At 57.8% G+C, this 114105-nt stretch carries 102 protein-coding genes, 1 tRNA gene and 1 riboswitch (2 of these 104 running past the window's edge); of the genes, 61 read left to right on the forward strand and 42 right to left on the reverse strand.

Annotation, left to right across the window (positions count from 1 at the left end; translation table 11 throughout):
- The 3 genes from PEL8287_RS03680 to PEL8287_RS03690 all read left to right on the forward strand — a co-directional run.
- On the forward strand, positions 1–107 hold the final stretch of the coding sequence (locus tag PEL8287_RS03680) for an aspartate aminotransferase family protein (RefSeq protein ID WP_085891031.1). Its footprint begins 1291 nt before the window's first position; only the last 107 of its 1398 coding nucleotides appear in the window; its start codon lies off the left edge, out of view; the stop codon is at positions 105–107.
- Positions 108–123: 16 nt separating this feature from the next.
- Positions 124–663, forward strand: coding sequence for a GNAT family N-acetyltransferase (locus PEL8287_RS03685; RefSeq protein ID WP_217807664.1), 540 nt, complete (start codon positions 124–126; stop codon positions 661–663).
- Positions 664–731: 68 nt separating this feature from the next.
- Positions 732–1145 (forward strand): GFA family protein, encoded by a 414-nt coding sequence (locus PEL8287_RS03690; RefSeq protein ID WP_176228550.1) that lies wholly within the window; start codon positions 732–734, stop codon positions 1143–1145.
- Between the two features lie 28 nt (positions 1146–1173).
- On the opposite strand, the gene PEL8287_RS03695 is transcribed toward PEL8287_RS03690, so the two are convergent.
- Positions 1174–2358, reverse strand: coding sequence for a M24 family metallopeptidase (locus PEL8287_RS03695; RefSeq protein WP_085891454.1), 1185 nt, complete (start codon positions 2356–2358; stop codon positions 1174–1176).
- Between the two features lie 606 nt (positions 2359–2964).
- Here PEL8287_RS03695 and PEL8287_RS03705 point away from each other — a divergent pair.
- The 4 genes from PEL8287_RS03705 to PEL8287_RS03720 all read left to right on the forward strand — a co-directional run bounded on the left by PEL8287_RS03705 (position 2965) and on the right by PEL8287_RS03720 (position 8257).
- Positions 2965–4065: an ABC transporter ATP-binding protein gene (locus PEL8287_RS03705; RefSeq protein ID WP_085891035.1), complete on the forward strand. Its 1101-nt coding sequence runs from the start codon at positions 2965–2967 to the stop codon at positions 4063–4065.
- Positions 4066–4178: 113 nt separating this feature from the next.
- A complete protein-coding gene (locus tag PEL8287_RS03710; protein ID WP_085891036.1) occupies positions 4179–5270 on the forward strand; it encodes an extracellular solute-binding protein in 1092 nt (363 codons plus the stop codon).
- A gap of 93 nt (positions 5271–5363) precedes the next feature.
- Positions 5364–7022 carry an ABC transporter permease gene (locus PEL8287_RS03715; RefSeq protein ID WP_085891455.1) on the forward strand — a complete coding sequence of 553 codons (1659 nt, stop codon included), beginning with the start codon at positions 5364–5366 and terminating at the stop codon, positions 7020–7022.
- A 5-nt stretch (positions 7023–7027) separates the two neighbouring features.
- A complete protein-coding gene (locus tag PEL8287_RS03720; protein ID WP_085891037.1) occupies positions 7028–8257 on the forward strand; it encodes an ABC transporter permease in 1230 nt (409 codons plus the stop codon).
- A 62-nt stretch (positions 8258–8319) separates the two neighbouring features.
- Here the strand turns inward: PEL8287_RS03720 and PEL8287_RS03725 are convergent, their stop codons facing one another.
- On the reverse strand, positions 8320–8937 hold the full coding sequence (locus PEL8287_RS03725) for a TetR/AcrR family transcriptional regulator (protein ID WP_085891038.1): 618 nt from the start codon (positions 8935–8937) through the stop codon (positions 8320–8322).
- Between the two features lie 440 nt (positions 8938–9377).
- Between PEL8287_RS03725 and mbfA the strand changes: the two genes are divergently transcribed.
- The 10 genes from mbfA to PEL8287_RS03775 all read left to right on the forward strand — a co-directional run bounded on the left by mbfA (position 9378) and on the right by PEL8287_RS03775 (position 20003).
- On the forward strand, positions 9378–10355 hold the full coding sequence (gene mbfA, locus PEL8287_RS03730; protein ID WP_085891039.1) for an iron exporter MbfA: 978 nt from the start codon (positions 9378–9380) through the stop codon (positions 10353–10355).
- A 124-nt stretch (positions 10356–10479) separates the two neighbouring features.
- Positions 10480–11412 carry an AEC family transporter gene (locus PEL8287_RS03735; RefSeq protein WP_085891040.1) on the forward strand — a complete coding sequence of 311 codons (933 nt, stop codon included), beginning with the start codon at positions 10480–10482 and terminating at the stop codon, positions 11410–11412.
- Positions 11413–11621: 209 nt separating this feature from the next.
- Positions 11622–12455, forward strand: a complete 834-nt coding sequence (gene fghA, locus PEL8287_RS03740; RefSeq protein ID WP_085891041.1) for an S-formylglutathione hydrolase — start codon at positions 11622–11624, stop codon at positions 12453–12455.
- 3 nt (positions 12456–12458) lie between these two features.
- A complete protein-coding gene (gene sthA, locus PEL8287_RS03745) occupies positions 12459–13889 on the forward strand; it encodes a Si-specific NAD(P)(+) transhydrogenase (RefSeq protein ID WP_085891042.1) in 1431 nt (476 codons plus the stop codon).
- A gap of 52 nt (positions 13890–13941) precedes the next feature.
- Positions 13942–14391, forward strand: a complete 450-nt coding sequence (locus tag PEL8287_RS03750; RefSeq protein ID WP_085891456.1) for a YaiI/YqxD family protein — start codon at positions 13942–13944, stop codon at positions 14389–14391.
- Between the two features lie 138 nt (positions 14392–14529).
- Positions 14530–16443: an acyltransferase family protein gene (locus PEL8287_RS03755; protein WP_085891457.1), complete on the forward strand. Its 1914-nt coding sequence runs from the start codon at positions 14530–14532 to the stop codon at positions 16441–16443.
- Between the two features lie 133 nt (positions 16444–16576).
- Entirely contained in the window at positions 16577–17545 is a 969-nt protein-coding gene (locus tag PEL8287_RS03760) for a DMT family transporter (protein ID WP_085891043.1), read from the forward strand.
- A gap of 9 nt (positions 17546–17554) precedes the next feature.
- Positions 17555–18175 (forward strand): HAD family hydrolase, encoded by a 621-nt coding sequence (locus PEL8287_RS03765; protein ID WP_085891458.1) that lies wholly within the window; start codon positions 17555–17557, stop codon positions 18173–18175.
- Positions 18172–19089: an ornithine cyclodeaminase family protein gene (locus PEL8287_RS03770; protein WP_085891044.1), complete on the forward strand. Its 918-nt coding sequence runs from the start codon at positions 18172–18174 to the stop codon at positions 19087–19089. The genes PEL8287_RS03765 and PEL8287_RS03770 overlap by 4 nt, the downstream gene beginning before the upstream one ends.
- Positions 19086–20003 carry an alpha/beta fold hydrolase gene (locus tag PEL8287_RS03775; RefSeq protein WP_085891045.1) on the forward strand — a complete coding sequence of 306 codons (918 nt, stop codon included), beginning with the start codon at positions 19086–19088 and terminating at the stop codon, positions 20001–20003. Before PEL8287_RS03770 ends, PEL8287_RS03775 begins: the two co-directional genes overlap by 4 nt.
- A gap of 85 nt (positions 20004–20088) precedes the next feature.
- Here the strand turns inward: PEL8287_RS03775 and PEL8287_RS03780 are convergent, their stop codons facing one another.
- Positions 20089–21321 carry an MFS transporter gene (locus PEL8287_RS03780; RefSeq protein ID WP_085891459.1) on the reverse strand — a complete coding sequence of 411 codons (1233 nt, stop codon included), beginning with the start codon at positions 21319–21321 and terminating at the stop codon, positions 20089–20091.
- Positions 21322–21477: 156 nt separating this feature from the next.
- Between PEL8287_RS03780 and zapE the strand changes: the two genes are divergently transcribed.
- Positions 21478–22536, forward strand: coding sequence for a cell division protein ZapE (gene zapE, locus PEL8287_RS03785; protein ID WP_085891046.1), 1059 nt, complete (start codon positions 21478–21480; stop codon positions 22534–22536).
- Positions 22537–22635: 99 nt separating this feature from the next.
- Here the strand turns inward: zapE and PEL8287_RS03790 are convergent, their stop codons facing one another.
- Positions 22636–23355, reverse strand: a complete 720-nt coding sequence (locus PEL8287_RS03790; protein ID WP_085891047.1) for a type 1 glutamine amidotransferase — start codon at positions 23353–23355, stop codon at positions 22636–22638.
- 59 nt (positions 23356–23414) lie between these two features.
- On the reverse strand, positions 23415–24374 hold the full coding sequence (locus PEL8287_RS03795) for a GlxA family transcriptional regulator (RefSeq protein ID WP_235862180.1): 960 nt from the start codon (positions 24372–24374) through the stop codon (positions 23415–23417).
- Between the two features lie 88 nt (positions 24375–24462).
- Here PEL8287_RS03795 and PEL8287_RS03800 point away from each other — a divergent pair, with 88 nt between their 5' ends.
- The 7 genes from PEL8287_RS03800 to cmk all read left to right on the forward strand — a co-directional run bounded on the left by PEL8287_RS03800 (position 24463) and on the right by cmk (position 32153).
- On the forward strand, positions 24463–25713 hold the full coding sequence (locus tag PEL8287_RS03800; protein WP_085891460.1) for a sarcosine oxidase subunit beta family protein: 1251 nt from the start codon (positions 24463–24465) through the stop codon (positions 25711–25713).
- Positions 25714–25726: 13 nt separating this feature from the next.
- Positions 25727–26014 carry a sarcosine oxidase subunit delta gene (locus tag PEL8287_RS03805; RefSeq protein WP_085891049.1) on the forward strand — a complete coding sequence of 96 codons (288 nt, stop codon included), beginning with the start codon at positions 25727–25729 and terminating at the stop codon, positions 26012–26014.
- Positions 26011–28959, forward strand: coding sequence for a sarcosine oxidase subunit alpha family protein (locus PEL8287_RS03810; protein WP_085891050.1), 2949 nt, complete (start codon positions 26011–26013; stop codon positions 28957–28959). The genes PEL8287_RS03805 and PEL8287_RS03810 overlap by 4 nt, the downstream gene beginning before the upstream one ends.
- On the forward strand, positions 28952–29518 hold the full coding sequence (locus PEL8287_RS03815) for a sarcosine oxidase subunit gamma (protein ID WP_085891051.1): 567 nt from the start codon (positions 28952–28954) through the stop codon (positions 29516–29518). Before PEL8287_RS03810 ends, PEL8287_RS03815 begins: the two co-directional genes overlap by 8 nt.
- A 54-nt stretch (positions 29519–29572) precedes the next feature.
- The gene (locus tag PEL8287_RS03820) at positions 29573–30565 is read left to right on the forward strand and encodes a helix-turn-helix domain-containing protein (protein WP_085891052.1); all 993 of its coding nucleotides are present in this window, start codon (positions 29573–29575) and stop codon (positions 30563–30565) included.
- A 117-nt stretch (positions 30566–30682) separates the two neighbouring features.
- Positions 30683–30756, forward strand: a tRNA-Gly gene (locus tag PEL8287_RS03825).
- A gap of 782 nt (positions 30757–31538) precedes the next feature.
- Complete coding sequence (gene cmk, locus PEL8287_RS03840; protein ID WP_085891461.1) at positions 31539–32153, forward strand: (d)CMP kinase; 615 nt, start codon at positions 31539–31541, stop codon at positions 32151–32153.
- 21 nt (positions 32154–32174) lie between these two features.
- Here cmk and PEL8287_RS03845 read toward each other — a convergent pair whose 3' ends face one another.
- Positions 32175–32585: a winged helix-turn-helix transcriptional regulator gene (locus tag PEL8287_RS03845; RefSeq protein ID WP_085891055.1), complete on the reverse strand. Its 411-nt coding sequence runs from the start codon at positions 32583–32585 to the stop codon at positions 32175–32177.
- 187 nt (positions 32586–32772) lie between these two features.
- On the opposite strand from PEL8287_RS03845, the gene PEL8287_RS03850 reads away from it, so the two are divergent.
- On the forward strand, positions 32773–33498 hold the full coding sequence (locus tag PEL8287_RS03850; RefSeq protein WP_176228551.1) for a cupin domain-containing protein: 726 nt from the start codon (positions 32773–32775) through the stop codon (positions 33496–33498).
- A gap of 247 nt (positions 33499–33745) precedes the next feature.
- Positions 33746–35425 (forward strand): 30S ribosomal protein S1, encoded by a 1680-nt coding sequence (rpsA, locus tag PEL8287_RS03855; protein ID WP_176228552.1) that lies wholly within the window; start codon positions 33746–33748, stop codon positions 35423–35425.
- Positions 35426–35776: 351 nt separating this feature from the next.
- Here the strand turns inward: rpsA and PEL8287_RS03860 are convergent, their stop codons facing one another.
- A complete protein-coding gene (locus PEL8287_RS03860; protein WP_235862182.1) occupies positions 35777–37915 on the reverse strand; it encodes a hypothetical protein in 2139 nt (712 codons plus the stop codon).
- 149 nt (positions 37916–38064) lie between these two features.
- On the opposite strand from PEL8287_RS03860, the gene PEL8287_RS03865 reads away from it, so the two are divergent.
- Positions 38065–38739, forward strand: a complete 675-nt coding sequence (locus PEL8287_RS03865; RefSeq protein WP_085891058.1) for a thiamine diphosphokinase — start codon at positions 38065–38067, stop codon at positions 38737–38739.
- Between the two features lie 6 nt (positions 38740–38745).
- On the opposite strand, the gene PEL8287_RS03870 is transcribed toward PEL8287_RS03865, so the two are convergent.
- From PEL8287_RS03870 to PEL8287_RS03885, 4 genes are all read right to left on the reverse strand, one after another.
- The gene (locus PEL8287_RS03870; RefSeq protein ID WP_085891059.1) at positions 38746–39375 is read right to left on the reverse strand and encodes an alpha/beta hydrolase family protein; all 630 of its coding nucleotides are present in this window, start codon (positions 39373–39375) and stop codon (positions 38746–38748) included.
- 78 nt (positions 39376–39453) lie between these two features.
- Positions 39454–40368 carry a DMT family transporter gene (locus tag PEL8287_RS03875; protein ID WP_085891060.1) on the reverse strand — a complete coding sequence of 305 codons (915 nt, stop codon included), beginning with the start codon at positions 40366–40368 and terminating at the stop codon, positions 39454–39456.
- A gap of 110 nt (positions 40369–40478) precedes the next feature.
- The gene (locus tag PEL8287_RS03880) at positions 40479–41852 is read right to left on the reverse strand and encodes an L-serine ammonia-lyase (RefSeq protein ID WP_085891061.1); all 1374 of its coding nucleotides are present in this window, start codon (positions 41850–41852) and stop codon (positions 40479–40481) included.
- Positions 41852–42556, reverse strand: a complete 705-nt coding sequence (locus tag PEL8287_RS03885) for a glutathione S-transferase family protein (protein ID WP_085891062.1) — start codon at positions 42554–42556, stop codon at positions 41852–41854. The genes PEL8287_RS03880 and PEL8287_RS03885 overlap by 1 nt, the downstream gene beginning before the upstream one ends.
- A gap of 158 nt (positions 42557–42714) precedes the next feature.
- On the opposite strand from PEL8287_RS03885, the gene PEL8287_RS20435 reads away from it, so the two are divergent.
- From PEL8287_RS20435 to PEL8287_RS03915, 7 genes are all read left to right on the forward strand, one after another.
- Positions 42715–42846, forward strand: a complete 132-nt coding sequence (locus PEL8287_RS20435) for a hypothetical protein (RefSeq protein WP_268877797.1) — start codon at positions 42715–42717, stop codon at positions 42844–42846.
- 104 nt (positions 42847–42950) lie between these two features.
- The gene (rpiA, locus tag PEL8287_RS03890; RefSeq protein ID WP_085891063.1) at positions 42951–43739 is read left to right on the forward strand and encodes a ribose-5-phosphate isomerase RpiA; all 789 of its coding nucleotides are present in this window, start codon (positions 42951–42953) and stop codon (positions 43737–43739) included.
- Between the two features lie 12 nt (positions 43740–43751).
- On the forward strand, positions 43752–45107 hold the full coding sequence (gor, locus tag PEL8287_RS03895; RefSeq protein ID WP_085891064.1) for a glutathione-disulfide reductase: 1356 nt from the start codon (positions 43752–43754) through the stop codon (positions 45105–45107).
- Between the two features lie 69 nt (positions 45108–45176).
- Positions 45177–46361 (forward strand): FtsH protease activity modulator HflK, encoded by a 1185-nt coding sequence (hflK, locus tag PEL8287_RS03900; protein WP_176228553.1) that lies wholly within the window; start codon positions 45177–45179, stop codon positions 46359–46361.
- The gene (gene hflC, locus PEL8287_RS03905) at positions 46361–47263 is read left to right on the forward strand and encodes a protease modulator HflC (protein ID WP_085891065.1); all 903 of its coding nucleotides are present in this window, start codon (positions 46361–46363) and stop codon (positions 47261–47263) included. Before hflK ends, hflC begins: the two co-directional genes overlap by 1 nt.
- Entirely contained in the window at positions 47260–47457 is a 198-nt protein-coding gene (locus PEL8287_RS03910; RefSeq protein WP_085891066.1) for a DUF2065 domain-containing protein, read from the forward strand. The genes hflC and PEL8287_RS03910 overlap by 4 nt, the downstream gene beginning before the upstream one ends.
- Before the next feature lie 161 nt (positions 47458–47618).
- On the forward strand, positions 47619–49073 hold the full coding sequence (locus tag PEL8287_RS03915; protein WP_235862211.1) for a DegQ family serine endoprotease: 1455 nt from the start codon (positions 47619–47621) through the stop codon (positions 49071–49073).
- A gap of 87 nt (positions 49074–49160) precedes the next feature.
- On the opposite strand, the gene PEL8287_RS03920 is transcribed toward PEL8287_RS03915, so the two are convergent.
- The 5 genes from PEL8287_RS03920 to rbfA all read right to left on the reverse strand — a co-directional run bounded on the left by PEL8287_RS03920 (position 49161) and on the right by rbfA (position 52709).
- Positions 49161–49748, reverse strand: coding sequence for a DUF1643 domain-containing protein (locus PEL8287_RS03920; RefSeq protein WP_139837695.1), 588 nt, complete (start codon positions 49746–49748; stop codon positions 49161–49163).
- A gap of 37 nt (positions 49749–49785) precedes the next feature.
- Positions 49786–50535, reverse strand: coding sequence for a hypothetical protein (locus PEL8287_RS03925; protein ID WP_085891067.1), 750 nt, complete (start codon positions 50533–50535; stop codon positions 49786–49788).
- A gap of 72 nt (positions 50536–50607) precedes the next feature.
- On the reverse strand, positions 50608–51513 hold the full coding sequence (gene truB / locus PEL8287_RS03930; protein WP_085891466.1) for a tRNA pseudouridine(55) synthase TruB: 906 nt from the start codon (positions 51511–51513) through the stop codon (positions 50608–50610).
- A 61-nt stretch (positions 51514–51574) separates the two neighbouring features.
- Complete coding sequence (locus tag PEL8287_RS03935; protein ID WP_085891467.1) at positions 51575–52288, reverse strand: phosphodiester glycosidase family protein; 714 nt, start codon at positions 52286–52288, stop codon at positions 51575–51577.
- 25 nt (positions 52289–52313) lie between these two features.
- Positions 52314–52709, reverse strand: a complete 396-nt coding sequence (gene rbfA, locus PEL8287_RS03940; protein ID WP_085891068.1) for a 30S ribosome-binding factor RbfA — start codon at positions 52707–52709, stop codon at positions 52314–52316.
- 209 nt (positions 52710–52918) lie between these two features.
- On the opposite strand from rbfA, the gene dapB reads away from it, so the two are divergent.
- Both dapB and PEL8287_RS03950 read left to right on the forward strand, forming a co-directional pair.
- Positions 52919–53737: a 4-hydroxy-tetrahydrodipicolinate reductase gene (gene dapB / locus PEL8287_RS03945; protein ID WP_085891069.1), complete on the forward strand. Its 819-nt coding sequence runs from the start codon at positions 52919–52921 to the stop codon at positions 53735–53737.
- 51 nt (positions 53738–53788) lie between these two features.
- Positions 53789–54142 (forward strand): dihydrodipicolinate reductase, encoded by a 354-nt coding sequence (locus PEL8287_RS03950; RefSeq protein ID WP_085891070.1) that lies wholly within the window; start codon positions 53789–53791, stop codon positions 54140–54142.
- 135 nt (positions 54143–54277) lie between these two features.
- Here the strand turns inward: PEL8287_RS03950 and PEL8287_RS03955 are convergent, their stop codons facing one another.
- Positions 54278–54454, reverse strand: a complete 177-nt coding sequence (locus PEL8287_RS03955; protein ID WP_085891071.1) for a DUF1674 domain-containing protein — start codon at positions 54452–54454, stop codon at positions 54278–54280.
- A gap of 69 nt (positions 54455–54523) precedes the next feature.
- Between PEL8287_RS03955 and PEL8287_RS03960 the strand changes: the two genes are divergently transcribed.
- The 7 genes from PEL8287_RS03960 to PEL8287_RS03990 all read left to right on the forward strand — a co-directional run bounded on the left by PEL8287_RS03960 (position 54524) and on the right by PEL8287_RS03990 (position 63055).
- The gene (locus PEL8287_RS03960) at positions 54524–55792 is read left to right on the forward strand and encodes an RsmB/NOP family class I SAM-dependent RNA methyltransferase (RefSeq protein WP_085891072.1); all 1269 of its coding nucleotides are present in this window, start codon (positions 54524–54526) and stop codon (positions 55790–55792) included.
- 104 nt (positions 55793–55896) lie between these two features.
- Positions 55897–57639 carry a heparinase II/III family protein gene (locus PEL8287_RS03965; RefSeq protein WP_085891073.1) on the forward strand — a complete coding sequence of 581 codons (1743 nt, stop codon included), beginning with the start codon at positions 55897–55899 and terminating at the stop codon, positions 57637–57639.
- 32 nt (positions 57640–57671) lie between these two features.
- Entirely contained in the window at positions 57672–59261 is a 1590-nt protein-coding gene (gene purH, locus PEL8287_RS03970; protein WP_085891074.1) for a bifunctional phosphoribosylaminoimidazolecarboxamide formyltransferase/IMP cyclohydrolase, read from the forward strand.
- A 9-nt stretch (positions 59262–59270) separates the two neighbouring features.
- Entirely contained in the window at positions 59271–59741 is a 471-nt protein-coding gene (gene lspA, locus PEL8287_RS03975; RefSeq protein ID WP_085891075.1) for a signal peptidase II, read from the forward strand.
- 52 nt (positions 59742–59793) lie between these two features.
- A complete protein-coding gene (locus PEL8287_RS03980; protein ID WP_085891076.1) occupies positions 59794–60318 on the forward strand; it encodes a DUF3035 domain-containing protein in 525 nt (174 codons plus the stop codon).
- 95 nt (positions 60319–60413) lie between these two features.
- Positions 60414–61745 (forward strand): M16 family metallopeptidase, encoded by a 1332-nt coding sequence (locus PEL8287_RS03985; protein WP_085891077.1) that lies wholly within the window; start codon positions 60414–60416, stop codon positions 61743–61745.
- Entirely contained in the window at positions 61742–63055 is a 1314-nt protein-coding gene (locus PEL8287_RS03990; RefSeq protein ID WP_176228554.1) for a M16 family metallopeptidase, read from the forward strand. Before PEL8287_RS03985 ends, PEL8287_RS03990 begins: the two co-directional genes overlap by 4 nt.
- Before the next feature lie 126 nt (positions 63056–63181).
- On the opposite strand, the gene PEL8287_RS03995 is transcribed toward PEL8287_RS03990, so the two are convergent.
- From PEL8287_RS03995 to PEL8287_RS04005, 3 genes are all read right to left on the reverse strand, one after another.
- Positions 63182–63469: a sll1863 family stress response protein gene (locus PEL8287_RS03995; protein WP_085891469.1), complete on the reverse strand. Its 288-nt coding sequence runs from the start codon at positions 63467–63469 to the stop codon at positions 63182–63184.
- 222 nt (positions 63470–63691) lie between these two features.
- Entirely contained in the window at positions 63692–65236 is a 1545-nt protein-coding gene (locus tag PEL8287_RS04000) for an alanine/glycine:cation symporter family protein (RefSeq protein ID WP_085891078.1), read from the reverse strand.
- 24 nt (positions 65237–65260) lie between these two features.
- Complete coding sequence (locus PEL8287_RS04005) at positions 65261–65695, reverse strand: universal stress protein (RefSeq protein WP_085891079.1); 435 nt, start codon at positions 65693–65695, stop codon at positions 65261–65263.
- Positions 65696–65844: 149 nt separating this feature from the next.
- Between PEL8287_RS04005 and PEL8287_RS04010 the strand changes: the two genes are divergently transcribed.
- Positions 65845–66312: an Lrp/AsnC family transcriptional regulator gene (locus PEL8287_RS04010; RefSeq protein WP_085891080.1), complete on the forward strand. Its 468-nt coding sequence runs from the start codon at positions 65845–65847 to the stop codon at positions 66310–66312.
- Positions 66313–66346: 34 nt separating this feature from the next.
- Here the strand turns inward: PEL8287_RS04010 and PEL8287_RS04015 are convergent, their stop codons facing one another.
- Positions 66347–69916, reverse strand: a complete 3570-nt coding sequence (locus PEL8287_RS04015) for a hydantoinase B/oxoprolinase family protein (RefSeq protein ID WP_085891081.1) — start codon at positions 69914–69916, stop codon at positions 66347–66349.
- 129 nt (positions 69917–70045) lie between these two features.
- Between PEL8287_RS04015 and PEL8287_RS04020 the strand changes: the two genes are divergently transcribed.
- On the forward strand, positions 70046–70465 hold the full coding sequence (locus PEL8287_RS04020; protein WP_085891082.1) for a protein tyrosine phosphatase family protein: 420 nt from the start codon (positions 70046–70048) through the stop codon (positions 70463–70465).
- On the forward strand, positions 70462–71190 hold the full coding sequence (locus PEL8287_RS04025) for a 2-dehydro-3-deoxygalactonokinase (RefSeq protein WP_085891083.1): 729 nt from the start codon (positions 70462–70464) through the stop codon (positions 71188–71190). Before PEL8287_RS04020 ends, PEL8287_RS04025 begins: the two co-directional genes overlap by 4 nt.
- A 52-nt stretch (positions 71191–71242) precedes the next feature.
- On the opposite strand, the gene PEL8287_RS04030 is transcribed toward PEL8287_RS04025, so the two are convergent.
- The 8 genes from PEL8287_RS04030 to PEL8287_RS19945 form a co-directional block, all read right to left on the reverse strand.
- On the reverse strand, positions 71243–72172 hold the full coding sequence (locus PEL8287_RS04030; protein WP_085891084.1) for a metal ABC transporter permease: 930 nt from the start codon (positions 72170–72172) through the stop codon (positions 71243–71245).
- Positions 72169–73368, reverse strand: coding sequence for a metal ABC transporter permease (locus PEL8287_RS04035; RefSeq protein ID WP_085891085.1), 1200 nt, complete (start codon positions 73366–73368; stop codon positions 72169–72171). Before PEL8287_RS04035 ends, PEL8287_RS04030 begins: the two co-directional genes overlap by 4 nt.
- Before the next feature lie 3 nt (positions 73369–73371).
- Entirely contained in the window at positions 73372–74166 is a 795-nt protein-coding gene (locus PEL8287_RS04040; protein WP_085891086.1) for a metal ABC transporter ATP-binding protein, read from the reverse strand.
- Positions 74167–74177: 11 nt separating this feature from the next.
- On the reverse strand, positions 74178–75140 hold the full coding sequence (locus PEL8287_RS04045; RefSeq protein ID WP_085891087.1) for a metal ABC transporter solute-binding protein, Zn/Mn family: 963 nt from the start codon (positions 75138–75140) through the stop codon (positions 74178–74180).
- Positions 75141–75235: 95 nt separating this feature from the next.
- Positions 75236–76180, reverse strand: coding sequence for a HAMP domain-containing sensor histidine kinase (locus tag PEL8287_RS04050; protein WP_085891088.1), 945 nt, complete (start codon positions 76178–76180; stop codon positions 75236–75238).
- A complete protein-coding gene (locus PEL8287_RS04055; protein ID WP_085891089.1) occupies positions 76165–76857 on the reverse strand; it encodes a response regulator transcription factor in 693 nt (230 codons plus the stop codon). Before PEL8287_RS04055 ends, PEL8287_RS04050 begins: the two co-directional genes overlap by 16 nt.
- Position 76858: 1 nt before the next feature.
- Positions 76859–78346 (reverse strand): DUF4153 domain-containing protein, encoded by a 1488-nt coding sequence (locus PEL8287_RS04060; protein WP_085891090.1) that lies wholly within the window; start codon positions 78344–78346, stop codon positions 76859–76861.
- 37 nt (positions 78347–78383) lie between these two features.
- Complete coding sequence (locus tag PEL8287_RS19945; protein ID WP_176228555.1) at positions 78384–78524, reverse strand: hypothetical protein; 141 nt, start codon at positions 78522–78524, stop codon at positions 78384–78386.
- Here PEL8287_RS19945 and deoC point away from each other — a divergent pair.
- The 5 genes from deoC to pncB all read left to right on the forward strand — a co-directional run bounded on the left by deoC (position 78523) and on the right by pncB (position 86010).
- A complete protein-coding gene (deoC, locus tag PEL8287_RS04065; RefSeq protein ID WP_085891091.1) occupies positions 78523–79512 on the forward strand; it encodes a deoxyribose-phosphate aldolase in 990 nt (329 codons plus the stop codon). The two genes, PEL8287_RS19945 and deoC, sit on opposite strands and share 2 nt — an antisense overlap.
- A gap of 96 nt (positions 79513–79608) precedes the next feature.
- Positions 79609–81951, forward strand: a complete 2343-nt coding sequence (locus PEL8287_RS04070; protein WP_085891092.1) for an aldehyde dehydrogenase family protein — start codon at positions 79609–79611, stop codon at positions 81949–81951.
- Between the two features lie 357 nt (positions 81952–82308).
- The gene (locus PEL8287_RS04075) at positions 82309–83343 is read left to right on the forward strand and encodes a fatty acid desaturase (protein ID WP_085891093.1); all 1035 of its coding nucleotides are present in this window, start codon (positions 82309–82311) and stop codon (positions 83341–83343) included.
- A gap of 163 nt (positions 83344–83506) precedes the next feature.
- Complete coding sequence (locus PEL8287_RS04080) at positions 83507–84598, forward strand: patatin-like phospholipase family protein (RefSeq protein ID WP_085891094.1); 1092 nt, start codon at positions 83507–83509, stop codon at positions 84596–84598.
- Positions 84599–84717: 119 nt separating this feature from the next.
- A complete protein-coding gene (gene pncB / locus PEL8287_RS04085; protein ID WP_085891095.1) occupies positions 84718–86010 on the forward strand; it encodes a nicotinate phosphoribosyltransferase in 1293 nt (430 codons plus the stop codon).
- A 69-nt stretch (positions 86011–86079) separates the two neighbouring features.
- Here the strand turns inward: pncB and PEL8287_RS04090 are convergent, their stop codons facing one another.
- From PEL8287_RS04090 to PEL8287_RS04110, 5 genes are all read right to left on the reverse strand, one after another.
- On the reverse strand, positions 86080–87204 hold the full coding sequence (locus PEL8287_RS04090) for a hypothetical protein (protein ID WP_139837696.1): 1125 nt from the start codon (positions 87202–87204) through the stop codon (positions 86080–86082).
- Positions 87205–87396: 192 nt separating this feature from the next.
- Positions 87397–87819 carry an alternative ribosome rescue aminoacyl-tRNA hydrolase ArfB gene (gene arfB, locus PEL8287_RS04095; protein WP_085891097.1) on the reverse strand — a complete coding sequence of 141 codons (423 nt, stop codon included), beginning with the start codon at positions 87817–87819 and terminating at the stop codon, positions 87397–87399.
- Between the two features lie 373 nt (positions 87820–88192).
- The gene (gene mepA / locus PEL8287_RS04100) at positions 88193–89119 is read right to left on the reverse strand and encodes a penicillin-insensitive murein endopeptidase (RefSeq protein WP_085891098.1); all 927 of its coding nucleotides are present in this window, start codon (positions 89117–89119) and stop codon (positions 88193–88195) included.
- Positions 89104–90483, reverse strand: a complete 1380-nt coding sequence (locus PEL8287_RS04105; RefSeq protein WP_085891099.1) for an MFS transporter — start codon at positions 90481–90483, stop codon at positions 89104–89106. The genes mepA and PEL8287_RS04105 overlap by 16 nt, the downstream gene beginning before the upstream one ends.
- A 54-nt stretch (positions 90484–90537) precedes the next feature.
- Complete coding sequence (locus PEL8287_RS04110; protein ID WP_085891100.1) at positions 90538–91074, reverse strand: acyl-CoA thioesterase; 537 nt, start codon at positions 91072–91074, stop codon at positions 90538–90540.
- 129 nt (positions 91075–91203) lie between these two features.
- On the opposite strand from PEL8287_RS04110, the gene PEL8287_RS04115 reads away from it, so the two are divergent.
- The 3 genes from PEL8287_RS04115 to yaaA all read left to right on the forward strand — a co-directional run bounded on the left by PEL8287_RS04115 (position 91204) and on the right by yaaA (position 94405).
- Positions 91204–91491, forward strand: coding sequence for a YggT family protein (locus PEL8287_RS04115; protein ID WP_085891101.1), 288 nt, complete (start codon positions 91204–91206; stop codon positions 91489–91491).
- 77 nt (positions 91492–91568) lie between these two features.
- Entirely contained in the window at positions 91569–93608 is a 2040-nt protein-coding gene (recQ, locus tag PEL8287_RS04120; protein WP_085891102.1) for a DNA helicase RecQ, read from the forward strand.
- Positions 93609–93640: 32 nt separating this feature from the next.
- Positions 93641–94405 (forward strand): peroxide stress protein YaaA, encoded by a 765-nt coding sequence (gene yaaA, locus PEL8287_RS04125; RefSeq protein ID WP_085891103.1) that lies wholly within the window; start codon positions 93641–93643, stop codon positions 94403–94405.
- Here the strand turns inward: yaaA and PEL8287_RS04130 are convergent.
- On the reverse strand, positions 94390–96597 hold the full coding sequence (locus PEL8287_RS04130; RefSeq protein ID WP_085891104.1) for a response regulator: 2208 nt from the start codon (positions 96595–96597) through the stop codon (positions 94390–94392). The two genes, yaaA and PEL8287_RS04130, sit on opposite strands and share 16 nt — an antisense overlap.
- A gap of 141 nt (positions 96598–96738) precedes the next feature.
- Between PEL8287_RS04130 and PEL8287_RS04135 the strand changes: the two genes are divergently transcribed.
- The 3 genes from PEL8287_RS04135 to pbpC are packed head-to-tail and all read left to right on the forward strand — an operon-like array spanning position 96739 to position 104786.
- A complete protein-coding gene (locus tag PEL8287_RS04135) occupies positions 96739–102165 on the forward strand; it encodes an alpha-2-macroglobulin family protein (RefSeq protein WP_085891105.1) in 5427 nt (1808 codons plus the stop codon).
- Between the two features lie 4 nt (positions 102166–102169).
- Positions 102170–102748, forward strand: coding sequence for a putative glycolipid-binding domain-containing protein (locus tag PEL8287_RS04140; RefSeq protein ID WP_085891106.1), 579 nt, complete (start codon positions 102170–102172; stop codon positions 102746–102748).
- Positions 102735–104786 (forward strand): penicillin-binding protein 1C, encoded by a 2052-nt coding sequence (gene pbpC / locus PEL8287_RS04145; protein WP_139837697.1) that lies wholly within the window; start codon positions 102735–102737, stop codon positions 104784–104786. The genes PEL8287_RS04140 and pbpC overlap by 14 nt, the downstream gene beginning before the upstream one ends.
- A gap of 38 nt (positions 104787–104824) precedes the next feature.
- Here the strand turns inward: pbpC and PEL8287_RS04150 are convergent, their stop codons facing one another.
- Positions 104825–106000, reverse strand: coding sequence for an acetyl-CoA C-acyltransferase family protein (locus PEL8287_RS04150; protein ID WP_085891107.1), 1176 nt, complete (start codon positions 105998–106000; stop codon positions 104825–104827).
- Positions 106001–106056: 56 nt separating this feature from the next.
- On the opposite strand from PEL8287_RS04150, the gene PEL8287_RS20440 reads away from it, so the two are divergent.
- On the forward strand, positions 106057–106188 hold the full coding sequence (locus PEL8287_RS20440; protein ID WP_268877798.1) for a hypothetical protein: 132 nt from the start codon (positions 106057–106059) through the stop codon (positions 106186–106188).
- Positions 106189–106498: 310 nt separating this feature from the next.
- Here PEL8287_RS20440 and PEL8287_RS04155 read toward each other — a convergent pair whose 3' ends face one another.
- The 3 genes from PEL8287_RS04155 to PEL8287_RS04165 all read right to left on the reverse strand — a co-directional run bounded on the left by PEL8287_RS04155 (position 106499) and on the right by PEL8287_RS04165 (position 110237).
- Positions 106499–107266 (reverse strand): metallophosphoesterase family protein, encoded by a 768-nt coding sequence (locus tag PEL8287_RS04155; protein ID WP_085891471.1) that lies wholly within the window; start codon positions 107264–107266, stop codon positions 106499–106501.
- Positions 107267–107403: 137 nt separating this feature from the next.
- Complete coding sequence (serA, locus tag PEL8287_RS04160; protein WP_085891108.1) at positions 107404–108999, reverse strand: phosphoglycerate dehydrogenase; 1596 nt, start codon at positions 108997–108999, stop codon at positions 107404–107406.
- Between the two features lie 83 nt (positions 109000–109082).
- Complete coding sequence (locus tag PEL8287_RS04165) at positions 109083–110237, reverse strand: phosphoserine transaminase (protein WP_085891109.1); 1155 nt, start codon at positions 110235–110237, stop codon at positions 109083–109085.
- Between the two features lie 159 nt (positions 110238–110396).
- Between PEL8287_RS04165 and serB the strand changes: the two genes are divergently transcribed.
- Entirely contained in the window at positions 110397–111275 is an 879-nt protein-coding gene (gene serB, locus PEL8287_RS04170) for a phosphoserine phosphatase SerB (RefSeq protein ID WP_085891110.1), read from the forward strand.
- A gap of 164 nt (positions 111276–111439) precedes the next feature.
- On the opposite strand, the gene PEL8287_RS04175 is transcribed toward serB, so the two are convergent.
- From PEL8287_RS04175 to PEL8287_RS04185, 3 genes are all read right to left on the reverse strand, one after another.
- Positions 111440–111874: a 6,7-dimethyl-8-ribityllumazine synthase gene (locus tag PEL8287_RS04175; RefSeq protein ID WP_085891472.1), complete on the reverse strand. Its 435-nt coding sequence runs from the start codon at positions 111872–111874 to the stop codon at positions 111440–111442.
- Positions 111875–111951: 77 nt separating this feature from the next.
- Positions 111952–112109: riboswitch (FMN riboswitch) on the reverse strand.
- Between the two features lie 128 nt (positions 112110–112237).
- The gene (locus PEL8287_RS04180; protein ID WP_085891111.1) at positions 112238–112480 is read right to left on the reverse strand and encodes a calcium-binding protein; all 243 of its coding nucleotides are present in this window, start codon (positions 112478–112480) and stop codon (positions 112238–112240) included.
- 283 nt (positions 112481–112763) lie between these two features.
- The gene (locus tag PEL8287_RS04185) at positions 112764–113759 is read right to left on the reverse strand and encodes an asparaginase (protein WP_085891112.1); all 996 of its coding nucleotides are present in this window, start codon (positions 113757–113759) and stop codon (positions 112764–112766) included.
- A 170-nt stretch (positions 113760–113929) separates the two neighbouring features.
- Here PEL8287_RS04185 and PEL8287_RS04190 point away from each other — a divergent pair, with 170 nt between their 5' ends.
- Positions 113930–114105 carry the 5' end (the start) of an invasion associated locus B family protein gene (locus PEL8287_RS04190; protein ID WP_176228556.1) on the forward strand. 352 nt of this gene lie beyond the right edge of the window, so 176 of the gene's 528 nt are visible here — the first part of the coding sequence; the start codon lies at positions 113930–113932; its stop codon lies beyond the right edge, outside the window.

The raw sequence follows: 114105 nt of genomic DNA on the forward strand, positions 1-114105 counted from the left end.
TGATTACCAAATCCGAGATCGACACGCTGGTGGACCGGGCATGGAAAGCTCTGGATCAGACCCACAAGCGGCTGACCGATGAGGGCTTGATGAAAGCTGCCAGTTAAGCCATTGGCGTTTAACTTGCAGCCGACTTTAGTCAGCGAAACCTTGCTGCTACAGCCCCTCGAAGCGGATGATTTCGAGGGGCTGTATGCCGCGGCCCGTGATCCAGAAACATGGGCCGGTCATCCGGCCAAGAACAGGTTCGAGCGCGACGTGTTTCGCAGCTATTTCGATTTTTTATCAGGGAATGGCGGCACCTTGGTGGCTGTGGATCGCTCCAGCGACCAGATCATCGGTTGTTCGCGCTATTACGCCGCGCCCGACATGCCCGGCAGCATCTCGATCGGCTTTACCTTTCTGAAAAACGCCTATTGGGGTGGTGCGTGGAACTTCGGGATGAAAAAGCTGATGCTTGGCCATGTCTTTGACAGTTTCAACGAGGTCTGGTTTCACATCGACCCAACCAATATCCGCTCGCAAAAAGCGACTGCTAAGTTGGGGGCGGAACATGTCTATGACGCGAATTTGGCGCTGGGCAAAGACCCGGCAGACTGGAAATGCTACCGGCTAACACAGGCGGCGTGGGGGCAGCGTTGCGCTAAAAGTCTGCCATCCTAAAGCTTTTGGTTCACATTTTGGTATAGCCTCAACATATGCTACCCTGCTGCAAAGCGGAGAGACAGATCATGGCGGGTGACAGCAATGCGGGATGCCTGTGTGGGCACATCCGGATGGAAATTTCTGGGGAACCTATAACAGTCCTACAGTGTCATTGCCTGGATTGTCAGAAAAGCGCCGGTGGCGGTGCCGCGCTTATTGTTCTGCTTCCCAGAACTGCAGTTCATCTTGATCAGGGTGAGCCCACGGGCTTTACCGTGACCGGCGACAGTGGAGAAGACGTTACACGCCGGTTTTGTCCCGATTGTGGTGCGCAGCTTTACTCGGAACTTGGCAAATATCCCGATCTGCTGGCGGTCAAGGTCGGTGTTTGGGACACCGACCCCGGTTTCGCTCCGGCAGCTGCTATCTGGACGGAATCAGCGCCGGACTGGCATTTCATTCCTGATGATATTCCCGCCTTTCCCAAGGCGCGCCCCTGAAGGTGGGCGCTCGCCCCGGGAAACTAAATCAATTCTTGACGAACAGCTTACGCGGCATGTCGCACAGCGCCTCGGCCGGGCCGTCGTCACGGATGAGAATCGTCTCGGTGGTCTCAAGCCCCCAGGTATCCATCCACAGGGCGGGCATGAAATGGAAGGTCATGCCGGGTTCCAGAACGGTTTCATCTTCGGTCCGGATTGACGCGGTTCGTTCGCCCCAGTCGGGCGGGTAGCTTAGCCCGATCGGATAGCCCATCCGGCCCTCGCGTTTGATCCCGTATTTCGCCAGCACACCAAGAAAGGCGTTGGCAATATCGCAAGTTCGGTTGCCCGCTTTGGCGGCCGCAAGCCCAGCCTCGATGCCCTCGATCTGGGCCTTTTCAGCCTCCAGCATGTCCTGTGGCGGCTTGCCCAGAAACACCGTACGGCACAGGGGCGCGTGGTAGCGGCGATAGACACCGGACAGTTCAAAAAATGTCGCCTCGCCCTCGCGCATTGGTTGGCCGTTCCATGTCAGGTGGGCGGCAGTGGCATCAAGCCCCGAGGGTGTCAGCGGCACAATCGCCGGATAATCGCCCCAGATGTCATCCACCCCGGTGATCCCAGCATGCATGATATCAGCCACCAGATCGTTCTTACGTACGCCAGGTGCTGCCCGGTCAATCGCCGTCTGAACCACCTTTTCCGAAATCCGCGCCGCGTTACGGATAAACCCGATTTCCTCGTCCGACTTGATCAGACGCTGCCAGTTGACCAGCGCAGTGGCGTCTAAAATCTGTGCCTGTGGCAGTTCCTCGACCAGCACGGCATGGGCCTTGGCTGAGTAGTAGTAGTTTTCCATCTCTACCCCGATGCGAGCCTTATCCAGGCCCAGTTCGCGGATATGCCCGGCCAGATCCTGCATCGGATGGCGCACGGTGGATTGCACATAGTGGTCAGCATAACCCAGAATATTGTCATCCCCCATCCAGCAGGTGCGCCGCCCCCCCAGCATATCCATGTAGCGGCCCCACCAGATCGGGTCACCTTCCATCGACAGCAGCACGCCCTGATGCACATAAAAAGACCAACCATCATACCCGGTCAGCCAGTTCTGGTTCGAGGCGTCGGTGACAAACATCAGGTCGATGCCTGCGGCCTCCATCGCGGCGCGGGTCTTGGCGATGCGGCGGTCGAATTCGCCTTGTGAAAACGGAAGATCTTTTAGGGTCATCATCATACCTGTTGGTTCGGGTGTTTGAATCATTCTGTGTACCTGTCCCGCAACCTGACCCAAGAAATGCGCCACTGCACGTCGTTTTTGGGAATTTTAAGCCGCTGAGGTGGTGAACAGGGCGGGCAAAACCAGAAGCAGCCGCAAGAGGAAAGGAAAACCATTTTGCATAGCCACCCTGATGAAAGGGGGTCGAATTTGCAAACTAAACGCAGATGAAGCCGGTCGCGGCCGAACCTGAGTGCAGCGCGTTTTTTGCCTGCCGGCTGTTTGCTGCAGGCGACGCCGCGCGGTGCCATTCAGGGCTTTGCTTTGTGCTTCACCCTGAACCCGCGCTAATGTCGAAAACCCACCCGCGCGGTAAAAATGCTTCGATAAATCAGGGCCAAGGCCGCCAAGATTCGTGCACCGGCGACGCAAGCCTGCGGCGATAGGGCCCGAAAGGCGGAACAATTGCCTTTAAACGGGTCATTTGTAGTCGATTTGACCTGCAGTGTCGCGAATTTGGGAAAAAGTGCCGGACATTACTTGCATCACAACGGATTTGGCGCTTTAGTTTGCCCCTAACGTGGAAAAACCACGAATAAACAAATCAGGGAGCCTCAATTGGCAGAGTCGAAGAACAACGATGCGTTCGTTGAGTTTGAACGTGTTCAGAAAAGCTATGACGGTGAAACGCTTGTCGTAAAAGATCTAAACCTGACACTGCCCAAGGGCGAATTTCTGACAATGCTGGGGCCATCGGGATCGGGTAAAACTACTTGCCTGATGATGCTGGCCGGGTTTGAGACTGCCACCCACGGCGATATCCGCCTTGATGGTGTGGGCATCAACAACATCCCGCCGCATAAACGCGGCATCGGCATGGTGTTCCAGAACTACGCTCTATTCCCTCATATGACGATCGCCGAGAACCTGAGCTTTCCACTGGAAGTCCGCAAAATCGGCAAGTCCGAGCGTGAAGAGAAAGTGAAGCGCGCGTTGGACATGGTTGAAATGGGCGATTTTGGCGGTCGCCGCCCGGCACAATTGTCAGGTGGTCAGCAACAGCGGGTCGCTCTGTCCCGTGCGCTGGTATTCGAACCCGAGCTGGTTTTGATGGATGAACCGCTTGGTGCGCTGGATAAACAACTGCGTGAAAAGATGCAGTTCGAGATCACCAATCTGGCACATTCACTTGGCATCACCACAGTATATGTGACCCACGACCAAACCGAGGCGTTGACGATGTCCGACCGCGTTGCGGTGTTTGACGATGGCCGCATTCAGCAGTGTGCCCCGCCAGACCAGCTTTATGAAGAGCCTGACAACAGTTTTGTTGCGCAATTCATTGGTGAAAACAACACGTTGCTGGGCACGATCAAAGAGATCAAAGGCGATCAAGCTGTTGTCCAACTTGACGATGGGGAACTGATCGACTGCAAGCCGATCAATGTAAGCAAAGTTGGTGAGCGTACCCGTGTATCAATCCGCCCTGAGCGTGTTGAATTCAACAAGGAGCGCTTGCAACCGGGCGCACATACGCTCAAGGCTGAAGTGCTGGAATTCATCTATATGGGCGACATTTTCCGCACTCGCCTGCGGGTTGCCGGGAATGACGAGTTTATCGTCAAGACCCGGAACGCACCCGATCAGGTGCGGCTGACACCCGGCACCCAAGTCGATATCGGCTGGTTGCCGCGGGATTGCCGGGCGCTGGATGCATAAGTATTGGAATATCGTTTTCGGTACGCCGAAACGATGAACAGCGGGTCCCGTGGTTATGCCCGTCGCGGGGGCCCCGAAAATCTCACAAACGGGTACACTTAGGGAGACTACATATGAAATTCACAAAAACTCTGCTTGCCACGACGGCCCTGACCGTTGCCGCAAGTGCGGTTGTTGCGGAAGAAATGACCATCGTGTCATGGGGCGGCGCATATTCCAAATCGCAAAAGCTTGCGTACCATGACCCCTATTCGGAAAAAACCGGCGTCACCATCATCAATGACGACAGCTCGGCCGAGGCCGTGGCCAAACTGCGTGCCATGAACGAAGCCGGCAACATTACCTGGGATGTGGTTGACGTGGTTGCCGCTGACGCTATGCGCCTGTGCGACGAAGGCCTGGCGATGGAAATCGATCCCGACACCATGCTGGCACCTGCGCCCGATGGCACATCGGCAGCGGATGACTTTGGCGACCTGCTGGTCAGTGACTGCTTCATCCCGCAGATCGTCTATTCGACCACCTTCGGCTATCGCACTGATCTGGTTGGCGACAACCCGCCGGATGATATCTGTGACGTGTTTGATCTGGAAGCCTATCCGGGCAAGCGTAGCCTGGAAAAGCGCCCGATCAACAACATGGAATGGGCCCTGCTGTGTGACGGTGTTGCCAAGGCAGACGTTTACGATGTTCTGGCAACAGCCGAAGGTCAGGATCAGGCGCTGGCGAAACTCGACTCCATCAAAGACAGCGTTGTCTGGTGGAACGCCGGTGCTGACACGCCTCAGCTGCTGGCCGATGGCGAAGTTATCATGGGGTCTACCTATAACGGTCGTCTGTTCAGCGTGATTGAAGAGCAGAAACAGCCCGTCGCCATGCTGTGGGACGCACAGGTGTTTGACCTTGACGGCTGGATCATTCCGGCTGGTCTGAGCGACGAGCGCAAGCAGCGCGCACTGGACTACATCATGTTCGCGACCGACACACAGCGTCTGGCGGATCAGGCCAAGTACATCTCGTACGGCCCGGCACGCGCCTCTTCGGCACCGCTGGTTGGCAAGCACGCCGATCTGGGCATCGACATGGCACCACACATGCCGACCGATCCCAACAACGCCAAGAACACCTTCCTTTATAACTACGAGTTCTGGGCAGACTACCGCGATGATATCGACGCCAAATTCCAGGCGTGGCTGGCACAATAAGCCGGTTCTAAAATCGGAAGGGGCCAAGTTGGCCCCTTCCATGCCAACCGCGAAACGGCGGTGGCCCATAACAAAAAGACTGACGGGGATGACATGAGTGATATCGCAGATACCGGCCCGGTTCTGGCAGCTGACGGCACACCGCTTAAGCGCAGCCTTGCTCGCGCGCTGAGGGTTCAGAAAACCCGGGCGCTCCTGTTGATCGCGCCACTTCTGGCGTTTGTTCTGATCTCATTTATCTGGCCCATTGGGGTCATGCTTTTCCGTTCGGTCGAGAACGAGATCGTCGAAAATACGTTGCCGAACACCGTTAAGGAGCTTGCGACCTGGGATGGTGGCTCACAAGAACTGCCGCCTCAATCTGCGTTCGAGGCCCTGTACTTCGATATGTTCGCCGCGACCGAGCTGAAACGCCACACGCGTCTCGGCACTCGACTTAACTATGAAAAAACCGGTATCTCATCGCTGTTCCGCCAAAGCGGCCGGAAACTGGACGATCCCGGTAAGGATTACCGTAAGGCCTTGGGTGCGGTGACGTCCGACATAACCAAATCTGCAACCTGGCTTGAACTGATCAGCGGGGCATCGGATGCGGCCAGGTCAGCCCCTCTGGTTGCCAGTCAGCGCCAGCGGCTTTCGACACTGGATGACCGGCAAATCAAGGGTGACCTCAGCTTTTCGCCGTCTGCCGATATTGTACAGCTTTTGCCGCGCGCGGCGCGCGAATACACCGCCTTTGCCCTGTATACGGAACTTGTCGATGGCAAGGATGTGGCCAAGACCAAGCCGTGGGAATCTGTTTATGTGGCACTGGCCGCAGATTTGTCAGACGCTGATGTCTCGGGGTATAACGGGCCTCACGCGCAGATGTTGCGCGACCTGGTCGCAGCCGACGTTACGGCACCGGACTTCCGCGCTATTTTCACTGATATCGACAAAGACTGGGGCGCGCTTGAAACCTGGCGCACGATCCAGACCCATTCGAAACCTTACACAAGCGGTTATTTTCTGAATGCGATCGACATGCAGAAAACGCCCGAAGGGGCCATGGCGCAGCCGGAAAACAAGCAGATCCTTGTTAAACTTTTCATTCGCACACTGATCATGTCGCTGATCATCATGGGGTCCTGTGCCCTGCTTGCCTATCCTGTCGCCTGGATTCTGGCCAATCTGCCTGCGCGAAAGGCAAATATCCTGATGATCTTTGTGTTGCTCCCGTTCTGGACGTCACTTCTGGTCAGGACGTCGGCGTGGAAGGTCATGCTGCAGCAACAGGGCGTGATCAACGATGTGCTTGTCTGGCTGGGGCTGGTCGATGATGCGGACCGGCTTATCATGATCAACAACCAGTTTGGCACGATCGTCGCGATGACGCACATCCTGCTACCTTTCATGATCCTGCCGATGTATTCGGTGATGCAGACGATAAACCCCAGCTACCTGCGCGCCGCCAAATCATTGGGCGCAACCAACTGGACAGCCTTCTGGCGGGTGTATTTTCCGCAGACAATACCGGGCATCGGCGCGGGTGCGATTCTGGTGTTCATCCTGTCGATCGGTTACTACATCACGCCCGAGATCGTCGGCGGCACCAAGGGTGTCTTTATCTCGAACCGAATTGCCTATCACATTTCCAGTTCGCTTAACTGGGGCCTTGCGGCCGCGTTGGGGACGATACTGCTGGTGGTGGTGCTGGTTCTCTACTGGGCCTACGACAAGATTGTCGGCATTGACAACGTGAAGCTGGGGTAAGGCAGATGGCAAACACATTGGATAATATCACCGTACCCGTTTCGCTTCCCTTCACCCTGTCACTGGTGGGGCTTCTGGTGGCTGCGATCGCCTTTGTTGCGGGCGTTTCAACCGCCTCTGACTTTTCCGAGTTTCTGCTGACGGTCGGGGCTGGTTCCGGGTTGGCGATTGGTTTTGCCTTTGCGCTGATTTCACTGTTTGATACGGCCCGCCCGGCAATGATCGTAAGTGCCTTGCTTGGTGCCGCGATTGGTCTGTCGCTAGGCAGTTCTGGTGGCGCGCTGTTTGGGATCATTTTTGGTGTCGTCGCAGCGCGGTTGATCTTCTGGGTGCATCTGCGCCAATACCGCAGAGGCCTGCCCACCTATCTGACATCAAATCAGGTGCTCTGGCACTATGGGTTCCGGGCGATCTGTGCCGCGATCTTTATCTTTCTGATTACCCCGATCCTGGTGGTGCTACCACTCAGCTTTAACGCCGAAGATTTCTTTACCTTCACGCCCGAGATGCTGAGCCTGGATCCTGAAGGCTTTTCGCTTAAGCACTACAAGGATTTCTGGAATAGCAACGAATGGCAGAGATCCTTCAAGAACTCGTTGATCATCGCGCCGATTGCGACGATGATTTCGGTGTCTCTGGGTACTTTGGCCGCGATCGGGCTTAGCCAGTCGCATGTACCGTTTCGCCGGGCAATCATGGCTGTTTTGATCTCACCGATGATCGTGCCGCTGATCATCTCGGCCACGGGCATGTTCTTTTTCTACTCAAAAGTCGGCAACTTCATGGAAGGTACGCTTGGGCTGGATAAAAACCTTGTTGGTTACATCAAGGTGGTGCTGGCCCACGCGGTTCTGGGTATCCCGTTTGTGATCATCACGGTGACGGCGACGCTGGTCGGCTTTGATCGCTCGTTGACACGGGCGGCGGCCAATATGGGTGCTGATCCTGTGACAACCTTCTTCAAGATACAGATGCCGCTGATCCTGCCCGGTGTAATTTCAGGGGGCCTGTTCGCTTTCATCACGTCGTTTGACGAGGTTGTGGTGGTTTTGTTTGTCGGTTCAGCCAGCCAGAAAACCCTGCCTTGGCAGATGTTCACGGGTCTGCGCGAACAGATCAGCCCGACGATCCTGGCGGTGGCCACTATCCTTGTGATTATCTCAATCGCGCTGCTGACCACGGTTGAACTGTTACGCAGACGATCCGAGCGGCTGCGCGGCATGAGTCCGACCTGACCAGTTCAGAACCGGATTTTGAAAAGAAAAATAAGGGCGCCCATCTTGGGCGCCTTTTTCTTTCAGGCGCGGTAGCGGGCCAAAAACATTTCGACAGCGCCGTTTACGACGCGTTCAATATCAGTCTCGGACACGTCTTTTGCCACGCCGCAAAGGCTGCGCACGAACAGGTCGCTTTTGCATAGCTCGCCAAACTGGTTGGCGGCCAGATCCACATCGGCGATTTTCAGATCTCCTCGCGCGATGTAAATTTCAAGCAGGGTGCCCAACCGTTTGCGCAACAGCGCAGGGCCGGATTCGTAAAACTTGCAGCCAAGTTCTGGAAAACGATGAGATTCCGAGACGCAAATGCGAAAAACCTGTTGCCCGAAGTCCGACAGGAAAAACCGGACAATTCGGTCAGCCGCTTCGTGCAGCACCTCTTCTATCGGGGCGTCTGCGCCAATCACCGACAACGCCTCTTGTGCTTGACGGTTGCACTCCAGCCGGGCCACCTCCGAAAACAGCAGCCGCTTGTCGGGGAAATAGCTGTAAAGCGTGGCTTTTGATACCTCGGCTGCGCGGGCTATCTCATCGACACTGGCGCCTTCAAAGCCATCCCGCATGAATATCCTGCGCGCACCTTCCACCACCTGATCGAATTTGCGGCCTTTTTTGATTTCTGCGGCAATCGCCGTCATGCGAGTTCTCCCCGTGAGCCTACATAGTCTAGTCGTCTCGGCATGGGTCCCGCAAGCACATCTGCGTGTGATGCAGGCAGGGCGTACCCGCCTGCATCATGACCAAGGGCTATTTGTTTATCCCGTCTGCGTCTTTCGTCGCCGGCTGAGGTTCCGGTTCGGGGAAGGTCAGCACAGGGGTTATGCTGTCAATGTTCATGCTATACGCAGGGGCAACACTTAGCAAAAGAACGAGGGCGGTCAGGATGGGTTTCATATCTGTCTCCAATCTGAACTAATCAGTTCATAATTTGATAAGTAAACTATTCGGTTTAGATTTCAAGATCAAAACTAAACCGAATAGTTTACTTTTTTGAATATCAGATATGCAAATATGAGTGGCCTTGCGCAGTGGGCCCCATCTGCTAATTCAGTACTCTTCTGACAAAGGAGCCGAACTCATGATTCCCGGTGTCACGTCCCGCCGACGGTTCAAAGACCTCAGCGAACAAGAGCTGCTTGGTCTGGCCATTTCCTCGGAAGAAGATGATGCGCGTATCTATCGCAGCTATGCCGAAAGGCTTCGCGCAGATTTTCCGGACACCGCCAGGGTATTCGAAGGCATGGCGGTGGAAGAAGATGACCACCGGCAAAGGCTGATCGACCTGCACGAAGCGCGTTTTGGCAAGGTCATCCCGCTGATCCGCCGCGAGCATGTGGCCGGATTCTATGCCCGTCGCCCCATATGGCTGATAGAAAACCTGGGAATCGAACGTATCCGCGCCGAAGCTGAAGCGATGGAAAGCGATGCAGAAGCTTTCTATCTGAAGGCCGCGCAACGTACGAGCGACTCCGCGACGCGGAAACTTTTGGGCGATTTGGCGGCTGCCGAGGCGGGCCATCAGCACCGCGCCGGAGAGCTTGAGGCAGAACATCTGGATGAGAACGCCAAGGATGCCGAGGCGCGCACCTCTCATCGGCAATTTGTGCTGACATGGGTGCAGCCGGGATTGGCCGGGCTGATGGATGGTTCGGTGTCGACGCTGGCGCCGATTTTTGCGACCGCCTTTGCCACACATGACACCTGGACCACTTTTCTGGTCGGACTGGCCGCCTCGGTTGGTGCCGGGATCTCGATGGGCTTTACCGAAGCTGCCAGTGACGACGGCGAGCTTTCTGGCCGTGGATCACCCGTTAAACGCGGCTTTGCCAGTGGGATCATGACCACAGTAGGGGGCCTGGGCCACGCCCTGCCTTACCTGATCACCGATTTCTGGACCGCGACAGTCATTGCTTTCATCGTGGTGTTTATCGAGCTTTGGGCCATTGCCTGGATACAGAACAAATTCATGGAAACCCCATTCTTTCGCGCGGCCTTTCAGGTGGTTCTGGGCGGGGCGCTGGTTTTCGCGGCCGGGGTGTTTATCGGCAGCGGCTAGGCACCTACGGCGGGGATGTCTGGGGCAAGAAGATACAGGTGTACCGGGCGTTCTTTTCCATTGAATTCTGCAAACAAGGGCGCTTGCCAATTGACGGCGGGGAAGAAGCTGCTACCAAGTTTTGATGCTGGACATATTTCTTCAGACGTTACCGTTTTTTCTGATCATCGGGCTGGGATACGGCGCTGGTAAGACCGGGTTTTTCAACGAAGAGGCCACGGCATGGCTGACCAAATTCGTTTTCTATTTTGCCCTGTCTGCGATGATTTTTCGATTTGCCGCCAACCTTTCGCTGTCCGAGGTATTCGACTGGCGTTTCATCTTTGCTTACCTCTGGGCCACCGGATTTGTCTATGGCATCGCCACCCTTGTGGCCTTTCTTCGTGGCGTCAGCATCGAAGAGGCGGCAATTGAGGCGCAGTGTGCCGTGATCGGGAATGTCGGTTTCCTGGGGCTGCCGATGCTGGCGATGCTGATGGGCGAGGCTGCAATCGGGCCTGTGATGCTGATGCTGTCCGTTGATCTGATAGTTTTCAGCTCTTTGATCGTGGTCCTTGTGACCGGCTCGCGCGATGGCAGGATGAGTTTCGCCATTCTGCGCACCGTGGGGCTTGGCCTGTTGAAAAACCCGATGATTGTCAGCATCGTTCTGGGTCTTGCGTGGTCAGGTCTTAGCCTGCCCATCCCCGCGCCGATGAACGATTTTTTGACGATCCTTGGTGCCGCCGCCACCCCCGGTGCGCTTTTTGCCATCGGTGCATCGCTGGCATCAAAATCGGCCGAGCGACCGTTTGTTGCCGGCTGGCTGTCGTTCTGCAAACTGGTGCTGCATCCGGGTTTTGTCGCGTTGTCCGCCCTTTATATCTTCCCGATAGCGGCCTACCCGGCCGCAGTGATGATCGCGGCTGCCTCACTGCCGGTGGCTGGAAACGTCTATATCCTTGCGCAGCACTACGGCGTCGCGCCGCAACGGGTTTCGGCGTCTATCCTGATCTCGACCGCTATGGCTGTGTTGACCGTATCGCTTGTGATCGGCTGGGTCAGCGCTCTGTACTGAAAAGTCGGCACCCATTTCGCACGAATGTAATCCAGTGACCGCAAATCATGGGTTTTCAACATTTCCAGCATCCAAGCGCCGTTTTCATCTTTAAAATAAAAGTCTCCGATTGCCTTCACTTGGCTCCGGGTGTCGGTTTTGGCGTTTCGCAAACGCCGACAGATTGTTAGACAGTGTGCAGCTAGGCCGAACACCAGAAGGATTTGATCATGGAAACCGTTTCAGAAAACATCTGCTTTGGCGGCGTGCAGGGTGTCTACACTCATAAATCTGACGCCTGCAGTTGTGACATGACCTTTGGTCTGTTCCTGCCGGAAGAAGCCAAGGATGGCCCCGTGCCGGTGCTGTGGTACCTCAGTGGCCTGACCTGCACCCATGAAAACGCTATGACCAAAGCCGGAGCACAGGGCTGGGCAGCCGAACAGGGCATCGCGCTGGTCTTCCCCGACACCTCGCCGCGCGGCGAAGGCGTGGCCGATGACGACGCTTATGATCTGGGCCAGGGCGCCGGATTTTACGTCAATGCCACCCAAGACCCCTGGGCGCCGCATTTCCGCATGTGGGATTATCTGGCGGACGAACTGCCCACCCTGATCACCCGCAACTTTTCGGTTGATGAAGAGCGTCAGGCCATCACCGGCCATTCCATGGGCGGGCACGGCGCGCTGACGCTGGCGATGGGCCTGCCGGGGCGGTTCCGTTCGGTTTCGGCCTTTGCGCCGATCTCGAACCCGACACAGTCGGATTGGGGCCGCAAACAGCTGGGCGCCTATCTGGGCAATGATGAGGCAAAATGGGTCGCCCATGACGCCAGTATGCTGATGCGCGAGGTGGGGTTTGACGGCCCGCTTCTGGTTGATACCGGCACAGCGGATCAGTTCATTGACCTGCTGCGGCCCGAGGCCCTGTCCGAGGCCACAATCGCCCGCCGTCAACAGGCCACTCTGCGGATGCAGCCGGGCTACGACCACAGCTATTTCTTCATCTCGACCTTCATGGAAGATCACGTCACCTTCCACGCTGAAGCGCTCTATTCGGAGTAAACCATGAGTCATTACGATCTGATCATCATCGGCTCGGGCCCCTCGGGCCGGTCCGCCGCCATTCAGGCCGGCAAGTTGAAACGTCGGGTTCTGGTCGTGGATAAAAAGGACCGGCTGGGCGGGGTCTCGGTGCACACCGGTACAATTCCGTCGAAAACCCTGCGCGAAACGGTGCTGAACCTTTCGGGCTGGCGGGAACGCAGCTTTTATGGCCGGTCCTACCGCGTCAAAGAGGATATCGAGGCACAAGACCTCAAGGCGCGACTGCACAAGACGCTGGATTACGAGGTGGACGTGCTTGAGCATCAGTTCAACCGCAACCATGTCGATACCCTTCTGGGTCTGGCCAAGTTCACCGGGCCCAATTCCATTGAAGTGGCCACCGAGGCAGGTGAAACCACCAATCTGACCGCAGATAATTTCCTGATCTCGACCGGCACCAAAACCTATCGGCCCGATTACGTACCATTTAACGGCCGCACCGTCGTCGACAGCGACGAGTTTCTTGAACTGGCCCAGATCCCGCGCAGTCTGGTTGTGGTCGGTGCGGGCGTCATCGGAGTTGAATATGCCACCATGTTCTCGGCTCTGGATGTGCGGGTCACGCTGATCGAGCCGCGCGACAGCTTTCTGGATTTCATCGACCGCACGCTGATTCAGGATTTCACCCATCAGATCCGCGAAAACGGTGTCGATCTGCGTCTCGGGTCACCCATTGAAAAGATCGAGGATGCTGGCGAACATGTCGAGGTGACCATGGGCAATGGCCGCCATGTACGCAGTGAAATGCTGTTGTTCGCAGCCGGGAGGATGGGCGCCACATCCAGCCTGAATTTGCCTGCGATCAGTCTGGAAACCGATCATCGTGGCCGCATTGAAGTGGATCGTAAAACCTATCAGACTTCCGTGCCGCATATCTATGCCGCAGGCGATGTGATCGGCCATCCCAGCCTTGCATCAACCGCGATCCAGCAGGGCCGTGTTGCCGCCTGTCACGCACTTAACGTGCCAACGCTCGAGGAAAGTCCCTGGTATCCCTACGGCATCTATTCGGTGCCCGAAATTTCCACCTGCGGCATGTCCGAAGAAGAGATGCAGGACCGCGGTATACCCTACGAAGTGGGTGTCGCGCGCTTCCGTGAAACTTCGCGAGGCCATATCATGGGGCTGGAACACGGACTTCTGAAGATGCTGTTTTCGCTCAAGACCCGCCGGGTGCTTGGGGTGCAGATCGTGGGCGAAGGTGCAACCGAACTGATCCACATCGCCCAGGCGGTGCTGAATCTGAAAGGCACCGTGGATTATTTCGTGCAGAACACCTTCAACTATCCGACCTTGGCCGAGGCCTATAAAATTGCGGGGCTGGACGCGTTCAACCGCATGCCAATTCCCGAAGAATTCAAAGTGAAGCGCAGCAAAAAAGTGAAAGCCTGACCACGATTTTTCGCAGAAAAATCGCATGCCGCCTGACCCGGAAAGAAACACCATGGCCATTTACGTTGATGCTGATGCCTGCCCGGTCAAATCCGAGGTTGAAAAGGTTGGTACCCGCCATGGCTTGCAGATGTTCATCGTCTCAAACGGGGGCCTGCGTCCTTCGCAAAACCCCCTTGTCGAGACCGTTATTGTGCCCGACGGCCCCGACGTGGCTGACATGTGGATCGCAGAACGTGCCGGGCAGGGTGACGTGGTCATCACCGGGGATATTCCGTTGGCCGCCAGATGTGTCGAGGCGGGCGCGCAGGTGCTGAAACACAACGGCGAGGCGCTGACCGCCGCCAATATCGGCAACGTGCTGGCGACCCGTGATCTGATGACCGACCTGCGCGCCGCCGATCCATTTCGGCAGGGGGGGGGCCGCGGCTTTACCAAGGCCGACCGCTCGCGTTTCCTGGATGCACTTGAAAGGACCATCCGCGCGGCCAAACGGCTCTGACGACTCCCGGACTGCGGGCAATGCAACGGCACGCCACATCGGCCCTGGGCTTTACCGGCCCGGGCTTGAGAAAACACCTTCCAGTTGTTAAAGCAAGATTCAACGATTATGTCCGGTGACCTTCAAGGAAAAGTTGCTTTGAGATATCGTGCTGAAATCGACGGGCTGCGCGCCGTGGCGGTGCTGCCGGTGGTCTTTTTTCATGCGGGTTTCAAACCCTTCGGTGGTGGCTTTGTCGGTGTCGATGTCTTTTTCGTCATCAGTGGCTACCTGATCACCAGCCTCATTCTCGAAGAACTCAGCGCCGACCGGTTCAGCCTGGCCGGGTTCTATGACCGACGCGCCAGACGCATCCTGCCGACGCTGTTCTTCGTACTGGTCTGTTCGATCCCTGTCGCCTGGTTCATACTTCTGCCCCGGGGCCTGTCCGAGTTCCTGCAAAGCGTCATGGCAGTCGGCTTTTTTTCGTCAAACATCCTGTTCTGGCTCCAGAGCGGTTATTTCGACACCATGGCCGAGCTCAAGCCGCTGCTCCACACCTGGAGCCTTGCCGTCGAAGAGCAGTTCTACATCCTCTTCCCGCTGCTGCTGATGGGCCTGTGGCGGTTCGGCACCCGATCGGTGTTGACGGTCCTGGCCACTCTCTTCGTAATCAGCCTCGGCCTCGCCCAATGGGGCGCTTACGTGTATCGACCTGCAACCTACTTTCTGCTGCACACCCGCAGTTGGGAACTTCTGATCGGCAGCTTCGCGGCGTTCCTCCTGCGGGGCGAACAGGTTGCCGCGGGCCGTGAGCGCAGCAACCTGTTTTCGATGCTCGGGTTGCTGGCGATCGCCTTTGCGGTGGTCAGTTTTGATGAGCGTACCCCGTTTCCAAGCCTTTATGCGCTGCTGCCGACAGTGGGGGCCGCCCTGATCATCCTTTTTGCGGTGCCAGGAACCCTTGTGCACCGCGTCCTGAACCTGAAGGTCTGCGTCTGGATCGGGCTGGTTTCCTACAGCATATATCTGTGGCACCAGCCGCTTTTCGTTTTCTCCCGTTATCTCTTTGGCCTGCCTCAGGGCTCCTATCTGTTTCTGGGCCTCACGGGTGTGGCACTCGCTCTCGCTTGGTTCACCTGGCGTTTTATAGAACAGCCGTTCCGCCGAAAAAGGTTCCGTGTCTCATCGGTGCTGATCACCGCCGTCGCCGCCAGCATCGTCGTTATCTCAGTGGGCAACGCCTTGTTGGAACTGCCAAGGCCGACGGTCGATGCGCTTGACCTCAAGACACAATGGCAGGGCTGGACAGACTGTCCCCCCTCGGGCGGATGGGACCATGCCAGTGGCAAATGCGCGATCCTGACCAAGGGAGTGGCGCCCACGATGGCGGTCATCGGTGACAGTCATGCCCAGCATCTGGCATCGGGGATCCGTGACGCGCTAGCCGAGTCCCCGGAAAATCCGATCATCTTTGTCAGCGGGGGGTGTTTCCCGGTGATGACCGGGGGCCGAGAATATGACGGCTTCATGCAGTGCGCTGATGATTTCATCGACAAATCCCTAGCCTACACTTTGGAGAATGACGGGATCGGCAAAGTGGTGCTGAGCGGGTATGGCGTTTGGGAATTGCTGAAGCAAAGGGCGCATGACGACCCGTATCTCAGTCAGCCTGAAATCGACACCCGACAGGCCCTGCTGCTGGAGGGGATGCGCGCAACCGTGGGCAAGCTGCTGGCAGCGGGCAAGAAAGTTCTGCTGATAAGTGACAACCCTGAATTGATGGTAAATCCTGCCCATTGCAGTACGCGGGCCGCAGGCTGGTTCGGCAATTGTCCGCAACGCCTGCCACGCAGCGACGTCGACGACAGCCTCGGGGAAATGGATCAGATCCTCCGGGATCTGCAAACCTTCCATCCCAACCTTGCCGTATTCGACCCGCGTACGGTGTTCTGCGACGCTGCGTTTTGTTATTCAGGCGATCCGCAGGACAGCTGGTACCGGGATCACGACCACTTGACGCCGGCAGGCTCGGTCAGGCTGATGCAACCGGCACTACGCGGTTTCGACTGACACCAGCGCTGCCCCGGTAATCACTGCAACACCCGGTTCAGCGACGTCGGGTACGGATTGTCGGAGCTGCGGGGTTTACAAACGTCGGGGCCTGGCCTTTTGTGGCGTGACCATTTTGGAACAGCGGATTTTCATGACCACAACATCCATACAGCGCTCAAACCTGACTGGTGCCGGTTTTGCGCTTGTGGCGGTCTTGTGCTTTTCGCTGAATGACGTGGGCATAAAATTTCTCAGCAATGACTATGCGCTGCATCAGATCGTGCTGATCCGGGCGTCGGTGGCAATCCTGACGTTCTGCGCCTTGATCATGCCTTTCAGCGGAGGCCTGCGCGTGTTGCGCACCCGCCGCCCCGGTGCACATCTGATTCGGGGTATCTGCGTGGTGCTGGCCAACAGCTTTCTGTTTCTGGGCCTGTCGGCCATGCCCATTGCCGATGCGGTTGCGGTATTTTTCATCTCGCCGCTGGTCATCACTGTCTTCGGCGTGATCTTCCTGCGCGAAGTGGTTGGGCCGGTTCGCTGGACAGCGGTTGCGGTGGGGTTTCTGGGGGTTCTGATCATCATCAAACCGGGCACCTCGGCGTTTCAGATCGCTTCGCTTTTTCCAATGGCGGCGGCTGTGCTTTATGCCGTCATGCACATGATGGCCCGCAAGATCGGTGGCACCGAAAGTGCAGCCACGATGGCGATCTATATCCAGCTGACGTTCCTGCTGGCCAGTTCACTGATCGGGTTGTCAGTGGGCGACGGGCGTTATGCCGGCAGCGAACACCCCGCACTGGCATTCCTCTTTCGGGCCTGGGGCCCGATTGATCCGGGCGACTGGCCGCTTCTGATCATGCTGGGCGTCAGCGGTCTGCTGGGTGGCTTTTTCATCTCTCAGGCGTACCGCCTGTCCGAAGCCGCCTTTGCCGCCCCTTTCGAATATGTCTCGATGCCGCTCGCCATCATGTGGGGTGTGACCGTATTTGGCACCTGGCCCGCACCGACCGCCTGGATCGGAATCGCCCTGATCCTTGGTTCGGGACTTTTTCTTTTGTGGCGCGAGTCGGCCAAGGGCAAACCGGTTGCCGCCTCGGCACCGACGCGCAAGGGATAGGCGATGACAATGAAGGTGCAAGCCGTGATCTGGGATATCGGCAATGTGCTGATCGAATGGCAACCCGAGCGGTATTTCGACCAGCTTATCGGACAGACGCGTCGCGCGCAGCTATTCGCCCAGGTGGATCTTTTTGCAATGATGGACCGGATTGATGCCGGTGCGCCCTTTGCAGAAACTATCGAAGAAACCGCATGCGACCATCCCGACTGGCAGGCTGAAATCCGCCATTTCCGGGATAACTGGACAGCGCTGGCCAGCCCGGCGATTGAGCATTCCGTTCGTTTGTTGCGTGCCTTGAAATCCGCTCAGGTGCCGGTCTTTGCCCTGTCGAATTTTGGCGTCCAGAACTTTCCGTGCAGCCGGGTTCAGTTCCCGTTTCTGGGTGAATTCGACCGGTACTACATTTCCGGCCAGATGGGCCGGATCAAACCTGATCCGGCGATTTATGCCGCAGTCGAGGCCGATTGTGGCATCGCGCCCGAACATCTTTTGTTTACCGACGACCGATCGGACAATATCAACACTGCAATCGCCCGTGGCTGGCAGGTGCATTTGTTTGATGGCGCCAAAGGTTGGGCGCAATGTCTGGTCCGCTCCGGACTGCTGATCAAGGAGAATGCTGTATGAGCATCACCATCATCCCTTTTGAAAAGGGCGAGGCGAATCTGGACTGGACGGCGCTGTGCCAGGCCCTGGCCAATGGGCACGCCCTGCCCAAGGCCGAGATTGGTGATACGTTTCTTTATCGTTCTCCCGATACGCTGCTGTCGCGCTCGGCCTGGATTGACGGGATGGGCATTGCGGTGAAATCCGTCACGGTGTTTCCCGGTAATCCGGCCGCTGACAAACCGCTGATCCACGGTGCTGTTACTTTGTTCTCTGACACCGACGGTACGGTTGATGCAGTGCTGGACGGCCAGCTTGTAACCAAATGGAAAACCGCAGGTGATAGTCTCTACGCTGCCACAAGACTGGCCCGACCGGATAGTGAAAACATCCTGATTGTGGGTGCGGGTACCGTCGGCCACAGCCTGTGGAGCGCCTACCGCACGGCATTCCCCGAGGCCCGCTTTACCCTGTGGAACCGCACCCGTGACAATGCTGAAAAGATGGCGGCGGATTGTCCGGGCATGCAGGTCGCAGACGATCTCGAGACCGCGATCAAATCCGCCGATATCGTCACGTCGGCCACCATGTCGACCGAACCACTTATCAAAGGCGAGTGGTTTCAGCCGGGTCAGCATATCGACCTGATAGGTGCCTACCGCTCTGACATGCGCGAGGCCGACGATACCGCGATGCAGCGCGCGCGGGTTTTTGTCGACAGTTTCGATACCACTGTAGACCACATCGGCGAAATCAAGACCCCGCTTGAAACGGGTGCCATCGCGCGGGCCGATCTGGTAGCAGATTTTTACGAGCCTGAAAAATTCAGGCGCAACAGCGCGGATGAGATCACGCTTTTCAAAAACGGGGGCGGCGCGCATCTGGATCTGATGACCAGCCGCTATATCCTTGATGCTTGGAGGGGGGCAGAATGATCTGGTTTTTGCTGATACTCGCAATTGTCATCGCGGCTCCTTTTGTGCGCGAGGCGATGAAACCGCAAATGGATGACACCCTGCGCCGGTCCGCGCCGGGGGAATTTGAACAGCTTTCGCGCGGTCTGACGCATTACCAATGGTTCGGCGGTACCCGCGGGCCGGTGGCGGTGTGTGTCCACGGCCTGACCACGCCCTCGTTTGTCTGGGGACCAATCGCCGAGGGGCTAGCCGCCATGGGCTTTCGCGTTCTGGTCTATGATCTTTACGGGCGGGGCTATTCGGATCGCCCCAAAGGCCCGCAGGATCCTGCGTTTTTTGTGACCCAGCTGGAAGAGTTAATGGAAAGTCAGGGTATCGAGGATGAAATCACCCTGCTGGGCTATTCCATGGGGGGTGCCATCGTGACGGCCTTTGCGTCTTTGTCCCCGGCGCGCCTGCGTCATCTGGTGCTTCTGGCGCCCGCCGGGCTGGGGCACGATCTGGGCCCGCTGGTCCGGATTGTCACGCAACTGGGCTGGCTGGGCGATTGGCTGATGCTGGCTTTTTACGAACGCTCCTTTCGCAAGGCAACCGAAGCCGAGCGGAAATTGGATAGCCGCATCGAGGACATCGTCGATCTGCAACAGAACGAATTGCGTATCCGAGGATTTGTACCCGCTGTTCTGGCGTCGCTGAAAGGTACGCTTGATCACGACCAGGATGAGGAACATAGGGAAATCAACAAAGAAGAAGTTCCCGTGCTGGCGATCTGGGCCAAGGATGATGACGTGATCCCGATCAGTGGTCTGGGCAAACTGGCGCAATGGAACCGCGCCGCGCGTCAAGAGGTGATTGAAAACGCCGGTCATCAGCTGGCCTATACGCACACCGACGAGGTGCTGCATGCGATGCGCGATCTGATGAAGGACTAGGACCGCAGATTTCCGCACACCTTACAAAATCCGCATACAAACCTTACGGACCTGCAGGCGAGCGTCCTGTTCATGCAGGGTGTCTTTAGGCCGGGCTCATTTTCTGCTCGCGCACTGGCAAATGTACAATCGCGCTGAACGCACCTATTCCCACCCCAATCCACCAGACCAGCGTGTAATCACCATAGACATCATACAGCCGGCCACCCAACCAGACGCCCAGAAAACTGCCTAACTGGTGGGAAAAAAAGACAATTCCATATAGCGTTCCCATATAGCGCAGCCCGTATATATGCGCGATCAGTCCGCTGGTCAGCGGCACCGTTGCCAGCCAAAGTGCACCCATCGACACCGAAAACAAAAGCACCGTCGCAGGCGTGATCGGGTTCATGATAAACGCCGCTGCCACAATCGTCCGGCCCAAGTAAATACCTGCAAGTAAATACTTTTTTGTGTATCTCTTGCCCAGCCAACCCGCTGTCAGCGTGCCCGCAATATTGGCCACCCCAATCAGCGAAATTGCAATGGCCCCCAAGGCCGACGTGCTGGTTACCCCCATTCCATGCAAAAACCCACCCGGCGAAATCGGCCCGCAAAGCTCGGTCACAAAGGCCGGAAGGTGGGCCGTGAGGAAACCCAGCTGATAGCCACAGCTGAAAAAGCCAAGGAAAATCAACGTGTAAGACGGGTCGCGAAAGGCTTTGCCAAGAATCGCGCCCATGCTTTCCTCTAATTCGGCCTTGCTGGCCCGCGCCGGTGCCCGCATCAACGGCAAAAAGGCCAATGTCGCCAATATGGTAGCGGCAAAAACCAGAAACACCATTTGCCAGTTCATCAGCCCCAGAAGATATTCGGCTACCGGCGCCCCAAAGACCTGTCCCGCCGACCCGGATGCCGTGGCAATCGCAAGGCTCATGGACCGGTTCTCGTCCGAGCTTGCCCGTCCGACCACCGCCAGAATAACCCCGAATCCAGTGCCTGCGATCCCAAATCCTACAAGGATTTCATAGAGTTGATGCGCCTCCGGCGTGACTGCAAATGATGACAGAACCAGACCCGCCGCATAGGTCAAAGCGCCGAGGATGATGGCCTTTCGGTCCCCCATTTTTTCGGCGAAAGCGCCAAAGATTGGCTGCCCGATGCCCCAGGCAAGGTTCTGAATTGCGATTGCCAGCGAAAATTCCGACCGCAGCCAGCCGAATTCTTCGGCAATGGGTATCTGAAAGACCCCAAAGGATGCCCTAATAGCAAAGGATATCAGCATGATAGAACAACCTGCGATCAGCACAGGCGTAAAAATGGAAGCAGGCTTTGCCATCATATGACTCCGGTTTGACCGGCGCACTCTATGGGTTTCAACTTCAGGGTCAATTCAGGCTTTGTGATGGGCATGATTACAATCTGATGGGTGCTTATGTTGTCCAACCCTCTGATCTTGCTTTCCTAAACAGCTTCGGCACGGTATTGCGAACCTATGGAAACGCTGCCCAACCGCTACGCCCGGCTTGTCGCCGAAGGTGTGCTGACGCCTGACCCTGCGCAACAGGCTGTCATGCCCGAGTTCGAACGTATCCGCGAAGCGCTGGGCGAGCCTGTAAAAAAAGGTTGGTTCCGCAAGGCACCCGAAGCGCCCAAGGGTCTTTATCTTTGGGGCGGGGTCGGTCGGGGTAAATCGATGTTGATGGACATGTTTACCGACACGATCGACGTGCCCAAACGGCGGGTACATTTCCATGCTTTCATGCAGGAAATTCACGCTGGCATGCACGCCGCGCGGCAACGCGGCGAGCAGGATGCGCTGGCACCTGTGGCGCGTGATGTGGCGAAATCCGTACGCTTACTGGCGTTTGATGAAATGCAGATCAGCGACATCACTGATGCGATGATCGTTGGCCGTCTGTTCGAGGCGCTGTTTCAGGCTGGTGTGGTTGTGGTGACAACCAGCAACCGCATCCCTGACGACCTTTATAAAAACGGTCTGAATCGCCAGTTATTTTTGCCTTTTATCGCACTGCTGAAGGAAAAGATGGCGGTGCATGAAATGGTCAGCCCCACCGATTACCGGCAGGATAAACTGGCGAGCGGCCCCAGCTATTTTACGCCGGTGAACGCAGAAACCCGTGCGCAGGTCGAGTCGGTCTGGCAGGATCTGACCGGCGGGCAAGGCGCGCGTCACGCCCTGATCGTGAACAAACGTGAGCTTGAAATTCCGGCATTTCACAACGGTGTGGCAAGGGCATCGTTTTATGACCTGTGCGGTAAACCATTGGGCCCGGCAGATTTTCTGGCACTGGCCGATGCGGTGCGGGTACTGGTTCTGGAAAACATACCACAACTCGGCCGCTCGAACTTTAACGAAGCCAAACGGTTTGTCACCCTGATCGACGCGTTATACGAAGCCCAAGTGAGGCTGATTTGTTCAGCCGCTGCGGCACCGGAATACCTGTATGTCGAGGGCGAAGGCACGTTTGAATTCGAACGTACTGCCAGCCGATTACGCGAAATGCAGTCCGAAGGCTGGGGGCAGCCCTAGGGCGTTTCTTGTAGGAGCACCCTAGTTTTGCAGGAGCCCAATCCAAAAAACAAAGCGTGCGCGAATGCGCACTCCGTTTTAAAAAACCACCTTTGCGGTTCAGGTTTTCGCGGTGGCCTGCAGCCAGTTGATATAAAGCCGCTCGGCCATGTTGTTGAACGTGTCCATTTGTTCCGCGCAGGCGGCATCGAAGGCCGCAACAGCGCCTTTGCCCATCGCTGTTTCCAACGCACCGGCATATTCAGGAATGTCTGCCCAGTTCTTGACGGTGTCGGATTCAATCTCGATGTGGAATTGCATTGAAAAGGCCCGCGTGCCCCATTTCATTGCCTGCACCGTGCAGGCGGGCGATGTGGCCAATACCTGAGCCCCGGCAGGCAGTTTGGTGATCTCGGCCGAGTGCCACTGCAGCGCATCAAACCGTTCCGGTATGCCGTCGAAAAGCACACCTGTGGCGCCGGTCTCGGTCAGTTGCACTTCCAAAACACCAATCTCGGGCGTCTCAGATTTTCCAACTTCTCCACCCAAGGCCTCGGCCAGCAGCTGATGACCAAGGCACAGCCCCAGGAATGGCAGGCCTTTTTCTTCCACCGCCTCGCGGATCAGGGCCTTTTCGTCTTTCAGCCAGGGGTGTGCATCCTCTTGCCATACATCCATCGGGCCGCCCAGAACCCAAAGCGCGTCATAGCCTTCCAACGGGGGTAACGTCTCACCTTCGTCCAGCTCAATCGCATCCCACGTATGGCCATCTTCGGCCAGAAACTGGCGGAAAATACCTGGATGTTCGACGCGTTCATGTTGCAGGACAAGGATGTGCATGGGGGCCTCCGAAAGTTTGTGCCGACCCTAGGCCGGGTCGCAGGGCCATGGCAAGTACCCTATCGGTAACGCGACGGCGGTTGTCGGAAATGCCCGGAATAGACCCGGCTGAAATGGGAAGAACTGGCAAATCCTGTGGCCAGCGCGATCTCGGTCAGGGACAAAGGTGAGTTCCGTAAAAGGCTTTGTGCCTTGTCCAACCGCAAGTCACGGTAATAGCCCATGGTCGACCGCCCCAGCTTTTCGCGAAAAAGGCGGTTTAGTTGGCGCGCGGACAAGCTGGCAATCTTGGCCAGATCATCCAGAGTCAGTAGTTCGGCAACATGGGTTTCCATCGCTTCAACCGCATCAAGAATGGCGGCGTTGTTTGAGCCAACCCGCTCTACCAACCCTGATCGCTGCGGGTCGCCCGAAGGGCGGATTTCGGTATGCAGATACCAGTCACTGACCAACCGGGCAAAAGGGGCGCCGTGATGGCGGGCAATCAGGGCGTGCATCAGGTCGATGGGGGCGGTGCCACCCGCACAGGTCACGCGGTCCCGGTCGATGACAAAAAGCGACCGTTCGATCAGCAGATGGGGTGAAATTTCGGCCAGGGCCCCAACGTGTTCCCAATGTACGGTCATCCTTCGGCCGTTCATCAGACCGGCACGCGCCAGAATGATCGGCCCGCCCGAGACACCGCCCAACTGAACGCCGGATCGGGCTGTGCGGGCCAGAAAATTAATGACCCCCCGGTTATTATAGAGCGTCGGATCGCCACCGGCGACGACAAACAGGTAGTCAAGTTTGAGTTCATCAGAGATGGTGGCCTGAGGCGTGATTGTAGCAGCACCGGAACTACCAATCGGTGCCATCGAGGTGCTGATATTAATCATCTCATATAGTGGCCGTCGGGCCAGAAGATTTGCGGCGCGCATCGGCTCAACCAATGACGCATAGGACATAAGCGCAAAGCCTTCGATCGGCAGAATGCCGATTCGGCGGGTGACAATAGAGTTTGTACCAATCTTGTCCATTTTGGTAATGTATACGGCTATTTTGTGAAAGTCTATTTCTCCGGAAGAAGCGACAGTTGTGTTTAGCTATTTTCGGGGATGCATGCCAATGCGCTACTCAGCGTTTAAGATTTTCAGTCAGGGCCTTACTGGCAACAAGGGTTGGAAACCGGTTTGGCGCGAACCAGACCCCAAGCCGGAATACGATATCGTGATTGTAGGTGCCGGTGGGCATGGCCTGAGTACGGCGTATTATCTGGCCAAAGAATATGGCATGCGCAATATCGCTGTCGTTGAAAAAGGCTGGCTTGGATCGGGAAATATCGGGCGAAATACCACGATCATCCGCTCAAACTATCTGTTGCCGGGCAACGAGCCGTTTTACGAGATGTCGCTGAAGCTGTGGGAAGGGTTGGAGCAGGACTTCAACTATAACGCCATGGTCAGCCAGCGCTCGATTCTGAACCTTGTGCACTCGGACGCGCAGCGCGATGCGTTCATCCGGCGCGGCAATGCGATGTTTCTGGCAGGCGCTGATGCGGAATATGCCACGGCCGAGCAACTGCGGGCCGAGTTACCTTTCCTGAATTACGACAACGCGCGTTTTCCAATCAAGGGCGGGTTGTTCCAGCGGCGAGGCGGCACCGTGCGCCACGATGCGGTGGCTTGGGGCTATGCGCGCGGTGCGGACGAACGCGGCGTTGATATCATCCAGAATTGCGAAGTCACCGGCTTTGATATCGAGAACGGCAAATGCCGTGGCGTGCAAACCTCGCGCGGGGCGATCCGCGCCAAGAAGGTCGCGGTTTGTGTCGCAGGATCTAGTGGTCGCGTGATGGCCATGGCAGGCATGCGCCTGCCGATCGAAAGCCATGTTTTGCAGGCTTTCGTCACCGAAGGCTTGAAGCCCGTCCTCCCAGGGGTGATCACCTTCGGTGCCGGCCATTTTTACGTTAGCCAATCCGACAAAGGCGGTTTGGTCTTTGGCGGTGATATCGACGGCTATAATACCTACGCCCAACGCGGCAACCTGCCGGTGGTCGAGGATGTGGCCGAGGGCGGCATGGCGATCATGCCGATGATTGGCCGCGCCCGTCTGCTGCGCAGTTGGGGCGGGATCATGGACATGTCGATGGATGGCTCACCCTTTATCGACAAGACCCATATCGAGGGCCTCTTTTTCAACGGTGGCTGGTGCTACGGCGGGTTCAAGGCCACGCCTGCATCCGGTTTCTGTTACGCCCATCTGCTGGCAAAGGGCGAACCGCACCCGGTGGCCACACAAATGCGGCTGGACCGGTTCAAGCGCGGTAATCTGATTGACGAAAAAGGGCAGGGCAACCAGCCCAACCTGCATTGAGGAGGGACAGGACATGATTATCAACCATCCGTTGCTTGGCCCCCGCGATGCGGCTGAGTTTGTTTATCTGGGCGACGCAAGCCTGATCGACCGGCCGGACTGGCAGGCCGAAGACGCGGCGGAGGCGTTCTACGAGTACGGCTATCTGCGTGACAACCCGGCAGGTCAGCATCAGGAGCTTTGGTATCACGAACAGGGCGACCGGTCGTGGCTGGTGGTGACGCGCGATACGCTGACACACGAGATTTCAAAGGTTGAAATGGCCCGCGATGTGGCGCGCAGCAGGGGGCGCAGCAAATGAGCCAGACAAACCGGATCAAAGGCGGGTTGATCGACCGCAATCAGGTGATGAACTTTACCTTCAACGGCAAGGCGATGCAGGGCCATGCGGGTGATACGCTGGCCTCGGCGCTGTTGGCGAATGGTCAGCGCCTGGTGGGACGGTCGTTCAAATATCACCGCCCGCGCGGCATTTTCACCGCCGGATCAGAAGAGCCGAATGCGCTGGTTCAGCTGCGCTCGGGGGCTTATCAAGAGCCCAATACGCGAGCCACGGTGGCCGAACTTTTCGATGGCCTGACCGCAACCAGCCAGAACCATCGCGGATCGCTCGAGTTCGATCTGATGGCGGTGACCGATTTGATGGCACCATTCCTGTCAGCGGGCTTCTACTATAAAACCTTCATGTGGCCGCGGGCATTCTGGGAAAAGCTGTACGAGCCGATGATCCGCAAGTCGGCGGGTCTTGGCAGCCTGTCGATGGAGGAAGACCCCGACAGTTACGACAAGGGCTTTGTGCATTGCGATCTGCTGGTGATTGGCGCAGGGCCGTCGGGCCTGTCTGCGGCGCTGGCCGCAGGGCGCGCCGGGGCAAGGGTTGTTCTGGCGGATGAGGATTTCACCCCCGGCGGGCGGCTCAATGCCGAAACGCTTGAGGTCGATGGCACGGCCGGTGCCGATTGGGCCGCGCAGGCAATAGCCGAGCTGGCGGCGATGGATAACGTGCGGATTATGACCCGCACAACGGTTTACGGTGCCTATGATCACGGGATTTACGGCGCGCTGGAAAGATGCACCGATCATCTGGCCAGCTCAGGTGGCAAGCCGCGGCAAATCCTGTGGCGGATCTATTCCAAACGGGCGGTTCTGGCGGCAGGTTCAACCGAGCGGCCGATTGCCTTTGGCAACAACGACCGCCCTGGTGTGATGCTGGCGGGGGCCGTTCGGACCTATGCCAACCGCTACGGTGTGACACCCGGCCAGCAGGTTGCAGTGTTCACTAACAACGATGACGGTTGGCGCACCGCCGCCGATCTGGCGGCTAATGGGGTTGCGATCAACGCGATCATCGACACCCGTGATGCACCGGCTGTCTGCGACGTGCCCGGCGCGCGTCATATCCGCAATGCGGCGGTGGTCGATACCGTGGGCCGCAAAGGCCTAAAATCCGTCACGCTGACAGACGGGCAGGTCATTCCGGTGGATTGTCTGGCGGTTTCGGGCGGGTGGAGCCCAAATGTGCACCTGACCTGCCACCAACGTGGCCGCCCCACCTGGCGCGAAGATATCTGCGCCTTTGTGCCGGGGGCCGATCTGCCACCGGGCATGGCCGTGGCAGGCGCTGCCAACGGCTCGATGACGCTGGCCGCCGCCCTGACCGAAGGTCGCGCCGTTGCCAATGCGCAGATCAAGGCACTGGGTATGACCCCATCGCGCAAGGCAGCACCCAAGGCCGAGGACGAGCCCCGCGATTGCGCGCCGTTCTGGCATGTCGGCGAAAGCAAAAACCGCGCCTGGCTGGATCTGCAGAACGATGTCACCGTCAAGGACGTGAAACAAAGCTACCGCGAGGGCTTTCGCTCGGTTGAGCATCTCAAACGCTACACCACGCTTGGCATGGCCACCGATCAAGGCAAAACCGCCAATATCCCCGCTTTGGCGATCATGGCGGAATGTACCGGCAAGACGTTGCAGGACACTGGCACCACCATTTTCCGCCCGCCGTATACGCCTGTGCCGCTTGGCGCCCTGGGTGGTCGGTCGCGGGGCAAGGATTTCCGCCCCTACCGCCTGACTCCCAGCCACAAATGGGCCAGTGAAAATGGCGCCACCTTTGTTGAGGTCGGCAACTGGCTGCGCGCGCAGTGGTACGCCCGCCCCGGTGAGCAGGGCTGGCGCGACAGTGTCGACCGCGAGGTTGAAATGACCCGCAATTCGGTGGGCATCTGCGACGTGACAACGCTGGGCAAGATCGACGTGCAGGGCAAGGACGCCGCCGAATTCCTTAACAAGGTCTATGCCAACGGCTTTGCCAAACTGGCTGTGGGCAAGGTGCGCTATGGGCTGATGCTGCGCGAGGATGGTATCTGCTATGACGATGGTACCACCGCGCGGATGGGCGAGAACCACTATGTGATGACCACGACCACTGCCAATGCGGTGCTGGTGTTCCGCCGGATGGAATTTGCCCGTCAGTGCCTGTGGCCAGATCTGGATGTACATCTGATTTCCACCACCGATGGCTGGGCGCAGTTTGCCGTGGCAGGCCCCAATGCGCGCAACCTGCTGCGCAAGGTGATTGACGCAGGTCACGACATCTCGAACGAGGCGTTTCCCTTCATGGGCTGTGGCGAGGTCACGGTTTGTGGCGGCATGCCCGCGCGGCTGTTCCGCATCTCGTTTTCGGGCGAGCTGGCTTATGAAATCGCCGTACCTGCGCGCTATGGCAATTCGATGATGCAGGTCTTGATGGAGGCGGGCAAAGAGTTTGATGCCGTCCCATACGGGACCGAAGCGTTGGGTGTCATGCGGATTGAAAAGGGCCATGCCGCGGGCAATGAGCTGAATGGCCAGACCACGGCGTATAACCTTGGCATGGGCAAGATGGTCAGCCAAACCAAGGAATGCATCGGCAATGTCCTGTCACAGCGGCCCGAGATGCTGCTGGAGGATGCGATCAAGCTGGTGGGTTTCCGCCCGGTGGACCGCAGCCAGAAACTGATTGCCGGGTCGCATTTCATCACCAAGGGCGATGAGGCCACCATGGCCAACGATCAGGGCTGGATGACCTCGGTGGCCTATAGCCCCAGCCTTGGCCATTCCATCGGCCTTGGGTTCATCAAAAGCGGCGATACCCGCAAAGGCGAGGTGGTGCGAGCAGTCAGCCCGATCCACGGAACCGAGATCGAGGTTGAGATTGTCTCGGCCCATTTCATTGATCCGGAAGGGGAACGTTTGCGTGCCTGATTATACCCTCACCTCAGCCCCGCCGCTGGCCGGGACCGATATCACGATTGGCGGGGCGCGTCTGACCGCGCCCGCCGATCTGGCCGTTGTCTCAATTGCGCTGCCCCTGGGCGGCGAAGCGGCGGCACAAAAGGCCATCAAAACCGCCTTTGGCACGGCCCTGCCCGAGGTGGGTAAATCCGCCATCGGCAAGAACGGCGCGCGGCTGGTGCGGCTTGGCCGCGATCAGGCCTTTGTGCTCTTTATCCATGCCACACCCGACGCCGAGGCGGTGGTTGCCGCCCGGCTCAAGGGCAAGGCCTATACCACCGACCAGACGGATGTCTGGTGCGCGCTGGAAATCTCAGGTCCGGACAGTCGTGCCGCCCTGGAACGCATATGTCCGTTGGATCTGCATCCGCAGGCTTTTGCTGTAGATGATGCAGCGCGGACATCAATGGAACACCTGGGCACCTTGACCATTCGCACCGGCGAAAATGCGTATCTGCTGATGTCCGCCAGTTCATCTGCCGGGTCATTCCTGCATGCCGTCGAGACCTCGATCAAAAATATCAACTGAAGGATAACCAGCGGAAACAGGGCTCCGTGAGATAAAGGGATAGGAAGATCAAACATGTTTCTTGAGAACCTGCAAACTGACCGGTCCGCTGCATCCAACGCCCTGCATTGTCGGCGCAGCCTGTCTGGGGATTTTGTATTCCTAAGTCAGAATGACAGTGTGGCTTTCGCTGCAGAGGCCTGTATTGATGTCTTGCGCTCGGCCAATCTGTTGATCGGGCAAACGTCCTATTCCTGGACCCACCTACAGGGTGAGAATTGCCTGGCCGATGGCCCAGTGTGCGGGCCTGACCAGACTCTTGTCTTGATCGGCGGCACCGAAAACCCATGGCGACCTGGCGATGCATATCTGCGCGAGCTTCGGTCATGTATCCGCAATGCCGCGCGGGTTTGCGTCGTTGGTGCGGCCATATTTGTACCGCTTGCTGCTGGCGTGCTGGGGGCCAAACAGATATCGGTGCATCCCAATTTCCGCCCCGGCGTGCGAGAATGCGGCCGGATGCTGGATATCATCGAACGGGCAACCTGCCATCACAAGGCACTGAGCAGTGCCATAAGCCCCACGGCTGCGATCCGGATGATGGTGGAATTGGTCGGTGCTCGAGATGGAGAATTTACGCGCTCGGCCTTGTCAAAGTACCTTGGACTGATCGAACCCGAAGAAGAGGGCGTTGCAGGGGAACACTGGCGTTACATGCGTATGGCGCAGGGTAACATGGTAATAAGTGATGCGCTGCAGATCATGCTGGACCACCTTGAGGATACGCTTTCGGTTGGCCAGATTGCCGATATCCTGGATGTATCGCCCCGCAAGCTTGAGCGCGGTTTTCGCGACCTGTTGAAACAGACACCGCTGAAAGTTTACCGCGACCTGCGGTTGGATAGGGCACGCAGCCTGCTGGCGCAGACAGCATTGCCGATGAATGAGATTTCTGTTGCCTGTGGATTCTCAAACGTGACGCTTATGAAGAAGTGGTTCATCGAAAAATACGGTGAACTGCCCGGACAGGTGCGGCAGCACGCCTTTGGCGGGGCGCAGGCCGCCTGATGTATAGGTCTTTGGGCGGGCGTATCGCGTGCACTTCTTAGCAGCGAAACGCAGCCAGCCACGTGGGGCAACCACTTGACCCTGACGCAACATAAGCCTATCCCCCAATTCCGGAACGCGGGTATGGTGAAAAGGTATCACGAAAGCTTCCCAAGCTTCAGTTACGGGTTCGATTCCCGTTACCCGCTCCAGTGGTTTCATTGCAAAACTGAATTCTGCGCACAGGTGCTGTTAGGCACCCAGTTGCGTTAGCGGTTTTGAATAAGGGGTGGTGATTCAGACGGAGGTAAACGCAAGGGTCACAACCAAGCCTGCGCCAATTGCCAAAAGTTCGATAAAGGGCAACCACGTGAGCTTCTGAAAATTCCTGGGTGCATTGCACCACCGCCGGTCGGAAAAGCCGGCTGGAACCTCCAGGAAACGCCGATTACAGTGGATGTCAGTGTTATCGCAGCCAAATATGCAGCGAATTGTCATATCAATCATCTTGTTGAAAATTACTTTTATAGTGCCCGTTTGGGTCCGGCTACGATCATCGTTATTCATTTTACTAGTTACCTACAGTTTTTCGGCCAACGCCAAAGTATTGGTGTATTTTACGCTACTGAACATTCTTTTCCAGTTACAATTGGGCTTAAGTTTGATCTGTTTTGACACGAATGTGCCTTTAAACCTTTGGATCGATATCGCTGGGTCCCAGGGGCATGCGCTGGATTGTTTTCCCTCCTGCAACAATTTTGCGCCTTCGGGGTTTGGTTGTTACGCTTTCACCCGACACTGGTTGCATATTGTTCTGGAATGGATGTCCTTTCCGGGTATTAAACCCAGCAAAGGAAATGTGTCAAAGCTGCCCAAGTTTGACTATTCAGTTTTTGGAAACACTGAGTTTAGCGTGGAAAATGCGGGTTTTACAGGCTCTTGAGGCTTGATGCGCCTTCCGTTACCCATACGCAGGCATAAGGCAGGTTGGTATATGGCATTCACGATCGCAATTGATGGGCCTGCGGCGGCTGGCAAGGGGACGATCTCGAGGGCTGTTGCTTTGCATTTCGGGTTTGCTCACCTGGATACCGGGTTACTCTATCGTGCGACCGGGCGTCGTACGCTGGATGGGACAGATCCGGTTGAGGCGGCGCTGACCCTCCGGCCAGAAGATTTGGATGCCGAGGATTTGCGCTCGCCGGATGTCGCGCAGGCGGCGAGCCGGGTTGCTGCCATCCCGGAAGTACGACAGGCATTACTAGATTATCAGCGTGCTTTTGCCAGCCGCGCTGGCGGGGCCGTGCTGGATGGGCGTGATATTGGTACCGTCATTTGCCCCGACGCCGACGTAAAACTGTTTGTCACCGCCAGCGATGATGTCCGGGCTCGCCGACGTCATAAGGAACTATGCGAAAAGGGCCACGACGTGAGTTTTCTCGAAGTGTTGGAGGACCTGCGGCAGCGGGATGCGCGTGACAGTGCCCGTGCGGCTGCCCCCTTGAAACCAGCCAGCGATGCAATCACACTGGACACGTCCAGCATGTCGATTGACGAAGCGGTTGATCAGGCAATTGAAAGCATTCAGACCGCGCTGGGCAAAACCTGACTTGGTCAAAGGGATCGCAGTTTAGGGTGCCGTTTCGCGCAACCTGCGTTCAAAATCTTCGGGGTCCTGCGTAATCGCATTTGCCGCGTCCTTCATAGCCTCAGGGCGGGTGTCGTATTTCCCGCTCCAGCGGATCATTTCCATCAGCACCGGCGCCAGATCCCGTCCCTTTGACGTAAGCGTATAGGTATAGCTGCGCCGGTTCTCCGGGTCGCGGGTTTTTTTCACGATGCCATCGGTCTCTAGTTGTTTCAGGCGATTGATCAGAATGTTTGTGGCAATGCTCTCATCTGATTCCAGAAAGGCAGTATAGGTCTTTTTCCCGTGCACCATAATGTCGCGGATAATGATCAGACTCCAGCGGTCACCGAAACTATCAAGGGCAAATGTCACCGGGCAACCAGTGCCGCGCTTTTGAGTGGGTTTGGTCATATTTCACTGCATAAATAAATTACTTGCAAAATGCAAGCAATAAGGTTACCGGTTAATAACTTGCAAAATGCAAGTTATTAATTTCACACTGCCGATACATTCGGCCAATCCCAACGCGCAACCCGTTTTCGCGATCAGTATCTCTTTGCTCTGTGACCGGCGGGTGAGCAACCAAAGGACTAACACCATGAACACTTTGCAAACCCAAAAACTCATCGCTCTGTCATTGGCCCTCGGCGCTGGCCTTCTTGCTTTGGCTACGCCCGTAAAGGCCATACAGGATATAAATCCTGATGTGGTGCAACTCCTTAACGTTCAGTTTGATTCGCGCCCTGTGGCTCAGATTGAGGCCGGGGATTTCCATTTTGCTCCCGGCCAAACAGCCCCGGTTCATACCCATCACGCCCCCGCCATCGGTTATGTGGCGAAGGGCCGGATCATCTATCAGGTTGAGGGCCGCCGCCCTGTAATCCTGAACGAGGGTGATGCCTTTTACGAGCCTGCAGGCCCGCGCATCCTGCGGTTTGACAACGCCTCGGCCACGTCCGAAGCGATATTTATCGACTATAACTTCCAGCAGGCCGGCGAGCCGTTCATTGACTTCGAGGTGCCACCCACCGAAAACATCGACCGCCGCGCCTTTACCACCGTACCTATGGCAGGGCAGGTTATGTCAAACGTGTACGTAAGTGCCGTAAACATCGCAGCTGGTGGCAGTCTGACTCCCGACCGCCAGGGTTTGCTGGTGGCCTATGTCGCAGAAGGCTCGGTCGAATTGCGCCTTGACGGCAGCACACCGCAAACCTTTGATGCAGGCGATAGCATTCCGCTCAGTAAAGCCCCGTCCGAGATTACTTTTGCCAATGCATCCGACAGGCTGCGTGCGAAATTGATCACCTTTACCGGATACTAACCTGCCACGCCGGGTCGGCCGCGCCGGACGATGCGGCCGTCCAAACACGCAGGAATGGCTTGATTGTCGGTTGAGTCGGAGCTATAGACCGCTCGTCGACAAGGCGGAAAACGCCGCATTACATTGAGATGAGCAGGGTCGGGACAACCGGCCCTCTTTGTTTTGCGTTTCGTCTGACCAATGAAACCCCAAGACCGGCGGAGACAACCGCTCGGCCCGAAAACTGATAAAAGGAACCTGAGACCACATGGCTCAAAACACATCGATGGAGGAATTCGAAGCCCTCCTGAACGAAAGCTTCGAAATGGACACACCCGAAGAAGGGACTGTTGTCAAAGGCAAAGTCATCGCAATCGAAGCGGGACAAGCCATCATCGACGTAGGCTACAAGATGGAAGGTCGCGTCGATCTTAAAGAATTCGCAAATCCCGGAGAAGCCCCCGAAATCGCCGTTGGCGACGAGGTTGAGGTCTTTCTGCGCTCGGCCGAGAATTCCCGCGGCGAAGCCGTCGTTTCGCGTGAAATGGCCCGTCGTGAAGAAGCCTGGGATCGTCTTGAAAAAGCCTATGCTGACGAAGAGCGCGTTGAAGGCGCGATCTTTGGCCGCGTCAAGGGTGGCTTCACTGTTGACCTGGGCGGCGCTGTTGCGTTCCTGCCCGGCTCTCAGGTTGATGTGCGCCCCGTGCGCGATGCCGGCCCGCTGATGGGTCTCAAGCAGCCCTTCCAGATTCTGAAAATGGACCGTCGCCGGGGCAACATCGTTGTATCGCGTCGTGCCATTCTGGAAGAAAGCCGTGCCGAACAGCGTGCCGAAGTTATCGGTAACCTGACTGAAGGTCAGAATGTTGAAGGTGTGGTCAAGAATATCACCGAATATGGTGCGTTTGTCGATCTGGGCGGTGTTGACGGCCTGCTGCACGTTACTGACATGGCATGGCGCCGGGTAAATCACCCGTCGGAAATCCTGTCGATCGGTGAAACCGTGAACGTACAGGTCATCAAGATCAACAAAGAGACACATCGTATTTCGCTGGGCATGAAGCAACTGCAGGATGATCCCTGGGATCTGGTTGCCGGCAAGTACCCGCTGGGATCGGTGCACACCGGTCGTGTCACCAATATCACCGATTACGGTGCATTTGTTGAGCTTGAGCCCGGTGTAGAAGGTCTGGTCCACGTCAGCGAAATGTCCTGGACCAAGAAAAACGTCCACCCCGGCAAAATCGTTTCGACCTCTCAGGAAGTCGAAGTCATGGTGCTGGAAATCGACGGTGCAAAACGCCGCGTGTCGCTTGGTCTCAAGCAGACGCAGCGCAATCCTTGGGAAGTGTTTGCTGAAACCCATCCCGAAGGCACCGAAGTTGAAGGTGAAGTCAAGAACATCACCGAATTCGGTCTGTTCATCGGTCTCGAAGGCGAGATTGACGGCATGGTTCACCTCAGCGACATCAGCTGGGACGAACGCGGTGAAGATGTGATCCAGAACTACCGCAAGGGCGACATGGTCAGCGCTGTTGTTTCTGAGGTTGATACCGAGAAAGAACGTATTTCCCTGTCGATCAAAGCCTTGGGTGGTGACAAATTCGCCGAGGCTGTTGGCGGTGTGAAACGTGGCTCGATCATCACTGTTGAAGTGACCGCGATCGAGGACGGCGGAATCGAAGTGGAATATGAAGGCATGAAATCCTTCATTCGCCGCTCGGATCTGTCGCGTGATCGTTCTGAGCAACGCCCTGAGCGTTTCTCGGTCGGCAACAAGGTTGATGTTCGCGTGACCAACGTGGACAGCAAGACCCGCCGTTTGGGTCTGTCGATCAAAGCCCGTGAGATCGCAGAAGAAAAAGAAGCTGTTGAGCAATATGGCAGCTCGGATTCAGGTGCATCACTGGGAGATATCCTAGGTGCTGCGCTGAAGGGCGACGAATAAACCGGTTATCATAACTGGCTGAAATCTGGCCCCACACCCTTATCGGGTGTGGGGCTTTTTTCATGTCTTCCGGTCGGGGCAAAATTTTCCAGTTCGCAATAGAATGACAAAGCCCTGGCTTTCTTTTGGCGGAGCAGTGGATCTTTGGCGCAAACACAGATGGGATTTGCGATGGTCAAACGCTTTAAAGCTGATTTTGTGCCGAACTTTTGCACCCGAGAAAGTTTTAGAAACGGGTTTAAGCAAAAATCACAGAGCCCCGGTTTTGATTTTATTTAAGAGTTTATAAAACGCAAAACCCCCGTCGGGCAGTGCCTGACGGGGGTTTGCTGTTTTCGCTTTTCGGCTGGCTCAGCCTGCGTGACGTTCGTCGTCAGCGCGGTATTCGGTCTCATCGGTTACGGCAAAGCGTCCACCTTTGAGTTTCTGGATTTTGCCAAGCCGCAGCAACTGGCCAAACGAGCGAAGGCCATCCTCGCGAGAGAAGTCATCCTGCGCCACTTCTTTCAGCTTGCTCATCAGCATCGGGCGCGAAAATTGCGGGCGGCCTTCCACGTCAGACATATAGGCCGCTGCCGCCTCCAGCAGCTCGGGAAGGCGCGTAACGCCCAATTCCTCGGCAAATTCACTAAAGCCGCTGCTTGTGGAAATCTCAGTTTCTTCCGGAGTTACTTCAAGAAGTTCGGCAGAAGATACACGGCGCGGGCGAATGGGATCGCGCGGGGCGTCCACCCGTTGCTCGGCGACCAGTTTCAACGGGGCGGGACGGGCCTCTTCTGGTCGCGCCACGCGCACACCTTCCGTGGCACGGGGACGACGCGGGCGCACAGCTTCAGCCAGATCTGTGCGATAAGGGGTATCGTCCACGTCTTTTTTCAGGTCAGCACCGGCGTTTTTTTCGGCGCGGGTGGCCGCAACGGCTGCGCGCAGGTGCTGGATTGCGTTTCTGCGTTTGTGCGATTCCGGTTCTTCCAGATGATGATCGGCTTCGTCAAAAATGCGGGCAAGATCGGATTGGGCTTCTACCTGATCCAGCTTGTTCAACCCACGTGCTGACGGTTCCTCGGCATCTTCGGGTTCGGGTGTTTCCTGAGCGGTTTCCGCTTCTTCTTCAGCAAGGTCATTTTCGGCCACAATATCCAAGTCGTCACTGCTGTCGTCGGAAAGCTCGCCATCCGACATTTCTGCAGTATCTGCTTCGGAAATGTCCCCTTCCGCATCAAGACCTGCTTCGACTTCTGCCAGCTCGCGCTGCAGATCTTCTTCGTCTTCCGGGCTGAGGGTGGATTCAAGAACACCGTCTTCAAACATATTGAGATCGCTGTCATCTTCACCGTCGTCGGCTGACGTGTCTTCTTCGATATAGCCTTGTTCGATCGCTGCATTCAGGTTGCCGCGGTCCATCTTTATGACGCGCGCGCTCAGGGGCTCCTGATCATCAAGATCGCTGTCTTCCTGATAGTCTGACAGGTCGTCGATTTCAGTGGTGTCCGTCGGTATTGAATCTGCCAGAAGCTGGGCAAGGGTGTCTTCGGCCAGTTCAACCTCTTGTTCTGGTGCTTCATCCTCTATCGAAGCAGCTTCGATATCGTCTTCCCACATGTCGATATCGTCATCCGTCTCAACCACCATAAATTCAGTGGTATCAATTGGTGCTTGTTCTGAATATTCCGATTCATCCGACGCAGCCAGAACAGCATCCAGCTCTGTTGTCGTGTCTTTCAGGAAATTCTGGGCGTGTTCATCTTCGCTATAGTTTTCGGATTCATAGCTCTGACCGGGATGTGAGACAACGGAGCGTATCCGGCGCAACTTGGCGGCAATGCTATCAGAGTCCGCCTCTTGCTCAGGCTGCATTTCCGTGGAAATTTCAGCGGGAATCTCAAAATCCGTGTTCTCGGGAACCTCGGCCTGAACAGTATCTTCAGTTTGCTCGGCGGTTTCTTCTGCGGGAAATTCGGCTGCAGGCGCCGCGACTTCGCTGACTTCAGGTTCTGCCGCTTGCTCAGGTTCGGCAAGCGCAGGTGCTTCATCCTGGGCGACTTCCTGCTCTGCCACAGGGGTCTCGTCAACGGGCTCGTCAGTCAAAGTAACGTCTTGCGATTCTTCGGCGACTTCGGGCTCTTGGATAGACTCTTCGGTGGTGGCAGTATCGTCCAGCGTTTCGTCTATACTGTTTTCGGAAGCAACTTCAGGCTCTTCAGCCGGTTGTTCATTTGTGGGCAGGGCGGCAGAGCTTGCGGCACGCAGAACAATTTTTCCCCGGTCTTCATGGGCGTCTACGCGGCGTGAAATTTCACGCTCGGCAATCCGTGCCAACATTTCGGCATCAGGGGTGGGCGGTTCCGCGCCAAAATATCGATCATCCGCAGCCAGATCACGAAAGTACTCCGCAATTGCCTTCATCGTATCGAACGAATCATCGAAACCTTCCAGCGTGCACGAAAAAGTGCCATAGGAGACTGTAAGAATTTTACTTGAACTGACCATGTTAACGCTCGCTTTGCTTTACCTGCAGGACCAAGACTTACCATTCGAGGAAAGTCGAAAGCGGCCCGATTCTTGGAATTTTAGCGTATCATTTTGTGTTTATAATGTGTCTTGCATCAATTATTGATGCTAATCCGGGGAAAATTTTCATGATTGTTCACGAATTGGAACCAATAACGCTCATTGGTGGCGCAGCCGTCAACAAACCAATTCTATTGCGCGCACAATCGCTTGCCCCGCAAGTTGTTGCCGCTGACGGCGGCGCAGACGCTGCTTTGGCCCACGACGTGATGCCACTGGCGGTAATTGGTGATTTCGACAGCCTGAGTGATTCGGCGCGCGCAAAAATTCCTGCTGACAGGCTTCATGAGATCCCCGAGCAGGAAAGTACCGACTTTGACAAGTGTCTGCGCAATATCATGGCGCCTCTGGTCATTGGAGTGGGGTTCTCGGGATCGCGGCTGGACCACCAATTGGCCGCCTACAACACGTTGGTTCGGCATCCGCAGCACCGGTGCATCCTGCTGGGAACTGAAGAACTGGTATTTCTGGCGCCACCGTCTTTGAAATTGGATCTGCCCAAGGGGTGCGAAGTGTCCTTGTTTCCTTTCGGCGCGGTCGAGGGCGTATCTGATGGGCTGCTCTGGCCGATCGCGGGGCTTAATTTTGCCCCGGACGGACGGGTTGGAACATCCAATCATGCGACAGGGCCCATACATCTGTCGGTAACAGCACCAAAGATGCTGGTGATCCTGCCCCAAGCGATGCTTGAGCTTGCGGTTGAGGCTTTGTTGGCCACAGTGGCCGGCTGGACGGGGCCGTAGGCAGGTTCAGGGCACGGCATCGGGGCCATTGTTTTCTTCAAGAATGGCCCGGTAATTCTTCATCGAATGATCCAGCCCCCAATTGTTTGCCTTGGGTTCAAGAAATCGGGCATCGCCCATATGATTGAAATTTGGCGGCAAGCCGCAAACCGTATCGTCGACGCGGCAGATTGAGAGGCATTTGTCATCGAATTGCACCCGACCGGGGCCTTTCTTTGGGCGCGGCGCGGCAAACCCTATTCCAGGTACATTATAGGATTTGGAAAGGATCTGCACGGCGGCGGCGCCAAGCGAGTGCCCGATGATTATTTCGGGTCTTCTCTGGCCGAGCCAGTCAAATATCTTGCGGGAATAAACCAGAAACCCCTGGTGCCAGACCGTACCACTGGCACCATGCTCGGTATCGGAACTGGCAAGGCGGTACCTTTTGTTGCCAACCTGAAAAACCCGAAGGTTATAATGCAAATAGTCCAATACGCTGTTACTACCGGGTAAAAGCAACAAACCATTTTCGGTAAGATGCGCTTGCACATCGTCCTTATCCAGACTGTCTATGATACGCGGCGATGTGAAATTCTGCGGCTTGTAGGAATGCTGTGCAAACACCGCCGCGTCTTTCAGGTTGATGCGGGCCATTTAAATTCCTCCTGATCTATGAAGGAATTGAACCACAGCCCGGCACATCTGCCTAGTCAGTCAAACCTGACCTCACCCTTAGGGCTGTGGCACCGGACGGCGCTGCAAATGCCGCTCGCGCAGGAATACAAACAGGCCCGAGGCCACGATAAGCGCAATCCCCAAAAAAGTGAGACCATCAGGCAGGTCGCTGAAAATATAAAAACCCAGCACTGTTGCCGTGACGATCTCTAGATATTGCAAGGGTGCCAGCAAAGACGCGGGCGCAAAGGCCAGCGCGAAACTGATACAGACATGGCTAAGCGTGGCAATAAGCCCCAAGGCGGCCAGTAGCTTCACTTCGCGCATCTCAGGCCAGACCGGATCAAGCGGCCCCACGCCCGAGCCATCGAAAGCAAGCAGAACCGGCAGCGCAATCACCAGCGCCGCTATCCCGGTATAGGCCTGCAAGGTAATCGGGTGCATGCGTGTCGCCATCCGCCGCGTCAGGATCATGTAAAACGCAAAGCAGGCAGCGGTAACCAGCGGTAGCAGTGCTACCGCGCCAACCTCTTCAAAACTTGGCTGAATGATTAGCATGGCACCGACAAAACCGACCGCACAGGCAATGTACCGGCGCGGGCCGATCTGCTCACCCAACAGCAACCCGCCCAACAGCGTCAGGATAAACGGCTCAACGAAAAATACCGAAATCGCATCGGCCATCGGCATGTATTGAAGCGCGGTAAAGAAAAACGCCGTCGCCACGAGCAACAGAACCGAGCGGATCAGATGCAGACCAATCTCGCCTGTCCTTGGCCGGTGCAGCCAGCCGAAGCTAGCGGCCAGTGGCAACAGCAATGCGCTTTGAACCACAAACCTTGTCGCCGCGATTTGCGCAACGGCTACCCCGTCACCGATCAGTTTGGCACAGGCATCCATCGCCGGGGCGAGCACGGCAAATCCCACCATCAGCAGGATACCCCACAGGGTACGGTTGGGATGTGTCGTCATGCGCGGCTCCGGCCTGTTGTCCTAATGTGGTAAGGCAGGGTTCGCGGCTGTACCACTCTGAAATCGCCATTCCGGTAAAAGTCGGGCACCGGTGGGGCGTTTTCCGGGGCTCAGCAATTGGGCACGTTCACAGCCAATCCACCAAGCGAGGTTTCCTTGTACTTCTCGCTCATGTCCGCCCCGGTCTGGCGCATCGTCTCGATACAGGCATCCAGTGGCACCAAATGCGTGCCATCGCCACGCAGCGCCAGAGATGCCGCGCTGACCGCCTTGATTGCGCCCAGCCCGTTGCGTTCGATGCAGGGCACCTGCACCAGCCCCTTGACCGGGTCGCAGGTCATGCCGAGATGATGCTCCAGCGCGATTTCCGCTGCGTTTTCAATCTGTGCGGGGGTGCCCCCCAGAACGGCGGCAAGGCCGGCGGCACCCATGGCCGCGGCAGAGCCTACTTCAGCCTGACAGCCCGCTTCGGCGCCGGAAATCGAGGCGTTGAATTTAACCAGACCGCCAATTGCCGCCGCCGTCAGCAAGAAATCCTCGATCTGTGCCTCAGAGGCGCCCGGCACATGCTCTAGCCAGTATTTGATCACAGCCGGCACAACGCCCGCGGCCCCATTGGTGGGCGCCGTCACCACCTGCCCGCCAGCGGCGTTTTCTTCGTTCACCGCCATGGCATAAGCGCTCATCCAGTCGTTGATCTTGTGTGGCGCGTTCAGGTTGGTGCCCCGCTCGTCGATCAGCGCATCGCGAATGCCCTTGGCGCGGCGTTTCACGTTCAACCCGCCGGGCAGGATGCCATCGGTGTTCAGCCCGCGCTCAATGCAGTCGTCCATCACTTGCCAGATACGCGCCACGCCCGATTTCAGGTTGCCCGGCCCGCCGCGCGAAATTTCGTTGGCCTTTTTCATCTGGGCAATAGACTTGCCCGAGGTTTCGGCCATTTCCAGCATTTCAGCAGCTGACTTGAAGGGATAGGGCACCGGATCGCCCTCATCGGTGTTGCGCCCGGCGGCAAGTTCGGCCTCGGTCATGACGAAACCGCCGCCGATTGAATAATAGGTCTCCTGCAGAATCACGTCGCCCTGTGCGTCAGTGGCCATCAGGATCATGCCATTGGCGTGGCCTGGCAGGTTGGGACCAAAATCAAACAACAGGTCTTCTTTTGGGTTGAACGCCAGTTCCGGCAAGCCTTCGGGGCGCACTGTATGGGTGTCACGGATCTGTTCCAGTGTCGCCTCGGCCTTGTCGGCGTCATAGGTCTGGGGAACAAACCCCGCCAGTCCCAGGATGGTAGCGCGGTCCGTGGCGTGGCCGACGCCGGTAAAGGCCAGTGAACCGTGCAACGAGCCTTTGACGCCATGACATTCAAACGGGGCCGCGCGCATCTTGTCCAGAAACCGCGCAGCGGCAACCATTGGGCCCATGGTATGGGACGACGACGGCCCGATACCGACTTTGAACATGTCGAAGACGGAAAGAAACATCAGGTGGCACTACCTTCTGGTGGTGTGGGATATCGAGGGGCCGTAAAGGGCGTCTGCCCCAGGCCTTCGGCCTTTATCGCAGCTGTGACGCAACGGCAATGTTCCAGACGCGTCGCCATTTCATACAGGTGCGGCCATTGGTCTATAGAAAACCAGTCAGCGCCACCTTTCGGGGCGGGATAAAGTGCCAGCCAGCGCAGAATCGCGGCCACATAGAAATCCAGAACCGAGACGTCAGGGCCAGCAAACCATCCAGGGCTTTTCGCCGCCACCAGCTCCAGCTTGTCCAGATGGCGGGTAATTTCGCCTTGCATATGGCTGCGTAACCTGCCCTGCGTGGCCTCATCGGTGCCCACATACTGATCCGGGTAGAAGACCATCCTCAATGCAGGATGAAGAGTGTTAGCCACGAAAAACAACCATTTCAGAAAATCACCTCGCTGGGTGTCATCGGGTGGTGGGCCCAGCCTTTCGTGCCTGTCCACCAGCCAAAGCAAGATCGCCCCGGTTTCAAACATCACCGCATGGGGCGTTTCAAGAACCGGGATCAACCCGCTTGGGTTCAGGGCCAGAAAACCAAGCGATTTCTGCGCTTTGGCGGCTCGGTCAACCAATGTGGTTTCATAGGGCTGGCGCAACTCTTCCAGCGTTATCCGAACGATAAGCGAGGCATTGTCGGGCGCGTAGTGTAGGCGGTATGTCATGTATCGAACCCAGGGATTTGCATTTTTGATCTTGTGTCTGATTACGACTCGTTAATTACACCATATCCAGATGATTTTTCGCTTTTACCCGGCATTAACCAGAAATGTGGAACAGTTCGTGAACATTTGCGTTCTCTAACCATTATTATGAGGGTAACATGAAACTGACCGGATATATCCTGCTACTTGCCGCCGCTTTGATTGCCTTGTTTGGCCAGTCGCCAGCGCTTGCCGGGGCAGGGTCGCATACCTTCGGGCCAGCAATTATCACCATACCGGACATTCCCTGAAAACAGATGCTTTTTAGCCGCGATGCGGCTGGTGCCAATTGACCCCTCGCACCCGGGGTGCAACTCCCATATAACCTCCCCCAAACATCTGGGGAGTCTTTGCCATGACCGGAGAACTATCGCCTATCGACAAGGCCAAATTTGTCGCTGCCAAACGCGCGGTTGAGTTCGTCGAGGACGGAATGCGCGTGGGGTTGGGAACCGGCAGTACCGCCGCATGGATGGTGCGCTGCCTAGGGGAAATGGTGCGCGAAGACGGGCTGAAAATCCGGGGTGTGCCAACATCAACCCGCACAGCCGAACTGGCCCGTGAAGTCGGGATCGAAGTGATCACCCTCGACGAGGCCGGATGGCTGGATGTCACCATAGACGGCGCAGATGAGTTTGACGGAAAGCTGAACCTGATCAAAGGCGGCGGCGGCGCGCTGCTGCAGGAAAAGATCGTGGCAACCGCCAGTGACCAGATGATCGTAATTGCCGACGTCGGCAAAGAGGTCGAAACCCTTGGTGCGTTCCCGCTGCCGATTGAAGTCATTCCATTCGGCTGGCAGACCACCAAATTGCTGGTCGAGGAATTGCTGATCAATATGGATGTGCTGGGCCGCGAAGTTACACAGCGGATGAAGGGCGATGAACCTTTCGTGACAGATGAAGGAAATTTCATTCTGGATTTGCACCTTGGCCGGATTGGTAACCCGCATCAACTTTCTATGGTTCTGAACCAGATGCCGGGGGTGGTTGAAAACGGGCTGTTCATTGATATCTGCGATATCGTTGTGCTTGGCTATGGGGACGGCCGGGTTGAGACGCGGGACATCAATGAGGGCACGGTCGAAGAGGATCGTCTGGATTTTGCAGAATCAGACAATCTTTTTTCCGACATGCTGGACTAGGACGAGGCTGGAATGGAATTTGACTACGATCTTTTTGTAATCGGCGGTGGCTCGGGTGGTGTGCGCGCGGCAAGGGTTGCGGCACAGGAAGGCGCCAAGGTCGCCCTGGCCGAAGAGGATCGCTATGGCGGCACCTGTGTGATCCGCGGCTGTGTGCCCAAAAAGCTGATGGTATTTGCCAGCGAATATCCCGGGCATATTGCAGACGCCCAGGCCTATGGCTGGACAGTGCATGCCGGCGGCTTTGACTGGTCCGCATTTAAAAACAAATTGCACGCCGAGCTGGACCGGCTTGAAGGGGTCTATCGCGGTATTCTCAAAACCAACGGTGTCGACAGCTATGATGCCCGCGCCCGGCTGGCGGATGCTCATACGATTGAGTTGTCTACCGGGGAACGCAAAACCGCCAAGCACATACTCGTTGCCACTGGCGGACGTCCGGTCAAGCCCGAAATGCCTGGCGCCGAGCATGCGCTGACCAGCAACGATATCTTCCATCTTGAAGACCTGCCAAAATCCATTCTGATCATCGGTGGCGGCTACATCGCGTGCGAATTTGCCGGTATTCTGAATGGCTTGGGGGTAAACGTCACCCAGTATTATCGCGGCGCACAGATATTGCGTGGCTTTGACGAAGAGGCGCGCGGCCTGATCTCGGACGAGATGATTCAATCCGGGATCAACTTGCATTTGGGGACCAATATCCTAGAAATGACGCCAGTTGACGGCGGCTATAATGTCAAATCGACCAATGGCACCGAAAAGGTTTTCGAACAGGTTCTGTTCGCAACCGGACGCAGCCCCAACACCGCAGACATGGGCCTTGAAGAGGCCGGTGTGAAGCTGGGCCGCAAGGGCGAGATCATTGTTGACGACTATAGCCAGACAGACGTGCCGTCTATCTACGCCATCGGCGACGTGACCGATCGCGTAAACCTGACGCCTGTTGCGATCCGCGAAGGCATGGCCTTTGTCGAAACGGTGTTCAAAGGAAATCCCACACCCGTGGACCACGAACTGATACCGACGGCAATATTCACCCAGCCTGAAATGGGTACCATCGGTCTTAGCGAAGAAGACGCGCGTGATCAGGAACCGATCGAGGTTTATGCCAGTTCGTTCAAACCCATGCAGCAAAGCTTTGCGGGGCGCGCTGACCGGGTTTTGATGAAACTGGTTGTAAGCCAGAAAACCCGTAAGATACTGGGGTGTCATATCGTGGCACCTGGTGCCGGCGAAATGATTCAGTTGGCTGGTATTGCCATCAAGATGGGCGCGACGAAAGAAGATTTTGATCGGACGGTTGCGGTACACCCCACCATGTCCGAAGAGATTGTAACGATGAAGACTCCGGTCAGGACGGCTTGATTTTTCGTCGTGGCTGCACAGGTTAGTAACAACGCCGTGAAAGGCGAGGAAAAAAAGGGAAGATTATTCATGGCAGGAAATTCTGGCGGCCCATGGGGCGGCGGCGGAAACTCGGGCGGCGGCAGCGATGATGACCGCGACGATGATCGTGGTGGTCGGCGGTCTCCTGAAGGGGCACCGCAGATTCCCGAAATCGACGAGTTGATGCGCAAAGGCCAGGATCAGCTGCGTGTGCTGATGGGCGGTCGGGGCGGTGGCGGCAATCGTGGCGGTTCCGGTGGTGGTGGTCCGGCATTCGGCAAGGGATCCATCGCATTGGGCGCTCTGGCGGGCCTCGTACTTTGGGGCATGGCCAGTTTTTACACGGTCAAGCCCGAAGAGCAGTCAATCGAACTTTTTCTGGGTAAATTTTCCGGTATTGGTACCGAAGGTCTGAACTTTGCCCCCTGGCCGGTTGTGACCTACGAAGTATTCAACGTCACGACCAACCGCACCGAAGACATTGGTGTGCGCCGCACAGGTGGTGACAATGACGGTTTGATGCTGACAACGGATGAAAACATCGTGGACATCGATTTTCAGGTCGTCTGGAACGTCAAGAATGCCCAACAGTTCAAATTCAGCCTGAAATACCCCAACGATTCCGTGCGGGCGATTTCCGAGGCGGCGATGCGCGAAGTCATCGCCCAGTCCGAATTGGCCCCGATCCTGAACCGCGATCGTGCCGCGATCGAGGCGCGGGTCAAGGAACTGATCCAGGAAACACTCGATAACCGTGAAACCGGCATCAACATCATCCGCGTCAACTTCAATAAGGTAGACCCGCCCAGCCAGAACGTAACCGTCACCGACGCCGAAGGGCGCTCGTCGTCCGAATCGGTGATTGATGCCTTCCGCGATGTGCAGGCCGCCGAACAGGAACGCGACCGGGTTGAGCGTCAGGCCGATGCCTATGCCAACAAACGCCTCGCCGAGGCTCGTGGTGAATCCGCGCAGTTGCTGGAAGCTGCCGAAGGGTATCGCGCCCGTGTTGTCAACGATGCTGTCGGTGAAGCGAGCCGTTTTCTGGCCGTTCTCACTGAATACAAGGCCGCTCCAGAGGTGACCCGTAAACGGCTTTATCTGGAAACCATGGAGAAAGTGCTGGGCGACGTCGACAAGATCATTCTTGAAAACAATGTTGGTGGCGGCGGGCAGGGTGTGGTGCCATATCTGCCCCTTAATGAATTACGTAAAAACGGAGGATCAAACTGATGCGGAAAATAACCCTTCTGATCCCGATCCTTCTCGTCGCTGTTGTGGTGGCACTGTCTTCAATATTTATCGTGGACGAGCGTGAAAAAGTGCTTGTGCTGCGATTTGGCCAGATCAAACAGGAACGGATCGAGCCCGGTCTTGGTTTCAAAGTTCCGTTGCTGGACGAGGTTGTGCGCTACGAGGATCGCATCCTGTCGCTTGAAACACCTGTAATCGAAGTAACACCAGCCGATGACCGGCGTCTGGAAGTGGACGCTTTCGTATTGTATCGTATATCGGACATCCGGCAGTTCCGTCAGGCGCTTGGCGCCGGTGGTGAATTTCAGGCAGCAGAACAGCTCAATGACATCCTTGATGGTCAGATCCGCGCGGTCCTGGGCTCGCAGGGTGTTACGTCAAACACCATTCTGTCGCCGGAACGGGCTGGTCTGATGGACCAGATAAGAAACCGGGCCGACAATCGGGCCAAGGCACTTGGTCTGGACGTGGTGGATGTGCGTCTGCGTCAGACAAACCTGCCCGAGCAGAACTTTGACGCCACCCTGCAGCGGATGATCGCCGAACGCGAACGTGAGGCAACCGATGAGCGCGCCCGTGGCCGTGAGGCGGCCCAACGTGTACGCGCAACCGCCGACCGGACCTACGAGGAAATCCTGTCAGAGGCGCGCAGGGATGCGCGCATCATTGAGGGTGAAGCCGACGCCGAACGGAACCGGATTTTTGCCGAAGCCTATGGTCAGGACCCTGAGTTCTTTGAATTCTATAGGTCACTTTCCGCTTACGAGCAGTCTCTGACCGGTCGAAACTCCAGCATGGTGCTTTCGCCAGACAGCGAGTTTTTCAACTACCTGCGGTCCGATCAGGGGGCCGTGGCCAAGCAGGCCGAAGACGCACAATGATCGAAAATGCGCTTCTGGCCTTCGGGCTGGTGTTGATTGTCGAGGGGCTGGTGTACGCACTGGCCCCTTCGATTGTGGAGCAACTGCTTGTCGCGCTCAGCACTCTGTCACAAGACGGGCGGCGCCTGCTTGGGCTGGCTGCTCTGACGATCGGTGTGGTGATGGTCTGGTCCGCCAAGATGCTTGGCGCTTGATTCATGCCTGAAATCTGGTTCACATGCATGTGACATATTGTTGTGGCAATTGAGATCGACAATAGGGCACCTACATAGGTGACTAGTAAACTGCACCGGCCATATCCCGTGCATTTTGGACAAACGAAGGAGACGCTGACGTGAAGGTCCAGACCATTCCCATGCAATATAACAATCCCGGGCGCTTGCGTGCCTATTGGCTGATGGCTCTGGCCCTCGGCCTGCTGTTTGCGCAGGCGATTGCGGCTCAGGCCCGTCCAGACAGTTTTGCAGATCTGGCCGAGCGGATCAGTCCGTCGGTTGTGAACATCACCACATCAACCGTTGTCGCGCAGGGCACTGGCCCCTCGCCCATTGTGCCCGAAGGATCCCCGTTCGAGGATTTTTTCCGAGAATTCCAGGATCGCAACAATCAGGGTGACCGCCCGCGCCGGACCTCAGCGCTTGGTTCGGGTTTCGTGATTTCCGAAGATGGGTTTGTTGTCACCAACAACCACGTGATCGAAAGTGCCGATGAAATCATCATCGAATTCTACTCAGGCCAAGAGCTGAAGGCAAAAGTCATCGGCACAGACCCCAAAACCGATATTGCGCTGCTGAAGGTAGAGACCGACCAACCTCTGCCCTTCGTCAGCTTTGGCGACAGTGACACCGCGCGTGTCGGTGACTGGGTGGTTGCGATGGGCAACCCGCTGGGTCAGGGATTTTCGGTAAGTGCCGGTATCGTATCTGCCCGCAACCGGGCCCTCAGCGGTACCTATGACGACTATATTCAGACTGACGCGGCGATTAACCGGGGCAACTCGGGCGGGCCGCTTTTCAACCTGGATGGCGAGGTTGTGGGTGTGAATACGGCTATTCTCAGCCCCAATGGCGGCTCAATCGGAATCGGTTTTTCGATGGCGTCCAATGTCGTTTCCCGCGTTGTGAACCAGCTGCAGGAATATGGTGAAACCCGTCGCGGCTGGCTGGGTGTGCGGATTCAGGACGTTACCGAAGACGTCGCCGAAGCCATCGGCCTTGATAAGGTCGCCGGTGCCCTTGTGACCGATGTACCCGAAGGTCCCGCATCCGAGGCGGGCATGTTGGCCGGGGACGTGATCATGACTTTCGATGGCAAAGAGGTTGCCGATACCCGCGGACTTGTTCGTCAGGTGGGCAACACCGAAGTCGGCAAAAGCGTTCGCGTTGTTGTATTCCGTGAAGGCAAGACCCAGACGCTGAAAATTACCCTTGGTCGCCGCGAGGTTGCGGAAGGCGCAATCCCTGTCGCCCAGCCCGGAAGCGGCGAGAGCAGCAAGCCCGAGCATAAGGATCTGTTGGGGCTTACACTGACACCGCTCAACGAAGAACTGCGTGGGCAGCTTGATCTGGACGAAAGTGCCACAGGGCTTGTCGTCGGCGATGTAAGTGAGCTTTCAGAAGCCTATGAAAAAGGCATGCGCGCGGGTGATCTCATTACCGAGGCCGGACAGCAAAAGCTGACCTCGATCGCCGAGTTGGAAGAGCGCATTGCCGAGGCGAAAGAGGCCGGCCGCAAATCGCTTCTTCTGCTGGTGCGCCGCGCGGGCGAACCGCGTTTCGTGGCGCTCTCGCTGGACGAGAAAAACGAATAACCCGGCAGGTATTTGCGAAAAAACAAAAGGCGTCCCAAACCGGGGCGCCTTTTTCGCTGCCAGAAAATTCGCAGAATTTTCGTGACCTCAGTTGGATCTCGGAAAATCAATCAGGTCTGTATCCTTGCGCAGATACAGCGGATGTTTGGCCGATCCGTCCTTGTTCAGCCCCAGACAATATAGCGGCCGCCCCGTCATCTGAATCGCATCCAGCACTTCCCGGACAATTGGCTGGAACCGCTGGTGCAGTTTTCCATAGGCCAGGACCACGATCTCTGATGTCTTTGTCATGTCCACCAGTGCGGGGATGTTGGCAGGACTACAGGCCACAGCGGGATCGGCGGGGATATCCTTGGGCGAGGTCGCCCTCCAGTCCAGCATGTTACCTTTCAAATATCGGGTGTAGCCCCAACGTTGTGCAAATCCCAATTCACGGTGGCAGGTGGGGTCAGACACCTCAGCGCCCGCAACCGAAGGATTCATCCCGACAAACAGGATTTGCCGTGGCATCTGCCCTTCAGGGGTCCAGTCACGGCTCAGCGATTGCCGGTAGCGCCCGCAGGCCGAAAACGTCGCGCCGCCAATCACGCCATCGGGCAGTTTCAGCCGTACCTTACCGCCTGGGTCATGCAGGCTGCTGGGGTCGCTTGCAGGCGCGTTGCCGGAAATATCCATCTTCAGTATCCTGTTCTGCTTAGCCGCTCAGGGCGCGCTACTGCCTGGCAATGCGGTGCTTTTCCAGCCCGGTTTCGATCCAATTCTTCGCATAAACGGCACGGCCGGTAATGCCCGCCTTGGGATTATCCGGACGGTCCTTCCTGACATGCTCGTTGCTCAGTAAACTGTTCATGACGTTTTGTGCCGCAATCAGCTGTGCCTCACTTAGTTTCGGAACTGCTGAATGCTTGACTGCCGCGATCACCGTCAGGTGCACAGCCGAGGTTAATGTCCACACGGTGTGATATCGCAGATCTTCCAATTTGGGATGGGCCGCGATCCGACCGAGACATTCGACCAGCGCATCAAACATCACCATATCCCGCCGCGATCGTAACAGCACGGCCGCAGCATATACATCCGCAGGGTCAGCCCCCGGTTTCAGCCCCTCGAGAATCGGCGTTGTATCTGTCATGCCAGCGGCCATCGCTCTGAGTGATTGGCGGGTCGTCTCCAACTCGGCCAGCGGCGCATGCGGGTCGAATTCCTGATAGAGTGACTTCAGGCGGATGTTTTCTTCTGCCAGCTCGGCCACATGGGTTTCGGTTTTCTCAAGTTTGCGTTCCAGTTCGCGCAGCTCTATCTCGACCTCGCCGACCCGGGCCGAGGCAATATAGGTCGGGATTGCCTTCAGCTTCTCGGGGTTGCGCAGCAGCCAGATCAGAAGCCCCAAAACAATCAGGGCCCAAACTGAAACATTTTCGACAAACAGTTTGATGTATTGAAAAACTGGATCGTCCTGCATCACCCGGCTCCGATGGAAAATTATCCTGATAAATTCAGGCATTGCGGGCGCAAAAACAAGCCCCCGGCAGCGTCAGGTATTGAAAACCCGGCTAGGATGAAGCTCACCAGCCTTGTATCGCCCCACAGCCACTGCGTGGCCGTCGAACGTAGCACAGCATTCATCGCCATATTCCACGTCTTGCGCGATCACCATTCCGGGGTTTCCGTTGCGCAGGCGCGCTGCACCCTCGGCGGTGCAGGTAACCATTGGCAGCTCTGCCAGCCCGACTTCCAGTGGTCGAATATAGGTATCCAGTTCAGGGCTGTGGGCCATCTCGTCAATCTGTTCAATGGTCAGGCCATCCTGCACCTCGAACGGGCCTGACCAGATTCGGCGCAACCATGCCACATGGCCGTAACATCCCAATGCTTCGCCCAGATCCCGGGCGATAGCGCGGACATATCCACCCTTACCACAGGTCATTTCCAATATCACATGATCCGCGTCGGGCCTTGCCGTCATCAGCAATTCTTCCACCCACAGGGGGCGCGCGGCAATCTCGACATCCTCACCGTCGCGGGCCAGTTTGTAGGCGCGTTGGCCGTCGATCTTGACGGCGGAAAACTTGGGCGGAACCTGCATGATATCACCGACAAACTGGCCAAGCGCGGCCTTGATTTCGTCGTCACCGGGCCGCAGATCGCTGGTGGATATCACTTCGCCTTCGGTGTCGTCGGTATTGGTGGCCTGCCCCAGCCGGATACAGAATTCATAGGCTTTCAGAGCATCGGTGATATAGGGTACAGTCTTGGTTGCCTCGCCCAGGGCCACGGCCAGAACGCCTGTCGCCTCGGGGTCAAGCGTACCCGCATGACCCGCCTTTTTTGCCTGCAGGGCCCATTTCACCTTGTTCACGACCGAGGTCGAGGTCATGCCCGCAGGCTTGTCCACAATCAACCAGCCCGAGATATCACGACCTTTGCGTCTGCGTGCCATGACCGGCCCCATTTCTTCTTGTTGAAGCGCGCGGCCTATAGGAGTGGCTTGCCCGCGTCAATCATTCCGGCAGGCGCGCTACCACCCCCACCATAGGCCCCATCGGGAAGCCACCATCATACCGGTCCAGCATAGGCGCATAGAGCCGCGAAATATTGCCATCGAAATAAAGCGCCTGCGGGGATTTCAGATGATCGCGGAAAAGCCGGCCAAATTCATGAAAGGTAACTGGTGCATCGGAAATCACAAACCAGGCCGTCTTGCCATCGGCCGCGGTGCCGACGCCATTGCGCACGTAGCGGCTATCGCTGTCGGGCAGGAACCTTGGATGCAATTGTCCGTCGATCACCAGCATCGGCCCCGATTGCGTGGCGTCGCGACAAGCAGGTTTTTCGCGCAGAAATCTTAACGTCTCAAACACATCGGCGCGACCCTCGCGTATGCAGAACACGCCGTTGGGCAGCAGGCCAAAATTTCCGGGACCTTCCGAACTGATGACCGGCGCCGTGTTCTGACCGTTCTCAACATAATGGCCCACGGGGCGGCGGTCGGTGTGGTACATGCCTGCATTCATCGCGAAACTCAGGTGCTGACCCCGGGTTTCAAGTTGTTTGTCGATATTGCTGAAGCTGCCAAGGGGTTTGCCGGTTTCAGGATCATTCAGGAACAGCCGCAGGTCTTCTTGCGTCAGATCCACTTCGCAGATTGTAAACCTGTTGCCGTCAAAGGCCATGTCGACACATTCCACCGCCCAGGCCGGTGTGATGAAAATCATCAGGGCAATCAGCCAGCGCAACGGGTTATTCTCCGATATCCTTGCGCACCGTGTCCTGTGCAAAAAGGCGGCGGGTTTCATCCATCTGGTCAAACGTCTCGTCCAGCCGGAACCGCAGGTCAGGTGCATATTTCAGCTCCAGTTTCTTGCCGATGATCCGACGCAATTCATGCTTGTTACGGGCCAAAAGGCCAATCAGCACGTCTTTGCCCTGGCCCCCAAGCGGCAGCACATAGGCCGTTGCGATCTTCAGATCGGGTGACGTGCGTACTTCGCCCACCGTCACCGAAAGGCGGTTCAGATCGGGGTCATGGATATCGCCGCGCATCAGCACTTCGGACAACGTCCGCCGGATCAGCTCACCCACGCGAAGCTGCCGTTGCGAGGGCCCGGGCCCATCATGAAACTTGTTCTTTGCCATATCTCAGCATCTAGTCTTTCACACTGGTTTTTCCAAGCAAAGAAATCGCGGCGATTCCGAACTTGCTTCTTCTTGCCGGAAAATTCCCGGGGATTTGGGGGCTGGTCCAAAATTCTTTGTGCACTCGGAGATACTTTCGGGTCAGTTCTTGATTGTCCGCAATACCCCTCGCGCGGTAAGGAAGACCAAATGCGATCGGGAGAGTGCAGATGACGGATTTGCCGGGAATTGTGGTAACAGGCGCGTCGGGCCGGATGGGTCAGATGCTGATGCGGACCGTGCTGGAAAGCAACCGCGCACGTCTCATCGGCGCTGTCGAACGTCAGGGCCACGATTGGATTGGCCGTGATGTGGGCGAGGCAATGGGCGGCGGCGCGGTTGGCGTTAAGGTCAGTGACGATCCACTTGAGGTTTTCGCGCGGGCCCACGCGGTGATTGATTTCACGGCACCTGCCGCCACGGTCGAGTTCGCCACCCTTACGGCGCAGGCTCGTGCGGTGCATGTCATCGGCACCACAGGCCTGTCCGGGGCTGATCTTGCCAAACTCAAGGCCGCCGCGCGTCATGCGGTGATTGTCCGGGCGGGTAACATGAGCCTTGGGGTGAACCTGTTGACTCAGCTTACGAAAAAGGTCGCAGCCGCCCTGGACGAAGATTATGATATCGAGGTGATCGAGGCGCATCACAACCAAAAGGTGGATGCCCCGTCAGGCACCGCCCTGATGCTGGGACAGGCCGCCGCAGACGGCCGCGGCGTGTCGCTGGACGCCGCCTCGGATCGGGGCCGCGACGGGATTACAGGCAAGCGCGAGCGGGGCCATATCGGCTTTTCGGCCATCCGGGGGGGCGACATCGTAGGTGAACACGACGTGATGTTTGCAGCAGCGGGCGAGCGGATCATCCTGCGCCATATTGCCACCGACCGGGCGGTGTTCGCGCGCGGTGCACTCAAGGCAGCCCTTTGGGGGTTGGGGCGTAAACCCGGTGAATACGACATGCTGGATGTGCTGGGTCTGACCGAAAACTGATCCACTTGCCGTGTGCCCACGTATCTTCAGATACGAAAGGGAGATCACACCATGCGCAAGTTCATCCTTTTGCTGCTCATTCTGATGATGGCGGCCCCGGCCTTTGCCGAAGGCTTCGCCCAGATCAAAAACCGCGATGCCTTTGTTTCACTGGTTGACGGGCGCAAACTGACCCGCCTTGGCATTCATCTGGATGTCATGCCCGATGGCCGCATAGAAGGCCGTGCCTTTGGTCGCGATGTTTCCGGCGCCTGGCAATGGAAGTCCGGCTATTTCTGTCGCGATCTTTACTGGGGCAGCCGTGATCTGGGGCCCAATTGCCAGGCGGTCGAAATTCAGGGCAAAACCCTGCGGTTCATTTCTGATCGCGGCCAGGGCGACCATGCCGATCTGATCCTGCGCTGACCGCCCCGCGCCTCGGCCTCTTGCTCGGCCGTCCCATGGGGGCACGCATTTTCAATGGACAAAAATGAACGAACTGGCGACCTGTTCGACAAAGACGGGATTTCAAAAGCCTGACATATCCAAGATGTGTGCGCCCTAGAAATCTACCGCGATTCCTTTCTTCTCCCAATCACCATAGCGCACCGGTTCGGGGCCCTTGCGCCCGCCCAATTCCTTGGGCATCTCCTGCGTCTCTGTGTTCCGGCGCCGTTCTTCGGCTTCGGCCAGTGCGCGCCGGGCTTCGGGTGGCAGATCGTCGCGTTCTGTTGTCATCGTCAGGCTTTCTTTGCGGGCTGACCCTTGATATACGCCCGCATCACGCCCCCGCCAAGGACCAACCCGATGAAAAATCCCGCCCCCTCTGCCCGCCGCTCGGCGGTTCACCTGCTCGATCAGGTTCTGGGTGAGGGCCGGCTGATGTCTGACCTGATTTCCAGCGGCGCGCTGGACCGGCTTTCGCCAGCGGATCGCGCCCGCGCCCAACGGCTTGCCAATGACACGTTGCGCGGCATTGACCGCGCCGATCGACTGCTCAAACGTCACCTGCGCAAACCGCCGCCTCTGCCGGTGTTCAACATCCTGCGCCTTGGCACGGTCGAGCTGTGCATGGGCGGCGATGCGCACGGTGTAGTGAATGACATGGTCGCGATTGCAGGCTCGCACCCGCGCTACAACAATCTCAAGGGTCTGATCAATGCCGTGCTGCGTAAGATTGCGGCGGACGGGGTCAGATCCTGGAACGACTTGCGTCTGCCGCGCCTTCGCAGCTGGCTGCGTGATCCTTTGGTGCAGGCCTGGGGTGCCCAGCCGATGCTGGAAATGGAAAAGGCCCATTTCGCCGGGGCCCCGCTTGATATCACGCCCAAAGCCAACGCGGCCCTGTGGGCTGAAAAGCTGAACGCGACGCTTTTGCCGACGGGCACCCTGCGTCTGGCCGACCCCGGTCAGGTCTCGGCCCTGCCGGGGTTCGACACGGGCGACTGGTGGGTGCAGGATGCCGCAGCGGCCCTGCCGGTAAAGGTTCTGAATCCGCAACCGGGCGAAAAGATACTTGATGTATGCGCCGCCCCGGGCGGTAAAACGCTGCAACTGGCCGCCGCTGGTGCCGATGTGACAGCGCTGGATATTTCCGCACGTCGGATGGAGAGGGTACAGGAAAACCTGACCCGCACCGGCCTTTCCGCCACCTGCCTGGTCGGAGACGCCCTGGAACATTCAGGCGGCCCCTATGATGCCATCCTGCTGGATGCGCCCTGTTCCGCCACCGGCACAATTCGCCGCCATCCCGACCTGCCTTTTGCCAAGGATGGCTCAGAGTTCGGCGAGTTGATCGAGCTGCAATCGGCGATGATCGACCACGCCCTGACCCTGCTGAAACCCGGTGGCCGGCTGATCTTTTGCACCTGTTCACTGCTGCCGGACGAAGGCGAATGCCAGGTCGATGAGGCGCTGGCGCGTCACGAAGGCCTGATCGTCGACCGGGATGCGCTTAATTTGCCCGGGGTCGATCCTGCGTGGGTAACACCCGAAGGCGGTCTGCGTCTGCGGCCTGACTACTGGGCCGAAAAGGGCGGCATGGACGGATTTTTCATAGCATCCCTGCGCCGTTAGGTGCCGACGCACCGTGCCACGTCAAACAGTCGGTGACTTGGCCCTCAGGCCGGGTTATATTGCCTGCAATAACGCCGGAAAGAGCGTGCAGAGGCAAGGCGCACATGTCGAAAACCCAGGACCTGTCGGCGCGGTGGACGCGCTTCATGAACCGTGTGCAGGCGCGGCGGGCGGCATTGGCGCGGCCGGCAACGGCGTTTCTGTCACAACCTGAACCCAGAACCATCGGTAGTTTTGCCCGTGGCCGTCAGCTGTCGGCGGGCAATTTTGTGTTTGCCGGACATCTCGTGCAGCAACCCGATACGGGATTTTGGGATATTCCCGCACCGGATCTGGCCTTTCAGGAGGAAATGCACGGGTTTGGCTGGCTGGATGATCTGGCCGCCGCCGGGGATGCCCCGGCACGCCGGTGTGCGCAAGACTGGCTTTGGCAATGGATTGATCGGTTCGGTAATGGCCGCGGGCCTGGCTGGACGCCGGAACTGACCGGCCGCCGCCTGATCCGCTGGATCAATCATGCACTTTTTGTGCTGATGGGTCAGCAAAATGTACCGACCGATCCGTTTTACCGCTCTTTGGCTCAACAGACGATATTTCTGGGCCGCCGCTGGCACAGTTCGCGTCCCGGCCTGCCGCGCTTTGAGGCATTGACCGGGCTGATCTACGCCGGCCTGTCGCTTGAGGGCATGGAGGCGCAGGTGGACCCCGCCGTCCGGGCGCTGGCTCGGGAATGTGCCACGCAGATCGACATGCAGGGTGGTCTGCCGACACGCAACCCGGAAGAGTTGCTTGAGGTTTTCACCCTTTTGAACTGGTGCGCTGTTGCCCTCAGCGAATCTGGCCGGAGCGTCGAAAATGAGCATTGGTTCGCGATCGAGCGGATTGCGCCCACCCTGCGCACCCTGCGGCATTCCGATGGCGGGCTGGCCCGTTTTCACGGCGGGGGGCGGGGCCTTGAAGGGCGGCTGGACAATGCGCTGGCAACCTGCGGCGTCAAGGGCCGCCAATCTCAACCGCTTTCGATGGGGTTTGCCCGGCTCAGTGCGGGACGCACCAGTGTCATCATTGATGCAGCCCCCCCGCCGGGTGGGAAGGCGTCAATCAATGCGCATGCCTCTACGCTTGCATTTGAACTGACATCGGGGCGTCGGCCACTGATCGTTAATTGCGGCTCGGGTGCCAGTTTCGGGCAGGATTGGCGCCGGGCGGGGCGGGCCACGCCGTCGCATTCAACCCTGGTTCTGGATAGCCGCTCCAGCGCACGGCTTGGTGGTGATGGTCAGCAACGCGACTGGCTGACCGATGCCCCTACGGAAGTGCCCTTTCAACTCAGTCAGGCGCCGGATGGCCTGCGGTTCGAGGGGGGGCATGACGGTTATCGCGCAAGTTACGGCCTGACCCATGTCCGCATTCTGGAAATGACATTTGATGGGCGCGGCGTCGCGGGTGAAGAAGGGCTTTTTACCCTTTCAGAAGACGATAAGCGCCAGTTCGACAAGGCGATGGATAAGGTGCGGTTGCTGGGCGTACCGTTCCACATCCGGTTCCACCTTCATCCGGATGTGGATGCGGCTCTTGATTTGGGCGGCACGGCCGTGTCCATGGCGCTAAAAAGCGGCGAAATCTGGGTGTTTCGCACCGACGGGCGGGCCTTGTTGTCGCTTGAGGCCAGTGTTTTTCTGGAAAAAAACCGTCTCAAGCCACGTGCGACCAAACAGATCGTTCTATCTGGCCGCGCGATAGAGTATGCGACCCGCATAAGATGGTCATTGTCCAAGGCTCAGGATACGCCGATCAGTATCCGCGACCTGAAGCAAGAGGCGCTTGACCACCTGACCGAAGACTGAAAACACGCCTGAAACCCAAGGAACAGCTGCCAATGACCGATCTCGCCCCCCTGCGCCGAGCGCTTCTTTCCGTATCCGACAAGACCGGACTGGTCGATCTGGGCCGGGCCCTGTCCGAACGTGGTGTCGAACTGTTGTCGACCGGGGGCAGCGCCAAATCCCTGCGCGACGCGGGCCTTGATGTGCGTGACGTGGCCGAGGTAACGGGTTTTCCGGAAATGATGGACGGGCGGGTGAAAACCCTGCACCCGATGGTGCATGGCGGTCTGCTGGCCCTGCGCGACAATGATGATCATCTGGCGGCGATGAACGAACACGGCATCGCGCCGATTGATCTGCTGGTTGTCAACCTTTACCCGTTCGAGGAAACCGTTGCAAAAGGTGCCGATTATGACACCTGTATTGAGAATATTGATATCGGCGGCCCGGCAATGATCCGTGCGGCTGCCAAGAACCACGCCTTTGTCAACGTTGTGGTGGATGTCGAGGATTACGATGCCCTGCTGGCGGATATGGATCAGCACAACGGCGCGACATGTCCGAAGTTCCGCAAGAAACTGGCGCAAAAGGCTTATGCGCGCACGGCAGCTTATGATGCAGCCGTGTCCAACTGGATGGCTGCTGCGATTGGCGTGCAGGCCCCCCGCCGCCGTGCCATCGCCGGCAAACTGGCGCAGACCCTGCGCTATGGTGAAAACCCGCACCAGCAGGCCAGCTTCTACACCGATGGTTCCGACCGCCCGGGCGTGGCAACCGCCGTTCAGCACCAGGGCAAAGAGCTGAGCTATAACAACATCAACGATACCGACGCTGCATTTGAACTGGTCAGTGAATTTCTGCCCTCGGGCGGCCCGGCATGTGCGATCATCAAACACGCCAACCCGTGTGGTGTGGCGCGTGGCGACACACTGGTACAGGCCTATTCGCGGGCCTTTGACTGTGACCGCACCAGTGCGTTTGGCGGCATCATCGCTCTAAACCAGCCGCTGGACGGCGCCACCGCCGAAGAGATCAGCCAGATCTTTACCGAAGTTGTGATCGCGCCCGGGGCCGATGAAGATGCGCGTAAAATATTTGCCGCCAAGAAAAACCTGCGCCTGCTGACCACCGATGGTCTGGCTGATCCACGTACCGCGGCGCTGACCTACCGGCAGGTGTCGGGCGGGTTTCTGGTGCAGGACAAGGACAATGGCACTATCGACGCCTCGGATCTCAAGGTCGTAACCAAACGCGCCCCTACCGATCAGGAATTGTCTGATATGCTGTTTGCCTGGAAGGTAGCCAAACACGTCAAATCCAACGCCATTGTCTACGTCAAGGACGGCGCCACCGTCGGTGTTGGGGCCGGGCAGATGAGCCGCGTCGACAGCTGCCGCATCGCGGCACGCAAAGCCCAGGACATGGCCGAAACCCTTGGCCTGCCAACGCCCCTGACAAACGGCAGCGTTGTGGCGTCTGATGCGTTTTTTCCTTTCGCTGATGGCCTTTTGACTGCCGCCGAGGCAGGCGCCACCGCCGTCATCCATCCCGGCGGCTCGATGCGCGACGACGAGGTGATTGCCGCCGCTGACAAGGCTGGCCTTGCCATGGTTCTGACCGGCATGCGCCATTTCCGGCATTAAGGAGCGGTCATGCGGGTTGTTTTCTGGGTCGGGCTTGCGACGTTCCTGATTGATCAGGCGACCAAATACTGGGCCGTGCATGCCATGAACCTGGCATTCCGGGGTCAGATCGACCTCTGGCCGCCGTATTTCAACCTGCGTATGGCCTGGAACTATGGGATCAATTTCGGGCTGCTGGCGCAGGATGGCCCGATGACCCGCTGGATCCTGATTGCAGTAGCGCTGCTGATTTCCGGTTTCGTTCTGTGGTGGGTCCACCGCGATCCGGCAGGCTGGCCGCAAAAGGTGGCTGCAGGAATGTTGGTGGGTGGGGCCCTTGGAAACGTGGTCGACCGGGTCGTTTACGGCGCCGTGGCGGATTTCATCAACATGTCATGCTGTGGCATCAATAATCCGTTTTCATTCAACGTGGCTGATATTGCGGTTTTTGCAGGCGCGCTTGGCATGATCGTTTTCACACCCGACAAAAAGGCCACGTGACCTTGGCGTTGCGATCGGTTAAACCTTGGCGGAATGTTACAGGAGAGTGGCGATGAAGATGCCGCGCATGTCTATAATCTTGATCCTTGCCCTGGCATTGAGTGCCTGTGGCAAAAGAGATCGTGATGTCACTCTGACGCGGATCAAGAAAACCGGTAACGGCCCCGACGAATTTGCGATTTTGCCGGGCAAACCTCTTCAGACACCCGAAGATTACGCCAGCCTTCCGGCGCCCACGCCAGGTGCTGCCAACCTGACGGATCCCAATCCACGGGCCGATGGTATCGCTGCGCTTGGGGGTAACGCGGCGGCGCTGAATTCAGCCGGTATATCGGCAAACGACGGCGCGCTGGTCAATCATGCGGTGCGTTACGGATCGGGCCCGGGTATTCGCCAGACATTGGCCGCCGAAGACAAAGAAACCCGCCGTCGCCATGGCCGGGTCAATATCCTGCGGATCGGCCCGAATGACGACTATACGAGCGCCTACAAGCGACAGTGGCTTAACGCGACCGAGGAAGAGCTGCGTTTGCGCCGTCGCGCCATTGAAACCCCCTCGGCGCCTCCGCCTGAATAGGCCGATGACACTCACATCGTTGTCAGCGCCCTTGATCCTGCGCCAAAGCGCCGTATCTATCGTGCAAACCCGGCAATCCCGAGTGGAGGCGTGCAATGCGCAAACTGATTACCTGTGTGACACTTTTTCTGGCTACGGCTTTGCCTGCGGCGGCCGATGACCGCGTCACGACATTTACCCTGAAGAATGGCATGGACGTTGTCGTGGTCGAAGATCACCGCGCGCCTGTCGTTGTGCATATGGTCTGGTATCGCGCCGGATCGGCGGATGAACCGGCAGGCTCGTCGGGCGTGGCCCATTTTCTGGAACACCTGCTGTTCAAAGGAACTGATACATTGGCCCCCGGTGAATTTTCGGCCACGGTGTCGCGCAACGGCGGGTCGGACAATGCGTTTACCAGCTATGACTACACCGCCTATTTTCAGCGCGTTGCGGCCGACCGGCTGGATCTGATGATGCGGATGGAAAGCGACCGGATGGTCAATCTTCAACTGGGCGAGGGCGATATCGCCACCGAACGTGACGTGATCATAGAAGAGCGGAACATGCGGGTTGAAAACAACCCCTCCGCTCTTTTCCGTGAACAAAAAAATGCGGCACAATACCTTAATCACCGTTACGGCGTGCCAATCATCGGTTGGCAGCACGAGATGCCCGAACTTGGCCTTGATGACGCACTGGGGTTTTACAAAACCTACTATTCACCCAATAACGCCATTCTGGTTGTCGCCGGTGATGTGGCGCCCGACAATGTGCGCGCCCTGGCCGAGCAGTATTATGGCGTTATCCCCGCCAACCCCGATCTGCCAGAGCGCTTTCGCGCCCAGGAACCGCGTCAGATGGCCGAACGCCGGATGGTGTTTGAAGACCCGCGTGTCGCACAGCCCTACGTCAGCCGGTCATATCTGGCACCAGAACGCGACAGCGGCGACCAGGAAAAAGCAGCAGCCCTGACCCTGCTGGCCGAAATTCTGGGCGGGGGGACAACCTCGGTTCTGGCCGAAAAACTGCAATTCGACACACAGCAGGCCGTGCAGACCGGGGCCTATTATCGTGGCCTGTCGCTGGATGACACAACGTTCAGCATTGTGGTTATGCCGGCCGAAGGCGTCAGCCTGCAACAGGCTGAAACGGCGATGGATCAGGTTCTGGCAGGGTTTCTTGAAACCGGCGTAGACGCGGATCAGCTAAACCGTATCAAGATGCAGCTGCGCGCCTCGGAAATCTATGCCCGTGATGATGTCGGTGATCTGGCTAATCGGTATGGGGCGGCGCTGAGTGTGGGGCTGACGGTTGAGGATGTGCAGGCCTGGCCTGATACGCTCGAGGCTGTGACCGCAGACGATATCATGACAGTCGCCCGCGAAGTCTTTGACCGGAAAAAAGCCGTCACCGGCTGGCTGACGGCACCGGAGGTGACGCAATGATCCGTTTTGCTTTTGCCTTTGTCATGCTCTTTGCCGCCCTGCCTGCCCAGGCTGAGGTAGACATTCAGGAAATCACCACCCCGGCCGGAATCAATGCCTGGCTGGTCGAGGATCACTCTATTCCCTTTGTCGCGCTTGAACTGCGGTTTCGCGGTGGCGGTTCGCTGGATGCACCCGGTAAACGTGGCGCTGTCAACCTGATGACCGGCCTGCTGGAAGAAGGAGCCGGCGACATGGATTCGCGCGCTTTTGCCCGCCGAACCGAAGAACTGGCAGCCTCGTTCAGCTATAGTGCTTCGCATGATACAATCAGCGTCTCGGCCCGTTTCCTGACCGAAAACCGGGATCAGGCCATCGCGCTTTTGCGTGAAAGCCTTGTAAACCCAAGCTTTAACCAGCCGTCGATTGACCGGGTGCGTGGGCAGATCATCTCGATCATTCAGTCAGATCAGAAAGATCCGCGTAATCTGGCGACCGAGGCCTTTGATGCGCTGGTCTATGGTGATCACCCCTATGGCAGCTCGCTGAACGGCACCTTGGAAACTGTGTCGGGTCTGACGCGTGATGATGTCCTGGCGGCGCACAAGGCGACGCTGGCACGGGACCGGCTGTTTGTCAGTGCTGTAGGTGATATCACCGCCAATGACCTCAGCGCAGTTCTTGACCAGTTGCTTGGCGACCTGCCGGCCACCGGGGCGCCGCTGCCCGGGGATGCCGATGTCAATCTGCCCGGTGGGATGCAGGTGGTCGAGTTTGATACACCGCAGTCTGTCGCCACCTTTGCCCAGCCGGGCATTGATCGCGACGATCCCGATTTCTTTGCGGCTTACCTGCTGAATCACATCCTGGGCGGTGGCGGGTTTGAAAGCCGCCTGATGAACGAGGTGCGTGAAAAACGCGGTCTGACCTATGGTGTCTATTCCTACCTTGTGGATCGCGACGGTGCGCAGGTTTGGATGGGATCGGTTGCCTCGGCCAATGATCGCATCGCCGAAGCGATCAGCGTGATCCGCGATGAATGGGTCCGTATTCGCGAAAACGGTGTGACCGAGGCCGAGCTGCAGGATGCCAAGACCTATCTTACCGGCGCCTACCCGCTGCGGTTTGACGGTAATGGTCCAATTGCAAATATCGCGGTAGGCATGCAGATCGAAGGGCTGCCAACCGACTATATCGCGACCCGCAATGATCGGGTGAATGCCGTGACACTGGAAGATGTGAACCGCGTGGCACGCGATTTGCTGAACCCCGACAAGCTGACGTTTATTGTTGTCGGAAAACCCGAAGGGCTGGATTCGACGATCAACTAGCGGCAGCTTGGTACTCCAGGCCGTCAGGCATCAAATTCTGTGGGCTAAAGCATTTCGCAAAACTTTTGTGGTCTGAGATTTTGAAACAAGGGCTGCCACACATCCGGTGCGACAGCCCTTCGTACATCAGGTGAAACGCTTATAGGCGTCTTTCATGGCTTTCGACATCGAATCCCATGCTTCGTCTGCGCCACGTTTAATGTCGTGCCAGGCGGCGGTCTGGGTATCGCGCAATTTCTCCAGTTCTTTTTCCAGTTTGTCGCGATGTTCCTTGAGGTCTTTCAGGTTTTTCTCATAGGTAAGTTTCGCGTCGGCCTGGGCCCCTTCCGCCTTGGCGCGAAGCTTGTCAATATCAGCGTGCCATTCGTCCAGCTTGGCTTCCAGTTTTTCCTGATAAGCTTGTTTATTGTCCAAGGTATCAAAATCCTCTCTTTTCAAATGTGTTTGGCGACCCGTTTGGCGGGGCCGGCCCTGTACTATTTCAAATGGGGTTGATCTGGGGGCAGACAAGGCTGACGCCATGCGTCGGCAAAACTACACCGACGCGGGAATTGCCATTTCTACAAAAAAAGGCCGGCGCACCTGGCGCCGGCCCCGTTTCCCCACCTGCATGTTGCAGAGGGGATAAAGTTTATTTTAGTTGTACTTCTTGATTTCGCCGGACTTGAGGCGCGACAGGTAGCTGTCCAACTCGCGCTTGACGATCGGCATCAGGATATAAAGGCCAACAATGTTCACAACCGCCATGGCAAAGATCGCCGCATCCGAGAAGTCGATGACCGGGCCAAGGCTGGCGGCGGCACCAATGACCACGAAGATGCAGAAGATGACCTTGAACACCAGTTCGGTTGTCTTGCCTTCACCAAACAGGAAGGTCCAGGCCTTGAGGCCGTAGTAGGACCAGCTGATCATGGTCGAGAAGGCAAACAGAATCACCGCGATGGCCAGGATGTACTTGAAGAAGCCAAAGGATGACGAGAACGCGGCGGATGTCAGAGCGACACCTTTGTTGCCGTCAATCGTCTGGATCGTCTTGCCACCTTCGTCCAGCAAGTAGAGGCCGGTGTTCGGGTCAGCGACCAGTTGGCCAGTGATGATGATCACCAGTGCTGTCATGGTACAGATCACAACAGTGTCGATGAACGGTTCCAGCAGGGATACGAAACCTTCGGTGATCGGCTCTTTGGTGCGAACCGCCGAGTGGGCAATCGCGGCCGAGCCAACACCAGCCTCGTTCGAGAAGGCCGCCCGTTTGAAGCCCTGGATCAGCGCTCCGACCATACCGCCTGCAACGCCAAGCCCGGTAAAGGCCCCTTCAAAGATCTGACCAAAGGCCCAACCAATCTTGTCGAAGTTTATCAAGATGATGATCAGCGCGGTGGCCACATAAAGCACACCCATGAAGGGCACGATCTTTTCGGTCACCTTGGCGATGGATTGCAGGCCGCCCACGATCACGGCAAAGACGACGCCGGCAAAGACGATACCAGTAATCCAGCCGGGATAGTCACCCACAACGTTGGTGATCTGTGCATGTGCCTGGTTGGCCTGGAACATGTTGCCGCCACCCAGTGCGCCGAGGATACAAAAGACCGAGAACATGACCGCGAGTATTTTACCACCTGGCATGCCACGTTCGGCAAAGCCTTTGGTAAGGTAATACATCGGGCCACCCGAAACGGTGCCGTCTTCGTATTCGTTGCGATATTTCACGCCCAAAGTACATTCGGTGAACTTTGAGGCCATGCCCATCAGACCCGCAAGGATCATCCAGAACGTGGCACCCGGTCCGCCGATGCCCACGGCAACAGCCACACCGGCGATGTTGCCAAGGCCAACTGTGCCTGAAAGCGCTGTTGCCAGCGCTTGGAAATGGCTGACCTCGCCGGCGTCATTGGGATCCGAATAGTCCCCTTTGACCAGTGAGATCGAATGCGGAAAGGCGCGGAACTGGATGAACATGAAATAAAAGGTGAAAACCGTGGCTGCAACGACCAGCCACATGACGATCCATGGGAAGGAAGTGCCCGGAAACGGGCTGAAGATGAAGTTGACGAACCAGCCGGTGGACTTGGCGAACATCTCGTTCACCTTTTCGTCCACCGATTGTGCCATTGCCGGTGCGCTGGTCAATGCCAGCCCGGCCGCGGCTGTCGCCGCATGGGTTATTTTTCGATACATGTGACTATCCCTGATTGATTATTTTTATGGCACGATGGTGCAGGGCACCGGTGTGGACTGGGCCAGTGTCATGGCAACCGAACCAAATATCCGACTGCCCAGGCTGGTTTCACCATCCCGACCAATGAACATCTGATCTGCGCCGCTTTCATTACAAATTTCGATAAGCGTGTTGGCAATATGGCCGTATTTGATCACCGTCTCGACCTTGACACCGCTGTCCGCCAGGCGCGCGGTTACAGGACCCATAAGCGCCTTTTCAGCGCGTGCCAGTTCTTCACCGCGGCGCTTGTGACGCTCTTCCAGTTCGGTGGGGGTCAGAAAAGAATAGGGTGACCATTCCAGGATGTGGGCAACCAGAATACTGCCCCCCTGGCTTTTGGCTTTTGCAACAGCGAAATCCAGCGCCCTTTCTGCTGCCTCACTGCCGTCATAAGCGACGACGAATTTTCCGGACATATTTATCCTCCCTTGGATACAAAAGCGCCGTTCATGGCGCTGTGTCATCATACCGCAGGTTGCGATGCAAAAAATGCTTATCTTTCTTGAATTTCGGAAAAATTTCGGAAATGTTAGCGGATAACGGGTGCAAGATAGGAAAATTTACGATGGACAGGCTGGACAGACGCATTCTTTCCCTCCTCCAGAAAGACGGGCAAATCTCGATGGCACGCCTGTCCGAGTCGGTGGGCCTGTCTTTGTCTGCCTGTCACCGGCGGGTGAAAATTCTTGAATCCGATGGAATGATTTCGAATTATGCCGCCCGTCTGGACCGTCGGGCGATTGGGTTGGAAATTCAGGTGTTTATCGAGATCAAGCTGGCGTCGCAGCGCAAGCCTGATATCGAAGCCTTTGAAGAGGCGATAAAAGCGATGGATGACATTCTGGAATGCCATCTGATTTCGGGTGAGTTTGACTACCTTATCCGCGTCGCCGCCCGCAGCACCGCTGACTATGAACAGCTCTATCGTAACCGGCTGTCGCAAATTCCGTCGGTTACGCAGATGAAAACCCTGCTCAGCCTGTCAACGGTCAAGGATTTCCTTGGCTATAATCTGGAAAACCTGCCGAACTGACCAGCGTGGCCTGGCCGGTCAACGCGAAAGTTTATCAGCCCCATCCCCCGCCGCCCGGTGTGGCCATGCCAAAGACCGCCCCGGCGGGCAGGTCAACCTCGTCATTGCCTTTCATCTCGCGCCGTGTGCCATCGGGCATCTCAACCCAGTTCAGACCAACCTTGCCATCCTCGCCGCCATCAACGCCAAAGGGCGGCACTATGCGATGCGAACACAGCGTCGTCACCGTGACCGGTGTCAGAAACCGCATGCGCCGCATCACGCCATGGCCGCCGCGCCATTTCCCCGCGCCGCCCGAATCGGGCCTGATGCCGAATTCCTCAAGCCGCACAGGAAACCGCTTTTCCAGAATCTCGGGGTCGGTCATGCGGGTATTGGTCATATGGCTTTGCACCGCGTCGCAGCCGTTGAAACCGGGCCCGGCCCCGGTGCCCCCGGCGATGGTTTCATAATTCTGAAAAGCATCCGTGCCCCAGACGAAATTGTTCATCGTTGCCTGGCTTCCGGCAATCACATGCAGCGCGCCGTATAGCGCATTACACGTCGCCTGACTGACCTCAGTATTCCCGGCAATCACCGCCGCCGGATAAATTGGATTCAACATCGACCCATCTGGCACTACAATTTTCAATGGCTTCAGGCAGCCCTGATTCAGCGGAATATCCGCGCCCACCATTGTGCGGAACACGTACAGAACCACGGCATCGCAGATCGAGCGGGGCGCGTTATAATTGCCCGGATTTTGCGGTGACGTTCCGGTGAAATCGATGGTGGCTTCGCGGTTTGCATGATCAACAGTGACCTTGACCCGGATTTCCGAACCAATATCCATCGGATAGATAAACTGCCCGTCCTTCAGACTGTCGATAACCCGCCGCACGCTTTCTTCGGCATTGTCCTGTACATGGCCCATATAGGCCAGAACCACATCAATCCCGTAGTTGTCGACCACCTTCAGCAATTCCTGCCGCCCGGTTTCATTGGCGGCCACCTGCGCCTTTAGATCGGCCATGTTCTGGGGGATGTTCCGGCAGGGGTATTTGCACGAGGCCAGAATCGCCTCGGCCTCGGCCTCCAGCAACGTGCCGCGATCCACCAGCTTGACGTTGTCAATCAGCACGCCTTCTTCGTCGATATGGGTGCTGTCGGGCGGGGCAGACCCCGGTGTGCGCCCGCCAATATCCGCATGGTGCCCACGAGATCCCAGCCAAAAGGCCGGTTTATCGTCCACAAAGACCGGCGTGATCACCGTGACGTCCGGCAAATGCGTGCCGCCGTTATAGGGCGAGTTCAGCATATAGGCATCGCCCGGCTGCACATCGGGGTTCAGCCGCATGATGGTTTTCACACTGTCCGACATCGACCCCAGATGAACCGGGACATGCGGCGCGTTGGCCACCAGATCGCCAAGCTCATCAAAGATCGCACAGGAAAAATCGTAACGTTCCTTGATGTTTACCGACCACGAGGTATTGGCCAGTGTCGCCCCCATTTGATCAGCGACCGACATGAAAAGGTTGTTGAACACCTCCAACAACACCGGATCGGCCTGCGTGCCCGCCGCCAGATCACGCTCTTTGGCTTGCGTGCGTTCAAGGATCAGGTTGCCCATGGCATCGACGTGCGCGGCCCAGCCCGGCTCAATCACATTGGTGCCCGTCGGCTCGGATATCACCGCTGGCCCGGCCACCTGCGCCGACGGGTCCAGCCGACTGCGCTCGTATAGCGGCACATCGCGCCACGCACCCTCGACATGCATCGGGATATGCGCGCTGATCCGACCATCGCCTTGTGGAAGGGCGGGCTGCGGTGCCTGACCGGTCTGGCCAATCGCCTCGACGCTCAGCATCTCGAACAGGATAGCGCGCTCGGGCGAATAAAAGCCAAAACGCTGCCTGTGGGCGGCCTCAAACTCGGCCTGCATCTTCTCAGGCGTGCCAAAGCCCACCTCCAGCGCCTGATGGGAGCCGTCATAGCGCAGGTGTGCCCGGCGCTGCAGGGTGATATCTTCGACGCCCTGACCAGCCACTTCGCCACGGGCTTGCCGGGCAATCCCGTCCAGGGCCGTCTCTGCTTCCGCAACATCTGCCAAGGGTGCATCCATCTGCACCTCGCGCATCGCGCGGATCTCGGCCAACCCCATGCCGTAGGCGCTCAGCACGCCCGCATGCGGGTGGATCAGCACCTTGCGCATCGCCAGTGCATCGGCCACCAGACAGGCGTGTTGTCCGCCCGCGCCGCCAAAGCATTGCAGGGTATAGCCAGTCACATCATGGCCGCGCTGCACGCTGATTTTCTTGATCGCATTGGCCATGTTGTCCACGGCAATTCGAAGAAAACCCTCGGCCATATCCTCGGGTGTGCGGGGGGTTTCTCCTGTCTCGGCCGATACGGTCTCGGCCAGGGCTGCGAACTTTTTGCGCACCACATCCGCATCCAGCGGCTGATCACCTTCAGGCCCAAAGACGGGCGGAAAATGGTCCGCGTTCAGTTTGCCCAGCATCACGTTGCAATCGGTGACCGTCAGAGGCCCGCCGCGGCGATAGCACGCCGGTCCCGGATTGGCGCCGGCACTTTCCGGCCCGACCTGGAACCGTCCGTTGCGAAAGGTGCAGATGCTACCACCGCCGGCCGCCACCGTATGAATATCCATCATCGGCGCGCGCATCCGCACGCCTGCGACCTCGGTCTCGAAACTGCGTTCAAAATCCCCGGCATAGTGGCTCACATCCGTGCTGGTGCCACCCATATCGAACCCGATCAACCGGTCATGTCCCGCCGCCTCGCCGGTCTTGACCATGCCCACGATGCCACCCGCAGGCCCCGACAGAATCGCATCCTTGCCCTGAAACAGCTGTGCATCGGTCAGCCCGCCATTGGATTGCATGAACAGCAACGCATCACAGGCCCGGCCCAGATCCAGCGCGCCCGCCACCTGATCGACATAGCGGCGAAGAATGGGCGACAGATAGGCATCCACCACCGTCGTATCGCCGCGTCCCACCAACTTGGCCAGACGGTTCACCTGATGGCTGGCGGTGATCTGGGTATAGCCCAAGTCAGCGGCAATATCGGCCACGCGCCGCTCGTGCTCGGGGTTCAGATAGGCATGCAGCCCCGCAATCGCCACTGCGCGAACGCCATTGTCATAGGCGCTTTGCAAAACGATCCGCGCCGCATCTTCGTCCAGCGCCTGCACCACGGCGCCATCGGCATCCAGCCTTTCATCCAGCTCGGCCACATCTTCGTACAACAGATCGGGGCGCTTGATTTCCAGATCAAACAGGCGCGGCCGCGTCTGATAGCCGATCTGCAGCAGATCGCGGAACCCTTTGGTGATCAGCAGCAGCACGCGCTCGCCCTTGCGCTCCAACAGCGCATTGGTGGCGACGGTTGTGCCCATCTTGACGGCGCGAATGGCCCCATCCGGAAAATGATCCTGCGCATCCATCACCTCGCGGATGCCCTGCACGGCGGCGTCGCTGTAACGTTCGGGGTTTTCCGACAACAGTTTGTGGGTATGGACGTCGCCCGCCGGATCAAGCGCCACGATATCGGTGAACGTGCCGCCCCGGTCGATCCAGAATTCCCATTGTCCGCTCATCGTACACCCCTTTAGTCATCCTGGTGCCACGATTGGCACGCCAAGATTAAATGTCAACGTTAGTGACACCATTGAAACCCAGCCGCTTTTTTGCGCATATGACGCCAGATCAACAAAGAGGCCACTACCATGGACCTGCGCAGAATTACCGACGATTTTTCCGTCTCGCCCCAGATCGAATGCGAGGATGTTGCAGACATTGCCGCCGCTGGCTTTCGCTCGATCCTCTGCAACCGTCCCGATGACGAGGAATTGGGCCAGTGCGCCTATGATGACGTGGCAAAAGCGGCGGCGGACGCCGGGCTCGCGGTGCGTTCGGTTCCCATCATCTCGGGGAGAGTTACCCCCGAAGATGCACAGGCCTTTCGTGCGGCCCTTGAAGAAATGCCCAAACCGATCCTTGCCTATTGCCGCAGTGGCACCCGCTGCACCATGCTCTGGAGCATTGCCAGCTTCGGTGCGCTTGACCCCGATCAGATCGTCAGCGCCGCAGCAGACGCGGGGTATGACGTGTCAGGCCTGGTACGGCAGTTGCAGCAAAAAGGATGACGGCCTGGATCGCCATGGGCCGCAGCGGTGCGCAGGTTACAGCCTGCGCAATGAAAGGTGTCACTTTGCTGCGTACGGCGCAGGGCGTTGATGAGGCCGCAGCCCTGTCCCATCTTGATTACACGGCTGATCGCATCCTGCGCATAGGTGACGGGGCGCCTGCCAAGTTGCCCGCGCCTGTGCTGCCCAACGGCGGGCGTGGCCTGCCGGGATTCACCCAGGACAATCCACCTGATGTCATTGGCGGCTGGGTCCGCCTGTGGATCATCGGCTTTCTGGCGCAGCACGAAAACTGGGACGGGGTGATCTGTGCCTGCGAGGGTGACGTGACCCATTGGATCCACATCAGCGCGCGCGAGGCTGTAAGCTGCCAAAGCTTCCTGACTCAGCGTCTGGTCACCGCGCTCGGAGGCACGCTGCCCCCCGATGATGCCGCGATTGACGACAGTCTTTCCCGACCTGAACGTCTTGCCGCCCATTTGCGCATCGCAGAGGTCACAGGCAACACCGCCGCCGTGACCGGTCACCTGATCGGGGCCGAGCTTGCCGCCGCGCGTGCCTATTGGCTGGGTCAGCAGGTGGCCCTTATCGCTGCGGACAGGGATGCGTCGGGTTATGGCGCGGCGCTAAACGCGCAGGGGGTGCCCCTTACCAGCTTTACTCCAGAGGCCTTGATGCCCGCGGCGCTTGCGGCCCTGGGCAAGGAATTCGGCCTGACTGGCTGATGCGCTTCTTCTTGGCAAAAATACTCAAAAAACGGCCCGCTTTTGCAGCGCGTTACGTTTCGGTCGGGGCACCGGCCCTGGTCCGGCAAGGTCCAGCCAGGGCTGTCACCAGCAGGATCAGCCCTGAAACCGTGGCGATCATTCCCGCGGCACTCACGGCGTTCTCGAAGCCCAGCCATAGCGGGCCATAGCCTGCCAGCACATAACCCAGAACCGCCGACAGGGTGGCAAACAGAACGCTCCAGCCGATCTGCCGCTCCAGACGGTTGGTCATCAGTCGCGCAGCGGCAGGCGGGCAGATGAACATTGCAATCACGATGATTGATCCCACCGCGTCAAAGGCTGCCACCGCGGCAATCGCCGCCACCACCACCAGCGCAAGACCCAGCAGGTTCGTGCGCAGGCCCAGTGTCTGCGCAAACCCTTCGTCAAAGGTCGAGAGTTTCAGAGGCCGCCACAACACAGCAGTGAATACAGCCACAAAGGCCAGCGTCAGTGCCATGCGTGTCAGTTCCGGCGGCAGACCCTGAAGCGCCTCCCAATCCAGCAGCGAAGCCCAGCCGAAACCATCAAGCCAGATCAGGCTTTCCAGGCTTCCGTAAAGCGCATGTTGCACGTCCAGATGCACCGACGAGGTATCTGATTGCTCCAGCAACAAAACGCCCCCGGCAAACATTGACGTAAAGACAACACCCATCGCGGCCCCGGGCTCGATCCTGCCTAATCGCCGAATAACCTCGATCAATACGACTGCCGCCAGGGCTGCGATACCCGCCCCCAGCATCATCGGCCAGGCCGCCACAACACCAGTGGCCAAAAAAGCCAGCACAATACCGGGCAGCACCACGTGGCTTATTGCGTCGCCGATCAGCGCCTGTCGCCGCAGCAACAGGAAATTGCCGGGCAGGGCGCAAGCCACTGCTGCAAATACGCCGATCAATAGTGGCGGCAGCGACAAGGCGACGAATTCAGCGCCCATCATGTCACGGCCTCGGGTCCAAGATTGCGGTCAAGTTCGGTGATCTGATCCGTGGTCAGAACCCGCTCAAGCGGGGTCAATCCGTCATAGCGCGCCGCCGCTGTCTCATAGTCGGGATCGCTGCGTAACAATTGCCAGCGCCGCTCGTCCAGCAGCGCCTTGGATGCCTGTCCGCGTCCCTCATCCGTGGCCACGCCATCGGGCCGCACATATCCGGCGCGGCGCATCAGCCGCAGGGTCAGTCGCTCGTAAATCGGTTGCCCCTGTGCCAGCGCCAGCAGGCCCTGCCGCAGATGCACACGGCGCTGAAACTTCAGGTGCCGCACAACAGCTGCCAGCACGCCACGCCCTGGTGCGGCGAATAGCGACAACACGAACAGCACAAAAGCCACAAGCACGATAATCGGCCCCGTTGGCAGCGCCGGTGCCGTGGCTGAAATCGCGGCACCGGTATACCCCGCCAATCCGCCCATCGCGCCTGCAATCAGCACCACATGGCCCACACGGTTGGTCCAGAACCGCGCGGCCACAGCAGGGATGATCAAAAGGGCCACGATCAGGATCAGCCCGACAATTTTAAGCCCCACCACCGTGATCGCAAGCGCAAGCCCCATCATTGCCAGCTCGATCTGACGCACATTCATACCGCTGCCAGCGGCAAATTCGGGATCAAAGGCAACCATTGACATCGGGCGTCGCAGAACCAGCACCAGTGCCAGCACGGCCGCACCACCGATGGCAATCACTACGGCGTCGTTCCACAGCATGCCGGCGGTTGATCCCAGCAAAAAGCTTTCCAATCCGGCCTGTCGGCCTGCTGTCATTGATTGCACAATGGTCAAAAGTACGATTCCAAAGCCGAAAAATACCGAAAGAACCGCACCAATTGCCGCGTCTTCGGCCAACCGGGTACGCCGCGTCAGCCAACTGACACACAACAATCCCACGGCGGCCGACACAGCAGAGCCCAGCAAAAGCCCGGGCAGCGACCTGCCGTCGCCGCCAAGGGCGACCATTGTCATGAAGGCCAGTCCGACACCGGGCAGGGTGGCATGGCTGATCGCGTCGCTGACCAGCGCGCGTTTTCCCAGAAAAAGAAATGTCCCCGTGGCGCCGGCCGCAATGCCCAATAAGGCCGCGCCGATGGTCACAAGCGTGGCGTTATAGCCCAGTTGAAGGGTCAGCGCCTGCCACAGCATCGGCTATCCCGCCGCACCCATCTGCGCCGTGGCCAGACGCCCGCCATAGGCCTCTTGCAGGTATTCCGGGACAAAGGCCTCGGCCACGGGCCCTTCGGCGACGCGGCTTGTGTTGATGATAAAAACCCGGTCGAAATAATCAGGCACAGTCGCCAGATCGTGATGCACGGCAATCACCGTCTTGCCCTGCTCTTTCAGCGCCTTCAGCACGGCGATGATTGCCTTTTCGGTCGCGGCATCCACCCCGGCAAACGGTTCGTCCAGCAGATAGAGATCGGCGCCCTGCGCCAGCGCACGGGCCAGAAATACCCGCTGCTGCTGCCCGCCTGAAAGCTGTCCGATCTGGCGGTCGGCAAACCCTTCCATGCCGACTCGTGCAAGGCACGACATCGCGATTTCCAGATGTTTCGGGCGCACCCGGCCCAGCAGGCCCAGTTGACGGTAAAGACCCATCAACACCACATCCAGCACCCGTGTCGGAAAATCCCAGTCGACGCTGGCACGCTGCGGTACATAGGCAATGCGGTGGCGTTGTGCGCTCAGCGATTTGCCATAGCTTCTGATCCGCCCCGATACCGGTTTGACGATCCCGAGTGCGGCCTTAAGCAGGGTGGACTTGCCCGCGCCATTGGGTCCGATGATGGCCGTCATCGCTCCTGGCTCAAACGTGGCATCCACCGAGAATAAAGCGGGCTTTTCGCCGTAGGATACCGTCAACCCGCGAATTTCCAGCGGGCTGCGGGTGTCTTTTCCAACGTCCTTCCGGTGGCCGTCTTGTGTGGCTAGTTCCAGATGCATCGGCTCTTCCTTCAGGTTCCGGCGTTCAGTTTGCCGTCCATGCCGCGCGGGGGCACATTGCCGCCAAGGGCTTTGGCGATGGTGCTGATATTGTGATCGATCATGCCAATGTAGGTGCCCTCATAGGTGCCGGGCTGGCCCATCGCGTCCGAAAACAGCTCGCCGCCGATCTGCACCTCGTGCCCCTGAGCAGCGGCTCCTTCGGCCAGCGCCCGGACATTGCGATCCGAGACCGAGCTTTCGACAAACACCGCCCGGATATCACGCGCGACCAGCAGATCGACCAGCGTCCTGATCCGGTTCAGCCCGGCCTCGGACTCGGTGGAAATGCCCTGAATGCCAACCACGTCAAATCCGTAGGCCCGGCCGAAATATCCAAAGGCATCGTGCGCCGTCAGCAATACGCGCGCGCGCTCGGGCACCGAGGCCAGCTTTTCGCGGGCATAATTGCTCAGGCGGGCCATGCTGGACAAATGCGCGGTTGCATTGGCTTCGAACGTGGCTGCATATTCCGGTGCGGTATCGGTCAGTACCTTTTGCACAGCCCGGACCACATGGACCCACAGATCAGGCACCATCCAGATATGCGGGTCATAGCGGCCCTCATAATCGGCATGACCGATCAAAAGGTCTTTGGGTATCGCCTCACCGACAGCTGTTACATTGCCGCGCTTGGCCAGTTTCAAAAGAAACTCTTCCATTTGCGCCTCAAGATACAGTCCATGCCACAGCACCAGATCGGCACGGGTCATCGCCGCGATATCGCTGCGTGTCTGCCGGTAAGAATGCGGATCAACACCCGCCCCCATCAGGGATTTGACCTCAACCAGATCGCCGCCAACCTGCCGGGCCGCGTCGCCGATCATCCCTGTCGTCGCGACCACATTCAGGCGCGCCTGCGCCTGCAGCGGCGTTGCGGCAAAAGCAGTCGAGAAAGCCACAAGGCTCAGGAAATGGCGGCGTGTTGGTTGCATAGGTCTCCTGGAATCAAGCGAGGTACTTTGGAATGAATATGAGAGTGGTTCGCAACTAAGTCAAGAAACTTGCGAATAATTCTCAATTTCAGTTTTCAGAAGTCTATTTTGAACACGGCGCCAGTGTCTGATGCGATCAGACTGATCTTGCCGCCCGCCGCCTGCAGCATGGTGCGCGCAATTGCCAGCCCCATGCCGGTGCCGCCTGCACCACGCCTTGTTGTGAAAAACGGGTCAAAAATCCGGTCCCGGTTGCCCGGTGCAATGCCGGGGCCATTGTCGCTGACCAGTACACCGCCTTCCGCAGCAGAGATAACCAGACGATCCGCCCCGTGCGCGGCAGCGTTCTGGGCCAGATGCCCCAGAACCACCTCCAGCGCCCGAGCATCCATCGGCAGCGCCGGATCCCCGTTCACCTCAATCGTCAGGTCCGCCCGCACGCCCGGCACCACCTCTGACAGCCTTGACGGGCCGATCCCTAGTGGTTCACGGGCGACGGCCAACTGTCGCAGCGCCTCTAACTGTCCCTGCATCGTCTGCGCCGAGGTGCGGATTGTGCTTATCAATTGCGCCCGGTCTGCCTTGTCGGCCCCGTCCAGCAGCTCTGCCGCGCCAATCAGGCTTGTCAGGGGGGATTTCAGCTCGTGTGTGACATGATCTGTGTAGGCGCGCAGACCGGTTTCGCGATCTTGCAAGGTCGCCGCCATTTCCTGCACCGCCCGCGCCAGATCCGTTATTTCAGGCGTACCGAAATGAGGTGGCAGCGGCGCATCCCGACGCCCCTCTTTCACGGCGTTGGCATGAGCGGTCAGGGCGTAGACCGGGCGCAGCACCAGCCGCCATAACAAGAACCCCAATATCACTGTGGCCACGATGGCCATCCATGCAATCAGCCAGGCGGTTTCGCCCCATCCCAGAATATTGCCAGCCAAGCGGAAATACCCGACGCCCAGCAGCGGCAGGCACAGTACCACCGCCAGGGTGCCACCAATGACCAGCGCCAGGGGCGGACGCCATTTCTGCCTTATGCGCTCCGGCATGGGCCCATCCGGATGCCAACCCCGTGCACAGTTTCAATCGCCCCGTCACATCCTGCGGCGGCCAGTTTGGCACGAAGGTTGCGCAGATGGCTGTCCACCGTGCGGTCCGAGACGTGGATTACCCCGCCGTAAACGGCCTCAACCAGTTGCGCCTTGGTGGCAACATGTTCGGGCCGGGCCATCAGATGCGCCAGCAGCGTCATTTCACGGCTTGTCAGTGCCACCGGCTGATCGCTGATGGTGCAAAGATGCCTTGCCGGATCCAGACGCACCATGCCGCGCTGCAGGGGCTGATCCGTACCGTTGACCAATCCCTTGGCCGTGCGTTTCAGAATGGCCCTGATCCGCGCCACCAATTCGCGCGGTGAAAACGGCTTGGACACATAATCGTCACCGCCCAGCTCGAACGCCAGAACCCGGTCAATCTCGTCATCTCGGGCGGTCAGGAATAGAACCGGTGTGTCTCGCTCGGCCCGTAGCGTCCGGCACAGTTCCAGCCCGTCCATTTCAGGCAGACCGATGTCCAGTACAATCAGATCTGCCTTGCCGCGCCGGGCCTTTGCCAACCCCTCTGCGCCGTCACCTGCCTCGGCCACATTGTGGCCTGCCTGTTTCAATGCGATCCGCAGCACATCACGTATCTGCGGATCGTCGTCGATGATCAGAATGTCAGCCATATTATGGTGCGGCACCCGTCGATTGCATTACCCCAAGGCTACGAAACACACGCCAGTCGCGAAAGCCCCATTCGCGCCAATCGTCGATCTTCCGAAGGTACGGATAGCTGGAAACACATAGCGACCGGGCCTTTTGCCGCTCATAGGCCAGTATCTCGGGCAGGGCCGCCGGGCCAAGATTACAAATATACCAGGCATCCAGCGGCACATCATGGCTCAGGTTATAGCGTGCAATGGTCCGGTCGAAACTCACGAACATGCAGGCATAGACCAGGGTCAGCCCCAGAACCAGGCTGCGTGCCAGCAGCCACCCGGCACTTTGCCGGTTCACGATCTGCCACAGGATCATCGCCAGCCAGACGGCGACCAGCCCCATCCAGATCGCGGCGGCCATCCGCAACCGGGTCAGCCCATAAGCCTCGACATACAGCTCCAGCCGCAGCAGCGATGACCCGACCAGCAACATGTTCTGTGCAACAAAGGCCAGCAGGGCCAGTCGAACCAGCGCGTCGTTCCCGGTGTAGGGCCGCGCCACCAGCGCGAACAGCCCTGCCAGCAAGGCCGTTACCAGCAACGGATAGGCGCCGCGGTGGGCATATTCGGCATAGTTCATCCCATGCGGCAGGGCGGCGCCCCCCCAGAGAAACGTTGCATCCATCACGGTCTGAACCGCAAACAGAAGGTTGAACAGGAACAGTGACCGGCGCACCGCCCTGTCGTTCAGGATGCGGGGCAATTGCCGTGGTCCAATCAGCACGGACCGGGTTTTTGCCAGCAGTTGCCCCCTGAGCCCGGGAAGGATCACAAAAGGCCAGATTACCAGCGCCATGCCGGCCCAGAAAAAGATCCGCGACATGTCTGGCAGGCCCATCCGGTCCAGACGGCGCAGCCAGTCCTCGATTACCGGATTCGCCTCAAGAAGCAGACTCAGAAAGATCAGGCCCAGGCCCAAAGGCAGAGCCCAGCCCAGCACCAGCCCCTGCATCCGGTCCGTCGCAGGTAACCCTTTGCGTCCGAATGCCAGCAGGCCCCCCATGTCTCGCAGGGCGTGCAAAGGCCCGAGTGCCAGCAATCGTATTGCCCCCGATGTCAGCTGCCTTGTGCCCGGCCACCCGCCAAGGGCCAACCATGCCCCGCCTAAAAGGATCCCGGCCAGCCAGAACAGCAGCGATAAGACCTGTACCTGCTCGATGACCGGTAAAAACAGGACCCCTCCCAGTATTACGCCGCCCCAGCCGCGCCCACCTGTGGCCCCCAATCCGGCCAGCAAAAGGCAAAAGCCGAATACCGACAGCGACAGTCCTGGCATCACCTGCCACAGCAGAAAATCCGCCAGTGAAATAAGACCCGCCAGTGCAACAGGCGCCGCCCAGTTGCGGTGCATCCTCTGCCCGGTTTTACCTGCTGGCGGGCGCGGGGGCGCGCCGTCCATCCACCAGCTGTCCAGTTGGATCGAGGCGGGAACGCCCCTTACAAGGTAGGTCTTCATCGTTCTGTCCCTTTTGGTTTCTGCCTGTCGCAACCAGTCATACCGGGCGGCTGTGCAATCCCCGCTCAGCAGTTGTGCAGGTTTTGCGCAGATTGCGCGGTGCAGGCGGTCGCTCAAGCTTGCCAAGGTCAGGCACCCATGCAACCTTGCGGTCAGCCACCCCGGACAGGACCACCATGCAAACTCCCACCACGGATCAGACCCGCCAACTGCCGCAGCTGCTTGAGCCACGCAATCCGGGGATTGATCTGGATCTTGATTGGGTGCGTGGCCTACAGGCCAATACTCCGGCAATTGGGCGCCGTGCCCAAACCCTGCCGGGCCGCCGCAGCGTCAAGAAAGAGGTTCAGGCAGCATGGTTGTGCCGCGCGCTCAGCTGCATAGACCTGACCACCCTGTCGGGCGATGACACGCCGGGCCGGGTGCACCGGCTTTGCGCCAAGGCGCGCCAACCGGTGCGTGCCGATCTGCTGCACGCGCTGGGCCTGCACGGCCTTACGGTCGGCGCCGTCTGCGTTTACCACGACATGATCGCACCCGCGCTGGACGCGCTTCAAGGGTCCAATATTCCCATTGCCGCCGTCTCGGCCGGCTTTCCCGCAGGTCTTTCTCCTTTTTCCCTGCGTGTGGCCGAGATCGAGGCCAGCGTTGCCGCCGGCGCCTCCGAGATCGACATCGTGATTTCTCGCCGCCATGTTCTTACCGGCAACTGGCCTGCGCTTTATGATGAAATGCGCGCCTTTCGCCGCGCCTGCGGCAATGCCCACGTCAAGGCCATCCTTGCCACAGGCGAGCTGGGCAGCCTGCGCAACGTCGCGCGCGCCTCGCTGATCTGCATGATGGGTGGGGCCGATTTCATCAAGACTTCAACCGGCAAGGAAAGCGTAAATGCCACCCTGCCGGTGACATTGGTGATGCTGCGCGCGATCCGCGATTATCACACGCGCACCGGGTTTCGTGTCGGGTATAAACCCGCAGGCGGTATCTCCAAAGCCAAGGACGCGCTGGTGTACCTTGCAATGATCAAAGAGGAACTGGGAGATCGCTGGCTGCGCCCCGACCTTTTCCGTTTCGGTGCCTCTTCACTTCTGGGTGATATCGAGCGGCAGTTGGAACACTATGTCACCGGCACCTATTCGGCGGGGTGGCGGCATGCGATGGGCTGAACGGAATTTTCGAAAATTCCGTGACGGAAAATTCAAATTTTCCGGTCCGCTTTCTTTCAAGAAAGCGACGCATTGCCACGATGAGGGGTGTCAGGAATGACCGTCAGAGATATTTATCAAACCTTGGACTATGGCCCCGCCCCTGAATCCGCCGCCGAGGCCTTTGCCTGGCTGGTCGATCAGGGCGACTGTTTCGGTCATTTCATCAATGGCGCATTCACCGCGTCTGGTAATGGCTTTGCCTCCAGAAACCCGGCCAACAATGAAACCCTTGCCACGCTGACACAGGCCACGCATGACGATGTCGACGCCGCCGTCACTGCCGCCCGCAAGGCGCAACCGAAATGGGCCAAACTGGGCGGCCACGCGCGGGCTAGATACCTCTACGCCCTTGCCCGCCTTCTACAAAAACACGCCCGCCTTTTTGCCGTGCTGGAAACACTCGACAACGGCAAGCCTATCCGCGAAACCCGCGATATCGACGTGCCTTTGGCGCAGCGGCATTTCTACTATCACGCGGGTCTGGCGCAATTGATGGACGCCGAACTGCCCGACCACGAGGCCCTTGGCGTCTGCGGACAGATCATTCCCTGGAACTTCCCCCTTCTGATGCTGGCATGGAAAGTTGCCCCCGCATTGGCCGCGGGCAACACCGTGCTGCTGAAGCCTGCTGAATATACCTCGCTCACGGCTCTTCTTTTCGCCGATGTCTGTCGTCAGGCCGGATTGCCCAAAGGTGTTGTGAATATCGTTACCGGCGATGGCTCTGTGGGCGAGATGATCGTGACCCACGCGGGCATCGACAAGATTGCCTTCACCGGTTCCACCACCGTAGGGCGCCGCATCCGCGAATTGACCGCAGGCAGCGGCAAGGCGCTCACGCTCGAACTGGGTGGAAAATCGGCCTATGTGGTGTTTGACGATGCCGATCTGGACTCGGCTGTCGAAGGGCTGGTGGATGCCATCTGGTTCAATCAGGGGCAGGTTTGCTGTGCTGGCTCGCGTCTGTTGGTGCATGAAGGCATCGCTGATCTCTTCCACGACAAGCTGCGCGCGCGCATGGCCAGACTGCGCCTGGGCAACCCGCTGGACAAATGCATCGACATCGGTGCCATGGTTGATCCCGCTCAATTGCAGCGCGTCACCGACATCGTCGCGGGTAGCTCCGGCACCCATTTCACCCCCGAGATGACCCTGCCGCCCGAAGGCAGTTTTTATCCGCCCACGCTGATTACCGGGCTCAGCCCGTCCGATCCGCTGATGCAGGAGGAAATCTTTGGCCCGGTTCTGGTCTCTGCCACCTTCCGCACGGCCGCCGAGGCGGTTCAGTTGGCCAACAACACCCGCTATGGCCTCGCTGCGTCGGTCTGGTCTGAAAATATCAATCTGGCGCTGGATATCGCCCCGAAACTGGCCGCAGGCGTGGTCTGGATCAACGGCACCAACATGTTCGATGCTGCCGCCCCCTTTGGCGGGGTCCGCGAAAGCGGCTTTGGCCGTGAAGGCGGGTGGGAAGGGCTGCTGGCCTACACACGCGCCAAAGGCAAAACCAAACCGCTCTGCAAAATCGACCCGTTTCTAGGCGACGGGACCGGTGGCGACGGGATCGACCGTACCGCCAAGCTGTATATCGGCGGCAAACAGGCCCGGCCTGACGGTGGCTATTCCAGCAATCTCCATAACAAAACAGGCAAGATCATCGGGCAGGCGCCAATTGCCGGCGCCAAGGATGTGCGCAACGCGGTCGAGGCTGCGCGCGGGGCTGCTGACTGGGGCAAAGCCACCGGTCATTTGCGGGCGCAGATCCTGTATTACATGGCCGAAAACCTGTCGGCCCGTGCTGATGAATTTGCCCGCCGTCTGAACACCATGACCGGCACGCGCAGCGGCACCAAAGAGGTTGCAGCCAGTATCACCCGTCTTTTCACCTATGCCGCCTGGGCTGACAAGTTTGATGGTCAGACCTGCGGCGTGCCGATCCGTGGCCTTGCGCTGGCGATGCGCGAACCGGTGGGGGTGATCGGCGCATTCTGCCCTGATGAGGCTCCATTGCTGGGGCTGGTTTCCATTCTCGGCCCGATCATGGCGATGGGTAACCGGGCGGTTCTCATCGCCTCGGAGCCCTTTCCGCTGGCGGCCACAGATTTTTGCCAGGTTCTTGAAACCTCGGATGTGCCGCCCGGTGTGGTCAACATCCTGACCGGCTGCCACGCGGAGCTGGCCCCGACACTGGCCGCGCATATGGATGTCGACGCCGTCTGGAGTTTTTCGTCCTCGGACCTTTCTGCTGGTATCGAGCGCGCCAGCGCCAGCAATCTCAAACGCACATGGGTCAACAACGCCCATGTCCGCGACTGGTGGGGCCCGGCAGGGGAAGGGCGCGGGTTCCTCGGGGCTGCAACCGAAGTCAAAACCATCTGGGCGCCCTACGGTGAATAGGAAGACAACGCCCGTTCCGACGCAATGCTGGTGTTAAACGCTTGCGGTTGTGACTTCTGCAAGTGACGTCCGCCTCGACAATCAGCGACATATTTTCAGGCCCTGCCTGCGCTTTGAAAAGCAGCCAGAGATCGGTGCGCGGGTTTCTTTTGCTGGGCCTGACCTGCCATATTCGGACAATTTGTCTCTGCCTGGCAGGGCCTGTGCGGTTGCCAATGACCATCATCGCCACTAAGTAGTCAACATGCTTCGTTCCCCGAGGCGTGTCGGTTCGCTCAATCCAACGTTCACATTTTGCTTGCTATGCTGGACAGGTAGTTTATCCGATCCTGTAACCAACGATAATGAAGCAGACGCATGAACCAACATTCCGAAGTTACCCGGACATCAGACAGTACACGTTCGGCCCGCGATTGGGTCAAGGTACTTGCCAACTACCGTGAACCCAACCAAATGCGCAGCATCTTCGAGCTGGGCGTCACCTTCATTCCCTTCATCCTGCTCTGGGCTCTGGCCTGGTGGTCACTATCGGTAAGCTACTGGCTGACCCTCGGGATTTCGATCGTCAATGCGGCCTTCCTGCTGCGGCTTTTCACCATTCAGCATGATTGCGGACATGGGGCGTTCTTCAAAAACCGTCAGGTCAGCGACTGGGTCGGGCGGGCGCTTGGAGTGCTGACCGTCACACCATACGACGTCTGGCGCCGCACTCATTCCGAACATCACAGCAGTGCCGGCAATCTGGGTCGCCGCGGCATGGGCGACATCCATACCAAAACCGTCGCCGAATACCGTGCGCTGACACCCTTGCAACGATTGAAATACCGGCTGTATCGTCACCCGATCACGCTGTTTGTTTTTGGGCCGGGCTATATCTTTCTGCTGCAAAACCGGATTCCTCTGGGTCTGATGAACAACCTCAGATACTGGGTTAGTGCCATGGGCACCAACATTGCCATTCTTATAGCTCTGACGGTGATCTGGTATTTCGGCGGCATCGGCCCGGTTCTGCTGATCTTCCTGCCGTCCACCCTTCTTGCCGCGACCGCAGGCATGTGGCTGTTTTATGTGCAGCACCAGTTTGAAAATACCCAATGGGATGAAGATGAAGACTGGCAATTGCACGATGCCGCCCTGCATGGCAGTTCGTATTATGTGCTGCCACCGTTGCTGCAATGGTTCAGCGCGAATATCGGCATTCACCACGTCCACCACCTGTACAGCCGCATCCCGTTCTACCGGCTGACCGAGGTGCTGCGCGATCATACCGAACTGGCCAAAAGCAACCGTATGACCATCCGCGAAAGCCTGGTCAGCGCGCGCTTGCACCTGTGGGATGAGAACAGCAAGAAACTGCTTTCTTTTTCTCAGGCACGGGCGCTTTACGGTTAAATCCTACACCTAAGCACCTGATCGCACGTGTGAACGCCCCGGTTGTCGATCTGCCGGCGCGGCGCTGGGGTTTTTGGGGCGGCATTTCAAGGCTGGTTCGACGTTGCCTTCTGGTTGTATGTTGCGCGATTATCTGACTTGAAAACATTCAGGAACCTGCCCAATGAACGATGCGGCGCAAAAGCCTAAAAAGAACACTCCCCCACACCGCGCGGCGGACAACCGCAAACCAGTCAATCTGGCGCTGCAGGGCGGCGGCGCGCATGGCGCTTTTACCTGGGGGGTCTTGGATTTCATCCTTGAAGACGGCCGTCTGGAAATCGATTCAATCTCGGGGACATCTGCGGGGGCGATGAATGCCGTAGCGTTGGCGGATGGCTATACAGCAAATGGCGCTGACGGGGCCCGTGAAAAGCTGGAACATTTCTGGCGCACCATGAGCCGCGCCGCACGATTAAGCCCGATACAGAGGGCCCCGATTGATGTGATGATGGGCAATTGGAGCCTTGATCGTTCCTGGGGCTTTCATGCAATGGATGCGGTCAGCCGGGTGTTTTCACCCTATCAGCTGAACCCCATGAACATGAACCCGCTCAGGGATATTCTGGAAGAGTGCATTGATTTCGAATGCGTGCGTGGTTGCAAGGCGATCCAGCTTTTCGTTTCGGCCACCAATGTCGAAACCGGGCGGGTCAAGGTTTTTGACAGCCACACGCTGACATCAGATATGGTTCTGGCCTCGGCCTGCCTGCCCAATATCTATCAGGCCATCATCATCGACGATGTGCCATACTGGGATGGTGGCTATATGGGCAATCCATCGCTTTTTCCCTTCCATTCGGGATCCGACTGCTCGGATATCATCGTCATTCAAATCAACCCGGTCGAGCGAAAGGGCGTCCCCCGTACGCCGCAGGAAATCCAGAACCGCCTGAACGAAATTAGTTTCAATTCCAGTCTTTTGAAAGAACTGCGGGCGATTGATTTCGTTGATCGCCTGATCGAAGAGGGAAAGCTGGATCAAACAAAATACCGCAGTGAGCGTGTGCATATCATCGAAAATCAAAGCGCGCTAAAACCCCTTGGGGCGTCATCCAAGATGAACGCCGAATGGGCGTTCCTGATCCATCTGCGCGACCTTGGGCGACAGACTGCGGCGGAATGGCTGGACCGGCACTATACCGATGTCGGCAAGCGCGCCACTGTCGATCTGCGGGCCATGTTCCAGGGCATCGGGCCTCAGCATCAGGGCTAAGCGACCGGCGCTGCCCAATGCCTCTGGCATCTGCGCTGTAACCGGCTCTGTGGCATTCACCTTGCCACCAACCTTCCCCTTTGCTTTAACCAACCGGTACCCATTGTCGGAGCCAGCCCATGGTCGATATCGCCACCCGTGTTCATAACCACAAATGGAAGATCGACCCGATCGTTCGGTCGCTCATCGACACCGATTTCTACAAACTGCTGATGTGCCAGTCGGTGTTTCGCAACAAGCGCGATACGAAGGTCACCTTTTCCCTCATCAACCGCACCAAATCCATTCGTCTGGCCGATCTGGTGGACGAGGGTGAATTGCGCGAACAGCTCGATCACATCCGATCTCTTCGCCTGACCCGCGGCGAAAGCACCTGGATGCGCGGCAACACCTTTTATGGCAAACGCCAGATGTTCACGCCCGAATTCATGGACTGGTTCGAAAAACTGCGCCTGCCGCCCTATCACCTCGAAAAACGCGATGGCCAGTACGAGCTGACGTTCGAAGGTTCCTGGCCCGAGGTCATGTTGTGGGAAATCCCGGCGCTTGCCGTTCTGATGGAACTGCGCTCGCGGGCCGTGCTGCATTCGATGAAGAAATTCGAGCTTCAGGTTCTCTACGCCCGCGCCATGACCAAGCTGTGGGAAAAGGTCGAACGCCTGCGCCCCATCGAGGGTCTGCGCATCGCCGATTTCGGCACCCGTCGCCGCCATTCCTTTCTCTGGCAGGACTGGTGCGTTCAGGCCATGCGCGAGGGTCTGGGCGACAAATTCGCCGGTACCTCCAACTGTCTCATCGCCAAGAACCGCGATCTTGAGGCGATCGGCACCAACGCCCACGAACTGCCCATGGTTTATGCCGCGCTGGCCGATACAGACGCCGATCTGGCCCGCGCCCCCTACGACGTTCTGTCCGACTGGCACGAGGAACACTCGGGCAACCTGCGCATCATCCTGCCCGATACCTACGGCACCGCCGGGTTTTTGAAAAACGCCCCCGACTGGCTGGCGGGCTGGACAGGGATACGCATCGATTCAGGCGATCCCGCAACTGGGGCCGAGATTGCCATCGACTGGTGGAAATCGCGCGGCGAGGACCCCACGCAGAAACTGGTGATCTTTTCCGATGGTCTGGACGAGGACAAGATAGCCGAGCTTCACACCCAGTTCACCGGCCGCGTCCGCCCGTCGTTCGGCTGGGGCACGCTGCTGACCAACGATTTCCGCGGGCTCACCCCGGATGACGCGCTGGCGCCCTTCTCACTGGTCTGCAAGGCCGTCTCGGCCAACGGAAGGCCCACGGTAAAGCTGTCAGACAACCCCCGCAAAGCCATGGGCCCCGCCGACGAGATCGCCCGGTACAAACGGGTGTTCGGGGTGGGGGAGCAGGAAGAGATGGAGGTTGTGGTATAAATGGCGCTTTGCGGACGAAGTTGCCGTTCGCTGCGGCTACACAAAATTCTGCTTTAGCCTGACCCGCATCTAATCAATACCGTAAATCATTGCCGCATACTCGCGAACCTCATCCGGCGTTTGTGCTTCTAATTCCCGTAAGTATCCCAAGAATTCGTCTGGGTCGCTCAGAGAGAATATACGGGCCTTGTACTCCAACTCAGCCCGCAGTGGTTCTTCCTTCAATAATGCAGCGCAGCGCTTGTCGATGAAGAGTGCGTCCACGTATGGCGCGTACGTCGAGATTGTCCTCACATCGTTCATGAGTCCACGATCAACTATTCTCTTCTCGCCCATGACGACCCGCCCAGCCACAGCGGCAAATAAGTATGATGAAATCCTTTGGTGTGGTATTTCCCGTTGCCGCTCCCAATGCCAAAACTTCATGATTTCAATCGCCTGCTTATCTTCATCAACTCCCCGATCTTCAAGAAGGTGGCAAAGCTCTCGATACTCACGATATATCGGCCTGCCAGAACTCTCGAATAGTGCCAGCGGGTTACTTGGATCAGGATTGGAGACTTCCTCAAACCACTTCGCAAAGGCCTGCTTCTTTGTTGGGCCAATCGCTGAAAACTCACTTTCGAGAACACCCGCGAACGATACTTTCTTCTCAAGCCACGTGTCCGCGAGTTTTTTTAATGCATCATGCACATCGCCTCTCACGGTTCGAATGTGATCCGCGAATTGGCTATAGTCAGCCCGCACGCCAACGTGCATATCGGGAAGCCAATCATTTCTTTGACTGTTCGCAATCTCATCTATATCAAAAGAAACCTCAGGCTCTTTGCCATCAAAGTATGCCTTTGCAAACTGAATGTCCTGCAAAAGCTCCACATCGCGAGAATCCATTACGGAAACGTCGCCACCGAAGAACTTATACAAGCCGCGCAAGTCTATGGGACTGTGGAAGACCGTCGTCTCATCGTGGTGGATATCGGAGTGAGGCAAGAAAACCTGCTGTAGCAGAACGCACCGTCTCAGCAGGGCGTATACTTCTTTTGCAAAGGCTTCATGCCCCTTTGGCAGGTTTCCTTCGTTCTTGACGTTGTAGATCATGCTGAACATGAACTGGTCCAGATAAATCGCCTTTTTGTCTAATTCGGGCAGAGGTAGCTGCACCGTCCTTCGGCAGTTGGTGCAGCGTTTGGTCAATAATCCCCCCCCGGCAGAGAGTATGCCCATTTTCGTTTGACCGCACTTGGCGCATCGTGTGAACGGCCCGCGTTCCCATGTGAATCCGCTCAATGTGAAACCTCCGCTTGCAAGTAGTGTATCTTGACCGCGTTCCCGAAAGTGGACCTTTGTGCATTTCGCAGCATCGGTCAATCTGGGCTCAGAGCAGACTCAATCCTCCCCCTCGACCTTCCCCCGCAGTGCCTTCACCACCCCGCGTACCTTCTTGGCCTTCAGCCGGCGTTTCTTTGACCCCAGCGTCGGGCGGGTGGCCAGCCGGCGTTTCGGGGTTTCGGTGGCTTTGCGGATCAGGTCGGCCAGCCGGTCGCGGGCAATCTCGCGGTTGCGGGCCTGGCTGCGCGTCTCTTCGACCTGGATCACCAGCGCGCCCTCTTTGGTCCAGCGCCGCCCGGCCAGCCGCTTGAGCCGGCGTTTCACCGGATCGGGCAGGTTGGGGCTGCGCTCGGCTTCGAACCGCAGTTCCACGGCGGTCGATACCTTGTTCACGTTCTGACCACCGGGGCCGGACGAGCGGACAAACTGCTCGGTCAGTTCCCAGTCTTCGATTGTGATCTGATCGGTGATTTTCAGCATGGTCTTGGGGTAAAGCGTACGAAACGTACGCTACCTTCTCAAATGGGGTCAAATCGCGTACGAAATCCACGTACAATGCGTACGAAACGTACGTAGTCGGGCGACGAATCAAAAGGGCCGTTTCACGTTGGAAACGGCCCTCTAGAAGTTAACGGAGGTAGGCCGGTTAGGCGTACCAATTCGGGTTGTTCTCAATCCCCAGGGGCTGCCCTAGGTTTGTGCCTCCCGAACTGTTCCGACACCTTTCTCCAATACCTCTATAGACATTGGCACCTCCTTTCGCTTGTTGAACTCAAGGGTAGCCTGCCACAAAATTTCTATTTGTCAAAACAAAATGATGTGGCAGGCGCAATTTCATCCCCACGATGCTGCGTCATTGCGACTGAAGGACTGCCACGCACTGGCGGGGCAGATCGTTCATTGTCAACTCGCGGCGCGGTTTTGGTTTGGGGGCATTCGGGTCGGGTTTGGGCGGATTCAGGATGTCATTGACCCAGCGTTGCGCATCGGCACAGCCATCGCCCGCGGGGGGCGGATTCTGGCCCACGCAGCCCGGCGCACCCGCGGGGCATTTTAACCTGACATGAAAGTGGTAATGATGCCCCCACCACGGTCTGATCTTGCGCAACCAGGCGCGGTCGGACCCGGATTCATCCTTGCACATCCGCACCTTGGCGCCGGGGAAGACAAATATGCGTTCGGTACGCGGGTCCTGGGCGGCGGCCTTGATGATCTCGTGATGCGCCCGTGTCCAGCTGGAGTTCGTAAACGCCCCGTTCGCCCGGCGCATTGAATCAGACGAGACAGTCTCGCGGTCTGCGACCGATAAGTTAAGATTTGTCGCCGGTTTCATCCAGATATCAATATCCATCCCAATCTGATGCGACCGGTGCCCACTCATCATAGGCCCCCCCCGAGGCTGACTGATGTCCCCGATGTAAAGGCCCTTCCAACCCGGTTGAGTAGCAGCTTTTCGAGAGAGAGCTTTAATAAAATCAATGGTTTGAGGCTGTCCCCAGTTCCGGTTTCGCGACAGGCGCATGGCTTGCCATGTTGCGCCGGTTTCGGGCAATCTAGCCCCGCCGGCCATGCAGCCCTTGGCATATCCGCCAAAAGGTTCTGCACCCTGTTGGGACCCGTTTTTATGCACTCCAAACAATTGCTTGGCCTGCTTGCCCTGCATCGAATCAGGAATGTTTTGAGTGGATACGACGGGTTTAGCTGACGGCAGTTCCTGTGTCGCCTCACCACAACCGGCAAGGCCAAGAGAGAGAATGATCAGTCTTAGGTATTGGCCCATGTGCTGCTGTCTCCTTCTGGTTCAACCCAGCGTAGCAGCAAGAGGCCGATCAGGAAAAGAGCAATCAGAGGGGAAACGCCGATGCGGGCGCTGCCGGTCAGGGCGGTAACGCTGCCAATGAGGGCCGGAGCCATGAAGGCGGTTGCGCGGCCTGAGAGGCCATACAGACCAAAGCTTTCGGTTGGGGCCTTGGGGTCGGTGTGGCGCACCATCAATGAGCGGCTGGCCGCCTGTAAAACGCCCCCCATGCCCCCAATCAGAACGCCGCAGCCAAAGAAAACCATATCCGGAACGGTAGACCCTTCGGTCAAGGCAAATCCAAAAATCTGCTGACGGTCCATGGCCACAATTGTGACGCAAACGCAGATCAGCACCCAGACCGACACGATGATCACGGGGCGCGGACCAAAGCGTTTGTCGAACTTGCCACCGACCCAACTGAAAGCGGCGGCAGAGATTGCAGCGATAATCCCAAAGATACCGATTGAAACAAGCTCCCAATTCAGAACGAGCCGGGCGTATGTACCACCAAATCCGTATAAACCATTCAGTGCGTCGCGATAGAACATCGACGAACCCAAATAGGTGGCAAGGCTCACGCGTCGGCGCAATCCTTTGATGGTCGACGTCAGAAGGCCTAAGGCGTCTTTGATACCTTTGCCTTGTGGCGCGGTTCTGGTGTCGCGGGTCCAGAGGAAATAGGGCACCATAAAGATAATGAACCAAAGCGCGGTCAGCGGCCCCACGATTCGGGTGCCTTCTTTGGCGCTGGCATCAAGCCCAAAGGCGGGGTTCATCCCAAGCAGGGTTTTGCCGTCAGGTTGTTCCATGAAAAACAATAGCATAACGACTAGCGACAGGATCCCACCGAGGTAGCCAAAGGCAAAGCCAGATCCGGAAATCTCTCCGACTTCTTCCTGACTTCCGAGGGACGGCAATTGAGAGTTGATGAAAACCAGTGCATATTCGGCCCCGATAAACCCGACGCCAAAGGCAAAGAGCATCAGCCATATGGTCGACCCGTCGGGATAGGTCCACCAAAGCGCTGAGGCCCCGGCCACATACATCATTGAAAAGGCAATGACCCAAGGCAGGCGCCGCCCTGCGGTATCAGCCATCGCCCCCATGATTGGTGCGCCAAAGCCGATGATCAGCCCGGTGACAGTCAGGCACAATGACCAAAGGCTTTGAGCCCGCGCGTCAGCGGTTTCTTCGAGTAAGCCAGTCGTCATGAAGTATTCGGCAGCGACGCCAGCGAAATAAGGGCCGAAGACAAAGGTCAGCAGCAATGTATGAAACGGCTGGCTGGCCCAGTCGAAGAAAAACCAGCCCCAGATTCGTTTACGTGATGAAATTTCGGCCATGCCAACCCTCAGCTTTCGCTGCGGATATGACAGGGTATGGCAAACTGTGGCAAGCTATTCCTGCATCGGTGGCCAGGGGCGCTTGGTTTCGGCTTTGATCCAGGCCGCAATCCACTCAGGTGCGGGCGGCCTTATGGTTTGTGCATCGATTTCTTCGACCACCTGCTGTGGCACAATGATGCCTGCGGAGCCGGTTACCGCCGAACGATAAACAATGTGGTTGGCGCATTCGCCATTTCTTTTCCACATTGATTGTTCGACATAAAAGAATTTGTCATCCCACCACGCTAGGCGCGAACGCATCTCGAATTTCTCAAACGTTCTTATGCGGCGACGATAGCGAACACTGGCCCCGGCCATGGTCAGACCCCAGCGGTTTCTGCGTAGTACCTTTATCAGACCTACACGCTGCGCAGCAGTGGTGCGACCCAGATCGTACAGGGTCAGAGTGCGGCCATTGTTCAGTTCCAGCCACAGGTCGATATCCCACGGCAGGCACCTATGGCGCGATACATGGGTGTCGGTAATCGCCAAGGGCGGATCGTTGCGATGCTTAATCAGTTGGGTAAAAAGGCGAATGACTGGGTACATCGGCGGTCTCCTTCGCATGCCTGTGTGTTTCGGGCGAACAAGGGCGTCAACAGCAACCTCGCGTCACGGCTTGCGCTTTCACCACCACGCGCTTAGGTCTGGGGCGAGATTGACCAAAGGAATGTGCCCATGCAGTCGCTATTTCAGATCCTGATGCTGCTTTTGGATATCGTGTGGTTCTTTATCATTGCCCACGTGATCATGAGCTGGCTGATCAACTTTCAGGTCCTGAACCTGCACCAGCCTTTTGTTGCGCAGGTGTGGCATATGCTGAATCGGGTGCTTGAGCCGATCTACAGTCGCATCCGGCGCTTTGTGCCGCCGATGTCGGGTATTGATCTGGCGCCATTGATTGCGCTTGTTGCAGTGTACGCCCTGCGGATTATTCTGATAAACAATGCGGCGGCTTTTTATTGAACTAGCCCTTGTTCGCCAAATCTTAGTGTGAAAAGAATCCTGTAAGAGCAGAAAAGCAAAAACTTACAGGTCCCCCCATGCCAGGCGCTGCCACGCTTTTGCGCGATGTCTTTGGTTTTGATGCCTTCCGCCCCGGGCAGGAAGACATTGTTATGGCCGTAACCAATGGCGAAAACGTGCTGGCGATCATGCCAACAGGCGGTGGCAAATCCTTGTGTTTTCAATTGCCGGCGCTTCTGCGCGAGGGGGTGACCGTTGTGATCTCACCGCTGATTGCGCTGATGCGGGATCAGGTGCGCGCGCTGCGCGCGGCGGGTGTCGAGGCAGGGGCGCTTACCTCGGGTAATACCGACGAAGAGACCGAAGAGGTATGGCAGGCGCTGGATGAAAGGCGGCTGAAACTGCTTTATATTGCGCCAGAACGTCTTGCCGCAGGATCGGCACTTGGGATGTTGCGGCGCATCGGTGTGTCGCTGATTGCCGTGGATGAGGCGCATTGCGTAAGCCAGTGGGGTCATGATTTTCGCCCAGACTATCTGCGCATCGGAGAGTTGCGGCGCGCGCTGAACGTACCTCTGGCTGCCTTCACTGCCACAGCGGATGCAGAAACCCGTGATGAGATTGTGGAAAAGCTTTTTGACGGGCAGGCCCCACAAAGCTTTCTGCACGGCTTTGATCGCCCCAATATTCACTTGTCTTTTGCCGCCAAAGACAGCCCGCGACGCCAGATTTTAGAGTTTGCAGACGCCCGCAAGAGCCAGTCTGGAATCGTTTACTGCGGGACTCGTGCCAAGACGGAAACATTGGCGAAAGCCCTGCGGGAGGCAGGGCACAACGCCTGTCATTACCACGGCGGGATGGAGGCCGAAGACCGACGCATTGTCGAGGGACGCTTCAATTCCGAGGACGAATTGATTGTGGTTGCGACAGTGGCCTTTGGGATGGGTGTGGACAAGCCCGATATCCGTTGGGTCGCGCATGCAGATTTGCCCAAATCGATCGAATCCTACTATCAGGAAATTGGCCGCGCAGGTCGCGATGGTGCCCCCGCTGAAACGCTGACTCTGTTCGGTGCCGATGACATCCGCCTACGTCGCTCGCAGATCGACGAAGGCCTGGCTCCTCCTGAAAGGCGTATGGCTGATCATGGCCGGCTGAATGCATTGCTTGGGCTGGCCGAAGCGCTGGAATGTCGCCGGGTTACGCTGTTGGGTTATTTCGGTGAAACGCACGGGACGTGCGGTAATTGTGATCTGTGCGAAACCCCGCCTGAAACCTTTGACGGAACACAAGCGGTGCGTAAGGCACTTTCGGCCATTTTGCGCACGGATGAATGGTTTGGCACTGGTCACCTGATTGATATTCTGACCGGTAATGAGACGGATAAAGTGCGCGCCCGGCGGCACGATCAATTGCCAACTTTTGGTGTTGGCCGAGATATTGATCGGCGCGGTTGGCAGGGAGTGTTCCGGCAGATGATGGGGCATGATCTTGTTCGTCCCGACCCTGAGCGCCACGGTGCGCTGCGTATGACCGAGGCCGCACGTCCAATTCTGCGCGATGAGCAGTTGATTACCCTGCGTCGTGATACGCTTGTGTCGAAATCCCGTCGTCCTGCCGCCAAAGCGCTGGTTTCGGAGGAAGACGCACCGCTTTTATCGGCACTCAAGGCCAAACGCCGTGCACTGGCCGAAGCGGCCAAGGTACCTGCCTACGTCGTGTTCACCGACCGTACCCTCATTGAGATGGCTGAAAAACGTCCTGGAACACTGGACCAGATGGTGCAGGTCAGTGGTGTGGGCGCAAAAAAACTGGAACGGTTTGGAGATGCATTTCTTGAGGTGATCAATGGCGAAGCCAAGGTGATGCACCCGTCCCGCCGCAAACTGGCTGGGCGTGCGGCCGGCGATGTTTACGATCAGCTGATGCAGGCACAGGCTGATCTGGCGCGCGGTGAAAACGGTATCGGAAAGCCGTTAAGCTGTTCGGCGTCTTTGCTGGCGCGCGTTGCTTCGACCCGGCCCCGGGATGCCACCGAAATGCAGCGTCTGCTGGGGGAAAAGCGGGCTGAAAGATTTGGCCCCGCTTTTCTGGACGTTCTGCGTATGGCGGACTAAGTCAGACAGAGGTCAGCAAAGGGGAATTTTGAATGTTGGTTGTCGTCTCACCTGCCAAAAAGCTTGATATGGACCCGGCCGAGGGGATGGAACCGACACGCCCGATGTTCCAGAAGCAGGCGGACGAACTGGCGGGTGTGGCGCGTAACCTGAGTGTCGGTGGTCTGCGCAAACTGATGCATATCAGCGAAAACCTGGCAACGCTGAACGCTGAACGGTTCGGCAATTTCGGCCAAATGGCGGAAAAACCTGCAGCGCTGGCTTTTGCCGGTGACACTTATCAGGGGCTTGAGGCGGGGTCACTTGATGCTGATGAGATGACTTGGGCGCAGGAGCATTTGCGCATTCTTTCCGGCCTCTATGGTGTTTTGCGGCCCCTCGATGCAATCCAACCCTATCGCCTGGAAATGGGCAGTCGTTTGCAAACCACGCGGGGCAAGACCCTTTATGACTACTGGGCGGATCAGATTTCACAGGCGTTAAACGCGCAGGCCACTGCCGTGGGCACAGATATTCTGGTCAATTGCGCTAGTCAGGAGTATTTTGGTGCAGTTGATCCCAATGCGCTTAAATTGCGGATTATCACGCCGGTCTTCATGGAGGAAAAGGCCGGCAAAGCAAAAATCGTCAGTTTTTTCGCCAAGAAAGCACGCGGCGCGATGGCGCGCTATATCATTCAGCGTCGCCTGAAAGATCCGGAGGCGCTGAAAGAGTTTGACATCGGCGGTTACCGTTTTCGTGCAGACATGTCCAAAACTGGAAGCCCGGTTTTTCTGCGCGATTATCCCGAGGGCTGATCCTGTCCCTTGGGGTCGCGCGTGCCAGCGGGACGTGCGTTGAGGATCTGCGCATGTATTGCCTCTTTGCGCAAAGGTTTGCAGAGGTAATGGTCAAGTCCGGCGGCGATGATACCCTCTTTGTCCCCCTTCATCGCGTGCGCGGTCATGGCAACAATCGGAATATGGTACCCGGTCGTCTTTTCGATCTTGCGGATTTTCCAAGTGGCTTCTTTACCGTCCATGTCCGGCATCGAAATATCCATGAAAACAATATCGGGCCGGTAAGACTGATATAACTCGACTGCCTCGGCCCCGTTTTTTGCAAATGTCAGATCAACATCCAGTGTCCTGACCATTTTCGAGAATACCAGACGATTGGTTTTGTTGTCTTCGGCAGCAAGAATGCGCATTGCGCGGTTGGAAGGTGCAACTGTTTTTTCGGGTTTGGGTTCAGGCTGGTTATCAGCTGCGGCAATGTGTTGTGCATCATCGGCAATTGATCGCAATGCACAGAACAAATCATTTCTGGCGACCGGCTTTTTCAGGACGGCCTTCACAAACCCTCGACCCGGGTCGTGTTCCGCATCGTCGGTATTGTGGCTTAGCAGGACGACTGGCTGGGTAAACCCGGCCTCATCGGCGGCTTCAGCCAGCTCCAGGCCATCCATTTCCGGCATGTTGTGATCGGTCAGGATCAGGTCAATGCCGCCGGGCAGTTTGGTCAATGCTTCGGAACCACTGGTGCAACTGACCGTTTCGATGCCCAACTGACCAAGCTGTCGTTCCAGAATAGAAAGACTTGCGGTGCAGTCGTCTACAATCATCACCCGCCTCAATCCATAGGGTAGGCGAAAGCTCTCCGGGTTGACCGGCTCGACCACGGGCAGCGTCAGCGAAAATCCAAAATGCGATCCTTTGCCTTCGACAGATTCGACCCAGATATTTCCGCCCATTATCCGGATCAGTTTTTGCGAAATGGCAAGGCCAAGTCCGGTCCCTTCGAACTTGCGGTTTCGTTCGTCGTCAACCTGATTGAATTTACCGAAAATATGCTCAATCTTGTCTGGCGGAATTCCAATGCCGGTATCCTCAATTACGATATTTAACCGGGCCATCTCGTTATTTGTTGCGTGCATACCGACCACGCGGATCATCACATGTCCGGCTTCAGTAAATTTAACCGCGTTGCCAATCAGGTTTGCCATCACCTGACGTATGCGCCCCGGATCACCAATAAATTGCGTGGGCAGGAACAGATCGTAATCCACGACGACGTCCAGCCCCTTTTCGCATGCAATGACCTGCGTCAGCATGACAAGTTCATGAATCGAACGTTCGAGATCGAAAGGGCTATCGTGCAAAACCAGCTTTTCAGCTTCGATTTTTGAGTAGTCGAGAACGTCGTTGATTATCACCAACAGGGCTTCGCCCGAGTTTTTGATTGTGTCGGCGTACAGGCGCTGCTCTTCGGTCAGGTTGGTGTCTTTCAGCAATTCGGCCATCCCGACAACACCGTTCATCGGTGTCCGGATCTCGTGGCTCATGTTCGCAAGGAAAGACGATTTTGCAAGGTTCGCGGCTTCGGCCTTGCGTCGAGCGGCCTTCAGTTTTTTTTCATAGCGAATTGTATCCGAGATATTCAACGCAAGGCTAACTACGTCGCCACCGTGCCCGCGTTGATCGATCAGTTTGATATACTGTCCGCTCCAAAGCCGGACGATCTCGGGTTCGGGGGTCTGGCATTGCCAACGGTCCAGCATCGTTTCGCGCCACGCAGCGGGGGGTATCTCACCAATGTCGATGATACCTTCTTCGGTGATCAGCTGCAGCACTTCCACATAGCTGATGCCGGGCCGGACATCTTCAAGCCCGTCAAAGATGGATATCCAGGCATTGTTTGCTGCGATCAGCCTGTTATCCGTGTCAAAAAAAGCAAATCCGTCCTGAATGGTTTCTATGGAGTGCCACAAGCGTCGCTCGGCAATTTCAACTTTTTGGTTGGCCGCATTCAGGTCAGATCTAACCCTTTGATTTTCGTTGAGTGCATTTTGCACTTCGGCCTGTGTTTCGACGATCTCATCCGACAACGCACGGGCGTGCCTGCCCAGTTTGCGATTAGCCGCGTGCAATTCCGTCTGCTTTTGTTCAAGCAAACGTTCGGCCGCCAGACGGGCACGTCTCTCTTCTGCCAGTTTGTTGGCGAGACTCATCCTCACCCTCCGTCGCACCGGTTTTACGATTGGCGCCACAATCCACCATCGCGGTGAACAACTCTTTAAGTGTCTTGGTGGAATCGTTGTCAGCCTGCGGCTCGCGTGGCACCATGGGGCAATTGACCTAGGAGGGTACCCATGCTCCGGCAGATTTCATTTGTCATCGGTTTGTTATTGTTCGCTGCATCTGCGACTGCACAATCGCCCGTGCCCGAACGCCGTCAAGTGGTAACTCAAGACGTTGATTTTTATGGTTCTGATCTGGCCGCGCTGTTTGATACAACGCTTGAAGCATGTCAGCGCGCCTGCCTAAGCAATCCGAAGTGTCAGGCATATACCTTCAACAAGCGCTCGAACGCGTGTTTTCCAAAAAGTGCTGTCTCAGAGAAAACCCCGTATGACGGTGCCATATCCGCCGAAATTCTGGCCACTGATCCACGTGTTCTGTCAATTTCTGACGCCCGTCAGGCAGAATTAAGCTTTCTTTCCCCCTCTGATTTGCAAGGTGCAGGCGCTTTTGCCGGGCAAATCGGGGCGCGCCATCCGGCGGGGGTCTGGGACACCGCAGCATTGACCGGTGCGGCGCAGGACAGGCTGGCGCGGAACGATTTTCTGAATGCGATGCGCTGGACAGGTGCGGCAGTTTCCACCGCGGATACCAGTGATCTTTGGGTTGAATATGCGCGCCTGTCTTTAGAGATCAAAAGTCAAAAGTCATCGGATAAACACCGCTACGGCGCGCAGGCGCTGAACGGGGCGATCAATGGTTACCTGCGTGCGCTAAGCGACCCGGCGCGTGTATCAGCGCTGTACGTCATGGCCAATGCGCTGGAACGCAATGGTCGTGGTCGCGATATGGTTCATGCCTTGCGTCTGGCCGAATCGATCCAGCCTCGAGCGGATATAGTAGCCGCGCTTGAAAAAGCAGCCGCAAAATATGGCTTCCGCATAACCGAACACCGCGTTGACAATGAAAGCGCCAGACCGCGCATCTGCGCCGAATTTTCTGAAGAACTGATCAAGGCCGGTACGGACTATACGCCCTACGTGCGCCAGCCCGATCCGGGGCTGGTGGTGCAGCCCGAAGGCCAGCAAATCTGCATTGACGGTGTGCAACATGGGAAACGCTATACTGTCACTTTTCGCCAAGGTCTGCCCGCGGCCAGTGGTGAAGTGCTGATCAAGGACGTGCCGATCTCGCTTTATGTGCGCGACCGCGCACCAAAGGTCAGCTTTTCAGGCCGGGCCTTTGTGCTTCCAAAGGCGGCTGATTCAGCACTTCCGGTTGAGACGGTCAATCTGGATAAGGTGGAATTGCTGTTGCGCCGGGTCAGTGACCGCAACCTGCTGCGGGCGTTGCAGGACGGATATTTCGGCCGCCCGCTATCGCAATATCAGGATCAGTTGTTTTCAGGCGATATCGCCGAAGAAGTCTGGACTGGTACGGGCGAGGTGCAAAATCAGCTGAACCAGACGATGACGACGCGGCTGCCGATGGGGGATGTGCTGACGGATCAGCCGCCCGGCATCTACGCGCTGACAGCCCGGGTTGAGGGACGCGATCTTTATGATGATCCGGGCGCAACCCAATGGTTTGTTCTGACTGATCTGGGTCTGACCACGCTCAAAGGAACCGATGGCTTACATGTGTTTGTACGCGGCCTGTCGGATGCGGCGGCAAAGGAAGGGATTAAACTTACGCTGCTCAGCCGTGCCAACCGTGAGTTGGCGACGGTTCTGACTGACGCAAGGGGCCATGCCCTTTTTGCTCCGGGTCTGACACGTGGATTGGATGGGGCGGCCCCTGCGTTGGTCATGGCGCAGGCAGGCGAGGATGACTTTGCTTTTCTGTCACTGACCGATCCGGCCTTTGATTTGTCTGATCGCGGGGTTGAAGGGCGCCCGCCTGCACCACCCGTGGATGTGTTTCTGGCAACGGACAGGGGTGCCTATCGCGCGGGCGAGGTGATTTATGCAACGGCACTGGCGCGGGATGGAAATGCACGCGCAATTTCTGGTTTGCCGCTGACCGCAATACTGATCCGTCCAGATGGGGTGGAGTATTCGCGCATTGTGTCTAACCGGGATTCTGCGGGCGGACATGTTTTCACCCTGCCAGTTGGCACTTCGGCGCCGCGTGGGTCGTGGAAGCTGGTTATCAAGGCTGATGTCGATGCGCCTGCGTTGGCCAGCCAGACCTTGCTGGTTGAGGATTTTCTGCCTGAACGGATCGATTTTGATCTGTCCCTGCCCAATGACTCTATCCACCCGGGTGATACTGTGCCTCTGACACTTGACGCGCGCTATCTGTTTGGGGCGCCCGGTGCCGGATTGAAGGCCGACGGCACCCTAAGCCTGCGGCCGCGTCGCAGCCTTGATACCTTTCCGGGGTACAGTTTTGGCCGCTACGACGAACGTGTCACGGCCCGTTCGGGCTATATCACTGGCGGCACCACGGATGGGGCCGGGCGGCTTATCATGCCCGTTGCGGTACCCAAAACCGATGTTACCGACCGACCTTACGAGGCGACGATCACCCTGAGTGTAAAGGAAGGTTCTGGCCGCCCGGTAGAACGGCAGCTGACCCGCATTTTGGCCCCTGCAGGCCCGATAATCGGCGTAAAACCCCAGTTTGACGGCGTCGTCGCTGAAGGTACCAAGGCTACGTTTCAGGTCTTGGCCGTCGACTCTGATCTGTTGCCCATACCGATGAAAGTGCGCTGGACGATCAACCGTGTCGAGACGCGATATCAATGGTATCAGCAATATGGCAGCTGGAATTGGGAACCGATCACGACCCGTACGCGGATTGATACCGGCGAAACGATGCTGGTTGATACTCCGGTCACTGTTTCCGCCCCTGTCGATTGGGGGCGGTATGAGCTGCTGGTCGAACGGCTGGACGGGCCTTACGTTGCAAGTTCTGCGGATTTTTATGCGGGTTGGTACGCCCCTGCAGATGTATCTCAAACGCCTGACACGCTTGAGCTTTCTCTGGACCGCACCGGGTATCTTAGCGGTGACACCGCTGAACTGCGCCTTGTGCCACGTTATGGCGGCACAGCGTTGATTACGGTGATGTCGAACCGCGTGATCGAGATGCATGCAGTGGAGGTTACCAAGGGTGAAAACCTGGTGCCGCTGCAAGTGACCGATGAATGGGGGGCGGGGGCCTATGTAACCGCTCAGGTGATCCGCCCGATGGATGTCAGCGCCGGGCAAAACCCGGCCCGCGCGCTTGGTCTGAGCTATGCGCAGATTGAACCGGGTGAAAAACAGCTGACCGTCAGCATTGAAGCCCCCGACAAATCTGCGCCGCGTGGGCCGCTGGAGGTGGCTGTGCGCGTTGATGGTGTATCCGAAGGCGACAGCGGGTTTGTCACCCTGGCGGCGGTCGATCTGGGAATTCTGAACCTTACAGGGTTCAACAGTCCCGATCCTTCAGGTCACTATTTCGGTCAGCGCCGCCTTGGTGTTGAAATTCGTGACATCTACGGGCGGCTTATCGACGGGATGAACGGCGCGGTCGGACAGGTTCGTTCGGGTGGGGATGCGGGCAACGAGATGCAGATGCAATCGCCGCCACCGACCGAAGAACTGGTTGCCTTCTTCTCGGGCCCTTTGCAGGTAGGCCGGGATGGTATGGCGCGGGCCAGCTTTGATATGCCCGATTTCAACGGCGCTGTACGTTTGATGGCGGTGGCATGGTCAGATCGTGCGGTGGGTCAGGCCAGCGATGACGTGATCGTCAGAGACCCGGTTGTCGTTACCGCGACGCTGCCCCGCTTTTTGGCGCCGGGTGATCAAAGCCAGCTACTGCTTGAGATCTTACATGCCGAAGGGCCCACGGGCCGCATGGGGTTGGACATAGTCGCAACGGGTGTGGCGTTGACGGGCGCAATCCCCGCGGGGTTGGATCTTGGCGCACAGGAAAAGGCAGTTCTTAGACTGCCTGTAACGGCTGATGAACCGGGCGATCACAGCCTGCGCATTGCCCTTACAACGCCAGACGGAAAGCAACTTGTTAAAGAATTGACATTGCCGGTGCGAAGTAACGATCCCGCCATTTCAAGCACACGGCGGTTTTCACTGGCGTCGGGCGACACATTCATCCTGGATGACAATATCTTTGCCGGTTTCAAAGCGGGAACGGGCAGCGCTGTCATCTCGGCCGGCCCGCTGGCGCGTATGAATGCGCCGGGGATGTTGCGTGCGCTTGACCAATACCCCTACGGCTGTACCGAACAGATAACGTCCCAGGTTTTGCCGCTGCTTTATTTTAATCAGGTTGCTCGGGCCTTGGGACTAGGGAAAGGTGAGCAGATCGGCCAACGGATCGAACGGGCTATCGCCCGTATTCTCACCCGTCAAAGCAGCAATGGCGCTTTTGGTTTGTGGCAGGCCGGTTCAGGTGATTTTTGGCTTGATGCCTATGTGAGTGACTTTTTGTCCCGCGCCAGGTCGGACGGGTATGTCGTGCCACAACAGGCCTTTGCCATGGCGATGGACAACCTGCGCAACCGCGTCAATTACGCCCCGGATTTTGACAAAGGAGGCGAGGATATTGCCTATGCGTTGATGGTTCTGGCACGTGAGGGTGCTGCACAAATAGGCGACCTGCGCTATTATGCTGATGTCAAGGCGGATGCAATTGCGACCCCCATGGCGCTTGCCCAGCTTGGGTCAGCGCTTGCATTTTATGGGGATCAGACCCGCGCTGACCGGATGTTTGCACTGGCACAGAAATTGATAGCACGGGATACAGGGCGCGAAGGTCAAGTCTGGCGCGCTGACTACGGGACAGAGCTGCGTGACCGGGCCGCACTGCTTGGTCTGGCGCTTGAGGCTGGCACTGACGCTGTGGACCGGGATATGCTGGCGCAATCCCTTTCTGCCGTGGGCCCCTTCATGTCGACACAGGAACAGGTCTGGTCGCTGTTGGCGGCCCGGGCTTTGATAAATGACAGTTCGGTTACGGCGCTTACTCTGAACGATGCGCCGGTTTCCGGGCCTTTTGTGCGGATGCTGGAGGCTGATACGCTGACCCCAAATTCGGTCCGGAATACCGGTGACAGGGATACAGACATCACCTTGACCACAACTGGCGTGCCCGCCGTGCCCGCAGACCCGGGCGGGTATGGCTTTGGGATCACGCGAAGTTATTATGATCTGGAAGGCAATCCGGTGACGTTGGGCAATATAATCAGTGGTACAAGGCTGGTCACCGTTCTGCGCGTTACCCCCTTTGAGAAAGGCGCGGCACGGTTGATGATCAATGATCCGCTTCCGGCGGGACTTGAGATAGACAACCCCAACCTTTTACGTTCGGGTGATATCCGCGCACTGGATTGGCTGGAACCGCCCGAAGTGCGGCACAGCGAATTCCGCACAGATCGTTTTCTGGCCGCTGTGGACTGGCACAGCGAAAAGCCGTTTCAACTGGCTTATATCGTTCGTGCCGTAGCTTCTGGACATTATCATCACCCTGCGGCCACGGTCGAGGATATGTACCGCCCCACTTACCGGGCGAACGGTGCGACGGGCCGGATGCAGGTGACGGAATGACATTATGACGGGTCAAACCATAGCTACAGCCCACTGGCGGGCGCTGAATCACGAGGGTGACGACAAGTGCCGTCTGGCCAAGGTCGATCATGGCTGGCTGTTGATTGGCCATGCCCGGTTTCGCGATGATTCAGGGTTTGCCGCGCTCGACTATGTCGTGCGATGCGACGAATCCTGGCGCACGCTAAGCGCTGATATCAGCGGGTTGCATGGGGAACGGCAGGTCAATGTTCATATCGAATGCGATGGCGGCGATTGGCAGTTAAATGGCGTGCCTCAACCTGATGTCGCAGGCGCGCGCGACCTGGATATATCTTTTACCCCGGCGACCAACCTTATGGCGTTGCGCCGCCTGAGCGCTCAGCCGGAGCCCTGGCTTTCTGTTTCTGCGGGCTGGCTGCGATATCCTGAATTGGAACTTGCGCCGCTTAGTCAAACCTACACGCGGTCAGGGGCTGCCGGGCAGGTCGATTATGTTGCGGCTCAGAGCGGGTTCAGCACCCGTTTCGAGGTTGATCCAAGCGGCTTTGTCACGCTTTACCCCGACCTGTGGGAAGGTGAGGTGGATCATGCGAGCCCCTGATAGGCTATGTTTCGTACTGGCGCTGCTGCTATTGACGAGTGCTGCCACAAGGGACGGGCTGAATCGTTGGGTCGCGACCACGCAACTCCCATCTTTGTTATCGGAAACTTCGGTTGAGGTACTGGACCGCTCGGGTCAGATGCTGCGGGTCTATACTGTGGGGGATGGCCGGTGGCGAATGGCAGTGACCTCTGATTGGGTGGACAGCAGGTATCTGGACATGCTGATCGCATTTGAGGACAAAAGGTTTTACAGCCATGCCGGTGTCGATCCATGGGCCATTCTGCGTGCCTTTGGGCAGGCGGTCTGGAATGGCAGGTTGATTTCAGGCGGGTCGACCCTGACGATGCAGGTAGCGCGCCTGCTGGAAGATAGCGGCACGGGGCATTGGCGCGGTAAGCTGCGGCAAATTCGGGTCGCTTTGGCACTGGAGCGGCAATTCAGCAAAGACGAGATTCTGACGCTCTACCTGTCCCGTGCGCCTTATGGGGGGAATCTGGAAGGTATCCGCGCGGCTACGCTGGCGTGGTTTGGCAAGGAACCCGCACGTCTGACCCCGGCCGAAGCTGCATTGCTGGTGGCCTTGCCGCAATCGCCCGAGGCGCGGCGCCCTGACCGCAACAGGCCTCAGGCCCGTCTGGCGCGCGCGCGTGTCCTGTCGCGTATGCAATACGCGGGTGTACTGGGCGCAGAAGCTATTAGCGGCGCGCTGACAGAACCGGTGCCGTATCGGCGCCGCCCGTTTCCGGCCCTTGCACCGCACCTGTCCGATCTGGCTTTAGCCCGCGATCCACTGGTGCGCCGGCATGATCTGACATTGGATTTGACGGTGCAGCAAGATCTGGAGAAAATGCTGGAAACGTCGATGCAGGGTTTACCTGCGAACGTGTCGGCAGCCGTTGTCGCAGCCGACCACCGCAGCGGCGAAATCATCGCTTCAGTTGGATCGGCAAGCTTTGGTTCGGGCGATGCGCGGCAGGGATACGTGGATATGACCCGCGCCTTGCGTTCGCCCGGATCAACGCTGAAACCACTTGTTTATGCGATGGCTTTTGATCGGGGGCTGGTGCATCCTCAAACCCTGATCAATGATCGGCCGGTTGCTTTTGGCAGTTATGCCCCACAAAATTTTGACGGTAAATTTCGGGGCGAATTACCGGTGGCCGAGGCCCTGCGCCAGTCGCTGAATATTCCGGTTGTGCTGCTGATGGATCAGATCGGCCCGGCGCATCTGATGGATGCGTTGCGTCGCGCCGGTGTTCAAACGGAACTGCCGGGTGATCAGGCGGGCCTGGCCGTGGCTCTTGGCGGGGTTGGGATCACGCTGACCGATCTTGTGCAGCTTTACGCGACGCTGGCCAATGGTGGGCAAGCGCGCCAGTTGCATTGGCATAAAGCAGTGCCAGACAAGGGGCCTGCGAGTCAGATTGTCAGCCGCGCTGCTGCTTGGCAGATCTCTGATATTCTTGCAGGTTCGGCACCACCCCGGGGTGGTGCGGCCGGTCAATTGGCCTATAAAACCGGAACCTCTTATGGGCATCGCGATGCTTGGGCCGTAGGGTTTGACGGGGCGCATGTAATTGGTGTCTGGATCGGCCGGCCAGATGGCACACCTGTCCCCGGTGCGTTTGGCGGTGAACTGGCTGCACCGATCCTTTTCGACGCTTTCCAGCGTCTGAAACGTCAGACCGATCCATTACCGCCCCCGCCACCTGAAACGCTGATCGTATCCACTGCGCAGTTGCCGCAGGCCCTGCGCCGTTTCTCTGGGCGTGAGGCTGTTTTCCAGGCACCTGAAGATGCGCTCAAGCTGGTATTTCCACCCGACGGCGTGCGATTGACGGGGGTGGACGGCGCGCTGGTCGTAAAGGTACAGGACGGCAAGCCGCCCTTTACTTGGTTGGCCAATGGAGCGCCGGTTCAAACGGGCGTGCATCGCCGGGAAACCGCTCTGAGCGGACTTTCCGAAGGGTTTTCAACCCTTTCCGTGATTGATGCCAAGGGTCAATCCGCACGTGTCACTGTGCGGATTGACTGAGCTTGCGAAGCCGTTTGTCAAGGTCGGTGAATAGTGCCTCAGAGCCGCTCTATTGCCAGCGCAATCCCTTGTCCGCCGCCGATGCACATGGTGATCAACGCCTTTGACCCGCCGGTGCGCTCAAGTTCGTAAAGTGCCTTGACGGTCAGGATCGCACCTGTGGCCCCAACCGGGTGGCCAAGTGCAATGGCCCCACCATTTGGATTGACCTTGCCACCATCTAGCCCCAACCCTTTGTTGACGGCCAAGGCTTGGGCGGCAAACGCTTCGTTCGATTCAACGACGTCGAAATCGCTGGCTTTCAGACCGGTTTTCGCCAGCAGTTTTTCTACCGCAGGGACCGGGCCGATGCCCATCACTTCAGGGCGTACACCGGCATGGGCGTAGCCCAGGATCCGGGCCTTGGGTTTCAAACCGGCAGCATCGGCAGCGGCAGAACGGGCCAAAACGATGGCGGCGGCGCCGTCGTTAATCCCGCTGGCGTTCCCGGCCGTTACGCTGCCGTCCTTCTGGAACACCGCGCGCAGGCTTGCCAGTGCTTCGGCTGTGGTGGGTTTGGGGTGCTCATCGGTGTCAAAAGCAACCATGTCACGCTTGACGCGCACCTCGACCGGTACGATCTGTGACTTGAACCGGCCCTCGGCAATCGCTTCGGCGGCGCGGCGTTGGCTTTCAAGAGCAAAGGCATCCTGATCGACCCGGGAAATATCATGCTCAGCCGCAACGTTTTCTGCCGTCACCCCCATGTGGCCGGTGCCGAAGGGACAGTTCAAAGCACCCAGCATCATGTCGCGGGTGGTGACGTCGCCCATCTTGGCGCCCCAGCGTTGATCAGTGATGATGAAGGGCGAGCGGCTCATATTTTCGGCGCCCCCGGCCAAAGCGAAATCGGCGTCGCCCAGCATCAAGGATTGCACTGCCGAAACAATGGCCTGGGCACCCGATCCACACAGACGGTTGACGTTCATTGCTGGTGCCGTATCGGGAATGCCCGCGTCCATTGCAGCAACACGTGACAGATACATATCACGCGGCTCGGTGTTAATTACATGGCCGAAAACCACATGGCCGATCTGGGTGCCCTCGACGCCGGAACGGGCCAGTGCTTCTTTTGCAACGATGGCTCCAAGGGTGGATGGAGGGGTTCCGGCCAGTGAGCCGCCAAATGTGCCTATAGCTGTGCGTGCACCGTCAAGAATTACGATATCTGTCATGTTTTCCGCCTTTTCTGAGTCTTGCTCAAAATACTGGAGTGGCGTGTGTAAAAGCAATGACAACATGGGATGCTGCGATGCGGCATATCCGCCGGGGTGCGCACGAAACGTACAAAAACGTGCAGATTGGCGCGGTGCGGGCGGTTGTCAGCGCCGTGGTCAACTGGTTGCGTGGCGAGGTTTTGTAATCCCCAAACCTTCGAGTGCCCGGATGTTGATCCTGATCCCGAACGGCGTTGAACAGTACCCAAGGATCTTCCTTTTGGGTGGCGGGTTATACCTTTGGGGCCGACGCGGATCTTTGATCTGGGTGTAGCGAAAGACCGGCTCGGAGCCCGCAGCAGACATGGCCCAAATGCCCGGCACTCAACGGCGGCATTGTCCGCAATGCTTCAGTTCGCCGACCAAGCAGGAAATGGCGGCTAAAAGGAATAACTTTGATGTGGTTTCCACAAGCTCAATCTGACCAGCGCCTGAAGCCGCCAGTCGAGATTTGCCTTAAGGGGGGAGCAGACCGGGCGTGGCGCGGCGATTACCGGGTTGTTCTGCAGGAGTGAGGAGTTGGCGGCCGTCTTTTGTCAGAAGCCAGCACGACCTGTCCTCAATCACCGCAGGCCAGAGCGAGCGGCCCCGGCCTGCCCCGCCGTCAAGGTCGATGCGGTTGCCGAAATGAGTTGGCATGTCTAGGGCTGTGTGGCCATGAATAATCAGCCATGGGTGGGGTTTCGGATCGGTGAGGAAGTTTTCGCGAATCCAGAGCATATCCTCGGGAGACTGATGTGAGAGGGGCACGCCGGGGGCGATACCCGCGTGGACAAAAAGAAGCGGCCCGGTCAGGTGGTAAAACGGAAGCGAGGCCAGCCAGTCGCGATGTGCGCGCGGGACGGCGGCAACGGCAGCGGTGTGGTTGGTGTTGTCCTCATCGCCGATAATACCGTAGGAGGCTAACGTGGTGTCGCCGCCCAGACGGGGATGAATCCAGCTGAGATCGGGGCGCAGGCGCACGGGATGGATGGCGCCATAGTCGAGAAAATCCAGAAACATCTGGTCATGATTTCCACGCAAAGTGATCCAGTTTCGGCCCCTGGCCTGTCCGTCGATCAACAAGTCGATAACCGCGCGGCTGTCAGGACCACGATCCACGTAATCGCCCAGAAAAACGATGGGTGCGTTTACCCCCCCTTCGGCCTCGATCAATGCCAGAGCTTCCTCAAGCATTGTGAACTGGCCGTGAATGTCGGGGATTATATAAAGTGGTTCGGTCATGGGCTTAATCAGAAGCAATGCGCGCAAAATGTCCAATGGTTTCGGATCGGTATTCCTGTACCGTTATGCGCTAATCAAGAATGTGTAACGCCGCCCCGAAGGGCGGCGTTTCCGTTGGATCAGACCATGTTGACTTATCAAGCGACATCGAATTCCAATGATCGGATTTGCTGGAACTTGCCCGTAGCGTCGAGTTTGGCAATGACATCCGGACTGACCTGAGCGTCAACATAGAGCAGGGCAATCGCCTCGCCCCCGGCCGCCGAGCGGCCTAGGGTGAAATTGGCGATGTTGACGCCGTTTTCACCCATCGTCTGCCCCAAAGTGCCGATGATGCCAGGCTCGTCCTTGTTGGTGGTATAGAGCATATGCCGTCCGATTTCAGCGTCGATGTTGATGCCCTTGATCTGAATGAAACGCGGTTTGCCGTCGCTGAACACCGTTCCGCCGATCGAGCGTTCGCGCTGATCGGTGACGACGGTCAGTTTGATATAACCCTCGAACGCGCCGGATTTATCCTGCTTCGTGGTCGAGATTTTCACACCGCGTTCCTTGGCCACAACCGGGGCCGAGACCATGTTTACCTCGGGGTTGACCGATTTCATGATGCCCGCAACCGCGGCAGAAGTCAGTGCGCCGAGGTTCATCTCGGATACGACCCCGTCATAGAGGATGTTGATCGCCTTGATCGGCTCATCCGTCATCTGGCCGATAAAAGCGCCAAGGTTGTCGGCAAGTTTGATCCAGGGGCCCATGACCTTGGCCTCTTCAGCGGTGACCGAAGGCATGTTGAGCGCATTGGTCACGGCGCCGGTCAACAGATAGTCTGACATCTGTTCGGCCACCTGCAGGGCAACGTTTTCCTGTGCTTCGGTGGTGGCGGCGCCCAGATGTGGGGTGCAGACCACGTTGGGCAGGCCGAAAAGCGGGTTTTCCGTGGCGGGTTCCTGCGCGAAGACGTCAAAGGCCGCTCCGGCGACATGGCCGGATTTCAACAGGTCGGCCAGCGCGTTTTCGTCTACCAGACCACCACGGGCGCAGTTGATTATGCGCACGCCCTTTTTGGTTTTCTCAAGGTTTTCGCGACTCAGGATGTTGCGGGTCTGGTCTGTCAGCGGAACGTGCAGGGTGATGAAATCGGCGCGCTTGAGCAGATCGTCGAGTTCAACCTTTTCGACGCCCATCTTGTCGGCTTTTGCTTCGCTCAGAAACGGGTCGTAGGCGATGACCTTCATTTTCAAACCACGAGCACGGTCGCAGACGATGCCGCCGATATTGCCGGCGCCGATGACGCCAAGGGTTTTGCCCGTCAACTCGACCCCCATGAATTTGGATTTTTCCCATTTACCAGCGTGTGTTGAGGCGCTGGCCTCGGGCAGTTGGCGGGCTACGGCGAACATCATTGCTATCGCATGCTCGGCGGTGGTGATCATGTTGCCAAAGGGCGTGTTCATCACGATCACGCCTTTCTTGCTGGCCGCTTCCTTGTCGATATTGTCGGTGCCGATACCGGCGCGTGCGATGACCTTGAGATTGGTGGCGTTTTCGAGAATTTTCGCTGTTACCTTGGTGGCCGAGCGGATGGCAAGGCCGTCATACTGGCCAATCACCTCGGCCAGCTTATCCTTGTCTTTGCCAAGGTCCGGCTGGAAATCGACGTCAATGCCGCGATCACGAAAGATCTGGACAGCGGTTTCAGAAAGTTTGTCGGAGACGAGTACTTTGGGGGCCATTGCTGGGCTCCTTTGATGAAAATCTTGTGGGGGGGCGGAGTCTTTCAAAGACTCCGGACCGATTTATTTTCAAGAAATTGGTGTCACACCGTTTCTGACAGCGCTGCGATTTCGGTCTCAAAGGCCCATTCGACCCAGGGCATAAGCGCGACCACATCGGATGTTTCCACTGTGCCGCCACACCAGATGCGCAGGCCGGCAGGGGCATCGCGATAGGCACCGATGTCGTAGGCCACGCCTTCGGTGTCGAGCCGTTTGGCTATGTCTTTGGCAAAAGCTGCGCCGTCTTTGACACGGGCATCTGTGAATGTCAGGCACACCGAGGTGTTCGACATCGTGGCCGGATCATGGGCCAAAAAGTCGATCCAGTCATGCATCTCGACGAAATCCGCGACAGCCTTGGTATTCGCGTTGGCGCGGGCGATCAGCCCTTCAAGGCCACCAACCGAGCGGGCCCAGTCAAGCGCCAAGAGGTAATCCTCGACTGCCAGCATCGAGGGCGTGTTGATCGTTGCACCTTCAAAGATGCCTTCGATAAGCTTGCCACCTTTGGTCAGGCGGAAGATTTTTGGCAAGGGCCAGGCGGGGGTGTAACTTTCCAGCCGTTCCACTGCGCGGGGCGACAGAACGATCATGCCATGGGCTGCTTCTCCGCCCAGCACTTTTTGCCAGCTGAAGGTGGTCACATCCAGCTTGTCCCAAGGCAGGACCTGCGCGAAGGCGGCCGAAGTGGCATCGCAGATAGTCAGGCCGGTGCGGTCGGCTTTGATCCAGTCGCCATCAGGTACACGTACGCCCGAAGTTGTGCCGTTCCAGGTGAAGACCACATCGTTATCGGTATCGACGGTCGAAAGATCGACAATCTGGCCGTAATCGGCGGTTTTGACCTGCGCGTCGAGTTTCAGTTGCTTGACCGCATCGGTTACCCAGCCAGCGCCAAAGCTTTCCCAGGCCAGCATCTCAACCTTGCGAGCGCCCAGCAGGTTCCACATCGCCATTTCAACGGCACCGGTGTCCGAGGCGGGCACGATTCCGATTTTATAGTCAGCGGGGATGCCAAGAATCTCACGCGTGCCTTCTATGGCGGCCTTTAGGCGGGCCTTGCCAACCGCCGCGCGGTGGCTGCGGCCAAGCGGGGCATCGCTGAGTTTGGTCACGTCGAATGTAGGGGGTTTGGCGCAGGGGCCAGAGGAGAAACGCGGGTTTTCCGGCCGCGTTGCCGGTTCGTTAATAGCCATTGCTGCTATCCTTCCAGATAAGCGCCCCTCGTTGGGGAGGGGTGTCCCACGGACCGAAATACGGCCATACCAGGGCTTTCGCAAGTGCAGAAATGACGCTATAGCGCCGCTTGAGTGATAAAATGCGACTTTCACAACTACGATCGGAAACTTTGTTAAATGTTTATTGCCTCTTTGATTGCGCCTGCCGGGCTATTGGATCCGTCATTGGTAGAAAATCTTCGCAACGCCTGGGGCGGGGGGGATGCGATTTGGCTGGCGCCGGATGAGGCGGCAGAGTTTGAGATGGCAGAGGTGCCGGGCAACCGCTGGGAGGTTTGGGACAGCCTGCAGGCGATGCAGGTGGATCTGGTGGTGCAGCCCGTCGCGGGGCGGCGCAAGAAGATGCTGCTGGCCGATATGGACAGCACGATGATCCAGCAGGAATGCATTGACGAATTGGCCGAGGTGGCGGGCGCAGGCGCGCATGTGAAAGACATCACCGCCCGCGCGATGAATGGTGAACTGGATTTCGAAGGCGCGCTGACCGAACGGGTGAAACTGCTTGCAGGCCTGCCGGAGGAGGTGATCGCGCAGGTGATTGCCGAGCGGATCACTTATATGCCGGGCGGTGATGCGCTGGTGGCGACGATGCGTGCAAACGGCGCTTATGCGGCCCTGGTGTCGGGCGGATTTAGCGCCTTTACGGCAAGTGTTGCAGAACAGTTGGGGTTTGATGAAAACCGTGCCAACACCCTGTTGATTACGGGGGGAAAACTCACCGGCAAAGTGGGCATGCCCATTCTGGGGCGCGAGGCAAAGGTACAGGCGCTGAAAGAAATTTCGGCCCGGCTGGGCCTGACCGCGACAGATGTGATGGCGGTGGGCGACGGGGCCAATGATCTGGGCATGCTGGGGCTGGCCGGTACGGGCGTGGCGCTGCATGCCAAGCCATCGGTTGCCGCCCAGTGCGATGTCAGGGTTAATCACGGGGATCTGACAGCTTTGCTGTACTTGCAGGGCTACACGCGGGATGTGTTTTCTGTCAGAACGATCTAAGTCCGTGGGTTCGTCTTAAACCGTGCGTGCGGAAGGTATAGCGCGCCCGGGCCGGGCGCATGATGTGACCTGACACCTCTTGCTGTCCTCCTCCCATGGGGGAGGAGGAAGGGTGTGGCGGGCCTACCTTGAACCGGTTTTGATACCGGTCTGGCTGGCGTTGGTCAGGCGGCGAGCCGGGCCCGGGTTTTGCCGATCATTAGGGCGGCACGGGCGGCTTCGGTGCCTTTTTCCACAAAATGGGCCCGGTAGATCGCGTTGTGGTGATCGGTATCCTGATAGTGATGAGGGGTGAGCGACACTGACAGAACCGGCACGCCGGTGTCGAGGCCTGCACGCATCAGGCCGTCAACCACGGCGCCTGCCACGAAATCGTGCCGGTAGATGCCACCATCGACAACGAAAGCGGCAGCAGCCACGGCGGCATAGCGGCCGGAGGCTGCAAGGTCGCGGGCCAAAAGGGGCATCTCGAACGCGCCGGGAACGTCAAAGACGTCGATCTGATTCATGGGAATAAGTTTGGCAAACCCGTCGAGCGCGCGGTCGACGATATCGGCGTGCCAGTTGGCCTTGATGAAGGCGTAGCGGGGAAGTGTCATTTTCATATCCTTTCATTCTGACACGTCACCCAGAGCATCAAACGAAAGGACAGGCACCGCTATCGGGTGACTGCTCTTTACGCTCTCTTCCATCCGGACTTTGACCGTCGGCTCTGGACTTACACCAGATCTGCTTGACCAAGGGATTTCCGCTGGAAACCCGTTGCGCTCGCGGGCTTCGGGGGCATGCCCCGTTACCGCCGGTGGGGAATTTCACCCCGCCCTGAGAACTGTAGTGATGATGTGGGAAAGGATGCCCGCAGGCAAGCGGCATTTGCGGCAGCTCGGACGGCGAATGCGGCGGTGCGGATAAGAATGCCGGGGACGCAGCGCGCCCCCGGTGTAGGGTATCTATGGCCTGATTTATGAGGCGTCGGGCAGAATACCCGCTTCGCGAGCCGCGGCGATCTCGTCATCGGCAAGGGCACCATCGGCGTTTACGTCGATCTGTTCGAACGTGCCCGAGGGCGCGTCGGGGTGGGCAGCTGCGAATTCGTCGGCGGTGACCATACCGTCTGCGTCGGCATCCATGCTGTCGGATGCCAGTGCGGCAGCGGGCAGTGTCAGAGCAAGCGCGAAAGTTGCGGCGGTAAGTTCCTTGAACATGAAATCATTCCCTTTGTGGTGTCATGTTTACGAGGGGTTTGTTGCCCTCGATTCAGAACATGGGCACGGCGTAAGGGAATGTCCCGACGTGTTGGGGAACGGGTGATTTTCGTGCTGAAACAAGCCGAAAAGCCGGTTTTGCCTTGGCGTCTCTTCGCCGTTTTTCCAAGTCTGTTTGCGCTTGGCGGGACATAGCGCAGTACGCTTGTAGCAAATGGCGGGAGTTAGCCGAAATTACACGTTAAACGAGATGCGCGATATGCCGCCGTCGGTTTCGGGACGATCAGAGCAACGTGCTGGCAGGTTTGATCATGCCGGTCCGGATACCTCGCCGATTCAGAATGGGCGCATTCATGAAGCGCAGGGTTGCCGGATGATCGGCGTCCAGCAAACCCAGGCGGACCAGCAGGGCAGCGATTGTGCAATTGGCGGCGCGTTTGCTGCCATCGGCGATTTTCAAGGCGATTCCCAGCTTGCGGGTAGGCAATATGGCAATGTAAAATCCCTCGGCCCCGTATTTTAGGGCCACAGGTTCCTTGCAAGCGCGCATCAATTCGGTGCAGGGACGTTTTTCACCTGCGACCATGACGGGATGGGCAACCATGGATTGCCATAGGCGCACTGCGGCCGATTGGCGGGCATCAGCGCCTTCGTTTGCGTTGGCGAAAAACGCCATGGCGCGGGCCATGCCGTGAAGCGAACACATGAAATTTGGAGCTGAACAGCCATCGATGCCAAAGCCGGGGCTGGTTTCCAGCGTTACGCTTTCAAAAGCCTCAAGGCAGGCTTTTTGCACTGGGTGATCTGGGTCAGTATATTCCGGGCCCGCGCTAAGATGCTGCGCCAGAGTCAGGAAACCTGCATGCTTACCCGAGCACTCGTTATGCACTTGGCAAGGTTTTCCGCCCGTCCGGATTAGATCATCGAAGGCGGTTCTGTCCATGGGCATTGGTGCACCGCAGCGAAAGTCGTCGTCGACAAGATCAAGATCCGCTAGCCAGTCATTGACGGTTTCGGTATGTATCGCGGCTCCGTTGTGTGAGGCGCAGGCTAGCGCCAGATGTTTAGCAATCAGCCCACGTGCATCGGCGGCACCGCTTTCCACAAGCGGAAGGGCCTGAATCATCTTGGCGGAACTGCGCGGCAGAACCAGGGTTTCGGGATCGCCCCAGGCCTCGATAATATCACCCGAGGCATCGCAGATCACGGCCTGACCGGTATGGATGCTTTCGGCCAGTGGACCGCGCCAGATTTCGGTCATCGGGACAGGATTGGTCATCTGAAGGCTCCGTGCTGTGCGATTTTCCGCCAATTGTGTCTTTCACATCTCGCCTGTTTCAGGCTATTGTTGCAATGTCGAGTAGAAACAGGCCGTTGCCAACAAGAAATCCGTTTAGGGATGCGCGCGGCCGACGAATTTGAGGCTAGGACAGCTTGGAGGCTGGACAGATGGTATCACGATTTGCACGCGGTATTGCGGCGGGCCTGTTGGCGTTGGCGGCGTCGGGCGTCTGGGCGCAGGAAGAAAGCACCAACCAGGTGGCGGCAAAAACCGCATGGAGTGTGTTTGAAGACAAGGACCCGCGCGAATGTTGGGCAGTGTCATCGCCCACGGAAACGGTCAA

The organism is Roseovarius litorisediminis, assembly GCF_900172295.1.
GTDB classification, from domain to species: domain Bacteria; phylum Pseudomonadota; class Alphaproteobacteria; order Rhodobacterales; family Rhodobacteraceae; genus Roseovarius; species Roseovarius litorisediminis.

Excerpts from the sequence above, each read along its gene's own strand:
- PEL8287_RS03690 (WP_176228550.1), top strand. The coding sequence starts at position 732 with ATGGCGGGTGACAGCAATGCGGGATGCCTGTGTGGGCACATCCGGATG.
- PEL8287_RS03695 (WP_085891454.1), bottom strand. The coding sequence starts at position 2,358 with ATGACCCTAAAAGATCTTCCGTTTTCACAAGGCGAATTCGACCGCCGC.
- PEL8287_RS03710 (WP_085891036.1), top strand. The coding sequence starts at position 4,179 with ATGAAATTCACAAAAACTCTGCTTGCCACGACGGCCCTGACCGTTGCC.
- PEL8287_RS03715 (WP_085891455.1), top strand. The coding sequence starts at position 5,364 with ATGAGTGATATCGCAGATACCGGCCCGGTTCTGGCAGCTGACGGCACA.
- PEL8287_RS03720 (WP_085891037.1), top strand. The coding sequence starts at position 7,028 with ATGGCAAACACATTGGATAATATCACCGTACCCGTTTCGCTTCCCTTC.
- PEL8287_RS03725 (WP_085891038.1), bottom strand. The coding sequence starts at position 8,937 with ATGACGGCGATTGCCGCAGAAATCAAAAAAGGCCGCAAATTCGATCAG.
- mbfA (WP_085891039.1), top strand. The coding sequence starts at position 9,378 with ATGATTCCCGGTGTCACGTCCCGCCGACGGTTCAAAGACCTCAGCGAA.
- PEL8287_RS03735 (WP_085891040.1), top strand. The coding sequence starts at position 10,480 with ATGCTGGACATATTTCTTCAGACGTTACCGTTTTTTCTGATCATCGGG.
- fghA (WP_085891041.1), top strand. The coding sequence starts at position 11,622 with ATGGAAACCGTTTCAGAAAACATCTGCTTTGGCGGCGTGCAGGGTGTC.
- sthA (WP_085891042.1), top strand. The coding sequence starts at position 12,459 with ATGAGTCATTACGATCTGATCATCATCGGCTCGGGCCCCTCGGGCCGG.
- PEL8287_RS03750 (WP_085891456.1), top strand. The coding sequence starts at position 13,942 with ATGGCCATTTACGTTGATGCTGATGCCTGCCCGGTCAAATCCGAGGTT.
- PEL8287_RS03760 (WP_085891043.1), top strand. The coding sequence starts at position 16,577 with ATGACCACAACATCCATACAGCGCTCAAACCTGACTGGTGCCGGTTTT.
- PEL8287_RS03765 (WP_085891458.1), top strand. The coding sequence starts at position 17,555 with ATGAAGGTGCAAGCCGTGATCTGGGATATCGGCAATGTGCTGATCGAA.
- PEL8287_RS03770 (WP_085891044.1), top strand. The coding sequence starts at position 18,172 with ATGAGCATCACCATCATCCCTTTTGAAAAGGGCGAGGCGAATCTGGAC.
- PEL8287_RS03775 (WP_085891045.1), top strand. The coding sequence starts at position 19,086 with ATGATCTGGTTTTTGCTGATACTCGCAATTGTCATCGCGGCTCCTTTT.
- PEL8287_RS03780 (WP_085891459.1), bottom strand. The coding sequence starts at position 21,321 with ATGGCAAAGCCTGCTTCCATTTTTACGCCTGTGCTGATCGCAGGTTGT.
- zapE (WP_085891046.1), top strand. The coding sequence starts at position 21,478 with ATGGAAACGCTGCCCAACCGCTACGCCCGGCTTGTCGCCGAAGGTGTG.
- PEL8287_RS03790 (WP_085891047.1), bottom strand. The coding sequence starts at position 23,355 with ATGCACATCCTTGTCCTGCAACATGAACGCGTCGAACATCCAGGTATT.
- PEL8287_RS03795 (WP_235862180.1), bottom strand. The coding sequence starts at position 24,374 with ATGGACAAGATTGGTACAAACTCTATTGTCACCCGCCGAATCGGCATT.
- PEL8287_RS03800 (WP_085891460.1), top strand. The coding sequence starts at position 24,463 with ATGCGCTACTCAGCGTTTAAGATTTTCAGTCAGGGCCTTACTGGCAAC.
- PEL8287_RS03805 (WP_085891049.1), top strand. The coding sequence starts at position 25,727 with ATGATTATCAACCATCCGTTGCTTGGCCCCCGCGATGCGGCTGAGTTT.
- PEL8287_RS03810 (WP_085891050.1), top strand. The coding sequence starts at position 26,011 with ATGAGCCAGACAAACCGGATCAAAGGCGGGTTGATCGACCGCAATCAG.
- PEL8287_RS03820 (WP_085891052.1), top strand. The coding sequence starts at position 29,573 with ATGTTTCTTGAGAACCTGCAAACTGACCGGTCCGCTGCATCCAACGCC.
- cmk (WP_085891461.1), top strand. The coding sequence starts at position 31,539 with ATGGCATTCACGATCGCAATTGATGGGCCTGCGGCGGCTGGCAAGGGG.
- PEL8287_RS03845 (WP_085891055.1), bottom strand. The coding sequence starts at position 32,585 with ATGACCAAACCCACTCAAAAGCGCGGCACTGGTTGCCCGGTGACATTT.
- PEL8287_RS03850 (WP_176228551.1), top strand. The coding sequence starts at position 32,773 with ATGAACACTTTGCAAACCCAAAAACTCATCGCTCTGTCATTGGCCCTC.
- rpsA (WP_176228552.1), top strand. The coding sequence starts at position 33,746 with ATGGCTCAAAACACATCGATGGAGGAATTCGAAGCCCTCCTGAACGAA.
- PEL8287_RS03860 (WP_235862182.1), bottom strand. The coding sequence starts at position 37,915 with ATGGTCAGTTCAAGTAAAATTCTTACAGTCTCCTATGGCACTTTTTCG.
- PEL8287_RS03865 (WP_085891058.1), top strand. The coding sequence starts at position 38,065 with ATGATTGTTCACGAATTGGAACCAATAACGCTCATTGGTGGCGCAGCC.
- PEL8287_RS03870 (WP_085891059.1), bottom strand. The coding sequence starts at position 39,375 with ATGGCCCGCATCAACCTGAAAGACGCGGCGGTGTTTGCACAGCATTCC.
- PEL8287_RS03875 (WP_085891060.1), bottom strand. The coding sequence starts at position 40,368 with ATGACGACACATCCCAACCGTACCCTGTGGGGTATCCTGCTGATGGTG.
- PEL8287_RS03880 (WP_085891061.1), bottom strand. The coding sequence starts at position 41,852 with ATGTTTCTTTCCGTCTTCGACATGTTCAAAGTCGGTATCGGGCCGTCG.
- PEL8287_RS03885 (WP_085891062.1), bottom strand. The coding sequence starts at position 42,556 with ATGACATACCGCCTACACTACGCGCCCGACAATGCCTCGCTTATCGTT.
- PEL8287_RS20435 (WP_268877797.1), top strand. The coding sequence starts at position 42,715 with ATGAAACTGACCGGATATATCCTGCTACTTGCCGCCGCTTTGATTGCC.
- rpiA (WP_085891063.1), top strand. The coding sequence starts at position 42,951 with ATGACCGGAGAACTATCGCCTATCGACAAGGCCAAATTTGTCGCTGCC.
- gor (WP_085891064.1), top strand. The coding sequence starts at position 43,752 with ATGGAATTTGACTACGATCTTTTTGTAATCGGCGGTGGCTCGGGTGGT.
- hflK (WP_176228553.1), top strand. The coding sequence starts at position 45,177 with ATGGCAGGAAATTCTGGCGGCCCATGGGGCGGCGGCGGAAACTCGGGC.
- hflC (WP_085891065.1), top strand. The coding sequence starts at position 46,361 with ATGCGGAAAATAACCCTTCTGATCCCGATCCTTCTCGTCGCTGTTGTG.
- PEL8287_RS03910 (WP_085891066.1), top strand. The coding sequence starts at position 47,260 with ATGATCGAAAATGCGCTTCTGGCCTTCGGGCTGGTGTTGATTGTCGAG.
- PEL8287_RS03915 (WP_235862211.1), top strand. The coding sequence starts at position 47,619 with ATGCAATATAACAATCCCGGGCGCTTGCGTGCCTATTGGCTGATGGCT.
- PEL8287_RS03920 (WP_139837695.1), bottom strand. The coding sequence starts at position 49,748 with ATGGATATTTCCGGCAACGCGCCTGCAAGCGACCCCAGCAGCCTGCAT.
- PEL8287_RS03925 (WP_085891067.1), bottom strand. The coding sequence starts at position 50,535 with ATGCAGGACGATCCAGTTTTTCAATACATCAAACTGTTTGTCGAAAAT.
- truB (WP_085891466.1), bottom strand. The coding sequence starts at position 51,513 with ATGGCACGCAGACGCAAAGGTCGTGATATCTCGGGCTGGTTGATTGTG.
- PEL8287_RS03935 (WP_085891467.1), bottom strand. The coding sequence starts at position 52,288 with ATGATTTTCATCACACCGGCCTGGGCGGTGGAATGTGTCGACATGGCC.
- rbfA (WP_085891068.1), bottom strand. The coding sequence starts at position 52,709 with ATGGCAAAGAACAAGTTTCATGATGGGCCCGGGCCCTCGCAACGGCAG.
- dapB (WP_085891069.1), top strand. The coding sequence starts at position 52,919 with ATGACGGATTTGCCGGGAATTGTGGTAACAGGCGCGTCGGGCCGGATG.
- PEL8287_RS03950 (WP_085891070.1), top strand. The coding sequence starts at position 53,789 with ATGCGCAAGTTCATCCTTTTGCTGCTCATTCTGATGATGGCGGCCCCG.
- PEL8287_RS03955 (WP_085891071.1), bottom strand. The coding sequence starts at position 54,454 with ATGACAACAGAACGCGACGATCTGCCACCCGAAGCCCGGCGCGCACTG.
- PEL8287_RS03960 (WP_085891072.1), top strand. The coding sequence starts at position 54,524 with ATGAAAAATCCCGCCCCCTCTGCCCGCCGCTCGGCGGTTCACCTGCTC.
- PEL8287_RS03965 (WP_085891073.1), top strand. The coding sequence starts at position 55,897 with ATGTCGAAAACCCAGGACCTGTCGGCGCGGTGGACGCGCTTCATGAAC.
- purH (WP_085891074.1), top strand. The coding sequence starts at position 57,672 with ATGACCGATCTCGCCCCCCTGCGCCGAGCGCTTCTTTCCGTATCCGAC.
- lspA (WP_085891075.1), top strand. The coding sequence starts at position 59,271 with ATGCGGGTTGTTTTCTGGGTCGGGCTTGCGACGTTCCTGATTGATCAG.
- PEL8287_RS03980 (WP_085891076.1), top strand. The coding sequence starts at position 59,794 with ATGAAGATGCCGCGCATGTCTATAATCTTGATCCTTGCCCTGGCATTG.
- PEL8287_RS03985 (WP_085891077.1), top strand. The coding sequence starts at position 60,414 with ATGCGCAAACTGATTACCTGTGTGACACTTTTTCTGGCTACGGCTTTG.
- PEL8287_RS03990 (WP_176228554.1), top strand. The coding sequence starts at position 61,742 with ATGATCCGTTTTGCTTTTGCCTTTGTCATGCTCTTTGCCGCCCTGCCT.
- PEL8287_RS04000 (WP_085891078.1), bottom strand. The coding sequence starts at position 65,236 with ATGTATCGAAAAATAACCCATGCGGCGACAGCCGCGGCCGGGCTGGCA.
- PEL8287_RS04005 (WP_085891079.1), bottom strand. The coding sequence starts at position 65,695 with ATGTCCGGAAAATTCGTCGTCGCTTATGACGGCAGTGAGGCAGCAGAA.
- PEL8287_RS04010 (WP_085891080.1), top strand. The coding sequence starts at position 65,845 with ATGGACAGGCTGGACAGACGCATTCTTTCCCTCCTCCAGAAAGACGGG.
- PEL8287_RS04015 (WP_085891081.1), bottom strand. The coding sequence starts at position 69,916 with ATGAGCGGACAATGGGAATTCTGGATCGACCGGGGCGGCACGTTCACC.
- PEL8287_RS04020 (WP_085891082.1), top strand. The coding sequence starts at position 70,046 with ATGGACCTGCGCAGAATTACCGACGATTTTTCCGTCTCGCCCCAGATC.
- PEL8287_RS04025 (WP_085891083.1), top strand. The coding sequence starts at position 70,462 with ATGACGGCCTGGATCGCCATGGGCCGCAGCGGTGCGCAGGTTACAGCC.
- PEL8287_RS04030 (WP_085891084.1), bottom strand. The coding sequence starts at position 72,172 with ATGATGGGCGCTGAATTCGTCGCCTTGTCGCTGCCGCCACTATTGATC.
- PEL8287_RS04035 (WP_085891085.1), bottom strand. The coding sequence starts at position 73,368 with ATGCTGTGGCAGGCGCTGACCCTTCAACTGGGCTATAACGCCACGCTT.
- PEL8287_RS04040 (WP_085891086.1), bottom strand. The coding sequence starts at position 74,166 with ATGCATCTGGAACTAGCCACACAAGACGGCCACCGGAAGGACGTTGGA.
- PEL8287_RS04045 (WP_085891087.1), bottom strand. The coding sequence starts at position 75,140 with ATGCAACCAACACGCCGCCATTTCCTGAGCCTTGTGGCTTTCTCGACT.
- PEL8287_RS04050 (WP_085891088.1), bottom strand. The coding sequence starts at position 76,180 with ATGCCGGAGCGCATAAGGCAGAAATGGCGTCCGCCCCTGGCGCTGGTC.
- PEL8287_RS04055 (WP_085891089.1), bottom strand. The coding sequence starts at position 76,857 with ATGGCTGACATTCTGATCATCGACGACGATCCGCAGATACGTGATGTG.
- PEL8287_RS04060 (WP_085891090.1), bottom strand. The coding sequence starts at position 78,346 with ATGAAGACCTACCTTGTAAGGGGCGTTCCCGCCTCGATCCAACTGGAC.
- deoC (WP_085891091.1), top strand. The coding sequence starts at position 78,523 with ATGCAAACTCCCACCACGGATCAGACCCGCCAACTGCCGCAGCTGCTT.
- PEL8287_RS19945 (WP_176228555.1), bottom strand. The coding sequence starts at position 78,524 with ATGGTGGTCCTGTCCGGGGTGGCTGACCGCAAGGTTGCATGGGTGCCT.
- PEL8287_RS04070 (WP_085891092.1), top strand. The coding sequence starts at position 79,609 with ATGACCGTCAGAGATATTTATCAAACCTTGGACTATGGCCCCGCCCCT.
- PEL8287_RS04075 (WP_085891093.1), top strand. The coding sequence starts at position 82,309 with ATGAACCAACATTCCGAAGTTACCCGGACATCAGACAGTACACGTTCG.
- PEL8287_RS04080 (WP_085891094.1), top strand. The coding sequence starts at position 83,507 with ATGAACGATGCGGCGCAAAAGCCTAAAAAGAACACTCCCCCACACCGC.
- pncB (WP_085891095.1), top strand. The coding sequence starts at position 84,718 with ATGGTCGATATCGCCACCCGTGTTCATAACCACAAATGGAAGATCGAC.
- arfB (WP_085891097.1), bottom strand. The coding sequence starts at position 87,819 with ATGCTGAAAATCACCGATCAGATCACAATCGAAGACTGGGAACTGACC.
- mepA (WP_085891098.1), bottom strand. The coding sequence starts at position 89,119 with ATGGGCCAATACCTAAGACTGATCATTCTCTCTCTTGGCCTTGCCGGT.
- PEL8287_RS04105 (WP_085891099.1), bottom strand. The coding sequence starts at position 90,483 with ATGGCCGAAATTTCATCACGTAAACGAATCTGGGGCTGGTTTTTCTTC.
- PEL8287_RS04110 (WP_085891100.1), bottom strand. The coding sequence starts at position 91,074 with ATGTACCCAGTCATTCGCCTTTTTACCCAACTGATTAAGCATCGCAAC.
- PEL8287_RS04115 (WP_085891101.1), top strand. The coding sequence starts at position 91,204 with ATGCAGTCGCTATTTCAGATCCTGATGCTGCTTTTGGATATCGTGTGG.
- recQ (WP_085891102.1), top strand. The coding sequence starts at position 91,569 with ATGCCAGGCGCTGCCACGCTTTTGCGCGATGTCTTTGGTTTTGATGCC.
- yaaA (WP_085891103.1), top strand. The coding sequence starts at position 93,641 with ATGTTGGTTGTCGTCTCACCTGCCAAAAAGCTTGATATGGACCCGGCC.
- PEL8287_RS04130 (WP_085891104.1), bottom strand. The coding sequence starts at position 96,597 with ATGAGTCTCGCCAACAAACTGGCAGAAGAGAGACGTGCCCGTCTGGCG.
- PEL8287_RS04135 (WP_085891105.1), top strand. The coding sequence starts at position 96,739 with ATGCTCCGGCAGATTTCATTTGTCATCGGTTTGTTATTGTTCGCTGCA.
- PEL8287_RS04140 (WP_085891106.1), top strand. The coding sequence starts at position 102,170 with ATGACGGGTCAAACCATAGCTACAGCCCACTGGCGGGCGCTGAATCAC.
- pbpC (WP_139837697.1), top strand. The coding sequence starts at position 102,735 with ATGCGAGCCCCTGATAGGCTATGTTTCGTACTGGCGCTGCTGCTATTG.
- PEL8287_RS04150 (WP_085891107.1), bottom strand. The coding sequence starts at position 106,000 with ATGACAGATATCGTAATTCTTGACGGTGCACGCACAGCTATAGGCACA.
- PEL8287_RS20440 (WP_268877798.1), top strand. The coding sequence starts at position 106,057 with ATGACAACATGGGATGCTGCGATGCGGCATATCCGCCGGGGTGCGCAC.
- PEL8287_RS04155 (WP_085891471.1), bottom strand. The coding sequence starts at position 107,266 with ATGACCGAACCACTTTATATAATCCCCGACATTCACGGCCAGTTCACA.
- serA (WP_085891108.1), bottom strand. The coding sequence starts at position 108,999 with ATGGCCCCCAAAGTACTCGTCTCCGACAAACTTTCTGAAACCGCTGTC.
- PEL8287_RS04165 (WP_085891109.1), bottom strand. The coding sequence starts at position 110,237 with ATGGCTATTAACGAACCGGCAACGCGGCCGGAAAACCCGCGTTTCTCC.
- serB (WP_085891110.1), top strand. The coding sequence starts at position 110,397 with ATGTTTATTGCCTCTTTGATTGCGCCTGCCGGGCTATTGGATCCGTCA.
- PEL8287_RS04175 (WP_085891472.1), bottom strand. The coding sequence starts at position 111,874 with ATGACACTTCCCCGCTACGCCTTCATCAAGGCCAACTGGCACGCCGAT.
- PEL8287_RS04180 (WP_085891111.1), bottom strand. The coding sequence starts at position 112,480 with ATGTTCAAGGAACTTACCGCCGCAACTTTCGCGCTTGCTCTGACACTG.
- PEL8287_RS04185 (WP_085891112.1), bottom strand. The coding sequence starts at position 113,759 with ATGACCAATCCTGTCCCGATGACCGAAATCTGGCGCGGTCCACTGGCC.